101 protein-coding genes, 1 tRNA gene, 1 other RNA gene, 2 pseudogenes and 1 riboswitch (2 of these 106 running past the window's edge) are annotated in these 114,744 nt (G+C 61.1%); of the genes and pseudogenes, 46 read left to right on the top strand and 59 right to left on the bottom strand.

The annotated features are described in order from the left end of the window. The 7 genes from J2J98_RS17780 to tkt all read right to left on the bottom strand — a co-directional run. Window positions 1-519, bottom strand: the 5' portion of a protein-coding gene (locus J2J98_RS17780) for a class I fructose-bisphosphate aldolase (RefSeq protein ID WP_138394844.1). It extends 507 nt beyond the left edge of the window; 519 of the gene's 1,026 nt are visible here — the first part of the coding sequence; its start codon is at window positions 517-519; its stop codon lies off the left edge, out of view. 221 nt (window positions 520-740) lie between these two features. Further along, window positions 741-1,943, bottom strand: coding sequence for a phosphoglycerate kinase (locus J2J98_RS17775; protein WP_171049238.1), 1,203 nt, complete (start codon window positions 1,941-1,943; stop codon window positions 741-743). 70 nt (window positions 1,944-2,013) lie between these two features. Further along, window positions 2,014-3,888: a potassium/proton antiporter gene (locus J2J98_RS17770; protein WP_064708898.1), complete on the bottom strand. Its 1,875-nt coding sequence runs from the start codon at window positions 3,886-3,888 to the stop codon at window positions 2,014-2,016. A 450-nt stretch (window positions 3,889-4,338) separates the two neighbouring features. After that, complete coding sequence (locus tag J2J98_RS17765; RefSeq protein ID WP_064708789.1) at window positions 4,339-4,518, bottom strand: hypothetical protein; 180 nt, start codon at window positions 4,516-4,518, stop codon at window positions 4,339-4,341. A 166-nt stretch (window positions 4,519-4,684) separates the two neighbouring features. Then, window positions 4,685-4,999: a hypothetical protein gene (locus tag J2J98_RS17760; RefSeq protein ID WP_064712150.1), complete on the bottom strand. Its 315-nt coding sequence runs from the start codon at window positions 4,997-4,999 to the stop codon at window positions 4,685-4,687. 130 nt (window positions 5,000-5,129) lie between these two features. Beyond that, entirely contained in the window at window positions 5,130-6,140 is a 1,011-nt protein-coding gene (gene gap, locus J2J98_RS17755) for a type I glyceraldehyde-3-phosphate dehydrogenase (RefSeq protein ID WP_064708899.1), read from the bottom strand. Window positions 6,141-6,221: 81 nt separating this feature from the next. After that, window positions 6,222-8,195, bottom strand: coding sequence for a transketolase (gene tkt / locus J2J98_RS17750; RefSeq protein WP_207601727.1), 1,974 nt, complete (start codon window positions 8,193-8,195; stop codon window positions 6,222-6,224). Between the two features lie 333 nt (window positions 8,196-8,528). Between tkt and J2J98_RS17745 the strand changes: the two genes are divergently transcribed. The 3 genes from J2J98_RS17745 (at window position 8,529) to ssrS (ending at window position 9,426) form a co-directional block, all read left to right on the top strand. Beyond that, on the top strand, window positions 8,529-8,804 hold the full coding sequence (locus tag J2J98_RS17745; protein WP_004673381.1) for a DUF4164 domain-containing protein: 276 nt from the start codon (window positions 8,529-8,531) through the stop codon (window positions 8,802-8,804). A 16-nt stretch (window positions 8,805-8,820) separates the two neighbouring features. Then, entirely contained in the window at window positions 8,821-9,198 is a 378-nt protein-coding gene (locus J2J98_RS17740) for a cell division protein ZapA (RefSeq protein ID WP_064708792.1), read from the top strand. A gap of 69 nt (window positions 9,199-9,267) precedes the next feature. Then, window positions 9,268-9,426, top strand: a non-coding RNA gene (gene ssrS / locus J2J98_RS17735) — 6S RNA. 79 nt (window positions 9,427-9,505) lie between these two features. On the opposite strand, the gene J2J98_RS17730 is transcribed toward ssrS, so the two are convergent. The 3 genes from J2J98_RS17730 to J2J98_RS17720 form a co-directional block, all read right to left on the bottom strand. Then, the gene (locus J2J98_RS17730; protein ID WP_207603162.1) at window positions 9,506-10,489 is read right to left on the bottom strand and encodes an NAD-dependent epimerase/dehydratase family protein; all 984 of its coding nucleotides are present in this window, start codon (window positions 10,487-10,489) and stop codon (window positions 9,506-9,508) included. 68 nt (window positions 10,490-10,557) lie between these two features. Beyond that, window positions 10,558-11,124 carry a helix-turn-helix transcriptional regulator gene (locus J2J98_RS17725; protein ID WP_064712147.1) on the bottom strand — a complete coding sequence of 189 codons (567 nt, stop codon included), beginning with the start codon at window positions 11,122-11,124 and terminating at the stop codon, window positions 10,558-10,560. Window positions 11,125-11,188: 64 nt separating this feature from the next. Further along, the gene (locus J2J98_RS17720; RefSeq protein ID WP_064708795.1) at window positions 11,189-11,521 is read right to left on the bottom strand and encodes an ArsR/SmtB family transcription factor; all 333 of its coding nucleotides are present in this window, start codon (window positions 11,519-11,521) and stop codon (window positions 11,189-11,191) included. 57 nt (window positions 11,522-11,578) lie between these two features. On the opposite strand from J2J98_RS17720, the gene J2J98_RS17715 reads away from it, so the two are divergent. The 4 genes from J2J98_RS17715 to J2J98_RS17700 all read left to right on the top strand — a co-directional run bounded on the left by J2J98_RS17715 (window position 11,579) and on the right by J2J98_RS17700 (window position 16,020). Continuing rightward, a complete protein-coding gene (locus tag J2J98_RS17715) occupies window positions 11,579-12,061 on the top strand; it encodes an SRPBCC domain-containing protein (RefSeq protein WP_064708796.1) in 483 nt (160 codons plus the stop codon). A 10-nt stretch (window positions 12,062-12,071) separates the two neighbouring features. Continuing rightward, complete coding sequence (locus tag J2J98_RS17710) at window positions 12,072-12,428, top strand: VOC family protein (RefSeq protein ID WP_138394840.1); 357 nt, start codon at window positions 12,072-12,074, stop codon at window positions 12,426-12,428. Between the two features lie 246 nt (window positions 12,429-12,674). Further along, window positions 12,675-13,706, top strand: a complete 1,032-nt coding sequence (gene gnd / locus J2J98_RS17705; RefSeq protein WP_207601726.1) for a phosphogluconate dehydrogenase (NAD(+)-dependent, decarboxylating) — start codon at window positions 12,675-12,677, stop codon at window positions 13,704-13,706. A gap of 202 nt (window positions 13,707-13,908) precedes the next feature. Continuing rightward, window positions 13,909-16,020 (top strand): mechanosensitive ion channel family protein, encoded by a 2,112-nt coding sequence (locus J2J98_RS17700; protein ID WP_207601725.1) that lies wholly within the window; start codon window positions 13,909-13,911, stop codon window positions 16,018-16,020. A 6-nt stretch (window positions 16,021-16,026) separates the two neighbouring features. On the opposite strand, the gene J2J98_RS17695 is transcribed toward J2J98_RS17700, so the two are convergent. After that, the gene (locus tag J2J98_RS17695) at window positions 16,027-16,404 is read right to left on the bottom strand and encodes a DoxX family protein (RefSeq protein WP_064708800.1); all 378 of its coding nucleotides are present in this window, start codon (window positions 16,402-16,404) and stop codon (window positions 16,027-16,029) included. Between the two features lie 237 nt (window positions 16,405-16,641). Between J2J98_RS17695 and mprF the strand changes: the two genes are divergently transcribed. Together mprF and J2J98_RS17685 are read left to right on the top strand one after the other, a co-directional pair. After that, window positions 16,642-19,245: a bifunctional lysylphosphatidylglycerol flippase/synthetase MprF gene (mprF, locus tag J2J98_RS17690; protein WP_207601724.1), complete on the top strand. Its 2,604-nt coding sequence runs from the start codon at window positions 16,642-16,644 to the stop codon at window positions 19,243-19,245. Further along, complete coding sequence (locus J2J98_RS17685) at window positions 19,242-20,624, top strand: virulence factor family protein (protein ID WP_207601723.1); 1,383 nt, start codon at window positions 19,242-19,244, stop codon at window positions 20,622-20,624. The genes mprF and J2J98_RS17685 overlap by 4 nt, the downstream gene beginning before the upstream one ends. On the opposite strand, the gene J2J98_RS17680 is transcribed toward J2J98_RS17685, so the two are convergent. From J2J98_RS17680 to ruvC, 8 genes and pseudogenes are all read right to left on the bottom strand, one after another. Next, a complete protein-coding gene (locus tag J2J98_RS17680) occupies window positions 20,621-21,184 on the bottom strand; it encodes a DinB family protein (protein ID WP_207601722.1) in 564 nt (187 codons plus the stop codon). The two genes, J2J98_RS17685 and J2J98_RS17680, sit on opposite strands and share 4 nt — an antisense overlap. A 31-nt stretch (window positions 21,185-21,215) precedes the next feature. Further along, window positions 21,216-21,657 (bottom strand): annotated as a pseudogene (locus J2J98_RS17675) (NUDIX hydrolase). A gap of 6 nt (window positions 21,658-21,663) precedes the next feature. Beyond that, window positions 21,664-22,566, bottom strand: coding sequence for a metallophosphoesterase (locus J2J98_RS17670; protein ID WP_207601721.1), 903 nt, complete (start codon window positions 22,564-22,566; stop codon window positions 21,664-21,666). Beyond that, entirely contained in the window at window positions 22,567-23,607 is a 1,041-nt protein-coding gene (ruvB, locus tag J2J98_RS17665) for a Holliday junction branch migration DNA helicase RuvB (protein ID WP_064708805.1), read from the bottom strand. A gap of 82 nt (window positions 23,608-23,689) precedes the next feature. Next, window positions 23,690-24,304, bottom strand: coding sequence for a Holliday junction branch migration protein RuvA (gene ruvA / locus J2J98_RS17660; RefSeq protein ID WP_207603161.1), 615 nt, complete (start codon window positions 24,302-24,304; stop codon window positions 23,690-23,692). Between the two features lie 12 nt (window positions 24,305-24,316). Further along, complete coding sequence (locus J2J98_RS17655) at window positions 24,317-24,733, bottom strand: type II toxin-antitoxin system VapC family toxin (RefSeq protein ID WP_207601720.1); 417 nt, start codon at window positions 24,731-24,733, stop codon at window positions 24,317-24,319. Next, the gene (locus tag J2J98_RS17650; protein ID WP_207601719.1) at window positions 24,714-24,977 is read right to left on the bottom strand and encodes an AbrB/MazE/SpoVT family DNA-binding domain-containing protein; all 264 of its coding nucleotides are present in this window, start codon (window positions 24,975-24,977) and stop codon (window positions 24,714-24,716) included. The genes J2J98_RS17655 and J2J98_RS17650 overlap by 20 nt, the downstream gene beginning before the upstream one ends. Before the next feature lie 54 nt (window positions 24,978-25,031). Continuing rightward, a complete protein-coding gene (gene ruvC, locus J2J98_RS17645) occupies window positions 25,032-25,541 on the bottom strand; it encodes a crossover junction endodeoxyribonuclease RuvC (RefSeq protein WP_064708809.1) in 510 nt (169 codons plus the stop codon). A gap of 243 nt (window positions 25,542-25,784) precedes the next feature. Between ruvC and J2J98_RS17640 the strand changes: the two genes are divergently transcribed. Together J2J98_RS17640 and J2J98_RS17635 are read left to right on the top strand one after the other, a co-directional pair. Then, window positions 25,785-28,100 (top strand): methyl-accepting chemotaxis protein, encoded by a 2,316-nt coding sequence (locus J2J98_RS17640; RefSeq protein WP_207601718.1) that lies wholly within the window; start codon window positions 25,785-25,787, stop codon window positions 28,098-28,100. Between the two features lie 123 nt (window positions 28,101-28,223). Next, window positions 28,224-29,225: an LLM class flavin-dependent oxidoreductase gene (locus J2J98_RS17635; RefSeq protein ID WP_207601717.1), complete on the top strand. Its 1,002-nt coding sequence runs from the start codon at window positions 28,224-28,226 to the stop codon at window positions 29,223-29,225. Window positions 29,226-29,289: 64 nt separating this feature from the next. Here J2J98_RS17635 and J2J98_RS17630 read toward each other — a convergent pair whose 3' ends face one another. Continuing rightward, window positions 29,290-30,036: a YebC/PmpR family DNA-binding transcriptional regulator gene (locus J2J98_RS17630; protein ID WP_064708812.1), complete on the bottom strand. Its 747-nt coding sequence runs from the start codon at window positions 30,034-30,036 to the stop codon at window positions 29,290-29,292. Between the two features lie 141 nt (window positions 30,037-30,177). On the opposite strand from J2J98_RS17630, the gene J2J98_RS17625 reads away from it, so the two are divergent. Continuing rightward, a complete protein-coding gene (locus J2J98_RS17625; RefSeq protein WP_064708900.1) occupies window positions 30,178-30,681 on the top strand; it encodes a pyridoxamine 5'-phosphate oxidase family protein in 504 nt (167 codons plus the stop codon). Window positions 30,682-30,714: 33 nt separating this feature from the next. On the opposite strand, the gene J2J98_RS17620 is transcribed toward J2J98_RS17625, so the two are convergent. The 7 genes from J2J98_RS17620 to J2J98_RS17590 form a co-directional block, all read right to left on the bottom strand. Further along, window positions 30,715-31,560 carry an MBL fold metallo-hydrolase gene (locus J2J98_RS17620; RefSeq protein WP_138394831.1) on the bottom strand — a complete coding sequence of 282 codons (846 nt, stop codon included), beginning with the start codon at window positions 31,558-31,560 and terminating at the stop codon, window positions 30,715-30,717. A 162-nt stretch (window positions 31,561-31,722) separates the two neighbouring features. Then, the gene (locus J2J98_RS17615) at window positions 31,723-32,547 is read right to left on the bottom strand and encodes a TIGR00282 family metallophosphoesterase (RefSeq protein WP_138394830.1); all 825 of its coding nucleotides are present in this window, start codon (window positions 32,545-32,547) and stop codon (window positions 31,723-31,725) included. 3 nt (window positions 32,548-32,550) lie between these two features. After that, on the bottom strand, window positions 32,551-33,138 hold the full coding sequence (locus J2J98_RS17610; protein WP_064708815.1) for a 5-formyltetrahydrofolate cyclo-ligase: 588 nt from the start codon (window positions 33,136-33,138) through the stop codon (window positions 32,551-32,553). 100 nt (window positions 33,139-33,238) lie between these two features. Then, window positions 33,239-33,928 (bottom strand): guided entry of tail-anchored proteins factor 1, encoded by a 690-nt coding sequence (locus tag J2J98_RS17605; protein WP_138394828.1) that lies wholly within the window; start codon window positions 33,926-33,928, stop codon window positions 33,239-33,241. 57 nt (window positions 33,929-33,985) lie between these two features. Next, on the bottom strand, window positions 33,986-34,903 hold the full coding sequence (locus tag J2J98_RS17600) for an NAD-dependent epimerase/dehydratase family protein (protein WP_207601716.1): 918 nt from the start codon (window positions 34,901-34,903) through the stop codon (window positions 33,986-33,988). Next, window positions 34,900-35,724 carry a glycosyltransferase gene (locus J2J98_RS17595; protein WP_207601715.1) on the bottom strand — a complete coding sequence of 275 codons (825 nt, stop codon included), beginning with the start codon at window positions 35,722-35,724 and terminating at the stop codon, window positions 34,900-34,902. The genes J2J98_RS17600 and J2J98_RS17595 overlap by 4 nt, the downstream gene beginning before the upstream one ends. 100 nt (window positions 35,725-35,824) lie before the next feature. Then, a complete protein-coding gene (locus J2J98_RS17590; protein ID WP_064712135.1) occupies window positions 35,825-37,045 on the bottom strand; it encodes an NAD-dependent epimerase/dehydratase family protein in 1,221 nt (406 codons plus the stop codon). 142 nt (window positions 37,046-37,187) lie between these two features. On the opposite strand from J2J98_RS17590, the gene ybgC reads away from it, so the two are divergent. From ybgC to glmM, 11 genes are all read left to right on the top strand, one after another. Beyond that, complete coding sequence (gene ybgC, locus J2J98_RS17585) at window positions 37,188-37,643, top strand: tol-pal system-associated acyl-CoA thioesterase (RefSeq protein ID WP_064708820.1); 456 nt, start codon at window positions 37,188-37,190, stop codon at window positions 37,641-37,643. A gap of 382 nt (window positions 37,644-38,025) precedes the next feature. Beyond that, window positions 38,026-38,745: a protein TolQ gene (gene tolQ / locus J2J98_RS17580; RefSeq protein WP_064708821.1), complete on the top strand. Its 720-nt coding sequence runs from the start codon at window positions 38,026-38,028 to the stop codon at window positions 38,743-38,745. Between the two features lie 18 nt (window positions 38,746-38,763). Beyond that, window positions 38,764-39,219, top strand: coding sequence for a protein TolR (tolR, locus tag J2J98_RS17575; RefSeq protein WP_003566333.1), 456 nt, complete (start codon window positions 38,764-38,766; stop codon window positions 39,217-39,219). An 8-nt stretch (window positions 39,220-39,227) separates the two neighbouring features. After that, on the top strand, window positions 39,228-40,373 hold the full coding sequence (locus tag J2J98_RS17570; RefSeq protein ID WP_207601714.1) for a hypothetical protein: 1,146 nt from the start codon (window positions 39,228-39,230) through the stop codon (window positions 40,371-40,373). Further along, window positions 40,374-40,775: a hypothetical protein gene (locus J2J98_RS17565; protein WP_207601713.1), complete on the top strand. Its 402-nt coding sequence runs from the start codon at window positions 40,374-40,376 to the stop codon at window positions 40,773-40,775. Window positions 40,776-40,797: 22 nt separating this feature from the next. Next, the gene (tolB, locus tag J2J98_RS17560; protein ID WP_207601712.1) at window positions 40,798-42,105 is read left to right on the top strand and encodes a Tol-Pal system beta propeller repeat protein TolB; all 1,308 of its coding nucleotides are present in this window, start codon (window positions 40,798-40,800) and stop codon (window positions 42,103-42,105) included. Window positions 42,106-42,253: 148 nt separating this feature from the next. After that, complete coding sequence (gene pal / locus J2J98_RS17555) at window positions 42,254-42,787, top strand: peptidoglycan-associated lipoprotein Pal (protein ID WP_064708823.1); 534 nt, start codon at window positions 42,254-42,256, stop codon at window positions 42,785-42,787. Window positions 42,788-42,954: 167 nt separating this feature from the next. Continuing rightward, on the top strand, window positions 42,955-43,944 hold the full coding sequence (gene ybgF / locus J2J98_RS17550) for a tol-pal system protein YbgF (protein ID WP_207601711.1): 990 nt from the start codon (window positions 42,955-42,957) through the stop codon (window positions 43,942-43,944). 11 nt (window positions 43,945-43,955) lie between these two features. After that, window positions 43,956-45,326: a tRNA lysidine(34) synthetase TilS gene (gene tilS, locus J2J98_RS17545; protein ID WP_207601710.1), complete on the top strand. Its 1,371-nt coding sequence runs from the start codon at window positions 43,956-43,958 to the stop codon at window positions 45,324-45,326. Window positions 45,327-45,423: 97 nt separating this feature from the next. After that, the gene (ftsH, locus tag J2J98_RS17540; RefSeq protein WP_064708826.1) at window positions 45,424-47,355 is read left to right on the top strand and encodes an ATP-dependent zinc metalloprotease FtsH; all 1,932 of its coding nucleotides are present in this window, start codon (window positions 45,424-45,426) and stop codon (window positions 47,353-47,355) included. A gap of 240 nt (window positions 47,356-47,595) precedes the next feature. Continuing rightward, window positions 47,596-48,948, top strand: coding sequence for a phosphoglucosamine mutase (gene glmM, locus J2J98_RS17535; RefSeq protein WP_064694430.1), 1,353 nt, complete (start codon window positions 47,596-47,598; stop codon window positions 48,946-48,948). A 240-nt stretch (window positions 48,949-49,188) separates the two neighbouring features. Here the strand turns inward: glmM and J2J98_RS17530 are convergent, their stop codons facing one another. Further along, the gene (locus J2J98_RS17530; protein ID WP_207601709.1) at window positions 49,189-49,401 is read right to left on the bottom strand and encodes a class I SAM-dependent methyltransferase; all 213 of its coding nucleotides are present in this window, start codon (window positions 49,399-49,401) and stop codon (window positions 49,189-49,191) included. A 204-nt stretch (window positions 49,402-49,605) separates the two neighbouring features. Here J2J98_RS17530 and J2J98_RS17525 point away from each other — a divergent pair, with 204 nt between their 5' ends. From J2J98_RS17525 to serA, 3 genes are all read left to right on the top strand, one after another. After that, window positions 49,606-50,442 (top strand): outer membrane protein, encoded by an 837-nt coding sequence (locus tag J2J98_RS17525; protein ID WP_207601708.1) that lies wholly within the window; start codon window positions 49,606-49,608, stop codon window positions 50,440-50,442. Window positions 50,443-50,631: 189 nt separating this feature from the next. Beyond that, complete coding sequence (locus J2J98_RS17520; RefSeq protein WP_064708830.1) at window positions 50,632-51,810, top strand: phosphoserine transaminase; 1,179 nt, start codon at window positions 50,632-50,634, stop codon at window positions 51,808-51,810. 146 nt (window positions 51,811-51,956) lie between these two features. Next, complete coding sequence (serA, locus tag J2J98_RS17515) at window positions 51,957-53,552, top strand: phosphoglycerate dehydrogenase (protein WP_064708831.1); 1,596 nt, start codon at window positions 51,957-51,959, stop codon at window positions 53,550-53,552. Window positions 53,553-53,630: 78 nt separating this feature from the next. Here serA and J2J98_RS17510 read toward each other — a convergent pair whose 3' ends face one another. After that, window positions 53,631-53,894, bottom strand: a complete 264-nt coding sequence (locus tag J2J98_RS17510; protein ID WP_207601707.1) for a hypothetical protein — start codon at window positions 53,892-53,894, stop codon at window positions 53,631-53,633. A gap of 173 nt (window positions 53,895-54,067) precedes the next feature. Between J2J98_RS17510 and J2J98_RS17505 the strand changes: the two genes are divergently transcribed. Further along, complete coding sequence (locus J2J98_RS17505; RefSeq protein ID WP_138394815.1) at window positions 54,068-55,168, top strand: mechanosensitive ion channel family protein; 1,101 nt, start codon at window positions 54,068-54,070, stop codon at window positions 55,166-55,168. Between the two features lie 2 nt (window positions 55,169-55,170). Here the strand turns inward: J2J98_RS17505 and J2J98_RS17500 are convergent, their stop codons facing one another. After that, complete coding sequence (locus tag J2J98_RS17500; protein WP_207601706.1) at window positions 55,171-56,127, bottom strand: DMT family transporter; 957 nt, start codon at window positions 56,125-56,127, stop codon at window positions 55,171-55,173. A 263-nt stretch (window positions 56,128-56,390) separates the two neighbouring features. Here J2J98_RS17500 and mnmA point away from each other — a divergent pair, with 263 nt between their 5' ends. Together mnmA and J2J98_RS17490 are read left to right on the top strand one after the other, a co-directional pair. Continuing rightward, window positions 56,391-57,590, top strand: a complete 1,200-nt coding sequence (mnmA, locus tag J2J98_RS17495; RefSeq protein WP_207601705.1) for a tRNA 2-thiouridine(34) synthase MnmA — start codon at window positions 56,391-56,393, stop codon at window positions 57,588-57,590. Window positions 57,591-57,725: 135 nt separating this feature from the next. Continuing rightward, a tRNA-Met gene (locus J2J98_RS17490) sits at window positions 57,726-57,802 on the top strand. Between the two features lie 568 nt (window positions 57,803-58,370). On the opposite strand, the gene J2J98_RS17485 is transcribed toward J2J98_RS17490, so the two are convergent. The 7 genes from J2J98_RS17485 to pobA form a co-directional block, all read right to left on the bottom strand. Then, complete coding sequence (locus J2J98_RS17485) at window positions 58,371-59,198, bottom strand: VCBS domain-containing protein (RefSeq protein WP_207601704.1); 828 nt, start codon at window positions 59,196-59,198, stop codon at window positions 58,371-58,373. Between the two features lie 304 nt (window positions 59,199-59,502). Continuing rightward, the gene (locus tag J2J98_RS17480; RefSeq protein ID WP_138394811.1) at window positions 59,503-60,219 is read right to left on the bottom strand and encodes an ABC transporter ATP-binding protein; all 717 of its coding nucleotides are present in this window, start codon (window positions 60,217-60,219) and stop codon (window positions 59,503-59,505) included. Next, entirely contained in the window at window positions 60,200-60,964 is a 765-nt protein-coding gene (locus J2J98_RS17475) for an ABC transporter ATP-binding protein (RefSeq protein ID WP_064712082.1), read from the bottom strand. The genes J2J98_RS17480 and J2J98_RS17475 overlap by 20 nt, the downstream gene beginning before the upstream one ends. After that, window positions 60,961-61,962, bottom strand: a complete 1,002-nt coding sequence (locus tag J2J98_RS17470; protein WP_138394809.1) for a branched-chain amino acid ABC transporter permease — start codon at window positions 61,960-61,962, stop codon at window positions 60,961-60,963. Before J2J98_RS17470 ends, J2J98_RS17475 begins: the two co-directional genes overlap by 4 nt. Window position 61,963: 1 nt before the next feature. Further along, entirely contained in the window at window positions 61,964-62,827 is an 864-nt protein-coding gene (locus J2J98_RS17465; protein WP_064708840.1) for a branched-chain amino acid ABC transporter permease, read from the bottom strand. Window positions 62,828-62,893: 66 nt separating this feature from the next. Further along, the gene (locus J2J98_RS17460) at window positions 62,894-64,066 is read right to left on the bottom strand and encodes an ABC transporter substrate-binding protein (RefSeq protein ID WP_207601703.1); all 1,173 of its coding nucleotides are present in this window, start codon (window positions 64,064-64,066) and stop codon (window positions 62,894-62,896) included. A gap of 179 nt (window positions 64,067-64,245) precedes the next feature. Continuing rightward, window positions 64,246-65,418, bottom strand: a complete 1,173-nt coding sequence (pobA, locus tag J2J98_RS17455; protein WP_138394806.1) for a 4-hydroxybenzoate 3-monooxygenase — start codon at window positions 65,416-65,418, stop codon at window positions 64,246-64,248. 118 nt (window positions 65,419-65,536) lie between these two features. Between pobA and J2J98_RS17450 the strand changes: the two genes are divergently transcribed. After that, window positions 65,537-66,427, top strand: a complete 891-nt coding sequence (locus J2J98_RS17450; protein ID WP_138394805.1) for a helix-turn-helix domain-containing protein — start codon at window positions 65,537-65,539, stop codon at window positions 66,425-66,427. A 47-nt stretch (window positions 66,428-66,474) separates the two neighbouring features. On the opposite strand, the gene J2J98_RS17445 is transcribed toward J2J98_RS17450, so the two are convergent. The 4 genes from J2J98_RS17445 to J2J98_RS17430 all read right to left on the bottom strand — a co-directional run bounded on the left by J2J98_RS17445 (window position 66,475) and on the right by J2J98_RS17430 (window position 72,963). Further along, on the bottom strand, window positions 66,475-68,859 hold the full coding sequence (locus J2J98_RS17445; protein ID WP_207601702.1) for a phosphoketolase family protein: 2,385 nt from the start codon (window positions 68,857-68,859) through the stop codon (window positions 66,475-66,477). Window positions 68,860-68,930: 71 nt separating this feature from the next. Further along, window positions 68,931-70,109, bottom strand: a complete 1,179-nt coding sequence (locus J2J98_RS17440) for an acetate/propionate family kinase (RefSeq protein ID WP_207601701.1) — start codon at window positions 70,107-70,109, stop codon at window positions 68,931-68,933. 260 nt (window positions 70,110-70,369) lie between these two features. Continuing rightward, window positions 70,370-71,938, bottom strand: a complete 1,569-nt coding sequence (locus J2J98_RS17435; RefSeq protein WP_207601700.1) for a putative bifunctional diguanylate cyclase/phosphodiesterase — start codon at window positions 71,936-71,938, stop codon at window positions 70,370-70,372. A gap of 470 nt (window positions 71,939-72,408) precedes the next feature. Then, window positions 72,409-72,963: a histidine phosphatase family protein gene (locus J2J98_RS17430; protein ID WP_064708847.1), complete on the bottom strand. Its 555-nt coding sequence runs from the start codon at window positions 72,961-72,963 to the stop codon at window positions 72,409-72,411. 76 nt (window positions 72,964-73,039) lie between these two features. Continuing rightward, window positions 73,040-73,196, top strand: a riboswitch (adenosylcobalamin (AdoCbl) riboswitch). On the opposite strand from J2J98_RS17430, the gene J2J98_RS17425 reads away from it, so the two are divergent. From J2J98_RS17425 to J2J98_RS17415, 3 genes are all read left to right on the top strand, one after another. Next, window positions 73,195-73,404 carry a CbtB domain-containing protein gene (locus J2J98_RS17425; RefSeq protein ID WP_138394801.1) on the top strand — a complete coding sequence of 70 codons (210 nt, stop codon included), beginning with the start codon at window positions 73,195-73,197 and terminating at the stop codon, window positions 73,402-73,404. Its footprint overlaps the riboswitch before it by 2 nt. A gap of 12 nt (window positions 73,405-73,416) precedes the next feature. Continuing rightward, entirely contained in the window at window positions 73,417-74,151 is a 735-nt protein-coding gene (locus J2J98_RS17420) for a CbtA family protein (RefSeq protein ID WP_138394800.1), read from the top strand. A 53-nt stretch (window positions 74,152-74,204) separates the two neighbouring features. Then, a complete protein-coding gene (locus J2J98_RS17415; protein WP_246569382.1) occupies window positions 74,205-74,774 on the top strand; it encodes a hypothetical protein in 570 nt (189 codons plus the stop codon). Here the strand turns inward: J2J98_RS17415 and J2J98_RS17410 are convergent. Continuing rightward, window positions 74,759-75,421 carry a sulfite oxidase-like oxidoreductase gene (locus J2J98_RS17410; protein ID WP_064708851.1) on the bottom strand — a complete coding sequence of 221 codons (663 nt, stop codon included), beginning with the start codon at window positions 75,419-75,421 and terminating at the stop codon, window positions 74,759-74,761. The genes J2J98_RS17415 and J2J98_RS17410 overlap by 16 nt on opposite strands. Window positions 75,422-75,530: 109 nt before the next feature. Here J2J98_RS17410 and J2J98_RS17405 point away from each other — a divergent pair. The 6 genes and pseudogenes from J2J98_RS17405 (at window position 75,531) to J2J98_RS17380 (ending at window position 83,323) form a co-directional block, all read left to right on the top strand. Then, window positions 75,531-77,403, top strand: a pseudogene (locus J2J98_RS17405) (sensor histidine kinase). After that, window positions 77,400-78,734, top strand: a complete 1,335-nt coding sequence (locus J2J98_RS17400; protein WP_207601698.1) for a sigma-54-dependent transcriptional regulator — start codon at window positions 77,400-77,402, stop codon at window positions 78,732-78,734. Before J2J98_RS17405 ends, J2J98_RS17400 begins: the two are co-directional and overlap by 4 nt. A 229-nt stretch (window positions 78,735-78,963) precedes the next feature. Further along, window positions 78,964-79,947: a tripartite tricarboxylate transporter substrate binding protein BugD gene (locus tag J2J98_RS17395; protein ID WP_207601697.1), complete on the top strand. Its 984-nt coding sequence runs from the start codon at window positions 78,964-78,966 to the stop codon at window positions 79,945-79,947. 115 nt (window positions 79,948-80,062) lie between these two features. Then, the gene (locus tag J2J98_RS17390) at window positions 80,063-80,524 is read left to right on the top strand and encodes a tripartite tricarboxylate transporter TctB family protein (RefSeq protein ID WP_138394796.1); all 462 of its coding nucleotides are present in this window, start codon (window positions 80,063-80,065) and stop codon (window positions 80,522-80,524) included. Window positions 80,525-80,533: 9 nt separating this feature from the next. Next, on the top strand, window positions 80,534-82,039 hold the full coding sequence (locus J2J98_RS17385) for a tripartite tricarboxylate transporter permease (RefSeq protein ID WP_064708856.1): 1,506 nt from the start codon (window positions 80,534-80,536) through the stop codon (window positions 82,037-82,039). 93 nt (window positions 82,040-82,132) lie between these two features. Next, window positions 82,133-83,323, top strand: coding sequence for a M20 aminoacylase family protein (locus J2J98_RS17380; RefSeq protein ID WP_207601696.1), 1,191 nt, complete (start codon window positions 82,133-82,135; stop codon window positions 83,321-83,323). Window positions 83,324-83,468: 145 nt separating this feature from the next. On the opposite strand, the gene J2J98_RS17375 is transcribed toward J2J98_RS17380, so the two are convergent. Further along, window positions 83,469-85,241 carry an SLC13 family permease gene (locus tag J2J98_RS17375; RefSeq protein ID WP_207601695.1) on the bottom strand — a complete coding sequence of 591 codons (1,773 nt, stop codon included), beginning with the start codon at window positions 85,239-85,241 and terminating at the stop codon, window positions 83,469-83,471. On the opposite strand from J2J98_RS17375, the gene J2J98_RS17370 reads away from it, so the two are divergent. The 7 genes from J2J98_RS17370 (at window position 85,198) to J2J98_RS17340 (ending at window position 94,340) form a co-directional block, all read left to right on the top strand. Next, window positions 85,198-86,427 carry an NAD(P)/FAD-dependent oxidoreductase gene (locus tag J2J98_RS17370; protein WP_246569381.1) on the top strand — a complete coding sequence of 410 codons (1,230 nt, stop codon included), beginning with the start codon at window positions 85,198-85,200 and terminating at the stop codon, window positions 86,425-86,427. The genes J2J98_RS17375 and J2J98_RS17370 overlap by 44 nt on opposite strands. Window positions 86,428-87,067: 640 nt before the next feature. Then, window positions 87,068-88,609 (top strand): UbiA family prenyltransferase, encoded by a 1,542-nt coding sequence (locus tag J2J98_RS17365; RefSeq protein ID WP_207603160.1) that lies wholly within the window; start codon window positions 87,068-87,070, stop codon window positions 88,607-88,609. Window positions 88,610-88,618: 9 nt separating this feature from the next. Continuing rightward, entirely contained in the window at window positions 88,619-89,050 is a 432-nt protein-coding gene (locus J2J98_RS17360; RefSeq protein WP_064708861.1) for a GtrA family protein, read from the top strand. Between the two features lie 7 nt (window positions 89,051-89,057). Next, entirely contained in the window at window positions 89,058-90,380 is a 1,323-nt protein-coding gene (locus J2J98_RS17355) for an FAD-binding oxidoreductase (protein WP_138394789.1), read from the top strand. Further along, window positions 90,377-91,126 carry an SDR family oxidoreductase gene (locus J2J98_RS17350; RefSeq protein WP_138394788.1) on the top strand — a complete coding sequence of 250 codons (750 nt, stop codon included), beginning with the start codon at window positions 90,377-90,379 and terminating at the stop codon, window positions 91,124-91,126. Before J2J98_RS17355 ends, J2J98_RS17350 begins: the two co-directional genes overlap by 4 nt. Further along, entirely contained in the window at window positions 91,123-92,760 is a 1,638-nt protein-coding gene (locus J2J98_RS17345) for a hypothetical protein (RefSeq protein WP_138394787.1), read from the top strand. The genes J2J98_RS17350 and J2J98_RS17345 overlap by 4 nt, the downstream gene beginning before the upstream one ends. Window positions 92,761-92,807: 47 nt before the next feature. Then, window positions 92,808-94,340, top strand: coding sequence for a hypothetical protein (locus tag J2J98_RS17340; protein ID WP_246569429.1), 1,533 nt, complete (start codon window positions 92,808-92,810; stop codon window positions 94,338-94,340). On the opposite strand, the gene J2J98_RS17335 is transcribed toward J2J98_RS17340, so the two are convergent. From J2J98_RS17335 to J2J98_RS17260, 16 genes are all read right to left on the bottom strand, one after another. After that, window positions 94,319-95,488, bottom strand: coding sequence for a glycosyltransferase family 87 protein (locus tag J2J98_RS17335; protein ID WP_138394785.1), 1,170 nt, complete (start codon window positions 95,486-95,488; stop codon window positions 94,319-94,321). The two genes, J2J98_RS17340 and J2J98_RS17335, sit on opposite strands and share 22 nt — an antisense overlap. Window positions 95,489-96,008: 520 nt before the next feature. Beyond that, the gene (locus J2J98_RS17330) at window positions 96,009-97,796 is read right to left on the bottom strand and encodes an adenine deaminase (RefSeq protein WP_138394784.1); all 1,788 of its coding nucleotides are present in this window, start codon (window positions 97,794-97,796) and stop codon (window positions 96,009-96,011) included. After that, window positions 97,793-98,713, bottom strand: a complete 921-nt coding sequence (locus tag J2J98_RS17325) for a nucleoside hydrolase (protein WP_138394783.1) — start codon at window positions 98,711-98,713, stop codon at window positions 97,793-97,795. The genes J2J98_RS17330 and J2J98_RS17325 overlap by 4 nt, the downstream gene beginning before the upstream one ends. 4 nt (window positions 98,714-98,717) lie before the next feature. Beyond that, complete coding sequence (locus tag J2J98_RS17320) at window positions 98,718-99,743, bottom strand: ABC transporter ATP-binding protein (RefSeq protein WP_207601693.1); 1,026 nt, start codon at window positions 99,741-99,743, stop codon at window positions 98,718-98,720. Then, window positions 99,736-100,515 carry an ABC transporter permease gene (locus tag J2J98_RS17315; RefSeq protein ID WP_207601692.1) on the bottom strand — a complete coding sequence of 260 codons (780 nt, stop codon included), beginning with the start codon at window positions 100,513-100,515 and terminating at the stop codon, window positions 99,736-99,738. Before J2J98_RS17315 ends, J2J98_RS17320 begins: the two co-directional genes overlap by 8 nt. Continuing rightward, entirely contained in the window at window positions 100,512-101,339 is an 828-nt protein-coding gene (locus J2J98_RS17310) for an ABC transporter permease (protein WP_207601691.1), read from the bottom strand. Before J2J98_RS17310 ends, J2J98_RS17315 begins: the two co-directional genes overlap by 4 nt. Before the next feature lie 61 nt (window positions 101,340-101,400). Then, window positions 101,401-102,423: an ABC transporter substrate-binding protein gene (locus tag J2J98_RS17305; RefSeq protein WP_207601690.1), complete on the bottom strand. Its 1,023-nt coding sequence runs from the start codon at window positions 102,421-102,423 to the stop codon at window positions 101,401-101,403. Between the two features lies 1 nt (window position 102,424). Continuing rightward, a complete protein-coding gene (locus J2J98_RS17300; protein ID WP_207601689.1) occupies window positions 102,425-103,468 on the bottom strand; it encodes a LacI family DNA-binding transcriptional regulator in 1,044 nt (347 codons plus the stop codon). Between the two features lie 169 nt (window positions 103,469-103,637). Then, window positions 103,638-105,074 (bottom strand): efflux transporter outer membrane subunit, encoded by a 1,437-nt coding sequence (locus J2J98_RS17295; RefSeq protein ID WP_064708874.1) that lies wholly within the window; start codon window positions 105,072-105,074, stop codon window positions 103,638-103,640. 150 nt (window positions 105,075-105,224) lie between these two features. Further along, complete coding sequence (locus J2J98_RS17290) at window positions 105,225-108,335, bottom strand: efflux RND transporter permease subunit (protein WP_207601688.1); 3,111 nt, start codon at window positions 108,333-108,335, stop codon at window positions 105,225-105,227. Between the two features lie 47 nt (window positions 108,336-108,382). Further along, on the bottom strand, window positions 108,383-109,594 hold the full coding sequence (locus J2J98_RS17285; protein WP_064712058.1) for an efflux RND transporter periplasmic adaptor subunit: 1,212 nt from the start codon (window positions 109,592-109,594) through the stop codon (window positions 108,383-108,385). 157 nt (window positions 109,595-109,751) lie between these two features. Further along, window positions 109,752-110,354, bottom strand: coding sequence for a TetR family transcriptional regulator (locus tag J2J98_RS17280; protein ID WP_064712057.1), 603 nt, complete (start codon window positions 110,352-110,354; stop codon window positions 109,752-109,754). 106 nt (window positions 110,355-110,460) lie between these two features. Then, on the bottom strand, window positions 110,461-111,405 hold the full coding sequence (locus J2J98_RS17275) for a phosphoribosylaminoimidazolesuccinocarboxamide synthase (protein ID WP_207601687.1): 945 nt from the start codon (window positions 111,403-111,405) through the stop codon (window positions 110,461-110,463). 85 nt (window positions 111,406-111,490) lie between these two features. Beyond that, window positions 111,491-113,233 carry an SLC13 family permease gene (locus J2J98_RS17270; RefSeq protein ID WP_138394774.1) on the bottom strand — a complete coding sequence of 581 codons (1,743 nt, stop codon included), beginning with the start codon at window positions 113,231-113,233 and terminating at the stop codon, window positions 111,491-111,493. Between the two features lie 142 nt (window positions 113,234-113,375). Then, a complete protein-coding gene (locus J2J98_RS17265) occupies window positions 113,376-114,089 on the bottom strand; it encodes a phosphoribosyltransferase (RefSeq protein WP_207601686.1) in 714 nt (237 codons plus the stop codon). Further along, window positions 114,086-114,744, bottom strand: the 3' portion of a protein-coding gene (locus J2J98_RS17260) for a pseudouridine synthase (protein WP_207601685.1). 145 nt of this gene lie beyond the right edge of the window; the window shows 659 of its 804 coding nt (coding positions 146-804); its start codon lies off the right edge, out of view — the gene reads right to left on this strand; the stop codon is at window positions 114,086-114,088. The genes J2J98_RS17265 and J2J98_RS17260 overlap by 4 nt, the downstream gene beginning before the upstream one ends.

Here is a 114,744-nt window from a genome sequence, read left to right as displayed (position 1 = left end):
AACGATCTTGGCTTCCTGGCAAAGAGCGGCGTAGCGAGCAAGCGCCTGAGCATTGGCGCGGACCGAGCCGCGGGTCGGCAGCGTCGAGGAGATGGCGATGACGCCGCGCCACTTGGCGAAACGGGCGCCGGCCTCGTAATATCGAGCAAGGCGCTCGCCGAGGCCATCGAGGCCCTCGGTGATGGTCTCGCCCGGAAATTTGGCCATCGGCTTGGCGCCGGTATCAACCTTGATGCCGGGAATGGAACCAGCGGCGCGGATAATATCGACGAAAGGCGTGCCGTTTGCGGCGTTCTGGAAGAGCGTCTCTTCGAACAGGATGACGCCGGAAATATATTTCTTCATCGCCTCGTCGGAGCGGAAGAGCATCTCGCGGTAATCGCGACGGCTCGTTTCGGTTGATTCGAGATTGATCGTGTCGAAACGCTTCTTGATGGTGGAGGTCGATTCATCAGCGGCTAGCAGTCCCCGGCCACCAGCAACCATCTGCACTGCAATGTCTTCCAGTCGTTCGCTCATTCGTTCTCTCCACAGCATGAAACATCGGCGGTTTAAGAATATAGGACGGCGATAACAGAAGTTTATAGAGAGGAAAATGGAGGGCTAAGTCATTGAAACGATTGAAATGAATTCAATCGTTTGAAAGATTGGGATTTTTTACCGCGCCTGAGCAAAAGACCGCGGAGGCTCCTCGCCGCCGCGGTCTATCCACATGTAAAACCTGCCAAATTGCTTGATGCTTATCTCCCGGCGCCGAGGACGGCGACGCCGGGAAGTTCCTTGCCTTCCATCCACTCGAGGAAAGCGCCGCCAGCGGTGGAGACATAGGTGAAATCGTCGGCAACGCCGGCATGGTTCAGCGCTGAGACGGTGTCGCCGCCGCCGGCAACGGAGGTCAGCTTGCCGGCCGCTGTGCGCTCTGCGGCGTATTTTGCCGCAGCGACCGTTGCGGCATCGAAGGGCTCGATCTCGAAGGCGCCGAGCGGGCCGTTCCAGACAAGGGTCGAGGCGCGCTCAATCCAGGCATTGATGGCATGGACGGATTTCGGGCCGACGTCGAGCATCATGGCATCGGCGGGAATGGCGTTGATATCGACCGTTTCATTGGCGGCACCCGCCTTGAACTCGCGGGCGACGACGCCGTCCTCCGGCAGGATGATGGCGCAACCGGCGGTCGCTGCCTCGATCATGATCTGCTTGGCGGTTTCGGCGAGATCATGCTCGCAAAGCGACTTGCCGACATTGGTGCCGCGGGCGGCGATGAAGGTGTTGGCCATGCCGCCGCCGATGACGAGCGCGTCGACCTTCTTCACGAGGTTCATCAAAAGATCGATCTTGGTTGAGACCTTGGCGCCCCCGACGATGGCGACGACGGGGCGGGCGGGATTGCCGAGACCCTTTTCCAGCGCTTCCAGCTCGGCCTGCATGGTGCGGCCGGCATAGGCCGGCAGGAGATGGGCAAGGCCCTCGGTGGAAGCATGGGCGCGGTGGGCGGCGGAGAAGGCGTCATTGACATAGATGTCGCCGTTGGCGGCGAGCGCCTTGGTGAAATCGGGATCGTTCTTCTCCTCGCCCTTGTGAAAGCGAGTGTTTTCCAGGAGCAGGATATCGCCGTCCTTCATCGCGCCGACGGCGGAGGCAGCCGCATCGCCGATGCAGTCGGAGGCCGTCAGCACGGTATGGCCGAGCACTTCCTCGACGGAAGGGGCGATCAGCGACAGCGACAGATCCGGCGAAGGGCCGTCCTTAGGCCGGCCGAAATGAGCTAGCAGGATCACCTTGGCGCCCTTGCCCGACAATTCGAGGATCGTCGGCGCCACGCGCTCGATGCGCGTCGTATCGGTAACCTTGCCGTCCTTGACCGGGACGTTGAGGTCAACCCGGATGAGCACACGCTCGCCGCTGATGTCGGAGAGATCGTCGAGGGTCTTGAAAGAAGGCATGGGGGAAATCCAGTCTTGGTTGGCGGAAGTCGCGCCGACCATAGCAAGGATCATTCGAGACGCAAGGCGTTCAACGGCCGTTTTCGCGTCTGGCTTTGTCGCCTCCGGCCGATGCTTTCGGCATGGTTTCGGAGGCCGCGGCTTCGCGGCTGCGGCGTCCGTCCAACCGCTCGCGGATGCGCTGGATGATGTCCTTGAGATTGATGAAAATCGGTAGGGTGGTGGCAGGTTCGACCGCTTCGAGCGACATGCCGACGGAGGTGATGTGGTCGTGCTCGTCGAGATCGCGGACGATGAGGATGATCGAGCCGAGGCGGACGCGATCGGCATAATCGGCCTTGCCGCCGAGGCGCTGCCGCATCAGTTCCGCGATCGTCAGGCCTTTTTCAGATTCGTGGAGCAGGCCGGGCCCGTAGGCGGCATCGAGATCGGCCGCGGGGCGGGCAGGGGAGAGCGCGAAGGCGCCGAAGAATTCGGCATCGTCCTCATCCACGGGCGCGCGGCTGGCAAAGAGGCGGTCGAGCAGGCGGGAATAACTCGGCACGATGAAGAGATAGACGAGATCGTTCTCGCGCAGCCGCCCGGCATACTGATAACGCATTGACTTGCCGTCGCGGATGACAAGCGAAGGAGTGGCCCAGCGCGGAATGCGCTCGCCGCGCAGTACGGGACTATCCTTGATCACACGATAGGAGAGAAGTTCGTGGTTGGCAGCGCCTGGAAGGTCGACCTCGACCTTGTCGACGGCGCCAATGCGCGGCGGAATGATCAGGCCGAGCTTCTTGGCGATCGGCTTGATCGTCCAGCCTTGGATGAGCAGGGAGACCAACACGATGATGAAGGCGGTGTTGAAGAAGAGCTGGCCGTTTTCCAGCCCGCCGAGGATGGGCATGATAGCAAGCAGAATGGAGACGGCGCCACGCAGGCCGACCCAGGCGACGAAACCGATCTCCTGTTGTGTATAATCGAATGGAAGCAGCGACAGCCAGATTGCCAGCGGCCGGGCAATGAAGATCAGGAAGAGGGCAAGCAGGATGGCCGGCACGACGATGGCGGGAAATTGTGAGGGCGTGGCGAGCAGGCCCAGCACCAGGAACATGATGATCTGCGCCAGCCAAGTCATGCCGTCCTGGAAGCGTTTGATCGTGCCGAGCGCCTGCATTCTCCGGTTTCCGGCATAGATGCCGGCGACATAGACGGCTAGGAAGCCGCTGCCGCCGACCGCACCGGCAAAGGAGAAAACGAGAAGGGCGAGCGCCAGCACGAAGATCGGCGTCAGGCCCCGATCCGTATCAAGCTTGCTGACGATCAGCACGATCATCATGCCGCCGAGCAGGCCGAGAATGACACCGAGCCCCATCTGCTGGATGAACATGGCGAGCATGCCGATGTTGATGCCAGCGTAACGCTCGCCGCTCGCCAGGACCTCGACAAGGGCGATAGTGAGGAAGATCGCCATCGGATCGTTGGTGCCGGATTCGACTTCCAGCGTCGAGCGCACCTTATCGCGGATATTGATGCCGCCGATGCGCAACAGGAAGAAGACGGCGGCGGCATCCGTCGATGCGACGATCGAGCCGAGCAACAGGCCTTCGAGCCAGGTGAAGTTCAAAAGCCACATGGCCGCGACGGCAAACAGCGATGCGGTAATCAGAACGCCGACCGAGGCGAGCGTCAAAGAAGGCACGGCCGCGAGCCGAAAGGCCTGCATCGGCGTGCCGAAGCCGGAATCAAACAGAATGACGGCGAGCGCAATAGAGCCGAGAATATAGGCGAGATAGTTGTTGCTGAATTCGATGCCGAGGCCGTCGACGCCGGCGGCAAGGCCGATCATCAGGAAGAGAAGAAGCAGCGGGGCGCCGAAGCGGAAGGCGAGCAGGCTCGAAAAAGCGGCCAGAAGCACGAGCGCCGTCGCGACCAGTACCACAATATAGAACGCTTCCATGCCCACCCCTTCCATCGACTGCTTGGCGAACGCGGCCTCCGGCGCTCCGCCCTGCTTCATTCCCCCGCCACGCCTGGCGATCCGCCAGTAAAGGGCAAAATCCCAGAGAAGGGTAGGCCTTGCGGCTTAACCTCGACTCGATGCCACATCATGCTGCTGAGCGGCTCGCCGGACGGCGACCGACACGGAATGCTACGGGAGAAGTTCTCTATAAAGAATGTATAGGAAAATCAGGCGAGAGCAGGGCAAAAAACACGGGTACGGATTTTTCCTGCCGGCATCTGCGAACGGTAGCGGAATAAGATCGCTCCTCCGTCCAGGCGGCCGCCTTCGCTTTGCCGATGGGGGTAGAATGAATTACAGGCGCCCGGATGCGGAGAGCGGGAAAATGAACGCCGAGGGTAGCGGATAGGATGCCGGGCTGGCCGGAAGCGGCCGCGGGCTGGTCGGCTATCCCAACACTGCCTGAAGTGTGACGATGGCGAGAAACGCAAGACCGATGAACGCGGCGATCCGGACGACCAGGCGATTAGCCTTTGCCAGCACGGCAGGTCTGACGTCCCGCTTGGGGTGAAAACGCTGCCGCCGCTTGAGGGTGGTGTGGGACAAGCGTTTTTGCGCCTCTGCCATTTATCGCCTCCACTTGGATCATTTCAGCCATTGTGCAGCGTTATGCATTTCCTCAGTCTATCACGCATGGCCAGCGCATTGCCAACTCTCATTCCGTCCTCCGGCCGCAGCGAACCGGTCGTTTCGAGAAGGCTTCAAAAACCGGAAGACCAATACAGATCGACTGTCAGTCTTCGGTGTCCTCGCCCTCGTCGGTCAGATCTTCGACCGGTACCAGGAAAACCACGAACTCGTCGTCGATAGTCCTTTCCGGATCGTCGTCGAATTCATAGGCGTGCTCGACTTCGCTGGCTTCCTCAGCGGTCGCCTTGCGCAGGCTGAGCGTCGCCTTGCGGTCCCACAGGGGCTTGCCTTCGGACTCAAGGATAGTCAGATCGTCGCGAAAGTCTTCCGCTTCAAAGAAATGCGTTGCTTCTTCATGGTTTTTCGAACGGAAGCTGGCGACGGCGCGGCCGGCGATTTCAACGGTAAAGTAGTCCATCCATTCCCCTTTATCTCCCCGGGTGCGACGGCGGCTCCGGGGCTGTCAATAATGCCACGACCGGCTTCAGACGCCTATGACAAAACGGCCCGGTTTCCCGGGCCGCCTGCGATATTCACTGGTCGAGCTCTCAGATGAGCTTGGCGAAGGCCACGGCTGTGTCGGACATGCGGCTGGAGAAGCCCCACTCGTTGTCGTACCAGGACAGGACGCGCACGAAATTGCCTTCCATGACCTTCGTCTGATCGGTTGCGAAGATCGACGAATGGCTGTCGTGGTTGAAGTCGCGGGAGACGAGCGGCTCGTCGGTGTAGCCGAGGATGCCCTTCAGCTTGCCATTGGAGGCAGCCTTGATCGCTTCGTTGATTTCGCCGACCGTGGTGGACTTCTTGGAGACGAACTTGAAGTCGACGACCGAGACGTTGGGGGTGGGAACGCGGATCGAGGTGCCGTCGAGCTTGCCCTTGAGGTGCGGCAGCACGAGGCCGACGGCCTTGGCGGCGCCCGTCGAGGTCGGGATCATGGAGAGGGCGGCAGCGCGGGCGCGATACAGGTCCTTGTGCATCGTGTCGAGCGTCGGCTGGTCGCCAGTGTAGGAGTGGATCGTCGTCATGAAGCCGTGGTCGATGCCGACGGCGTCGTCGAGAACCTTCACGACCGGCACCAGGCAGTTGGTGGTGCAGGAGGCGTTGGAGATGACCATGTGCTCCTTGGTGAGCTGGTCATGGTTGACACCGAAAACGACCGTCAGGTCGGCGCCGTCGGCGGGAGCCGAGACGATGACGCGCTTGGCGCCGGCCGTCAGGTGGGCGGCGGCCTTGTCGCGGGCGGTGAAGATGCCCGTGCATTCCATGGCGATGTCGACGCCGAGCTCGCGGTGCGGCAGCGTTGCCGGGTCCTTGATCGCGGTGACCTTGATCGGCTTGCCGCCGCCGACGATGATCGTGTCGCCTTCGACCTTCACCTCGGCCGGGAACTTGCCGTGAATCGAGTCGTAACGCAGCAGATGGGCGTTGGTCTCGACCGGACCGAGGTCGTTGATGGCGACGACTTCGATGTCGGTCCGGCCGGATTCGACGATAGCGCGGAGGACGTTACGACCGATGCGGCCGAAACCGTTGATGGCAACCTTGACTGTCATGTTCATTCACTCCCGATAGAATAGGGCCCGAAAGGCCGGGCCTGGAATTGAGGAGATGGAGAGCGCCTCAAGGCGCTCTCATTAAAGCTTTGCTTCCGCAGCCGCAACGACGGCGTCGGCGGTTATGCCGAAATGCTTGTAAACGTCCTTGACCGGACCGGAAGCGCCGAAGCCCTTCATGCCGATGAAAGTGCCTTCCGGCCCAATGAAGGCATCCCAGCCTTCGCGGACGGCGGCTTCGACGGCAATCTTGACCGGCGAGTTGCCGAGCACCTGCTTGCGATAGGCTTCCGGTTGTTCGAAGAACAGCTCCGTGCAGGGAACCGATACGACGCGCACCGCCACACCCTTGGCTTCGAGGGCTGCGCGAGCCGCGACGGCGATCTCCACCTCGGAGCCGGAGGCGAAGATCGTCACCTTGGCATCGGCATTGCCGGCGAGCGTGTAAGCGCCCTGCTCGCAAAGGTTCATTTCGCTGTATTCGGTGCGGACCGCCGTTAGGTTCTGGCGCGTCAGGGCAAGACCAGAAGGACGGTTGTGCGTCTTGATGGCGATCTGCCAGCATTCCGCTGTTTCCGTGGCATCTGCCGGACGGAAGACCAGCAGGTTGGGGATGGCGCGCAGGCCGGCGAGCTGCTCGACGGGCTGATGCGTCGGGCCGTCTTCGCCGACGCCGATCGAGTCATGCGTCAGAACATGGATGACGCGAATTCCCATCAGCGCAGCAAGGCGGATCGGCGGACGGCAATAATCCGAGAAGATCAGGAACCCGCCGCTATAGGGGATAAGGCCGCCATGCAGCGCGATGCCGTTCATGGCCGAAGCCATGCCGTGCTCGCGGATACCCCAATGCATGTAACGGCCGGCGAAATCCGTCGGCGTGATCGAGTGCATCTGGCTGGTCTTGGTGTTGTTCGACGGCGTCAGGTCGGCGGAGCCGCCGAGGGTTTCCGGTACAAAACCGTTGATAATCTCGAGCGCATCCTCGGATGCCTTGCGGGTTGCGACCGTCGGCTTGGTCTCGGCGAGCTTCTTCTTATATGCGCCGATCGCGGCGTCGAAGCCTTCCGGCAGTTCGCCTGCCATGCGGCGGGAGAACTCCGCCTTGATAGGCGACTTGGCAAGGGTTTCTTCCCATGCGTTGACGATATTGTCGGAGCGGGTGCCGGCTAGGCGCCATGCATCGAGAACGTCGGAAGGAATGACGAATGGCTCGTAATCCCAGTTCAGCGCCTTGCGGGTCGCGGCGATTTCATCGGCGCCGAGCGGGCTGCCGTGAACCTTGTGGCTGCCGGCCTTGTTTGGGGCGCCGAAGCCGATGACGGTCTTGCAGGCGATGAAGGTCGGGCGATCGGACTTGTGGGCGGCTTCGATCGCATCGGCGATGGCGACCTGATCGTGGCCATCGATCTCGATCGTGTTCCAGCGAACGGCCTTGAAGCGGGCAATCTGATCGGTCGAATCCGACAGCGAGACGGCGCCGTCGATGGTGATCGAGTTGTTATCCCAGAAGAGGATGAGCTTGTTCAGCTTCAGGTGGCCGGCAAGCGCGATCGCCTCATGGCTAATGCCTTCCATCAGGCAGCCGTCGCCATTGATGACGTAGGTATAGTGGTCCTGGAGGTCTGCCCCGAATTCCTCGCGCAGCTTGCGCTCGGCGATCGCCATGCCGACGGCGTTGGCGATGCCCTGGCCGAGCGGGCCGGTAGTGGTCTCGATGCCGGTCGCATGCCCGTATTCCGGGTGGCCAGCGGTCTTGGATCCGATCTGGCGGAACTGCTTCAGGTCCTCGACTGTCATGTCGGGGTAGCCGGTCAAATAGAGGAGTGAATAAAGCAGCATCGAGCCGTGGCCGGCAGAGAGCACGAACCGATCACGGTTCGGCCAATGCGGCTTCTTCGGATCGAACTTCAGATATTTGGTGAACAGGACCGTAGCCACGTCAGCCATGCCCATCGGCATGCCCGGGTGGCCGGAATTCGCCTTTTCAACGGCATCCATGGCGAGAAAACGGATCGCGTTCGCCATCCGGTCGTGTTGTTCGGGAGAGGTCATGGCTTTTCCGCAAGCTCCGGGTGTCGGGGGATGGCCTCGAGCCTCCAAGACCATCGAGTGAAAGCGGCTGAGACATACCAGTTAAGACGGGCAAGTCAATAAATGGCAGGCCGAATCCGGGTGCGCTGCGGCATTTTTTGACATTTGATCGCACGATTGTACAAATGACAAATCTGGGCGCGGCAGACATCGGTAAAGCGCTCATCCACAGGATAGGCCGGCGGACAGGTGGCAGCATTTATTGACGGGCCGTTGGCGAGCTGCATATCCTCTTGAAATCAAAGGATCGGCGCTGAGTGTCGATTCGCGGGTCCTGCAGGGGAAGCGGAAGGCATGACGCCCACAGGCAAAACCATGGAAGCAGCGCTCAATGAGCTGAGACAGGCGATCTCGAGCCTCGAGAACGCAGTCGATATGCGCATCGAGCGGCAGCGTGAGCAGGGAGAGATTGAGGGCGAGGTGCGGCGCGTGCATGCCGATCGCTCCAGGCTGGCACAGGAGCTCGACCAGGCCGAATTCCGGGCCAACCGACTGGAAGAGGTCAATCGCGAGGTATCGCGGCGGCTGGTGACGGCCATGGAGACGATCCGCGCGGTTCTGGACCGTTGATGAGAGAGAATTTGAGATGGCGCAGGTGACGGTAACGATCGACGGCAAGGCTTACCGGATGGCCTGCGAGGAAGGGCAGGAGGATCATCTGACCGATCTCGCCACCCGTTTCGACCGCTATGTCGGCCATCTCAAGGGCCAGTTCGGCGAGATCGGCGATCTCAGGATCACTGTCATGGCGGGCATCATGATCATGGACGAGATTTCCGAGCTGACGCGCCGCATAGCGGGGCTGGAAGCCGAGCTCGAGTCGCTGCGCGGCAACCGCGACACCGTGCTTGCCGCGACCGCCCGCACCGAGGAAACTCTGGCGGCGGCGCTCGGCGAGGTTTCGAGCCGGATCCGCGGCATCACCGACAAACTGAATGGCCGTTCCGCTCCCGAGCTGAATTGATCTCAATTAAATACGGACTGCCTGCTGCCGCCACTGGCGCGTCGGCGCAAACGACCTTATATATCGCGATGCGGTCTGCGCCTCTCGACAGGAACCACAATCCCTGGGGCCATACTCGATCCAAAGGGAGCTGTCCCTGGCCAGGCCCGTGGGCCTGGACACACGGTGCCCACCTACGTTTGTAGGCGCCCAGGATCGTAAACATCCATCGGTTGTCGTGGATCGCACTTTCCCTTTCATGTTGGCGAAAGACGCGACGACCCGCTTCGGCCGGATCGTGATGATGCGCAGAGGCCGCAACTCAATCCTAGTTCACCGGGTAGGGCCCTTCGGCGAAGACCTCGTCGTGGTAACCTTTGGAGCCGACATCGCGCGCCAGAAGGCTGCGCCATTCCCTGCCGTCGCGCAGGCACTCGAGCAGGAAGGGGAAGTTGTATTGCGGCTGCCAGCCGAGTTCGCGCCTTGCCCGTTCGTTGACATAGACGCGGTCGAGTGCCGGGAACATTTTCCAGCCGCGTCGGGCATAAAGGGCACCCGCACCGGGAAAGAGCCGTTCGACCACGGTAGGCGCGTCTTCCCTGAGTTCGGCGAGATCGCCACAGGAAAAGGGCGTCGTGGCGGAGATAATGTAGCGGCCGAAGCCGATCGCAGGCGCCTTTTCTAGCGCCAGCAGATGGGCGCCAACCACGTCGCTGATGTCGACGCGGCGATGAAGCAGCTCGTTGGCCTGAGCATTTTCCGCCGAATATCGATTGCGGATTTCGGGATCGTCGTCGCTTTCGGGAAAGAAACGCGATGTCCTCAGGATCACAACCGGCAGGCGGGATTTGCGGGCGAAGAGTTCCGAGACGTCTTCGGCGGCGAGCTTCGTCACGCCATATATATTTCTTGCAACGGGAAGCACATCCTCGGTGACCCAGGCCGCGGGCTCGCCGGCTGCCGGCGTCAATGCGGCGCCAAAGGCGCTGGTGGTGCTGGTGAAGACGAAGCTGGCAATGCCGGCGGCAGTCGCCTCTTCGAGCAGGTTCAGCGTGCCGGAGACATTGGTGTCGAGGAAGTCGCGGTTGGCGTGGGTTGCCACATGCGGCTTGTGTAAGGTCGCGGCGTGGATGACGTGGCTGACGCCTGACATGGCCTGCCTGACGAAGTCGCGGTCGACGATCGAGCCGACCATATCGGTGAAAGCCGAGGGCTTGATGTCGATGCCGCGCGCCCATCGGCTTTCCGCCCTCAGGGTCCGCATCAGCGCCTCTCCCAGATGGCCGGCACTTCCCGTCACCAATATCGTCATCACGTCGCCTCCTGACCCATTTCGCGGCGGAGGCTACAAAAGACCTGCCTTCGCGGACAACGCATAAATTATGCATCGGGGTGCAGGAAAGCTGCAGGCTCCGTCATGGTCGTGACGAGGCGGCCGGCACTGCCGTCGGCGAGCATGATCCGGTCCCAGGTGACGCGGCCGGCGGCAATCGGCAGGCGTGCATTGCCGTTGGCGCCGGTATCGAAAGTCAACGACAGCAGCCTGCCTTCGTGCCAGCCGCACTCCTCCAGAGATTGTTCGGCGGCGGCGATCTCGGCGGAGGCGTAGGAGAAAAGAGAGCGGCCGAGAAAAGCGCCGAGCGGTGCGCGCCATTCCGCCTGCCGCGGGCGAGAGGCGGACAGCAGCCGATGGGTGCTATCGCAGATCAGATGCACAGGCCGGACGGAGTCCTCGACCAGCCGCTTCAAAGCCGCATCGGCCGCAGCATATTGCGGGGAGGCGAAAATTCGCTCCAGCTTAGCAGCCAGATGGGGCGAGGGGGTAAGCTGGCCGCGCTCCAGACGCGAAACGGTCGCCTGGTCGACGCCGAGGAGTTCCGCGAGGTGCTGCTGCTTCATGCTGCGCAGCAGCCGCATGCGGCGTATGCCGGCTCCCGATATCGTCATGCGTCCTACGTCTCATATTTTCTGCCAGCATAGGTTTCGGTCGGCCGGGAGACAAGCGGGTCTGTTATTCCGGCTGGCCTTCGAGGTCGTTCTTCAGCCGGTCAAGGATGGATAGGGCATGGCCTGCATAGGCACTGATCCAGCGGTCGTGGATATGTTTAATGGGTAGGCTATTCAGATGATTCCAGCGCTCCCGGCCTTCCTTCCTGGCAATGACCAGATCCGCGTCTTCAAGCACCTTCAGATGCTGCATCACGGTGCAGCGATCCATCTCCGGGAACGCCTCGCAGAGCGCACCTGTCGTGTGGGGTTCTTTCTTCAGCAGGTCGAGGATTTCGCGGCGGCGGCGATGCGCCAAGGCTTTGAATATGAGGTCGTCGTTTGATTCGCTTGACATGTTATATTTTTATAACATAATTGTCCCGGATACAACGAAGAAGAGGAGGAAGGTCTCATGTCCCTTAATATTCGCGTCTCGGGTCGCATCGGCCGCCCAGTGGCTGACGTCTTCGACGCGGTCGTCAATCCAACGAAGCTGTCGAGCTATTTCACCACCGTCGGCGGAGCGAGCGCGCCCCTTGCGCAGGGAGTGACAGTAACGTGGTGGAAGGATGTGCCCGTCGAAGTGATCGAGCTGGTGCCCGAGAGCAAGATCGTCCTGCGCTGGGATGGCGCGACGGACGAAGACAAGAAGCCCTACAAGACGCTTGTGGAAATGAATTTCAAGCCGCTGGATGATGGCGGCACCATGGTGACCATTGCCGAAGACGGATGGCGGGACGATGAGCCCGGGCGCCGCGGAACATACCTGAACATGGAAGGATGGACGCAAATGTTCTGCTGCATGAAAGCCTTTGTCGAATATGGCATCAACCTGCGTGACGGCATGTTCCTCAGCGAGATGCGCGGCGAGCAGGCCAAAGCGCAGGAAGGTTGAGGGGAGCGTCATGAGCGATTTGATCTGGGGCGGCGTCGACGTCGCCATGAAGGTTCCGCCGCATCAGTATGACGCGACGGTTTCCTTTTACCGAGATGTGGTGAAGCTGAAGGAAATCGAAGGAAACGATATTTCCTTCGAACTCGGACCGATCCGGCTCTGGATCGACCGCGTTCCGACGATGAGCCAGGCTGAGCTTTGGCTGGAATTCCTGACGCCGGATTTCGATCGTGCTGCGGAGCATTTGGAGAAGGCCGATGTTCCGCGCTGCGATCTGATCGAGACGCTGCCGCCCGACCTCCGCGGCGGCTGGATCCTCAATCCGGCGGGTATCGTGCACCTGGTGCGGGAGACCGGCCGCGATTAACCGCCACCCGACGATCCGCGCGCCACGGATGTCCCCACACATCGGATATAAGCCGCCCGAAAGGGCGGTTATATTCTTAGAGAAGGGTGGAATTACGCTCCCAAGACGCCAGATTACCAACAGCGGGCGTCCAGCCGCGCCAAGGGTGTAATCATCGCATCTCCTTTGCGTCTGAGACTTCGCTTGCCTGTCACAACGCCGGTGTTAGTTTCCGGAATCATATTGATAAATCCCAGGAGATTTCAGATGCAGCTTGGTATGGTCGGTTTGGGCCGCATGGGCAATTACATGGTCCAGCGCCTGATGCGGGGCGGTCACGAATGCGTCGTCTACGACGCCAGGCCCGAAAGCGTTGCCGAGCTCGCAGGCCTTGGCGCGACCGGCAGCGCTTCGCTTGAGGAATTCGTCTCGAAGCTCAGCCATCCGCGTGCGATCTGGCTGATGCTGCCAGCGGCGATTGTCGACAAGGTGCTGGCGAGTCTGGTGCCGCTGCTGCAGAACGGAGATATTGTCATCGACGGCGGCAACTCCTACTATCATGACGACATCCGCCGCGGCGCAGAGCTCATCACCAAAGGCATCCATTATGTCGATGTCGGCACCAGCGGCGGCGTCTTCGGCCTGGAGCGCGGCTATTGTCTGATGATCGGCGGCGAGAAAGGCATCGTCCAGCATCTTTCGCCGATCTTCGCGACACTGGCGCCGGGGGCCGGTACGACGGAAGCCTCCCCCAACCGCAGCGCCGAGGCGGCTGCGGCCAGCACCGCTGAGCAGGGCTACCTGCATTGCGGCCCGCATGGCGCCGGTCACTTCGTCAAGATGGTGCATAACGGCATCGAATACGGCCTGATGGCTGCCTATGCCGAAGGACTTAACATCTTGAAGCGCGCTAATATTGGCGCTGCCTCGCATGAGGCCGATGCGGAAACCGCGCCGCTCGCCCACCCGGAACATTTTCAATACGACTTCAACTTGCAGGAAGTTGCCGAAGTCTGGCGCCGCGGCAGCGTCATCACCTCCTGGCTGCTCGACCTCACCGCCGATGCGCTGCATGCCGATCCGGCACTGTCGGAATATGCCGGCCGTGTTTCGGACAGCGGCGAGGGCCGCTGGACGATCATGGCGGCAATCGACGAAAGCGTGCCGACGCCGGTGCTGAGTGCGGCGCTCTACGGCCGCTTCTCGTCGCGCGACAATGACGAGTTCGCCAACAAGGTGCTGTCGGCAATGCGCGCGGGGTTCGGCGGCCACGTGGAAAAGCCGGCTCCGAAGTCGTGAAGCTCAAGGCTTCCTGCACCGATCAGACATGATCATTGAACAGAGGGCGCACTCTCGTCGTGAGGGGCGCGTCTGTCATTCCTAACCGTAGGTATGGTGTCTGTACGGCTTGCTGGCGGCAAGGGTCGCGAGTATGCATTGCCCAAGAGAAATCTTGAAGCCGCCTTCGTTCCGGCGGCCGATTACTCCATTGGAGGCGGGCATGGAGCGTAGCGTGGCGCAGGGCTTGAAGGCCGTCATATTTTGCATACTGGCATTGATGACGTTCTTGGCGATTGTTTCGCAGGCCTTCGCCCAGACGCCGGAGCAAGCGCCGGTCGCGGCCGTTCCGCCAGCGCAGGTGCGTGAGATGATGCAGCTCATGCAGGCCCCCGAGGTGAAGCAGTGGATGTCGACGCAGATGGCGGAGGCCCCTGCTGGCGACGCGGCTGCCGAAAACCCGATGTCGGTCCTATCAGGTTTGCTGCAGCATTCTCGGCGGCATGTCTCAATGGTTTCCGATGCCGCCATGACGCTGCCCTCGCAGATCGGCAATGCATCCTCGCTGCTTCTCGGTGAAATCGCTGCGACCGGCCGGGTTCGCATGATCGCTCGATTCATTGCGATCTTTCTGCTCGGTGCAATCGTCGAAAGCATCGCGCGCTATGCCTTCCGCCGCCGCCGTCGCCGTTTGGCTGCGATGGCAGGCATGCATCTGGCGCCGCGCGTCATCCCGGCGTTGATCTTTGCTGCGGCGACGGTGCTCACGCTTCTCAGCCTCGATTGGCCGCCACTCAGCCAGAGTATCGCGATCGTCTGTGTCGTTGCGCTGATCGTCCAGCGTTTTACGATCTGCCTCGGCGGTGTGCTGGTCGATCTCATTGGACTCGCGCGGGCCGAGGAGGAGCGGCAGGGTGTCACTGCTCCAATCATGCCGGGACGTTCCGTCACGCTCTTCTGGTATCGCCGTTGCGCGACCTTCGTCATCTATTTCGCTTTCGGCTGGGCGGTGATCCAGTCGATGGCGCCGCTCGGCTATACACCGAGCGCTCGGCTTCTCGTCGGTTACATCCTCGGCAACGGCCTGCTGCTGATCGCGATCGAGGGGGTCTGGTCGCGGCCGCATAAGGACGAGAAGCGCGGTTATGGAATCTCCTGGGCGCTTACCATTTATTTCATGTTGCTTTGGGGACTGTGGGTCGTGGGCTTCAACGGGCTGCTCTGGCTCGGCATCTATGTGCTGTTGCTGCCGCGCGTGCTTGCGGTCTCGACGCTTGCGGTGAAATCGCTGCAACAGACCGAAGCGAGCTTCCTCGCCACACGCCGCATCGCCGCCGTACTGCTCGACCGAGGCGTGCGGGCGCTGATTATCGCCTTTGCCGCCATCTGGCTCGGGCGGATGCTCGGCGTCGGCGCCGATACCATGGCTGCCGGCGATCGGATGGCCGACAAGATCGCGCGCGGCGTCATCGGCGGGATTGTCATCCTGCTCGCTGCTGATTTGCTCTGGCACGTCGTTAAAGCTTTTATCGACGGCAAGCTGCTCGATTCACCCTTGGACGGCACCGCGACGGACGAGGAGAAGGCCAAACATGCGCGGATTCAGACGCTGCTGCCGATCTTCCGCAACATTCTCGCCGTCGTGATCGCAGTCATCGCCGTGCTGATGGTGCTGTCGGGTCTCGGCATCGAGATCGGGCCGCTCATCGCCGGCGCAGGTGTCGTCGGCGTTGCGGTAGGCTTCGGCGCCCAGACAATCGTCAAGGACGTCATCAGCGGCATGTTCTATCTCTGGGACGATGCTTTCCGCGTCGGCGAATATATCGAAAGCGGCAGCCACAAGGGCGTCGTCGAAGCGTTCAGCCTGCGCTCGGTGAAGCTTAGGCATCACCGCGGACCGCTGACGACCGTGCCGTTTGGCGAGCTCGGCGCCGTGAAGAACTTGAATCGCGACTGGACGATCGACAAGATCAGCCTCAACGTCAAATACGATACCGATCTCGTCAAGGCGAAGAAGGTGATCAAGCAGATCGGCCAGACGCTGCTCGAGAATCCGGAATTCGGCCCGCACATCATCGAGACGCTGAAGATGAAGGGCGTCGAGCAGTTCGGTGAATTCGCGATCGAGATCCGGCTGTCGATGATGACGAAGCCCGGCGAGCAATTCGTCATCCGCCGCAATGCGCTGGCGATGATCCGCAATGCCTTCAGGGAAAACGGCATCGAATTTGCCGTCCCGACGGTGCAGGTGGCGGGCGACCGGGATGCGGAGGTGGATGCCGCCGTGGCGCGCTATGCTGTGCAGGCGCGCGCCGCGGGCGAGCCGGCGGCATGAACTCCCTCACATTGCGCCGGCCGCTGCTATCAGCAGGCCGCCGATAATGGCCATGTTGCTTTTCCAGGTGTTGATGGCGCTGTCACGGGCAGTTTCTTGCATGTCCCAGAAATTCAACAGCAGCACCGAGGCGGCAAGCGTAAAGATAATGAGGCCGAAGGCCGCCGCGGCAACGAAGAGGCCCAGCATCAAGAGGAAACCGGCGGCAATCTGAAAGACGCTGCCGGACAGCAACACCCATTTCGCAAGAGGCACGCCGCGGGCTTCGATAGCGTCGGTCAGTGGCACAGTGACGAAAAAATGATGAACGCCGCCAGCGACGAAGAGACCGCCGAGCAGCAGCCTGCCAATGACGAGCATCATGAAGGCTAGGCCATCTTGCATGTTCGGATCCCTTTCTCGCCTCTCAAACCTGCGTCATCGTCACAAAGCTCCTCGTAAGCTTACGAAAATGCAATGTGCTGCCTGGGCTCGCCTGCGCAAATTCGCCCCAATTGGGGATAATGGAGGCGCAGGCGGCGAGGCTTGGCGGCAGCGGCATTTGCTTCATTCAGCTTATATGCCTCTCATGTATGTCTTCGAAAATGATTCCCGCACAGCTAGAAATTGCGCAGGTACGAGATGTCTGGTCACGGCAATTTGGAAGAGATGCAAGAGACGGAGGGGTTCTCCTTCAGCGAGCTTTTCAGACGTTACAGGACGCCGCTGACGGCAGCCGCGACACTTCTCGTCTTCTGTCTCGTCGGTTACGCGATCATGCAGCTTACCAACGAGGTGCGTTATGACGATGTCGTCGGTGCGCTGGCGGCGACGAGGCCGAGCGCCATCCTGCTCGCGCTGTTCTTTACTGCGCTGAGTTTCCTTTCGCTGGTCTTCTACGATCTCAATGCGATCGAATATATCGGCAAGAAGCTTCCGTTTCCACATGTGGCGCTGACGGCGTTCAGCGCCTATGCGGTCGGCAACACCGCCGGCTTTGGTGCGCTCTCGGGCGGCGCAATCCGCTACCGCGCTTATTCACGTCTGGGGCTCTCGCCGGAGGATATCGGCCGCATCATCGCCTTCGTCACGCTCTCCTTCGGCCTCGGGCTCGCGGCTGTCGCGTCGATCGCGCTCATCATCATCGCCAGCGAGATCGGACCGCTGATCGGCGTCAGCGCCTTTCTCCTCCGGCTGATCGCCGGCTCGATCATCGCCATTATCGCGGCTGTGCTGATCATTGGCCGCGGAGGCCGCGTGCTCGATCTCGGCGCCGTAGCAATCCGCCTGCCGGATTCACGCACCTGGTCGCGCCAATTCCTCGTCACCGCCTTCGATATCGCCGCCTCGGCGTCGGTGCTCTACGTGCTCTTGCCGCAGACGGCCATCGGCTGGCCGGTCTTCCTCGCCGTCTATGCAATCGCCGTGGGTCTCGGCGTGCTCAGCCACGTTCCGGCCGGACTCGGCGTGTTCGAGACCGTGATCATCGCTTCGCTCGGCAGTGCGGTGAATATCGACGCGGTTCTGGGATCGCTGGTGCTCTACCGGCTGATCTACCATGTATTGCCGCTGCTCATCGCCGTTCTCGCGGTCTCGGCGGCGGAACTGCGCCGTTTTGTCGACCACCCGGCCGCCTCCAGCGTCCGCCGTATCGGCGGACGGCTGATGCCGCAGCTGCTGTCGACCTTGGCGCTGCTCCTCGGCGTGATGCTGGTGTTTTCGAGCGTCACGCCGACGCCGGACCAGGACCTGGAATTTCTCTCCAACTATCTGCCGCTGCCGATGGTCGAAGGGGCGCACTTCCTCTCCAGCCTGCTCGGGCTTGCTTTGGTGGTCGCCGCGCGCGGCCTCGGTCAGAGGCTCGACGGTGCGTGGTGGGTCGCGGTGTTCTCGGCCGTTGCCGCGTTGACCTTGTCGCTTCTGAAGGCGATCGCGCTCGTCGAAGCCGCGTTTCTCGCCTTTTTCATCTTCGGGCTTTTCGTCAGCCGACGGCTCTTCACCCGGCATGCGTCGCTGCTCAACCAGGCGATGACGGCATCCTGGCTGATGGCGATCGCCGTCATTGTCGTTGGCGCCGTCATCATCCTGCTCTTCGTCTATCGCGATGTCGAATACAGCAACCAACTCTGGTGGCAGTTCGAGTTCACCGCCGAGGCGCCGCGGGGCCTGCGCGCCTTGCTCGGTATCACCATCATCTCCTCGGCAATCGCCGTCTTCAGCCTGCTCCGGCCGGCGACCTTCCGGCCCGAGCCGGCGACGGAGGAGGCGCTGGCGCTCGCCGTCGACATCTTAAGGAAGCAAGGGAATGCCGATGCCAATCTTGTGCGCATGGGCGACAAGAGCATCATGTTTTCGGAAAAGGGCGACGCCTTCATCATGTACGGCCGGCAGGGACGCTCATGGATTGCGCTGTTCGACCCGGTTGGCGATCATCGTGCCGTGCAGGAACTCGTCTGGCGCTTCGTCGAAGCGGCGCGCGCCGCCGGCTGCCGTGCCGTCTTCTACCAGATCTCGCCGGCGCTGCTCTCCCATTGCGCCGATGCCGGCCTTCGCGCCTTCAAGCTTGGCGAACTGGCGGTGGCAGATCTCCGAACCTTCGAAATGAAGGGCGGCAAATGGGCAAACCTTCGTCAGACGGCGAGCCGCGCTCAGCGCGACGGGCTGGAGTTCGCCGTCGTCGAACCCGAAAACGTGTCCGGCATCATCGATGATCTCGCCGCCGTTTCGACGGCCTGGCTCGAACATCACAATGCCAAGGAAAAAGGCTTCTCGCTCGGTTCCTTCGATCCCGACTACGTCTGCTCGCAGCCGGTCGGCATCCTGAAGAAGGACGGCAAGGTCGTCGCCTTCGCCAATATCCTCATCACCGAATTGAGGGAGGAGGCGACGATCGATCTCATGCGCTTCTCGCCGGACGCGCCGAAGGGGTCGATGGACTTTCTCTTCGTGCAGATCATGGAATATTTGCGCAGCCTGGGTTTTACTCATTTCAATCTCGGCATGGCGCCCCTCTCCGGCATGTCGAAACGCGAAGCCGCGCCGGTCTGGGACCGTATCGGCAGCACCGTCTTCGAACACGGCGAGCGCTTCTATAACTTCAAAGGCCTTCGGGCATTCAAATCCAAGTTTCATCCGCACTGGCAACCGCGCTATCTTGCGGTTTCCGGAGGAGGCAATCCGATGATCGCGTTGATGGACGCGACATTTCTGATCGGGGGCGGATTGAAAGGGGTAGTGAGAAAATGATCAGGACAATCCTTCTAGCCACGGCATGCGCCTGCATGCTCGCGGCCGCACCGGCTGATGCCGCCGAAGAGACCAAGCAGAGCTTCGAAACCGGGCTCATTCCGTCGCCGCACATTTTCCTGCCGGAAGGGGAGGTGAAGGGCACGGTAATGCTGATCTCAGATGCCGCAGGCTGGGGCGATTTTGAGAAGGCCGAGGCCGACAGGCTCGTCTCCGAGGGGGCTGTCGTCATCGGCGTCGACTTTCCCTCCTACGCGGGGGCACTTAACCGCTATGACGTCAGCCTCAACGACGGCTGTGTCTATATGGTCTCGGACATCGAGTCGCTAAGCCAGCAGGTCCAGCGTGCGACCGGCAACAATGCCTATCACCTGCCGATCGTTGCAGGCATTGGCGAGGGCGGGGCCCTGGCGTTGGCGATCGCTGCGCAGACGCCGGATGCGACGATCGGCCAGACGCTTGCGATCGATCCTAAAGCAGGCATTTCGCTCGCCAAGGAGCTTTGTACGCCCGCTTCCAAACAGGTGGTCGGGGGACGCACGGTCTATGGTCTCAACGATGGAGCGTTGCCGGATCCAGTTATCACGGTCTTCACGCCCAACGCGGACAAAGACGGCAGGGCGCATGCCGAGGCGCTGAAGAAGGCCCATCCCGAAATCGAGATCCGCGATTCCACCGACGATGCGCAGACGGTATTTGGCGATACTCTCGATGATCTCGTCACCGCCTCCGGCGCCTTCGGCAATCCGCTCGGCCTGCCGCTGGCGGTGCTCGAGGCGACGCCTGCCTTCGATACGATGGCGGTGATCTATTCCGGCGACGGCGGCTGGCGCGACATCGACAAGGAAGTCGGCGGCACGCTGCAGAAGGAAGGCATTCCCGTGGTCGGCGTCGATTCGCTTCATTATTTCTGGTCGGAGCGCAAGCCGGAGGAGACAGCAAGCGATCTCTCGAAGATTATCGACTTCTACCGCAAGCAGTGGAAGGTGAAGCATGTGCTGCTCGTCGGCTATTCTTTCGGCGCCGACGTCGTGCCCGCGACCTATCAGCTTCTCAAGCCAGCCGAGAAGTCCTCGGTGGTGCAGTTGTCGCTGCTGTCGCTCTCGCACGAAGTCGATTACGTCATCTCCGTTCTTGGTTGGCTTGGCCAGAAAACGGAAGGGGCGGCAGGCGATCCGGTCGCCGACCTGAAAAACGTCGATCCGAAGCTCGTGCAGTGCATCTATGGCAAGGATGATGATGACGATGTCGCCTGTCCGGCGGTGAGGGATAGCGGGGCCGAGGTCATCGAGTTGCCTGGCGACCATCACTTCGATGAGAATTACGACCTCCTGACCAAGACGATCATCGACGGGCTGAAAAAGCGGCTACAACATTAACGCATCAGCGTTTCTTCGTTCCAACCGAATTCGGCGAGTTCCTTGCCGCGATATCTCGCGTCGTCGGCTACGATGAATTCGTCGAGCTGCGGCGGGGCGACGCTGGTTCCGGCGAGCATCGCATGCACCTGGCCGCGATGATGGGTCTGGTGCTGGAAAAGGTGGGCGAGCACGTCTTCCAGCCGCTCCTTCTGGATGCGGTCACCACGATCGAGACTGACGGTGGAGACCAGCTTCTCTGGAGTCAGCGCCTGGCAAAGTGCCGTCAGGCGATGGTCGATCCTTGCCTGCGCTTCAGCCAGCGATCCAACGTCATCGAAAGGTTCGTCGACCTCGAAGGCCTTGAGCCCGAGAGTGCCGCCTTCCATCGCGTCGACATAGAACCAGTCGACCGTGATGATGTGGTTCAAAGTTGCCTTAATTGACGGGAAGAAGCTCGTGCGCGGGGCTTCGAACTCGCCGGGCTTCAATGCAGCGCAGGCCTGAAGCAGGCGGCGGTTGGCAAGGGCATTATTATAAGCGAGTTTGCGAAATGACCTGACGGGATCGAAGGTCGGCATTGGCGCATCTCCTCTTCAGGCGCTACTTGCGTCAGTTCCGGTCGTCGAGATTGCCATCGCGCCAGACGAGGTGGAGTGGCGCGGCAGGCAGCGTCTCGATTACATCGGCGATGAAATAGGGCGGGATGTCGAGGTCGATCAGAGCCTTTCGCGTTGCGGGCACCAATTTGAATTCGAGATGGTTGTCGCCATCCTCGACGCGATGGATGATTTCGTGCGGCCGGAGGGGAATTGCGGCGGGATTTCGATGAGATAATAAAAACTGAGTTCGTGCCAGTCGCGTTGCTCGAAGTGGAAAAAATTCTCGACTATCCAGAGCACGTTCCGCCGATTTCGGCCGTGCCGCCAGGAAAAGTCCGGAAAGGCTCCTGCTCGGCGCGATGAACAAGCACATTGCGATCGCGAAGGGCGAGGCCGGCGATGCGATGGTTGAAACGTCCGACGCCCGCAGTCAGGCGAATGCGCTTGCTCATGCCGTTCTATCCGAGATCGATCACGACGATTTCCGGCGGCACGCCAAAGCGGACCGGCGCAATGGAGCAGCCGAGGCCGCCGGAGACGATGATGTTACGCCCTTGTTCGACGATATGGCCATAGGCGTAGCGATTGCCGTAACGCGAGGGGACGACCGGCGAACGACCGAGGAAGCGGATCTGTCCGCCATGCGTGTGGCCCGACAGCGTCAGCGAGACGCGCTCGGGCACGCGCGGAAAGATATCGGGCTCATGAGCGAGCAGGATGACGGGTGCGTTGTCAGTGACCTGAGCCATGGTTCCATCGAGATCGTCAAGGCCGAGCATGCGCTTGCGACCCCATTTCCTGCCGGGCAGCAGCGCCAACTGATCTTCTAGCCCCGCTAGCCAGAAGCCATGTCCGTCCTTTTCGAGCCGCACGGCGCGATTGGCGTATACCGAAACCCCCACATTGGCGAGCGCCCGGTGTCCGAAGGTGTCCATCCCGCCGTTCTTCTGGGCGGTTCTATCCTCCCACCAATCGTGATTGCCCATGATCGCATGCACCCCGAGCGGGGCCTGCAGGGTGGCGAGCGCCTTGGACCATTGGCTCGAATGCACGTACTGCGTCACCATGTTCATGCCCGAGGCATAATCGCCGAGAAGAACGGTCACGTCGCCTTCGAGTTCGTTCGCCTTGCGGCAGATCGCGGCAATGCGGTTGACCGACATCCAGGGTTCACAGGCATGGAGATCGGCGAGGGCGACGATGCGGAGCTTGAGGCCGGGTGTCCATCCCGGTGGTGTCAGCCTGTATCGGGTGATGCTGAGCCGGGCGAGAGGTTCATAGGCGAGGGCGTAACCACCGAGCGACATGAGGCCTGCGACGCTGCCGCCGACAAGCTTGAAAAATCTGCGGCGGGTGATCACTCAGTCGTCCTCCTGGAACAGCCGGAACTGCGCAGCCTCCATGTCCTTTGGCGGCTGCATTCCCAGATGCTTCCACGCGATTGCGGTCAGAACACGGCCGCGTGGCGTGCGCTGAATGAAACCCTGCTGGATCATATAGGGCTCGATGATATCCTCGATCGCGTCGCGCGGCTCGGAAAGGCCGGCGGCGATGGTTTCGATACCGACCGGGCCGCCGCCGAAGTTGACGGCGATCATGTTGAGGTAGCGCTTGTCGAGCTGATCGAGGCCGACATTATCGACCAGCAGGCGGGTCAGCGCCTCATCGGCGATCTCGCGGGTGACGGCCTCGGCCCTTGCCACTTCGGCGAAATCGCGCACGCGCCGCAGCAGCCGGCCGGCGATACGCGGCGTGCCGCGGGCGCGCCTGGCGATCTCGCGTGCGCCCTCATCGGTCATCGGCAGGTTCATCAGCCGCGCGCCGCGGCGCACGATCAGTTCCAGCTCTTCGACAGTATAGAAGCTGAGCCGCACCGGGATGCCGAAACGATCGCGCAACGGTGTCGTCAACAGGCCGAGGCGGGTGGTGGCGGCGACGAGTGTGAATTTCGACAGATCGATCTTCACCGAGCGGGCGGCAGGGCCTTCGCCGATGATGAGGTCGAGCTGGAAATCCTCCATAGCAGGATAGAGGATTTCCTCGACGGCGGGATTGAGGCGGTGAATTTCATCGATGAAGAGCACGTCACGCTCTTCGAGATTGGTGAGCAGGGCGGCGAGGTCGCCGGCCTTGGCGATCACCGGGCCTGAGGTCGATCGGAAGTTGACGCCGAGCTCCTTGGCCATGATCTGCGCCAGCGTCGTTTTGCCGAGTCCGGGCGGTCCGACGAAGAGTACATGGTCGAGCGCCTCGCCGCGGTTTTTGGCCGCCTCGATGAAGATCTTGAGATTGGCGCGCGCCTCGGCCTGGCCGGTAAACTCGTCCAGCGATTGCGGGCGCAACGTCACATCAAGGTCTTCGCCCCGCTTTTCCGGCGATATCAGGCGGGCGGGTTCACTCATGCTCTCATTCCGTTTCGAAAACTCTCACACCAATACACGAAAAAACGGCTGCCTCGATATCCAACCGTTGATTTTCCGCCCTTCACCGCGCCAATTCCTTCAAACCCAGCCTGATCAGCTTGGCGCTATCGGCGCCTTCGCCGGCCGCTTTCATCGCCGCGGCAACGGCATTTGCCGCCTGGTCTCTGCTGTAGCCGAGATTGGTCAATGCAGAAACCGCATCGGCAACCGGTGCGGCAGCGACGCCTTCGCCGAGTTCCTGCTTGAGGGCGATATTGATCGCTTCGCCGGCATAGGCCGGCGCCCGGTTCTTGAGCTCGGTGACGAGCCGCATCGCCACTTTCGGGCCGACGCCCGGTGCGCGCGAGACGGCGGCGCGGTCCTGGAGGGCGATCGCATTGGCAAGTTCGCCCGGCGTCAGCGTCGAGAGCACGGCGAGCGCCACCTTGGCGCCGACGCCCTGGACGCTCTGCAGCAGGTTGAACCATTCCCTTTCCAGCGCCGTTATGAAGCCGAAGAGCCTCAACTGATCCTCGCGCACATAAGTTTCGATGAAAAGCACACAGGCTTCGCCCGCCGATCCGAGCTTGGACAGGGTTCGCGCCGAGCAATAGGCGACGTAGCAGACACCGTGCACATCAACGAGCACATAGTCTTCGCCGATCTCGTCTATGGTGCCTTTCAGCTTGCCGATCATGGTCACGGTCTTTCAAGGGTGCGTTTCGGGGGAAATGATTTCGAGCTCCGGGAAATAGGAGCTGTAGCGCGCGCCATCACGCGTCAAAAGGCGATGCGATCGAACGAGGGCATGTGCACCGATGAAGAACTCCGGCAGAGTGCGCTCGCGCAAGCCGCCGCCTCTTCGATACTGTGCGTGCGCCATGCCTGCGCGATAAGCGGCAGAAAACGGCAAAGCCTCACGGATCAGGTTTAACCGTGACAGGAGAAATGCAAGAGTTTCCTCACGTGGGGTCATGCTTGCCAGCTCCGCCCAGACGACCGGCGTCATGATGAATTGTGAATCCGGCCGCAATGCGCTCAAGGCGCGCGCGGACCATTCCCTGAAGGGGTTGTCAGGGCCGAAGATGTCGATGAAGATGTTCGTATCAATAAGAACCGAGGTCATCGCGCGGTCCCCTCAGCCATTCCATGAATTTCTCTGTCGTCATGCCGCCGGTGTCGAGGGTACCGCTCATGCTGTCGAGCCAGGACTCAAAATCGTCCTGCGACGCTTCCGGGCGGCTGGAAAGAACGACGAGCCGGGCACCCTTTTCATCGGCGATGAAATCCACCTCGGATCCCGGGCCAATCTTCAAACGGTCCCTGATGTCCTTAGGAATGGTCACCTGACCCTTTTCCGTCACGCGCATGGTAATACCTCTGAGGTATTACTTACCAGCGAATGAGAACAAGTCAAGAACGAATTATCCGACCAATGCCTGACGCATCCGGCTGCCGCCGCGATTGTGAGCATGGCAAATGGCGATCGCCAAGGCGTCGGCGGCGTCATCGCCCTTGAATGCAACCTTCGGCATCAGGATCTTCAACATCATGTGAATCTGTTGCTTTTCGCCGTGACCGACGCCGATGACCGCCTTCTTCACGGCGTTCGGTGCGTATTCCGAGACCGGCAGTCCGGCGCGTGCCGGCACCAGCATGGCGATGCCGCGGGCCTGGCCGAGCTTCAGGGTCGCCACGGCATCCTTGTTGACGAAGGTCTGTTCGACGGCGGCTTCATCCGGCTTGTGAGCGTGGACGATATCGGCGAGGCCGTCATGCAACTGGCAGAGGCGGGAGGCGAGGTCCATCTCGCTATCGGATGTCACGGTTCCCGACGCCACGAACCTCAGGGAATTGCCCAATGTCTCGATAATTCCCCAGCCAGTGCGGCGAAGACCAGGATCAATGCCAATGATGCGAATCGTATTTTGCATGGTTCAACCTATAGCGACTGCGAAATAAGTGCCATCGATATGTGAACAAAACAAAAACACCGTCGGTTTTAGGGCGGGTCATTTACCGCGAATTAAAAGAGATGCCTGAATTCTAGTTCATCGAATGTGAGAGGAGCTCGTTCACGAAGAATTGGGCTCCCGATGTTCTGTTGACAGGTCGGCCGGTTGGGGATGCACTGTGTGCCCCGGCCGGCAGGCGCCGTTCGGAAGGGTTCGTTGTATATGGCTCAGAGATTTCAATCCCTGTCCTTCAAGGTTATTGGCACATTCATCCTGATGACCGTGGTGTCGATCGCGGTCATCGACGTGCTTGCCTATTTCGCCAGCAGCCGCATTTCGGACGAGCAGGCGCTGAAGGCCAAGGAAAGCGTGCTGATCTTCCGTGGCGACATGTTGCAGGACCAACTGGCGCAGCTCGAGAACCAGGCCAATTCCATTGCGCGCATCGAGGCGCTGCAGATGTCGATCACCAGCTTGAAGAGCGGCTGGAAGACAATCCAGAAGACTTCGGGCGATGCCCGCGCCGAGCTGAAGAAGGTTTTTATCGAGGGCAATCCCAACCCGGCCGATCAGCGCGAGAAGCTGATGAAACCGGAGGGACCGAGCGGTTTCTATTATTCGAACCATGAACAGACGCAGGGCGAAGTCGCCCGCGACCTCGAAGGTACTGCCTTCAGCGATTTGCTGATCGCCGATCTCGATGGTACCGTCCTTTATTCCTATAAGAAGGAGAACGACTTCGCCGAGAACCTGAAGTCGGACGCCTGGAAGACAACCGGCGCCGGCGAAGCCTTCGCCAAGGCGATCGAGAATACCGCCAAGGCGAGCGATGACGCCGCGCCGACAGGTTTTTCCGGCCTGCGCGTCGATGCCGCCAGCGGTAAACCGGCGATCTTCTATGCCGTGCCGATCGTCAAGCTCGGAGCGGCCAAGGGCATCTTCCTCTTCAAGGTGCGCGAGGACATCGTCACCAGCATTCTTGGCAAGGGCATCATCCAGGGGAGCACGGCGAGGACGGCAATCGTCTCCGGCGATGGTTCCGCGGTCGGTCTCGACGCGAACGGCAGGCTTGCGCAACTGGATGCGACGCCTTTCACCTTTATCAAGGACGCGCTCGCCAGCTCCGCGATGACCGTGGCCGATTTTGACAGGGCGGATGGTGCGGCCCGCGCCTATGTCCGTGGCATCGACTATCGCGGCGGCCGCTTTCTCGTGGTCGAGAGCGTGCTGCTCAGCGAGCTCAATGCCGGCTCTATCGAAATCGCCACTTTGCTCACGATGATTGGCTTGGGTGTGCTCGTCGTCATGGCGATCGCAACCGGACTCGTCACCAATTTCCTTTTTTCGCCGCTGGCGCGGCTTGCCGGCGTCACCCGCGATGTCGCCGATGGTAAGCTCGACAGCGAGATCGGCAGCCTGAACCGCAAGGACGAGATCGGCACGATGGCGAAAGCGCTTGCCCGCTTCCGGCAGTCGCTTATCGAAGGCCGCGAACTCGAAGCGGCAAGCGAAGTGACACGCCTGCAGGCCGAGCAGGAGCGCCAGCGGAATCTCGCCGAGCGGGAGGCCGAGGCGAAGTCGCTGCAGCAGGTGGTGGAAGCGCTCGACGAGGGCCTGCATCATCTGGCAGGCGGCGATCTCGCCTACCAGATCGACAACCGCTTCCCGAACGAGCTCGAAAGCCTGCGCGTCAATTTCAACGAGGCGCTCGCAACACTCAGCGAAACCATGACGGCGATCGGCGGCAACTCGATGGCGGTGCGCGCCGGCTCCGAGGAGATGCGCACGGGCGCCGACGAGCTTGCCGGGCGCACGGAACGGCAGGCCGGCTCGATCACCGAGACGGCGAACGCGATCAGCGCCATCACTCAGTCCGTCCGCCGCCAGATCGAGCGGGCCGAACAGGCCGAGCGCATCGCCCGCGACGCGAAGAAGGAGACGACCGGCTCCAGCCAGATCATGCGGGAGACGATTGCGGCGATGGAGGCGATCCAGGCCTCCTCGCGCCAGATCAACACGATCATATCGGTCATCGACGACATCGCCTTCCAGACCAACCTCCTGGCGCTCAATGCCGGCGTCGAAGCGGCGCGCGCGGGAGAATCGGGCAAAGGCTTTGCCGTCGTCGCTATGGAAGTCCGGGAACTCGCCCAACGCTCATCGAGCGCGGCAAAGGAAATCTCCAGCCTGCTGCAGAAGTCGACGCATGAGGTCGAAAGCGGCGTTGCCTTGGTCGAAAAGGCCGGCGTTGCCCTGACCGGCATCGGCGCCCATGTCGAGGCGATCAACGGGCAGATCAACGAGATCATGGAATCGACCCGCGAGGAGGCCAATACCTTGCGCGAGATCAACAACGCCGTGGCCGAACTCGATGCGATGACGCAGCAGAACGCCTCAATGGTCGAGGAGACGACGGCGGCAATCCACCGGCTGGCGACGGAAGCTGTGGAAATGGACCGCCAGCTCGGCAATTTCACGCTGCCGCAGGGGCATTACAGGCCGAGCGCAGAGGTTCATGTGCTGCGTCGTCACCGGTGAGGCGCCGCTTGCGATCTTCGACAAGGGCCGCCTCGCGCGGCCCTTTTGTTTGCATGGATTGTTTGGAATGGGGCGGGCGCCAACCTACATAGACGGCATCCTTCAACTGCCCCGCAGGTTCCCATGGTTCCCTTCTCCATACTTGACCTTTCTCCCGTTGCCGAAGGCAGCACCGTGCGCCAGTCGCTCGAAAGCTCGGCGCGCATGGCTCAGAAGGCTGAAGAATTCGGTTACAAGCGCTTCTGGCTCGCCGAGCATCACGGCATGCCGGGAATCGCCAGCGCGGCGACCGCCGTCGTCATCGGCCATGTCGGCGCCGCCACCAAGCGCATTCGCATCGGCTCCGGCGGCGTCATGCTGCCCAATCATTCGCCCCTCGTGATTGCCGAACAGTTCGGCACGCTGGAGGCGCTCTTTCCCGGCCGCATCGATCTCGGCCTCGGGCGAGCGCCGGGAACGGACATGCGCACGGCACAGGCGCTGCGGCGCAATCTCGAGGCGGGCGCGAATAGCTTTCCGAATGACGTCGTGGAATTGCAGCAGCTTCTCGGCACGCCGGTCGAGAACCAAGCAATCCTAGCGGTCCCGGGCAGTGGTTCGCATATTCCGATCTGGCTGCTCGGCTCCAGCCTCTACAGCGCCCAGCTCGCCGCGATGCTTGGGCTTCCCTATGCCTTCGCCTCGCATTTCGCACCCGACATGCTGCTCGATGCGATCGCGATCTACCGCGACCGCTTCCAGCCCTCGACGACGCTCGACAAGCCCCATGTAATGGTCGGCGTCATGGGCGCGGTGGCGGCGACGGACGAGGAAGCACGCTACCATTTCACGTCGGCCCAGCAGCAATTCGTCAACCTGCGCCGCAATGTCCGTGGTCCCTTCCCACGCCCGGTGGCCGATATGGAAGGCTTCTGGTCGCCGATGGAGAAGATGAACGTCGAACACACGCTGCGTTACGCCGTGGTCGGCTCGCCGGAGACGGCGGAGGCGAAACTGTCGGAATTTCTCAAAGAGACGCAGGCCGACGAGGTGATCATCTCGATGCCGATTCATGATATCGAGGCGCGGCTGAAGTCGGTGGAACTGTTCGCAGGTCTTGGAAATTTCATGCGGGTCGCTGCGTAGGAAAGTAGGCGGCATCCCGAGAGACGGAAAACCCGGCGTCACGGCCGGGTTTCATTGGAAAAGTTCAGGCCGAAAGCTTCGCCAGGACCTCTTCCGAGACCTCGAAGTTTGAATAGACGTTCTGCACGTCATCGTCGTCTTCGAGCGAGTCGATCAGCTTCATCAGCGACTGCGCCTTTTCCTCGTCCACCGGCACGTTGTTCTGGGCGCGCCAGACGGCCTTGACGGTTTCTGCTTCGCCGAGGCTTGCCTCCAGCGCTTTCGACACTTCACCGAGGGCTTCAAAGGCGCAGGTGATGTAGTGGCCCTCCTCGTCTGTCTCGACGTCGTCGGCCCCGGCCTCGATCGCGGCTTCCATCACCATGTCGGCGTCGCCAACGGAAAGTTTGTAGGTAATTTCGCCGACATGATCGAAGGAGAAGGAAACGGAACCGGTTTCCCCAAGAGCGCCGCCGGCCTTGGTGAAGATCGAGCGGACGTTGGAAGCGGTGCGGTTGCGATTGTCGGTCAGGGCCTCGACGATGATCGCCGTGCCGCCCGGGCCATAACCCTCGTAGCGGACTTCATCATAGTTCTCGCCTTCGGCGCCGGCGGCCTTCTTGATGGCGCGGTCGATATTGTCCTTCGGCATGGACTGGGCCTTGGCGTTCTGGATTGCCAGGCGAAGACGGGCGTTCATCGACGGGTCGGGCAGGCCGGCCTTGGCCGCAACGGTGATTTCGCGCGCAAGCTTGGAGAACATTTTCGAACGCACGGCATCCTGACGGCCTTTGCGGTGCATAATGTTTTTAAACTGTGAATGGCCAGCCATGGCACCCCTGTTCACGTCTCATTGTTCGGAATGGGCCGCCTTATAAGAGCGAAACGGCAGCCGTTCAAGGGAAAAGCAGTTCGGAACAAAGGCGAAAGGATGACGTTTCAACCGAACTCCATCCAACCGAAAGGAACGGTCATGGCAAGTCTCAGCGAGGCGCGGGAGCAACCAGCACGTCAGCTTTGGGATCAGGTCAACGGTGTTCATGCCGGCATGCTTGGAATTTCCGGACTGGACATGCACATGCAGCCGATGGCGCCGCATGCCGATCCCACCACCAACACGATCTGGTTCTACACCAAGACCGACGCCGATATCGTGCGCGCCATCAAACCTGGTAGCCGCGCGCATTTCTGCCTCATCGGCAAGGATCACGACTATCACGCCTGCCTTTCCGGCGTGATCGAAGTACGCCCCGACCCATCGAAGATCGAGGAATATTGGAGTTCAATCGTGGCGGCCTGGTATGACGGCGGCAAGAAAGACCCGAAACTCACCATGCTCTCCCTGCATGTCGACGATGCCGACATCTGGGTTTCCACGGGCAGCACGCTAAAATTCGGCTGGGAGATTGCCAAGGCCAATCTCGACGATGACAAAATGCCTGACGTCGGCGTCAAACGTCACCTGCAATTCGCCTGATCAATAAGGTAGGAGAGGCCTGCCGGCACTTTTTTACTGCACGCCTTTCATCACGTAGATCAGCGGCTTTTTTGGAAGCGTGCGCATGGAGACAGTGATACTGTCATCAGGCGCATAGGTGATATCGAAGTCCTTTCCGAACATGGAGACGAAGGCATTCACCGGCGGGCCGCGGCGGTGCATCGGCAGGATCACCGATGAGCGCAGCCGCTTGATGACGCGGCTCATGCTGTCGGCGCCCATTGTCAGGCCGCCGTCGACCGGCACCATGACGACGTCGAGGCGGCCGATCTCGGTATAATGGACATCAGTCAACTCGTAATGGAGATGGCCGAGGTGACCGATGCAGAGGCCGGCTATTTCGAAGATGAAAATCGAGTTTCCATCCTCCTGCGAGCCGCCAAGGCCGTAACTGAAGCGGATATCCGTGGTAACGTTGCGGATATAGGCATCACCGACCACGAGATTGATTTTCGCCGTCTCGCCTGGCACGTCGCTCCAGCCGTGGAGCACATGCTTGATGTCAGGCTCCGGCGTCAGGGTGAAGTGTGTCGTGTGAGCCTTGTTCATCGTGACGACATCGGGGGTCGTCGCCGGCCTGTACCAGCCATTATAATCCGTCGCGATGACGATGCCGCCGGGTGTCTCGATTTCGAAGGTGGAATGGCCGAGATAGGTGAGTTTGACGTCCTCGCCCTCGGATACGGCAGGCATCAGCGTCGGCTCGCCGGAAAAACTGGCGAAAGTCGCTTTGGGAATATTCTCGGCGATTGCCTGGCATTGGCTGACGGGCGGGCGCTGCTCCTGGGCCCCGGAAGGACCAGGTGCGGCGAAGGCCGCAAGGCATGCAATAGCGAGGATAAGATATTGCGGCTTCATGCCACCCCCTCCGGCGCTTTGACGAGGAGAGCCGCGCGTCCGAAGGGCGCTAAAGACGCTCGCTCACTTTGCATTGGCGGCGCGAGGATGCGGCATGAGGTCGCGGCGGTCTAGATGGAGGACGCTCACGATTGCGTGTTGGATGGATGTCTGGGTGGGGAATTACCGCCAGAATTCCGGCACCGTTTCGGCCAGCCGCGGCCCGAGCCGAAGCGGCGCGATCTTCTCGGCCAGTCCCGTCGCATCGGAAATCTCCACGCCGACGCCGCAGATTGTCGACGGGCCGCTCGCCGCTTCCATGCGGCCTTTCGGCATCTTGGAGATGAAGCGGTTGAGCGGCTCCTCCTTGTCCATGCCGAGGGAGGAGTCGTAATCGCCGCACATGCCGGCATCCGACATGTAGGCGGTGCCGCCGTTCAGGATCTGGGCGTCGGCAGTCGGCACATGCGTATGGGTGCCAACGACAAAGCTGGCGCGGCCGTCGACGAAATGGCCGAAGCATTGCTTCTCGCTGGTCGCTTCAGCGTGGAAATCGAAGATAATCGCATCGGCCTGCTCCTTCAGCGGGCATGCATCGAGGATCGCTTCGGCCGATTTGAAGGGATCGTCGAGTTCCGGATGCATAAAGACGCGACCCATGACGTTGGCAACGAGCACACGCGCGCCGTTCCTGGCGTAGAAAAGCCCGGAGCCGCGGCCTGGTGTGCCTTGGGGATAATTGGCCGGCCGCAGAAATTGGTCGTGCCGTCCGGCAAAGGCGACGGCTTCCTTTTGGTCCCAGACGTGATTGCCTGTGGTCACCACATCGGCGCCGGCATTGATCGTTTCCAGAAAGATGTCCTCGGTGATGCCGAAGCCGCCGGCAGCATTCTCGCCGTTGACGATGACGAAATCGAGCTTGAGGTCGGAGATTAGGCCGGGCAGGCGGTCCCATACCGCGGTGCGCCCCGTCTTCCCGACCATGTCACCCAGAAAAAGCAGCCGCATTCCCTATCCAATCCAAGAGGCAAAAAAGCGAAGGCCGCTTTCTGTCAGGATAGCATCCAGGCTTACGTCATGCGGCTCGTCGGGCACATGTGCCACTTCCTGGCAGTCGAATGCAATGCCGATCAGCTTCGGATGCAGCCCTTTCTCTTTGAGCCGGCTGATGGCGCGATCGTAATGACCGGCGCCGTAGCCGATGCGATGACCTCTGACATCGAAGGCCGAAAGCGGCACCAGCATGATCTCGGGGTCGAGGACGGCGGCGTGCTCGGTGGGGCCGACCGTGCCGAAACCGGTAGCCACAAGCGGTGTGTCTTCCGCCATCTCGCGAAAGACGATGGTCTGCTTGTCGAGGATCGCCGGCACGCAGAGCCGGGCGCCGCGTGCTGCAAAGCGCGCCATCAGCGGCCTGAGATCGGCCTCCGATCGGATCGGCAGGAAGCCGGAGATGATGGTGCCTGGCTCGAAGGCGACCGCCTCGCCGGCGTGATCGGCCATTGCGAGGCTTTTGGAGATGCGCTCTTCAGGAGCGATGGCATCGCGGGCGGCCAGGCGGTCGTTGCGCAACTGCGCTTTCAATTCTCTTGTGGTCATTCGATCTGCCGGATTAGTGGTTCGGCCGAGCATAGCCAGCTGGAGATCCGATGCAAATGCCGGCTGCGACTAGGCTGCGCCCGCTTTCACCGCCAAGGTGTCAGATGACGATGCTTGTCGGCATCACCACGACGTGGCTTGAGAGGCTTACCATATCAGGAGCGGCATAGGCGCGTGGCTGCTCGTCTTGCTGACGAAGCTCACGCATCGCCCTTTCGAGGAGCTGCTTGAGTTCGCGCACGAGCTGCTTGAACTCTTCCATCACCTCGCGATCCTCGGCTGAGATGCCCGAAGACTCAGTGCTATCCTCAACCGTATCCCCGTAGGCTTTGCGAGCTTGAGCAGCGTCGATAGGTTCCGGCGCGTCGGTTTCGGCCGAGGTGTTAGCCAACATAGCGTCGGCGTCGGTCAATGCCGCTCCAGCAGAATTCGTAGTTGCATCCGCCGGAACAGCCGTTGTCGGGCTGCCGGTCGCGACCGCCGACGCGAATTCAGAGGCGGCGCTGCCGACCTTGCGCGCCAGCTCGGCGGCGAGACGTGCGACCACCTCAGGAGGCATGTTGGAGCTCTTCAGCATCTCCAGCTCCTGTTTCGCCTGTTCGAGCTTACGTTGGGCCTTCGCCTTGGCTTCGTCCACTGAACTCGCCAGGGTCTGCCGCATCTGCTGCAGTGCCTGTGTGGCGCGCTGTAGCTTCAGCACTCCCAGATTGGCTTCGTCGTCAGTTGCGGATGTTCCAGCCGAGGACGTGCTGAGCGAGATGAGGGAAGCTGGTGTGGTTGCGACTTGCATAACAATCCCCGAATGGCAGTTCGGGTCCCAATGACGATTTGGGCTTATTCTGCAATGTCAGACTTGTGTGGACCTGTGTCCTCGGGATTGCGACAAGCCGGCGGCGAGCCGGTGCATCGTCTCTTCGAAAAGAGCGGTTCCGCCAGGCGTCCAGCCGAGCGCACGGATTTTCGCCGTGCTCATTGGGTTTAGCACCGCTTTATCGGCAGCAGCCGGCAGAGCGTGCCGACAGCCCATCTCGCGACGGATGGGTGAGAGGATATCGTTGGTGTCTACTGATATATCCGAGATGTTGAATATCTCGCCCGAGATTCGGGTGCTTTCCGTCTCCAGCATCAGTCGCACCGCCCGCGCGAGGTCGCGGCCGTGTAACTCCGTTCCCACGCGAGCAGCGACCGGCCGGCCGGCGAGATAATCGGCGATGAGGCCATCCCATTTGTTGGGAAAAAGATCGCCATAGACGCCGGTCGCCCTCAGACTCACGCCTGCAAACCCGGGGGACTTAAGTTCGGCTAATGCTCGTTCGGTATCGAGTTTGATCTGACCGTAAAGCGTCTCGGGCTTAGCCAGCATCGTCTCGGTAAGCTCGACTCCCGGAGGATGGTCGCCATAGGCGGCGCGGCTGGACAGGAAGACACAACGGCGCGTGCCGGCACGTTTGGCCGCTTCGAAAAGCCGGACGCTGCCGTTGAGATTCAATTTTTGAAAGGTTTTAGGATCGTCGCCCTCACCGCCGCGATATTTTCCAGGGAGATGGCTGAAGGCGGCGTGGACGAAGAAATAGGCATCGTCGAAAACATCGATCTGGTCTTTGTCCGGATCGAGGGAGAGCGCCGCAAATTCGACCGGGCGGGAGAAGAAGCGGGGCAGCGGCGCCCGGCGTGCGCCGACGATCACCTGATAGCCGGCGGCCAGCAGTTCCTCGACGACGTAACGGCCGACGAGACCCGTTCCCCCGGATACCAGAACTTTCATGCTGTCCCTTCCGGATTCTTGAGCGCCGTGATCTCGGGCAGATCGCCGCCCTCGTGTATACGATTCCATAGATCGATCAAAGGTTGTAGCTGTTTTGCCTTGGGATGATCCTTTTCCCACGGTTTTTCATACTGGTAGTGCACGATCGAAATGCTCTTCCAGTCCCAAAGCTCAGGCATGGTGAACCATACATATTGCAGCATGTTGAAATAGACCGGCAGGCCGTGCCATTCCGAGAAGAACGTCTCCAGAAACGTCTGATCGGTGCGTCGCCAGAAGATCTCCGGCCTGTCAAGGTATTCGAGCATGTGCCGGAATGTGTCATGCGACGGCGTGGCGACGAAGACGCCGGAATTCATGCGGCGAAAATCCGCGAGGCTCTCATAGACATTGGGAGCGGCGGAAAATTCCGGATAGAGAAAGAGCCTGTCGACGTTCTTCAGCACCAGTGCATCGGCGTCAATGAACACACAGCGCTCGTATTCGACGAGCTGCCAAAGCCTGAGCTTGCAGAAATTGTCGAGCGGCGAATGAAAGGCCGGCTTGCGGCCTTTGGTGAAAGGGGCAGCTGAGTGGAGATGGCCGCGGGCGTGGCGTTCGTTGAAGGCATCGGAAAGCGGCAGGTGCTCGACTGGGATCAGGCGGCAGTCAAGGCTCTTGAGCGGGGCGAGAGCGGCTCCGTCAACGCCGCCGCTGTGGAGGACGACGATGTCGGCGCTGGTGCCGGTGCGGCGCAAGGAGCGGGCGAGGGCGGTGGCGCCCATGGCATAGTCGGCATTGGTGACGAGGGTGACGTAGGCGAATACAGACGAAGCGTTCATCGTGTTCGACTGCCTCGATGTGCTCCCTCATTCCTGTGACAAGCACAGAAATGAGGGAGTTTCTGGTTGCTCCACTTCCCAATGCAAGTGCTTTTCGTGCTCACGAGACGGACTTCAACCGCTTACCTTCCGGATCGTGGTCGATCGTCGCGGCGATATCCCTGGTCCAGGCGGAGACAGCAGGCACCCGTGCGCGGTCGACGCGATAGGCGAATTTCTTCGCCACGTCGACGATCTCTCCGAGCAGGCCGGTTTCCAGGGTGATCGGCTCAAGACCGAGGTCGAGGAACTTCTCATTCCTGACGATCAACTCGTTCTCGGCGGCTTCCTTGCGCGGGTTGGGCAGCCAGGCGATCTTGGCGCCGCTCATCCTGGCGATCATCTCGGCGAGGTCGCGTACCCGGTGGGTTTCCGTCATCTGATTGAAGATCTCGACGCGGGCGCCGCGGACAGGCGGGTTCTTGAGCGCCAGCTCGATGCAACGCACCGAATCCTGGATGTGGATGAAGGCGCGGGTCTGGCCGCCGGTGCCATGCACCGTCAGCGGATAACCGATTGCTGCCTGAATGAGGAAGCGGTTCAGCACCGTGCCGTAATCGCCATCGTAATCGAAACGGTTGATAAGCTGCGCGTGGCGGCGCGTCTGCTCGGTATGCGTACCCCAGACGATGCCCTGGTGGAGGTCGGTGATCCGCAAGCCGTCATTCTTGGCGTAGAACTGGAAGAGAAGCTGATCCAGGCACTTGGTCATGTGATAGATTGAGCCGGGATTGGCGGGATAGAGGATTTCCTGGCTGACCGTCTCGCCGCTTGCAGTCTCGATCCCAACCGGCAGGTAACCTTCCGGGATCGCGGCGCCGACAGTCGAATAGCCATAAACACCCATGGTGCCGAGATGGACGAGGTGGGCATCGAGATTGAGCTCGGTCAAGGCGTTCAAGAGGTTATGCGTGGCGCTGACATTGTTGTTGACCGTGTAGTTCTTGTGGCGGTCGCTCTTCATCGAATAGGGCGCCGCGCGCTGCTCTGCAAAATGGACAATGGCATCCGGCCGGTGCTCGGCAAGCCAGTTCTTCAGCAGCTCGTAATCCCTGGCGAGGTCAATCAGGTTGAAATGGATGCGGCGTCCTGTCTCGGCATGCCAGATGCGGGTGCGCTCCTGGATCGAATCCATCGGCGTCAGCGACTGGACGCCGAGCTCGGTGTCGATCCAGCGGCGCGAGAGGTTGTCGAGGATATGGACGTCGTGACCGGCATCGGAGAGATGCAGCGATGTTGGCCACCCAATGAAACCATCTCCGCCCATAACCGCAATCTTCATCGTATCGTCTCCTGATTGGTCGCCCGTTACCGGGAATAATTAGAAATTATGACAATCATTCAATGCCTGCCGGCCGCGGCATTCAATGCTTGCCTGTCGGGAAGCATTGCGCCAAAGAGGGCACCTCAGTTTGGAGAAAATTATGACGGAACGCCCTTTTTCCATTTCGGGAGAGCTGACGGAGGCAGGACATCGCCTTGTTCAGCGGGTCTATTATGAAGATACGGATTTCTCGGGCCTCGTCTATCACGCCCGCTATCTGCATTTCCTCGAGCGTGGCCGCACCGATTACCTGCGCTGCCTCGGAGTCGAGCAGCGCGAGCTCGTCAGCGCCGATGAGGAGGGGCTCGTCTTCGTCGTCCACCGCATGGAGATCGACTTCAAGAGCCCGGCGCGCATGGATGATGTGCTGACGATCCTGACGCACACGGAAAAAGCCGGCGGCGCCAAAATGGTGCTCAATCAGCAGATTCGTTGCGGCGAGACGCTGTTGATTGCCGCCAAGGTGATCATTGCCGTCATCAATGCGAAGGGCCGGCCGAGGCGGCTGCCGGAAACGCTGGCAATGAAATTCCTGGAAGGCAGCAAGCCGCTATAGAGCGAACCGCCTGCCAGCGGCAATTATGCGCTTGTCAAAACTTGATCTTTATGTGAAGGAATTCGCGCGCCGCAGGACGAGCGCCTTTTCGGCAACCGGACCTTGCTCCGGTCAAGTAATCCATGGAACAAAACCTTCCGAACACAGGCTTACTGTCACACTCCAGAACTAACGATCTATTAACCATAATAGTGTCTTACTGGGAAAGTCGGAGTTTGTGCGGTGCACGCCTTCCTTTGACCAAATTTGACGGCAAGAAGGCGGAAGATGAGCTTGGAAGCTTGACCAGGGCTTTGGGCGGCGGCCGCCGGACACTTCTTGCGAGATCACTTTGTGCCGCCCGGTCCAGCGCCGGGCGTTTGGATTCGGGGATTTTGAATCAATGGAACAAGTAGGATTGGCAGCAGCAACGACGGACGTCAGCCTCTGGTCGCTTTTCATGCAGGCCGGCCTCGTCGTCAAGCTCGTCATGCTCGGGCTCATCGCGGCCTCGGTGTGGACCTGGGCGATCGTCATCGACAAGTATCTGGCCTATGGCCGCGCACGGCGGCAGTTCGACAAGTTCGAGCAGGTTTTCTGGTCGGGCCAGTCGCTGGAAGAACTCTACCGCTCGCTGTCGGAACGCAACAATACGGGTCTGGCGGCAATCTTCGTCGCGGCCATGCGCGAGTGGAAGAAATCCTTTGAACGCGGCGCCCGCTCGCCGATCGGCCTGCAGATGCGTATCGACCGCGCCATGGACGTAACGCTCGCCCGTGAAACCGAATATCTCGGCGCCCGTTTGGGATCCCTTGCGACCATCGGTTCGGCGGGGCCGTTCATCGGTCTCTTCGGCACGGTCGTCGGTATCATGACCTCGTTCCAGGCGATCGCCGGTTCGAAGTCGACCAATCTCGCGGTTGTTGCGCCCGGTATCGCCGAAGCGCTGCTTGCCACCGCGATCGGCCTCGTCGCCGCTATCCCGGCGGTTATCGCCTACAACAAGTTCTCCGCTGACGCCGGCAAGCTTTCGGCCCGCATGGAAGGCTTCGCAGACGAATTCTCCGCCATACTTTCGCGCCAGATCGACGAGAAGCTGCAGCCGCGCGCTGCCGCTCAGTAACCAACGGAGTAATCTGACATGGGTATGGCTGTTGGAGGCAATGGCGGCGGGGGCGGCGGACGCCGCCGTCGCGGCGGTCGGAACAAGGCCGTCATTTCTGAAATCAACGTGACGCCGCTCGTCGACGTCATGCTCGTGCTTTTGATCATCTTCATGGTGGCAGCACCGATGATGACGGTCGGCGTGCCGATCGACCTGCCGGAAACGCAGGCCAAGGCGCTGAATTCCGAGACGCAGCCGATCACGATTTCGGTCAAGAACGACGGCGAGGTGTTCCTGCAGGAAACGCCGATCCCGGCGGCCGAGATCGCCGCCAAGCTCGAGGCGATCGCGACCACCGGCTATAACGAACGCATCTTCGTGCGCGGCGACGCGACGGCACCCTACGGCGTCATCGCCGACGTCATGGCTCGCATCCAGGGGGCCGGCTTTAAGAATATCGGCCTCGTGACGCAGCAGAAGAAGGACCAATAGCGCTCAACATGAAGGCCAGCGTCGTCACATCTGCTGTTCTGCATGGCCTGGTGCTCACCTGGGCCATGGTGTCGCTCGGCGCGCCGGAGTCCTTTAAGGTCGAGGATTTCGAGGCGATGCCGGTCGATCTCGTGCCGGTGGAATCCATCACCCAGATGCAGCAGGGCGAAAAGACGGCTCCGAAGAAGGAAACGTCCGCGCCCGTGCCGACGACTCGGCCGCCGATCACGCAGCCTGCGGAGAATGCCGGCGACAACAATATCGACCTGAAGACGCCGCCGGTGCCGAACGCCAAACCGAGCAACAGCGAAGCCGCCGCGGCAAATTCGAGCGAGAAGCCGCAGCCTCAAGTCGATCCCAAGCCGAACGACGTCAAGGAAATCAACAAGGAAGAGACGGAGGTCGAGCAGCCGAAGGAGGTCGCCTCCATTCCCCCGCCGAAGCCGGTCGAGGTAACGCCGCCGAAACCGGAAGAGAAGCCGCCGGAAGAACAGGCCAAGCCTGAAGAGCCGCCGAAGCCGGAGGCCGAAGCCTTACCGGACAAGGTGCCGACGCCGGTCGTCAAGCCGCAAGTCAAGCCGCCGGAACCAAAGAAGTCTGCTGAAAAGCCGCCGGAAAAAACGCCGGACGAGCCGAAGGCTGCAGAAAGACCGACAGACAAGAAGAAGGCCGACAAGAAACAGGAAGTGGCGAAATCGGCTTCTTCAATGAAGAGCGACTTCAACGCGGACGAGATTTCGGCCTTGCTGAACAAGACGGATCCCTCCGCCGGCGGCGCCAACCGCTCGACGCAGGAGGCGTCGCTGGGGGCGAAGAAGAGCAATGGCGGCTCCAAGCTCAGCCAAAGCGAACAAGATGCGCTACAGGGGTTGATCCAGGGTAACTGGCTTATTACTCCGGGAATGGAAGGCCTTTCCGGCATGGTCATCACGGTGCGTTTCAAGCTCGATAAAGATGGAAACATCATCGGCCAGCCTGAAATCGAGTCTTCCGGTGGAAGCAGCACCGATTCAACGCGTCGTGCGCTGGAAAGTGGCGCTTACCGTGCCGTGATGAAATCTGCTCCCTCGTTCCGCACGACGCTTCCGATGGACAAGTATGACGTGTGGAACGAGGTTGTCCTTAACTTTCATCCCAGCGATATGGGGATTTGAATGCTGATGGACCTGTCCCATGGCAACAAGTCTATTGCAGCCGCCATCATGCTCGGAACGATTCTGGCTTGTGCGCCTGAAGTGTTGGCACAGCCGGTCGACGCGGCGATCTCTGATAAGTCGGCCGTGGATTTGCAGCGCGCAATCGCTTCCTCCTTCAATGTTCCTCCCGTGCGGGCGAGCGACGGCGGAGTCGTGATCACTATCCACCTGTGGCTCGATAAGACTGGCGCGATCGTTGGTTCACCTAAGGTAACAGCTTCGGGCGGCACCGAAGCCGCTCGGAAAAGTATGTCGGCTGCGGCCCGGCGTTCCGCGCCATTCACCATGCTCCCGAAAGAAAAATACGATGTCTGGAAGGAAGTCGTTTTGAACTTCGACACCAGCGGCTTTGCCCAATAAGATGCTGAAAGGCTTGTTTGATATGGTCAAGTGTTCCCTCATCCGCGCTCTGATGGTCATTGCAGGCCTGATTGGGGTCGCAGCCTTTACGACGCCGGCGAACGCGTTGGTCACCCTCGACCTTCGAAAAGGCAATGTCCAGCCGATGCCGATTGCGGTGACGGATTTCCAGGGCGACATGGGCGCGCAGGTCTCGCAAGTCATCACCGCCGACTTGCAGCGATCTGGTCTCTTCGCACCGATCAACAAAACCGCCTTTATCGAAAAGATCTCCAATCCGGATGCAGCACCACGTTTCGAGGACTGGAAAGTCATCAATGCACAGGCGCTGGTCACCGGCCGGGTTACCAAGGAAGCGGATGGCCGCCTTCGCGCCGAATTCCGACTGTGGGACCCGTTCGCCGGCCAGCAGATGACCGGCCAGCAGTTCTTTACCCAGCCAGAGAACTGGCGGCGTGTCGCGCACATCATCGCCGACGCGATCTATAAGCAGATCACCGGCGAGGAAGGCTATTTCGACACCCGCGTCGTCTTCGTCTCTGAATCCGGCACCAAGCAGCAGCGCAAGCGGCAGCTGGCGATCATGGACCAGGACGGCTTCAACGTGCGGATGCTGACCGATGGCAGCGACCTCGTGCTGACGCCGCGCTTCTCGCCGAGCCGGCAGGAGGTCACCTACATGTCCTTCGCCAACCAGCAGCCGCGGGTCTATCTGCTGCAGCTCGAAACCGGGCAGCGCGAGGTTGTCGGCAACTTCCCCGGCATGACTTTCTCGCCCCGCTTTTCGCCGGATGGCCAGAAGGTGATCATGAGCCTGCAGCAGGAAGGCAATTCCAATATTTATACGATGGACCTGCGCTCGCGCACGACGACACGACTGACCTCGACGGCGGCGATCGACACCTCCCCGTCCTATTCGCCTGATGGCTCGCGCGTCAGCTTCGAAAGCGACCGCGGTGGTAAACCGCAGATCTACGTGATGAATGCCGATGGTTCCGGCCAGACCCGTATTTCCTTCGGCGACGGCTCCTATTCGACGCCGGTCTGGTCGCCGCGCGGCGATCTCATTGCCTTCACCAAGCAGGCGGGCGGCAAGTTCTCGATCGGCGTGATGAAGCCGGATGGTTCGGGCGAACGCATCCTGACGACCGGCTTCCACAATGAAGGCCCGACCTGGGCGCCGAACGGTCGCGTCCTGATGTTCTTCCGTCAGGCGGCAGGTTCAGGCGGCCCGCAGCTCTACTCAATTGACCTGACCGGCTACAACGAACAGCTGGTCAAGACGCCGAGCTATGCTTCCGACCCGGCCTGGTCACCACTTCTGGAGTAGCGAGTGCACAATGCCCTCATGTCGCCTCAAAGTCGTGGAACCGGCGACTACGAGACAAATCAGTAAATTGTTAACCATAATCTTTGAGGGGCGGTTAACCGAGTGCGGTTACTGTCCGGAAACCCTGAAATCGCAAGGAGACCCGGCCATGAGCCGAATTCACACCCCGGCAGTGAGCCGCATGCAGAATTTCGCCCGTAACCCCGTCATGATCGCGCTCGTCGCTGGTCTCGCTCTCGCGGGTTGCGCCAATAAGAAGAACGGCGTACCGAACAGCGCCGGTGAACTCGGCCTCGGTGCCGGTGCTGCAACGCCAGGCTCCGCGCAGGACTTCACGGTCAATGTCGGCGACCGCATCTTCTTCGACACTGATTCCTCGTCGATCCGTGCCGATGCCGCGCAGACGCTCGACCGTCAGGCGCAGTGGCTTGGCCGCTACCCCAACTACCAGATCACCGTCGAAGGCCATGCCGACGAACGCGGCACGCGCGAATATAACCTGGCGCTCGGCGCCCGTCGTGCGGCTGCCACCAAGGATTACCTCGCTTCGCGCGGCGTTCCGTCACAGCGCATGAAGACGATCTCCTACGGCAAGGAACGCCCGGTCGCCGTCTGCGACGATATTTCCTGCTGGTCGCAGAATCGCCGTGCCGTCACCGTGCTCGGCGGCGCCGGCATGTAAGCCTGATGTAATTTGTCGATCTGCGCAGTTCGGAAGGCGGTCCCATCGGGGCCGCCTTTTCTTTTTGACCACACTTTGGCCAGACTCCGTTGCTTTTTGACAGCAATTGGAAAAATCTCCTGTTCGTGCCTCAAGGCGCGAAGAATCACTGGGACAGGACGATACATATGAAAAAACTTGTCGTGGCAGGCATGCTGTGCCTGGCGGCTGTGACCGGGAGCGAACGAGCGGCCTATTCGGCGTCGTTCTTCGGGCTGCATCTAGGCGGCCGATCCGCGGACAGCCAGTCGGCGCCGCCTGTTGTCAAGGTGCAGAGCGGCGATGCCGAGGTTCGCGTGCAGCAGCTCGAAGAGCAGATGCGGCAATTGAACGGCCGGATCGAAGAGATGAGCTTTCAGCTCCTGCAGATGCAGGAGACGATCCGCAAACAGCAGGAAGACAATGAATTCCGCTTCCAGCAGCTCGAAAAAACCGGGTCCGGCAGCGGTGGCGCCAAGGCTCCCGTCAAGAAGAGCGAGACCGATGCCGCTCCGGCAGCGTCCGGGAGCGATGACGTCGCCAGATTGATTCAAGCACCGCAGGGGGCCGAAACGGCTCCCTCCACCGATGTGCCTGATAATACCGGCCTAGGCCAGCCGCCGAAACAGCTTGGCTCGATCGAGTTCGACCAGAACGGCAATCCGATCGGCGGAACCGTCGATGAAAACGCTACCATCGGGTCCGGCCCGACTCTCAAGGCCAACAGCGGCGCGCCGCAGCAGACGGCCTCGCTCGGCAGCGAGGCTGATCAGTACAAGGCAGCCTACGGCCACGTATTGTCGGGCGATTACGGCACGGCCGAGGAGGAGTTCAACCAGTACATTGCCCGTTACCCGACCAGCGCCCGGGCAGCGGACGCCAATTTCTGGCTCGGCGAAGCGCTCTATTCGCAGGGTAAATACAACGAAGCCGCCAAGACTTTCCTCAACGCGCATCAAAAATACGGCAGCTCGGAAAAAGCGCCGGAAATGCTGCTGAAGCTCGGCATGTCGCTTGCTGCCCTCGACAATAAGGAGACGGCCTGCGCGACGCTGCGCGAAGTCTCGAAGCGCTATCCGAAGGCGTCACGCGCCGTCATAAGCAAGGTTGCGAGCGAACAGAAACGCCTCGCCTGCTGAGGTCTTCCGGAATGTCTCCGGAAGCCGTCTCGCCTCGACAGGCGATCCGCCAGTTTCTCGCATCGCTTCGAAATCCTGCGCGCATTCTCGTCGCGATCTCGGGCGGCAGCGATTCCACCGGCCTGCTTCTCCTCCTCGATGAAGCCGTGAAGGCCGCCCCCCATCTTGAAATTTCCCTTTGTGCCGCAACCATCGACCACGCGTTGCGCGCCGGCTCCGCAGACGAGGCGCGAGAGGTTGAAACCCTCTGTGCATCCCACGGCATTCCCCATATTGTTTCGACGTGGCAGGGCGAAAAGCCTAAAACCGGTATCATGGCTGCTGCCCGCGAGGTCCGTTACAGCCTTCTGGCTGAGGCAGCGGAAGCGCTCAACGCCGATCTCATCGTAACCGGCCATACGCTGGACGACCAGCGCGAAACGCTGCGGATGCGCGAGATGCGAACTGAGCAGCTTTCGAGCGGCATCGCCGACGCCGTGCTCTTCGATCGGCGCTTCTGGATTTTGCGGCCGCTTCTTTTTTCCACGCGGGCCGATATCCGCACTTTCCTGCGGGAGCGGGGCGTGCGGTGGATCGATGATCCTAGCAATGAGGACGTGAGGTACGAGCGGGTGCGGATGCGCCGGCAGATATCTGCCGAGCCGGCGACAGAGATGGATATTCGCGCCGCGTGGGAAGAGCGGCTGGCTCTGTCGTCCCGAGCCGCCGAATGGCTGAATTGTCACTTCAGGCTTCATGGCTGCCTGCTGGGGCAGGTCACTGCTGATGGTTTGCGGCAGGATCGCGCAGTTCTGGACTATTCGCTCGGCCGCCTGACGGCCGTCTTCGGCGGTCAGCAATTCGTGCCGGGCGGGGCGCAGTTGGAGCGCCTTCTGTCATTTGCCGCGGGCGGCAGGCTGGGGCGCATGACCCTTGGCAGAGTAGTTTTCGATCTCAGGCGTGACGGGCTTTATCTGTCGCGCGAGAGCCGGGGGATTGTGCCGCTGGTATTGCAGCCGGGTGAGACGGGGGTGTGGGATGGGAGATTCCAGGCGCGCAATGGGTCGACGGCCCCGGTTGCAATCGAAGCCGCCGCCACACACTCCGCCTCATTAAAATCCCTCGGGTCGAGCCCGAGGACAGGAACGGGGGAGCATCATTTTGGGCACCTGCCCAAGGCGGCATGGAAACGCGCCATCGCCTCGGCGCCGGTTTTATCGGTAGCGGGAGCTCCCTTATTTCAGGAATTGGCCAGTGGGATCGATCTGACGCCCTATTTCGCGCCCTTCGACCGCTTTTTGACACGATTTGATTTCATCTTTGCTGATAGGCTTTCGGCGGTTTTCGCGATGGCGCCCTATGCGGGGCTGCCTTTAAGAAGTATTGACGGAAAAACCATCTGACTTGGGGGATTGCCTTGGCAACAGCTCGGCGCAACCCTATGTTAGAACCTAATAAGACGGTCGCCATGAGGCGGCTGTTGCAGTGCTGGGGAGTTCAATGAACCCTAACTTACGTAATTTCGCCTTGTGGGCGATCATCGCGCTTCTGCTGATCGCCCTTTTCAGCATGTTTCAGACGGCGCCGGCGCAGACGGGCTCCCGCGATATCCCTTATTCGCAGTTTCTGCGTGAGGTTGATGCGGGCCGTGTGAAGGAAGTCGTGGTCACGGGCAACCGTGTCTCCGGAAGCTATGTTGAAAATGGCACCACCTTCCAGACCTATTCGCCTGTCATCGACGACAGTCTGCTCGATCGCCTGCAGCAGAAGAATGTGCTGGTTTCCGCCCGTCCAGAAACGGATGGTTCTTCGGGTTTTTTGAGCTATCTCGGCACCTTGCTGCCGATGCTTCTCATTCTCGGCGTCTGGTTGTTTTTCATGCGGCAGATGCAGGGCGGCTCACGCGGCGCGATGGGTTTCGGCAAGTCCAAGGCCAAGCTTCTGACGGAAGCGCATGGCCGCGTGACCTTTGAAGATGTCGCCGGCGTCGACGAGGCCAAGCAGGATCTCGAGGAAATCGTCGAATTCCTGCGAGATCCGCAGAAGTTCCAGCGTCTCGGCGGTAAAATTCCGCGCGGCGTGCTGTTGGTCGGCCCACCGGGCACCGGTAAGACGCTGCTCGCCCGCTCGGTCGCAGGCGAGGCCAACGTGCCCTTCTTCACTATTTCCGGTTCCGACTTCGTCGAAATGTTCGTCGGCGTCGGTGCAAGCCGTGTGCGCGACATGTTCGAGCAGGCGAAGAAGAACGCGCCCTGCATCATCTTCATCGACGAAATCGATGCCGTCGGCCGCCATCGCGGCGCCGGTCTCGGCGGCGGCAATGATGAACGCGAACAGACGCTGAACCAGCTGCTGGTCGAAATGGACGGCTTCGAGGCGAATGAAGGCGTGATCCTGATCGCCGCCACCAACCGCCCTGACGTTCTCGATCCGGCGCTGCTGCGTCCCGGCCGTTTCGACCGGCAGGTCGTGGTGCCGAACCCTGATATCGTCGGCCGCGAGCGCATCCTCAAGGTGCATGCCCGCAACGTTCCGCTGGCGCCGAATGTCGATCTCAAGGTTCTCGCCCGCGGCACGCCCGGTTTCTCCGGCGCCGATCTGATGAACCTCGTCAACGAAGCCGCCCTAATGGCCGCCCGCCGCAACAAGCGCGTCGTCACCATGCAGGAGTTCGAAGACGCCAAGGACAAGATCATGATGGGCGCCGAGCGCCGTTCTTCGGCAATGACCGAAGCGGAGAAGAAGCTCACCGCGTATCACGAAGCCGGCCACGCCATCACCGCGCTGAACGTCGCCGTCGCCGATCCGCTGCACAAGGCGACGATCATTCCGCGGGGCCGTGCGCTCGGCATGGTCATGCAGCTTCCCGAGGGCGATCGCTACTCGATGAGCTACAAATGGATGGTCTCGCGCCTCTGCATCATGATGGGCGGCCGCGTTGCCGAGGAGCTCACCTTCGGCAAGGAGAACATCACATCAGGCGCCTCTTCCGACATCGAGCAGGCGACCAAACTTGCCCGCGCCATGGTCACGCAGTGGGGCTTCTCCGACCAGCTTGGTCAGGTCGCCTACGGCGAAAACCAACAGGAAGTCTTCCTCGGCCACTCGGTTTCGCAGTCGAAGAATGTCTCGGAAGCGACCGCGCAGAAGATCGACAATGAAGTGCGTCGCCTGATCGACGAAGCCTATACTCAGGCCCGCACGATCCTGACGGAAAAGCACGACGACTTCGTCGCCCTTGCCGAAGGCCTGCTCGAATACGAAACGTTGACCGGTGAGGAGATCAAGGCTCTGATCCGCGGCGAGAAGCCCTCCCGCGATCTCGGCGACGATTCGCCGCCGAGCCGGGGGTCGGCCGTTCCGAAGGCTGGCGTGCGGCCCGCCACCAAGGGCGATGAGCCTGAAGGCGGCCTCGAACCGCAGCCGCATTGAGCTGCGACGCGATCTCAAAAGGGGCCGGATTTCCGACATAGGAGATCCGGCCTTTTTCATTGGTAACGGGATATAATCATTTTTCTCGCTAATTTACGTGCCGATTGCCGCAATTTGTGGCATTCCGCTGAAGAGACGCAAGCATGAATCACGCTCCTGGACTGACGACAATCCACTGAGGCCGGATTTGCTTGGAACGATGCGCAGCCTTAAGTGGCGCGCCAAAGCGCAGGAGTGCAGATGAAAAGACGCTATTTCGGTACCGACGGTATTCGCGGCCAATCCAATGTCTTCCCGATGACGCCCGATCTCGCCATGCGCGTCGGCATCGCCGCCGGCACGATCTTCCGACGGGGCAATCACCGCCATCGCGTCGTGATCGGCAAGGATACGCGTCTTTCCGGTTATATGCTTGAGAATGCGATGGTGGCAGGCTTCACGGCTGCGGGCCTCGACGCCTTCATTCTCGGCCCGATCCCGACGCCTGCCGTCGCTATGCTGACGCGTTCGCTGCGCTGCGATATCGGTGTGATGATCTCCGCTTCGCACAATCCGTACGAAGATAACGGCATCAAGCTTTTCGGTCCTGACGGCTATAAGCTTTCGGACGATATCGAAGCCGAGATCGAGGATCTGCTTGAAAAGGATCTCAACGCGCAGCTTGCCAAATCCGACGACATCGGCCGGGCCAAGCGCGTCGACGGCGTGCATGACCGCTATATTGAACATGCCAAGCGCACGCTGCCGCGCGACGTGACGCTGCAGGGACTGAGGGTCGCGATCGATTGTGCCAATGGCGCTGCGTACAAGGTGGCCCCTGCGGTGCTCTGGGAGCTCGGCGCTGACGTCGTTACCATCGGCAACGAACCGAACGGCACCAACATCAATCTAAATTGCGGCTCCACCAGCCCCGTGGCATTGCAGAAGAAAGTCGACGAAGTGCGCGCCGATATCGGCATCGCGCTCGACGGCGACGCTGATCGGGTTATCATCGTCGATGAGAACGGCTCGATCGTCGACGGCGACCAACTCATGGCCGTCATTGCCGAGAGCTGGGCGGAGAGCCAGCAGCTGCGTGGCAACGGCATCGTTGCTACGGTGATGTCCAATCTCGGCCTTGAGCGCTTCCTCGATGGGCGCGGCATGGCGCTTGCGCGCACGAAGGTCGGCGACCGTTATGTCGTCGAGCATATGCGTCAGCACAATTACAATGTCGGCGGCGAGCAATCGGGCCACATCGTGCTTTCGGACTACGGCACAACAGGCGACGGTCTCGTCGCAGCGCTGCAGATTCTTGCCGCGGTCAAGCGCACCGGCCGCACCGTCAGCGAGGTCTGCCGCCGTTTCGAGCCGGTCCCGCAACTCCTCCGCAACGTCCGCATCAGCGGCGGCAAGCCGCTGGAGGATATTCAGGTGCAGAAGGCAATTGCCGACGCCGAAGCCGAACTCTCCAAGAATGGCCGCCTTGTCATCCGCCCCTCAGGCACAGAACCATTGATCCGCGTCATGGCCGAGGGCGACGACCGCGCTCAGATCGAGCGCATCGTCAATGAGTTGATCGGCACGATCTCGAATGTCCGGACCGCTGCCTGATCGCCCGGAAGGATAATCGAAAGCCAGCCGGTGCGCGAGCGCCGGCTTTTTCATTCAACCTGTTGCGCCAGCCAGATCGTGTGGCCGCCGCAGGTCGGATCTTCGACGACATGGGCAATGACGGTAAGCCCTTCTCGCCGAGCAGCCGGCGATAATAGCCGGGGTCGAGACTGGCGTGACAGAGGGGCTCCTCGCCGAAGGTGCCGATTGTTTCGCCATATGAAGGGCGACTGGGGAACATCAGGCCGCATCGGGTTGGGCGTGGCTGCGGAAAACCTCCAACCTCGAGCGTTGATCGTCGGTTGTCAGGTGGAAAAAGCTGTCCCAGGCGATGAGACCATGAAATCTCCGGTCGAGTGCCAGATTGCGCATGTCGGCCACCAGCCATTCATGACGGGGAAATCGATCGCGGCACATCGCTGTCAGCGACGATGAGGAATCGATGTCCGGCAAGGAATGGCCGCCCTCGCTCAAATGCTGTGCGATGGTCGGACGGGTTTTGATCGTCTCCTATGCCTTCCTCCAGAAGAATGCGACGCATACGGTAAATAAGCGTGGTTAAGCAGCTTTTAACGTTTCCAATTCATTATCCATGCAAAGCGTATCAGATTGGCAGCGACTTGAGCCTGCCGACCCAACGGGATTTGGAGCGGATCCATGAAAAGAAGTTTGTCCGGCATGCTTGCCGCATTGTTGATCGCCACAAACGCCTATTCCGCGGATTTCGCCCCGGCCGAGCCTATCCCGGAACAGCCTCCCGAGGTGACGGTTAGCGAAGCGACCGGCTGGTATCTGCGCGGCGATGTCGGTTATGCCTTCACCGATCTGCGTGGCGCGCGCTATTTCCAGGGCAGCAACGCCACGGAGGTCGATTTCGACGACACCGATCTCGACGACGCATGGACGATCGGCGGCGGCGTCGGTTATCAGATCAACAGCTATCTCCGCACCGATCTGACCTTCGACTATCTCACTCAGGCCGATTTCCGCGGTTCTACGGTCGGGCAATGCGGCTTCCCGCTGGTGGATTGCACCTCGCGCGACCGCTCTTCGGTTCGTGCCTATACGCTGCTGGCCAACGCCTATGTCGATCTCGGCACCTACGGCTATGTGACGCCCTATGTCGGCGCCGGTATCGGCGGCTCCTATGTAAAGTGGAAAAACCTGCGCAACATTTCCTGCGCCGATGACGGCAGCTTCTGCGACGACGAGGTCACTCATGGCGGCAAGGGCAACTGGCGTTTCACCTACGCCCTCATGGCTGGCGCTTCGATCGACGTGACCTGCAATATCAAGGCCGATGTCGGCTACCGTTACCTGCATATCGACGGCGGCAACATGTTCGGCTATGCCGACAACGGCGGGCCTGGCCGCGACAAGGGTCTCAGCGCCCACGAAGCCCGCGTCGGCGCCCGTTACCTCTTTGGCGGATGCGCCCAGGCAAGCTACGAGCCGCCGCCGGAAATCCCGCTGCAGCAGCCAGTCTACAAGTAAGCCGGTCTAAACCATCGCATCAGAAAGCCGCCCTCGCTCCGGGCGGCTTTTTCATTTCGCCGCCTCGCCTGCGTCAAAATATCTTCAGATCGCGACACTTCGATCTTGACTATGATGCCTTCGATCCATACACACGGCGGCGGGACACCCTTCCCCAACGAAGGGCTTTCTATCTGAGAGGATAGCATCATGGCGAAGACCGCAAAGCCGGACATCCGTCCGCATAATACCCATTTCTCTTCTGGCCCCTGCTCGAAGCGTCCCGGTTGGTCGCTCGAAGCCCTTTCCGACGCGGCGCTTGGCCGTTCGCACCGCGCGAAGGTCGGCAAGGCCAAGCTCAAGCAGGCCATCGACCTTACCCGCGAAATTCTCGAAGTGCCGGCGGATTACCGCATCGGCATCGTGCCGGCTTCCGACACCGGCGCCGTCGAAATGGCGCTCTGGTCGCTGCTCGGCGAACGCGGTGTCGACATGCTCGCCTGGGAAAGCTTCGGCGCCGGCTGGGTCACCGATGTCGTCAAGCAGCTGAAGCTCAAGGATGTGCGCAAGCTCGAAGCCGGTTATGGCGAGCTTCCCGATCTCTCCGCCGTCGATTTCGACCGCGACGTTGTCTTTACATGGAATGGCACCACTTCAGGCGTGCGCGTGCCGAACGGCGATTTCATCCCTGCCGACCGCAAGGGCCTGACGATCTGCGACGCCACCTCGGCCGCTTTCGCGCAGGAGCTCGATTTCGCCAAACTCGATGTCGTCACCTTCTCCTGGCAGAAGGTTCTCGGCGGCGAGGGCGCGCATGGCGTCATCATTCTCTCGCCGCGCGCCGTCGAGCGTCTCACCACCTATACCCCGGCCTGGCCGTTGCCGAAGATCTTCCGCCTGACCTCGGGCGGCAAGCTGACCGAAGGCATCTTCCAGGGCGAGACGATCAACACGCCGTCTATGCTGTGCGTCGAAGACTATATCGATGCGCTGCTCTGGGCCAAAGATGTCGGCGGTCTCAAGGCGCTGATCGCGCGCGCCGATGCCAATGCCAAGGTCATTCACGATTTTGTCGCGGCAAACGACTGGATCGCCAATCTCGCCGTGAAGGTGGAAACGGCCTCCAACACCTCTGTCTGCCTGAAAATCGTCGACAAGGACATCGCGGCTCTCGACGCTGATGGCCAGGCGAATTTCGCCAAGGGCTTGGTCGGCCTCCTGGAAAAGGAAGGCGTCGCCTATGATATCGGCCATTACCGCGACGCGCCGTCTGGCCTGCGCATCTGGGCCGGCGCCACGATCGAGGCGTCCGACATGCAAAAGCTGATGCCTTGGCTTTCCTGGGCCTTCGAAACGCAGAAGGCGCAGCTCGCTCAGGCCGCCGCCTGACGTGATCGCATCCGGCTCCGTCATAGGGCGGAGTTGGATCAAAGAATAAGAGCATGATGTCGTCCGAAAACCGCATACACTTTTCGGCATCATGCTCTGGCATTCCTGATTTCATTCATCGCTGAACACTTTTGAAGGAGGCCCTCATGGCACCTCGCGTTCTCGTATCCGACGAATTGTCGGAAACCGCCGTCCAGATCTTCCGCGACCGCGGCGTCGAAGTCGATTTCGAACCGCAGCTCGGCAAAGACAAGGACCGTCTGCTCGAAGTCATCGGCAAGTATGATGGTCTGGCCATCCGCTCGGCCACCAAGGTGACGGAAAAGATCATCGGAGCGGCGACGAACCTGAAGGTCGTTGGCCGCGCCGGCATCGGCGTCGACAATGTCGATATTCCGGCCGCTTCGCGCCGCGGCATCATCGTCATGAACACGCCCTTCGGCAATTCGATCACGACGGCCGAACATGCGATCGCGCTGATGTTCGCCGTCGCCCGCCAGCTTCCGGCAGCCGATACCTCGACACAGGCCGGCAAATGGGAAAAGTCTAAATTCATGGGCGTCGAGATCACCGGCAAGACGCTCGGCGTTATCGGCGCTGGCAATATCGGCTCGATCGTCTGCTCCCGCGCCATCGGCCTGAAGATGCATGTCGTTGCCTACGACCCGTTCCTTTCGAAGGAGCGCGCCGAGGAGATGGGCGTCACCAAGGTCGAGCTGGACGAACTTTTCGCTCGCGCCGATTTCATTACGCTGCATGTGCCGATGACCGACAAGACACGCGGCATCCTCAACAAGGAAGCCTTGGCAAAGACGAAGCCCGGCGTGCGCATCATCAACTGCGCCCGCGGCGGCCTGGTCGATGAGGCAGCCCTTGCCGAAGCCATCAAGTCCGGCCATGTTGCCGGTGCCGCCTTCGACGTCTTCGAAGTCGAGCCTGCCAAGGAAAGCCCGCTCTTCGGCCTGCCGAACGTCGTCTGCACGCCGCATCTCGGCGCTTCGACGACAGAGGCGCAGGAAAACGTCGCTCTGCAGGTGGCCGAACAAATGTCGGACTACCTCGTCAAGGGCGCGGTCTCAAACGCCATCAACATGCCATCGATTACCGCGGAAGAGGCGCCGATCCTGAAGCCGTTCATTCGTCTTGCCGATGTTCTCGGCGCCTTTGTGGGCCAGGTCACCGAAGAGCCGATCAAGCAGATCGAAATCCTCTACGACGGTGTGACCGCCAACATGAACACGCGGGCGCTGACAAGCGCGGTTCTCGCCGGCCTGATCCGCCCGCAGGTCGCCGACGTCAATATGGTTTCCGCGCCGATCATGATCAAGGAAAAGGGCATTGTGCTTTCCGAGGTCAAGCGCGACAAAACGGGCGTCTTTGACGGCTATATCAAGCTGACGGTCACGACCGAAAGCATGACGCGCTCCGTTGCCGGCACGGTGTTCTCGGATGGCAAGCCGCGCTTCATCCAGATCAAGGGCATCAATCTCGATGCCGATGTCGGTTCGCACATGATCTACATCACCAATACTGACGTCCCTGGCATGATCGGCTTCATCGGCACGACGCTCGGTACTGCCGGCGTCAACATCGCCAACTTCCAGCTCGGCCGCGACAAGCAGGGTGGCGACGCCATTGCGCTGCTCTATGTCGACGGCGAAGTGGATGATGGCGTGCTCACGGAGTTGACGGCGCACCAAGCGATCCGCCAGGCCAAGCTCCTGACCTTCAACATCGACTAAATTTCCTCCTCCCAAGGAAGTATGGAAACCCGGCGCGGGAAACCGCGCCGGGTTTTCTGCTTGAGGAATGGATGATTTTCAGTGAGGCAAGCGTTTCCGACGGATGATCTTGCCGAATCGGGCCTTGTCATCCTCAGCCCTGGTGCGGTGGAGGAAGGCGAGCCTGCTGCCGTCGAGGCCCTGGAAGAATTCGTCCCAGGAAATCTCTTCCTCTGTTTCGGTAGAAAAATCGACGCGGACGGTTTCGCTGTCGCTCGCGTTCTTGATGCGCGCGGGATGGCCGCCGCGCTCCTCGATCCAGTGTCTGATCCTGCTGTACTCCGTCGTGCCGAACTTGCCCATGAAACCCTCCTCAGCAATTCGATTGCGACATCGCTGCCCCTGCAACGCACGATCGTGTAAATTGTTCCACGCTGCTAAGTTATTTAATAGGATCGGATTAATCCGAGTCCGGAACCGGCGCTTTTTTCTGCCCGCCCCTTTTCCATGCTGCATTGCACCCTAACTGCGCGTTCATGACGGATTTTCTCAATGACATCCGTGCTGAGGGCATCTGGCTGCCGGATTGGCTTGCAAGCGCCGTCATCTTTGCGGTCGTTATCTCAGTAACGCTTTTTGCGCATCGCATTCTATTCCGCCTGCTGGCGAGGCTCGTCGAAAGCAAGGATCTTTTTTGGCGCTCACTCGTCTCCCGCCTGCAGCGGGTGGTAAGGCTTGCAATGCTTGTGGCGGCCCTTTCCCTCGGTGCCACGGCCGCGCCACTGACGGATTACCAGGCGGCAACCGTCCGCCACGTTCTCCTGATCTTCTTCATCATCCTTATCGCCCGCATGGCAAAGACCGCCAAGCACATCTGGATGACGATCTATCTGCGCCGGTTCAGACTGGATGCCGAGGACAATCTCCTGGCGCGCAAGCATGTCACGCAGACCCGCATCATGGAACGTGTCATCGACCTGCTGATCGTCGTCGTCGCGGTTTCAGCCTGTTTGATGACCTTCGATGCCGTCCGGCAATATGGGGTCAGCCTGCTGGCATCCGCAGGTGTCGCCGGTATCGTCGTCGGCCTTGCGCTTCAGCCGGTGCTGAAGAACCTGTTTGCTGGCATCCAGCTTGCCATCACTCAGCCGATCCGGATCGATGATGCACTGCTGGTGGAAGGGGAGTGGGGCCGGGTGGAGGAGATCACCTCGACTTATGTCGTCCTGCAATTGTGGGATTGGCGGCGCCTTGTCCTGCCGCTGAGCTACTTCATCGAAAAACCGTTTCAGAACTGGACGCGAGAAAGTTCCGCGCTGATCGGCACCGTGATGATCTATCTGGACTACAGCGTACCGGTCGAGGCCATACGTGCAAGGGTCGAGCAGATCGCGAAGGCTTCCACCTTGTGGGACGGCCGCGTCGTCAATGTCGCCGTCACCGACTTTCGTGAAACGGTCATGGAAATCCGCATCCTCGTATCGGCGTCGAATTCCGGCCGCACCTTCGACCTTCGCTGCGAGGTGCGTGAGAAACTGATCGATTTCATCCGCCGTGAATATCCCGCTGCTCTTCCGCGCATGCGGGCCGTGATGAACGAACAGCCGGCGCAGGATCGGCGTCAGGCGGCAGAATAAGCCTAACGTGCTGGTGTTTGGGCATCGCCTTCGGCCGGCGTCGTGGCAAGCGGCGATTGCGCGTCGCCGGACGCGACGGCTGCGGGCAGGGGCACGTGGCGCTTGCGCTCGCGGATCAGCGTCAGCAGCCCGGAGCAGATGATGAGCACGATGCCGAGCGCCATCGGCAGGTCGACGTGGTCGTTGAAGAAGAGGTAGCCGAAGCCGATGGCCCAGATCATCTGACTATATTGCGGTGTCGCCACGAGCGTCGCCGGGGCGAGCCGCGCTGCGGTCATCAGCATCACGTTTCCGGCGGCGCCGAGCAATCCGTAGCCTGCAAGAAAGACCCATTGCTGCGGACTCGGCACGACGATTTCGGAGAGCATGAGGACTCCGCTCACGATTAGCGTGCCGAGCAAGGATGCTCCATAGAGCGACAGGCGCTTCTCCGCCGGACCGAGTGCACGCAGAATGACGATAGCCACGCCGGCGGAGACGGCGCCGATGGTTGCAGCCAGATGGCCAATGGACAGTTCGCGGAAGCCCGGCCGGAGAACGACCAGCACACCGACGAAGCCGACGATGACGGCAGCCCAGCGTTGCCAGCGCACATCCTCCTTCAGGAAGATCACCGAAAGGATGGTGACGACCGACGGCAGCAGGAACAGCAGACAGAAGGCCTCGGCCATCGGCAGCTTGGTGAAGGCTATGATGGAGGCGATCGAGCCGGTCGCGCCGGCGGCAAACCGCACCATCCAGAGCGGCCGGTTCGTCGTTGCGAATATGTCGAGCCATGAATCGCCCGGTCCCTTGATGAAGGGAAGGGCCGACAGGCTGAGCACAGCGCCAGTGAAGGCGATCTGGAACGAAGGGATGGTGCCGTGCAAGGCTTTGATGGATGCATCGCTGAAGGCAAAGACGGCATAGCCGACGAATGCGACAAGGACGCCACGAAGGGTGGTTGAAGCCGCTGTCATTTGTCCGAATCTTCTAAAGGTGGGTTATTTCCTCTACGCTACGAAACAGGGCTAGCAAAGGCCGATTGTAGATAGCTGCAATGGATGAGCGGCGGATGACGCCGGTACGTTGGGCTGAAACGCCGGCACTTGCGCACGGGCGCAATAATTTCTATATCCGTCGCCCATGAAAGCTGGCGGCCGATCCCGCCGGATATGCAGGAAATCCGCCACATTTCGAAGTCAGACCGGCGGATCGAAACAGCGCAGAATTGGCACTATCGTTGAACACACTGGATTTTGACAAGAAGCCGGAAGAGACCCGTATCGTCGTCGCCATGTCGGGCGGCGTCGATTCATCCGTTGTGGCCGGCCTTCTCAAACAGCAGGGTTACGATGTGCTCGGCATCACGCTGCAGCTTTATGACCATGGAGCAGCCGTTCACCGCGCCGGCTCCTGCTGCGCCGGCCAGGATATCGACGACGCCCGCCGCGTCTGCGAAACGCTCGGCATTCCGCATTATGTGCTCGATTACGAAAAGCGCTTCCGCGAAACGGTGATTAATCCTTTTGCCGAAAGCTATGTGGCGGGCGAAACGCCGATCCCCTGCGTTTCTTGCAACCAGACCGTCAAGTTCGCCGATCTTCTGGCCACCGCCAAGGAACTCGGCGCCGATGCGCTGGCGACCGGTCACTATATCCGTTCGCGGCCGAACCCTTCGCCTGATCATCCCGGCCGCCGCGCGCTTTTCCGTCCGGCCGACGCCGACCGCGACCAGAGCTATTTCCTCTTCGCCACCACGCAGGAACAGATCGACTATCTTCGCTTTCCCCTAGGCGGCCTGCCGAAGGCCGAGACCCGCAGGCTTGCCGAAGAGATGGGCCTCGTCGTCGCCAAGAAGGCCGATAGCCAGGATATTTGCTTCGTGCCCCAGGGCAAATATTCCGACATCATCACCAAGCTGAAGCCGAATGCGGCGCTCGCCGGCGAGATCGTCCATCTCGATGGCCGAGTGCTCGGCACTCATGAAGGGATCCTGCACTTCACCATCGGCCAGCGCCGCGGCATCGGCATCGCGACCGGCGAGCCGCTCTACGTCGTCTACCTCGACGCCCGCTCACGCCGTGTCATCGTCGGACCGAAGGAGGCGCTGGAAACGCACCGCGTCTATTTGCGCGACGTTAATTGGCTGGGCGACATCCCGCTCTCGGAGGCCGCTTCCGGCAGCGGTTTTGCCTGCTACGCCAAAGTCCGTTCGACGCGGGCACCGGCGCCCGCCGTGCTGCATACCGACGCGACAGGCACCTATGTCGATCTGACGGTTGGCGAGGCGGGCATTGCGCCCGGCCAAGCCTGCGCGCTTTATTCCGCGCCCGGCGACGACGCCCGCGTCTTCGGCGGCGGCTTCATCGAGCGCTCCGAGCGCGAACCCTCGGCTGAAGCCTCGCTCAAGGCCCTGCTGGCCGGCCCCGTCGCCGCTTGAAGCCATCGGAAACGACGGCCGGCGAAGCGTAGGGTTTTTCTCCATCATGTGCTTGACACAAAGCCGAAGCGCACCTTATAAGCCGCTCATCCCACGAGCCCGCAGCGCTTCGCGAGCAGGTATCGTTTGACCAGTGGCGGAGTAGCTCAGTAGGTCAGAGCAGAGGAATCATAATCCTTGTGTCGGGGGTTCAAATCCCTCCTCCGCTACCATCTCCTTCAATGTCCATACCGGAGACATAGGTAACAGATTGTACCTAAGACATGGGTGACAACCTCGTGCCGAACGGGTTGTCGATGGTTTGCAATGTCCTCTGTTCCAGATCGATATCCGACATGTCTCCGGTGCAGAACGTCACCTATCTCTCAAGCCGCGCACACATTGAAGAATTTGCGACTGTGGCGGCGGTGTTGAGCCTGTTCCGGCCGGCGCGGTAGCATGTCCCAGCACCAAACATAGCGGCGAGAGGACAAAACAGTTCAGCCTCAAGATTTCCGCTACGCCGACAACAGCTATCTGTAGAGCGCCAAATGCAATATCGGCATCCTCATCGCCCAAAGATGGGATGCGGCAGCGATAATAATCGCCCATGCGGCCAGCGAGAACATGACCGCCGCTAACCTGATCCCGATTGTCTGCATCATTTCCTCCACCCCAGCAAAATCGTCCCTCCTCGGACGATCTGATGCTAACAGGGCCCAGGTCGATCAGCTATCGCAAGAAATCGCTATTGGACAGCCGCTGCGGTACGCGCTCGGAAAGATGCTCTTTCTCCATCGCTCAAACGACAAAGTAAAAATTGTCGTATTGCGCGCCGAAATAATCGGGGCCGCTGTTCTCTGTGACGATCGGTTCACTGTCGAGCAGGAGATAATCAATGTTGCCGTAGGCACTGAGATCAATCAGCTGGGGATCGTCGATGCTGTCGGCGGTTATGGTCATGGTGGTGGAGAAGACGATGGTGTCGTTCAGCCGGCCTTCGATCGTCAGGACGTTGTCATAGTCGGAAGTTCCGTTCGCGACTTCGAACTGCTTGATCTGGAAGGGGCCGCCATCGGCCGAGTAGATCGGCGTCCAGAAGACGCCGCCCGACAGGTAGTGATTGCCGTCGGTCTCCTCGCGCACGGTCGCGTCGTCGCCGTCACGCCAGGCGCCCCAGTCGAAGCCCTTGTAGCCTGTCGGGAAGTCGTGATTGCCGACGTCCTCGAAACTGACGAAGACATCGCCGCGTTCCGGCAGATCGACCGCGATGTTGAGCAGCCCGAAGTCGGTTGCGCCCTTGCCGTCGGAAATCTTGAAGTTGAACTGATCGACGAGTTGATCTCCAGGCCCGAGCGCCGCCACCTCCGGCTTTGAATAGTCGAGCGCATAGGTGTAGCTACCGTCGGAGCTGATGGTGAGCGTGCCGTATTTGCCTTCGATGATCGTCGTCGTAGCGGGATCGTCCGCATCCGCCGGCTGCTTGATCCGCTGTCCGTTGACGAAATTCAGGCGCAGCTGATCTCCGTCGGTATCGTAGGAATTCTCAAGAATGTCGCCGCTGATTGGATCGTTGATATCGAAAACAGGCAAGTATACGTCGCCTGCGAACGGCTTGTGATTTGCCATCTCTCCCTCCCGTCTAATGTGTTGTCGGACTATGCAACTCTATCGAGTGTCTGGCAACGAAAAATGACCGGTCCGGCGATCAACTCTACAGGTCAGATCGCGTGGATCCAGATATCTGCAGCTCACTAGTCAAACACAGAGATCGCTGCCGATTATTTCGCAAGGATAAATCGACGGCGGGATAATAATGCCGCGTAACCGATGACGTCATCATGACGATATATTGTATCTGTTGTTCTGCGCTCCTCGCAGACTGAAGCTGAACTTGATTTGATCGGCAGCGCCGATCGTTCTTCAGCGCATGTCAATGAAGGCCGCCGACGCCGAGCAGGCGCTCAAGGGCCTGCTGATCTCTGGCCAGAGTTTCCGGCGTTCCCGTCCAGGCCAGCCGCCCTCGTTCGAGGATGATGACTTGATCGGCAAAATCGAGCGCGCTCTGAATGCGCTGCTCGACAAGAAGGATGGTCATATCGCCTTTTTTGGCAAGATCGGCGAAGGCGGCCATCAGTTCCTCGCAAATGACAGGCGCAAGGCCCTCGAGCGGCTCGTCGAGCAGCAGAACGGAAGGCAGGCCGAGAATGGTGCGGGCCGTTGAAAGCATCTGCTGCTCGCCGCCGGAGAGCTGGTTGCCGAGGTTGCGGCGGCGCTCCTTCAGTCGCGGGAACAGGGTATAGGCTTCCTCCAGCGCCGTCTTCGGCCGCCCCTTCAGGCCGACGAAAAGGTTCTCTTCGACCGTCAGCGTCGGAAAGACGCAGCGTGTCTGAGGCACATAACCGAGACCCTTACGGGCGCGCGTTGCGCTCGGTGCTGCGGAGACATCCGAGCCGCCGAGGCGGATCTGGCCTTCATATCTCCTGGTCTGGCCGGCAAGGGTTGCCAGGAGCGTGGTCTTGCCCATGCCGTTGCGGCCGAGCACGGCAAGGCGGGCGCCTGCCGAGACGGAGAGGGAGATACCTTCGAGCACCCGCGTCGGCCCGTATCCGGCCGAGAGATTGTCGACCTCAAGCGACAGGGCTGGCATTGGCATAACTCCCGAGATAGGCCTCGCGCACGCGCGCATCCTTGGTGACGTCGGCTGGCAGGCCATCGAAGATGATTGCGCCCGCCGCAAGTACGATGACGCGTTTGGCGAAGCGGAAGACGAGATCCATGTCGTGTTCGATCATCAGCACGGCGAGATCGCCGGGAAGGTCGGCAAGCGCCTGCTCGATACGGCCGGTATCACTCTGCGGCACGCCGGCAGCCGGCTCGTCCAGCAGCAGCACCTTCGGCTTCAGCGCCAGCGCCACCGCGATTTCGAGCAGCCGTTGCTGGCCATAGGCTATCTCGCTCACCCTGCGATGCATCAGCGACGCCAGCCCGAGTTTTCCCAAGAGTTCGTCGACCTCTGCCATCACCTCAGACATCGCGAGGAAATTTCCGAACATCCGCTTAGTCTTTCCGTCGCGTTGAAGGACCGCAAGTCCCACATGTTCTGCGGGTGTCATGTCCTGGAAAAGCCGCGTCACCTGAAAGGACCGCACGAGGCCGCGCTTGACCCTCCCGATCGCATCGATCCTCGTCACCGCCTCGCCGCCGAGGCGAACCTCGCCGGAGTCCGGAGAAAGATTGCCGGTGACGAGGTTGACGAAGGTGGTCTTGCCGGCGCCGTTCGGACCGATCAGCGCGATGCGATCGCCCGGCGCCATCGCCAGCGAGACATCGTTGGTGACGGCCAGGCCGCCGAAGGCTTTCCTGAGGTTGGAGACTTCGAAGACCGGGCTCATGCGCGCGCTTCCTTCCGGCGGCTGACGAAGGCGGCAGTCGTGCCGAACAGGCCTTTCGGCGCAAACAGCACGACGGCGATCAGCAGCGCCCCGACCATGGTCAGCCAGTGGAAGGGATTGGCGGCGGAGACGTAATCCTCGAAGAGTATGAAGATGACGGTGCCGGAGAGTGCGCCGAAGAGGGAGCCGGTGCCGCCGAGCACGAGCATGACCAGCGCCTCCGCCGATTGGGTGAAGGACAGGCTGTCGAGGCCAACGACCTGGGTCGAGATTGCATTCAGAGCGCCGCCGACACCGGCAACGGCGCCGGAGATGACGTACATCCTGATGAAGGCCGCCTTCGGCGAGCCACCCATGGCGCGGATGCGCAGCGGATCTTGCCGGATGCCGCGGCAGAGCATGCCGAAGGGCGAGCGAACCAGCCATCGCAGCAGCACGAAGACGATCAACAGCAGTGCCATTCCGAAGAAGAAGGCGGTTTGACTGTAGAGGTCGAATTCGAAAAGCCCGAAGATCGGGTCCGGCGCGATGCCGGAAAGCCCATCACTGCCTCCCGTCCAGGACGAGGCCTTGTTGGCGAATTCATGGAAGAGGTGGATGAGGGCGATCGATAGTACGAGCTGCGGCAATCCATGTGCGCGCAGGATGATTGCGCCCGACAGCAGTCCGCCAATCGCACCGGCAGCAACGCCGGCAAGCATCATCAGCAGCGGGTCGTTAATGCCGTAATGCGCCGATAAGATCCCGGCGGCATAGGCGCCGGAGCCGAAGAGCGCGGCATGGCCGAGCGTGGCGACGCCGCAATAACCGGTAACAAGGTCGAGCGACAGGACGAGCAGGGCGATCGTGATCATCCGCGTCAAGAGCGCGAGATTGTCGGGTAACGCGAAGTAGCCGATCGCGCCGATGGCCATGATGGCTGTTATTCCGACGAGATCGCCGCTGAAGCTGCGCTGATGCTGGACACGTTCGTTTTCGCTGTTCATGACAAGCGCCATCTCATTTCATCCTTCCGGCAAGGCCGCGCGGGAAGACGCAGATGATGGCAATCACGGCGAGGTAGAAGAAGAATTCACCGAATTCCGGCATCAGATATCGTCCCGTCGTGTCAATTGCTCCGAGCAACAGGCAGGCGATCAGCGCTCCCGGAATGGAACCAGCGCCGCCGACCGAAACCACGACCAGGAAGGTGACCATGTATCGCAGCGCGTAATAGGGTTCGACCGGCAGGAGTTCGGCCCCGACCACGCCGCCGAAAGCGGCAAGCCCGACTGCGACGGCAAAGCTCACCGCATAGATGATTTCGGTACGCACGCCGAGTGCCGCAGCCATCGCCGCATCATCCACGGAGGCACGCAGTTTGACGCCGAAGCTGGTTCTCTCGATTGCGAACCAGAGCGCGAGTGCAACGGCGAGCCCGCAAAGGATCGCGAAAAGCCGGTGAATGGGAATAGTGCGAAAGCCGAGATCGGCAGAGCCCTGCAGGGCACCGGGAAGCGGTATGGTTTTCAGCGTCGGTCCCATTGCGTAGTTTGCAATGCCAATGATGCAGAAGGTGATTCCGATGGTCATCAGCACCTGGGTCAATTCAGGGGCGCCATAGATGCGGCGGTATAGAAAACGCTCGAGCGGGATCGCGATGATGATGGTGGCGACGACGGCGGCGACGACCGCGACCGCATAACCAAGGCCGAGGTCGCGTGCGGCATAGGAGGCTATATAGCCTCCGATCATGGCGAAGGCGCCGTGCGCCAGGTTGACGACACGCATCAGCCCCATGGTGACGGATAGTCCGATCGATATCACGAAGAGCACCATGCCATAGGCAAGCGCGTCGACGGCTATGCTGAAGACTGTCTGCATGGAAATACCCACTTCAATGCAACGGGCCTCTGATGTCCAAGCCCGCCGCAGGTTCTGAGGCTCGATTTATTTGGCCGCCGCAAGGCCCGGATCGCCCTGCTTCTCGAACGTCTGGATTTCCTTGTTGATGTAGGTTCCGTCATCGGCCTTGGTGACTTCGCGCAGATAGATGTTCTGCGTGATATGGCGGCTTTCCGGATCGATCGACACCGGACCGCGCGGGCTTACCCAGGCAAGACCCTTCACCGCATCGACGGCCTTCTCAGCATCCTGTTTGCCGCCGGTCGCCTCGATCATCTTGTAGATGACATACATGCCGTCATAGGCGCTGACCGCGGGGAAGGAGAGTTCGGCCTTGTTGCCGATCGCCTTGGCGGCAGCATCGACGAAGGCCTTGTTCTCCGGCGAGTCGTGCGAAACGGCATAGTGGAACGTCGTCTGGATGCCGAGTGCGGCATCGCCGAGGGCCGGCAGATCGGATTCCTGCGTCAGGTCACCAGGCGCGAAGAACTTGATGCCGGCGGCCTTTAAGCCGTTCTCGTTATAAGCCTTGACGAAGCCAAGCGTCGTCGGGCCCGATGGCAGGAAGGCGAAGACGCCCTCGGCGCCGGAATCCTTGATGCGCTGCATGATCGGGCTGAAGTCGTTGGTCGCGAGCGGCATGCGGATCGCCTCGACCACCTCACCGCCGGTCTTCTCGAAACCGGCCTTGAACGCATTCTCGGCGTCGATACCCGGCCCGTAATCGCTGACGACCGAAATCACCTTCTTGACGCCGGCGTCGAAGGCAACCTTGGCGATCGGCGTCGAGGTCTGCCATGTTGTAAACGAGGTGCGTACGACGAGCGGGCTCTTGGTGACGATCGCCGAGGTGGCGGCGTTCATGATGACCATCGGCACGTTGCCCTGCTTCAGGATCGGCGTCACCGCCATGGCGTCGGGGGTGAAATAGAAGCCGGCGAGATACTGGACCTTTTCCTTGACGATCAGTTCCTGCGCGAGTGCCTTCGATTGGGCTGGATCGGCCTGCGGCACGTCGCGATAGACGATCTCGACCGTGTCGCTGCCGACCTTGTTGCCGTTGACAGCCATATACGCGTCGATGCCGGCCTTGAAGTTCTTGCCCTGCAGCGCGAACGGGCCAGAGAACGGCCCGATGACGCCGACCTTGATGGTGTCGGCATAGGCGCTAGCGCCCATGGCGATAGCCGCGGCGGCGGCCAGAAACAGCTTCCTCATTCTTCTCTCTCCCTTTTCGGCGTACTCCAGCGCCGTATTGAATTTCAGGTTAGCTTGTCATGCGAAATGGTGATGTAAAATGAAATAAATCCCCAAACACATGATTTGCCGGTTATGGTTCTGTGTCGTCCTGACTGTCGCTGTTCACCGGCGTATCGCAGCTTTCTTCCCCCTTCGTCTCAGAACGGCAATCCCACGTAGTTTTCCGCGAGCACCGTGGAGGCTGCACGAGAATGCGTGAGATAGTCGAGTTCGGCTTCCTGAATCTTCTGATCGAAATCGCCTGTATCGGGGAACCGGTGCATCATCGTCGTCATCCACCAGGAAAACCGCACGGCTTTCCATACGCGGGCGAGCGCCGTCTGCGAATATGCGTCGATGCCGCTGTCGGAGCCTTCGCGGTAATGTTCGAGGAGCCCGCGGAAGAGGTAATGGACATCGCTTGCTGCAAGGTTCAGCCCCTTGGCGCCGGTCGGCGGCACGATATGGGCGGCGTCGCCGACGAGGAAAAGCCGGCCGAAACGCATGGGCTCGGTGACGAAGGAGCGCAACGGCGCGATCGATTTTTCGAAGGATGGGGCGGTCCTCAATGCCTCGGCGTGATGAGCCGGTAGGCGCCGTCTCAACTCGTCCCAGAAGCGCTCGTCGCTCCAGTCTTCGATCTTCGCGTCGAGCGGGCACTGGATATAGTAACGGCTGCGCCTGGCCGAGCGCATCGAACAGAGCGCGAAGCCCCTCGGGTGGTTGGCGTAGATCAGTTCATGGCTTACGGGCGCCACCTCGGCGAGCAGCCCCAGCCAGCCGAAGGGATAGACCTTCTCGAAACTTCGGATCGCCTGTTCGGGAACGGCTCTGCGGCTTATTCCATGAAAGCCGTCGCAGCCGGCGATGAAATCGCAATCGATGCGGTGGCTGATGCCATCCTTCAGGTAGGTGACGAAGGGCGAGCCACCGTCGATAGCATGCGGAGCCACATCGGCGGCGTCATAGATTGAAACGGCGCCACAAGCTTCCCGCCGCTCCATGAGATCGCGCGTCACCTCGGTCTGTCCATAGACGGTCACGCGCTTGCCGCCGGTGAGTTCGTGAAGATCGATGCGATGGTCGCGCCCGTCGAAGGCCAGTGAGAAGCCGTCATGCGGCAAGCCTTCGGCATGCAATCTTGCTCCAGCTTTGGCCTCGTCCAACAGCCCGACAGTGCCTTCCTCCAGCACGCCGGCGCGGACGCGGCCGAGGATATAGTCCTTGCTCACGCGGTCGAGGGTGACGTTGTCAATTCCAGCTTCGGTCAAAAGCTGACCGAGCAGCAGGCCGGATGGCCCCGAACCGATAATGGCGACTTTAGTTCGCAAATGCTTCCTCCCTCGCATTTTTGCGTTTTGTTAGATTCTGCCCCGCCGCCATTGCCGCAACAATGGACATTCCGGCCGAAAAATTGCAATTATCGAACATTGGCGGGGGAGGGAGCCGATGAGCAGGCATATACCGACGTACGAGCTCTATGGCGAAAATACCGGGAGATCACCCGATTTTTGGTTGCATTGCGAAACAATCCGCTCCCGCAGCAGCCTGCATCAATGGGAGATTCGGCTTCATCGCCACGAGAGCTTCTTTCAGATATTGTACATCGAAGCCGGTTCGGGCGATGCGATTTTCGGCAAGAACAGCCATGCCATTCGTCCGCCCGCAGTCATCACGATTCCCCCTGGGCTCAACCATGGTTTTCGCTTCTCACGCGATATCGACGGCCTCGTGATCACCATCTTGAGATCCCATCTCAGCCATCCCCCGGGCGAGCGAAGCAGTCTCGGCGAGTGGCTGGCGATGCCGCATCTGACGCCGCTCGACCCGGATAATGCGGAGGCTGCCTACGTCATGCAGACGCTGAGGAGGCTGGGTGACGAATTCGAAAACCGCCGCGGTGGCCGCAACGAAGTATTGGGCGCCTATGTGGGGCTGGCGTTGCGACTGACGGCGCGGATTTCCCATGAGGGGGATACACATGAGCTTATGTCAAACGAGAACGAACGGCGGATGGACATGCTGAACGAACTCATTCAGCAGCATTTTCGATCGCACAAGCCCGCTTCCTTTTACGCCAAGGAACTTGGAGTTTCACCGACGCACCTCACCCGTATCGTCCGGTCGATGACAGGAAAAACCCCGCATGAGCTGATCGCCGGCAAACTGATCGAAGAGGCGAAGCGCCAGCTCGTCTTTGCGATCGGCAGCGTGCAGGAGATCGGATTTCGCCTCGGCTTTGCCGATCCCGCCTATTTCTCGCGCTTCTTTCTAAAATACACCGGCGCAACGCCACGGGTTTGGCGGACGAACGAAAAAGCTCGGCTTGAACGGGCATAGCATTCCGGCATTCGGCTATGCCGCGTCGCGCGTCACTCGCAGATGTCTCACGCCGTCGGCCACGTCCAGTCCCGCACCTCCGGCATGTCCTCTCCGTACTCTCTGACGTAGTCGTAATGCTCCGCAAGCTTGCCGCGGAAGGCGGCGAGCGCGTCTTTCGCCTTCTCCTTCAGGCCCGGCACCCGCTCGATGGCTTCGATGGCGAGATGAAAGCGGTCAAGTTCGTTGAGGACAGTCATGTCGAAAGGCGTTGTCGTCGTTCCCTCCTCGACGAAGCCGCGGACGTGGATGTTCTCGTGGTTGGTGCGCTTGTAGGTCAGGCGGTGAATGAGATAGGGATAGCCGTGATAGGCGAAAATAACCGGCTTATCTGTGGTGAAGATCGCGTCGAAGGCCTCCTCGGAAAGGCCATGCGGATGCTGGTCCCTGGATTGCAGTGCTAATAGGTCGACGACGTTTACGGTCCGGATCTTTAGCTCGGGAATGGCCTTGCGCAGAAGATCGACGGCGGCGAGCGTTTCCATCGTCGGGACATCGCCGGCGCAGGCCATGACGAGATCAGGAGAGATCGTGTCGTCCTCGTTGCTTGCCCAGTGCCAAATCCCGATACCGGCTTCGCAATGTTTTACCGCTTCGTCCATCGACAGCCATTGCGGCTCCGGCTGCTTGCCGGCGACGATGACATTGATGCGGTCATAGGTGCGCAAGCAATGATCGCCGACCCAGAGCAGGGTGTTGGCATCCGGCGGCAGGTAGATGCGGACGATGTCGGCTTTCTTGTTGGCGACGAGGTCGACGAAGCCAGGGTCCTGGTGGCTGAAGCCGTTATGGTCCTGGCGCCAGACATGCGAGGTCAGCAAGTAGTTCAGCGATGAGATCGGCTTCCGCCATTCGAGTTCGCGCGTCACCTTCAGCCATTTGGCGTGCTGGTTGAACATGGAATCGATGATGTGGATGAAGGCCTCATAGCAGGAAAAGAGGCCGTGCCGGCCGGTCAAGAGGTAGCCCTCGAGCCATCCCTGGCAGAGATGTTCCGAAAGTACTTCCATGACGCGTCCATCGCGAGAGAGATGGACATCAAATGGTTCGATATCCTCCATCCACACACGGTTCGTGACCTCGAAGACGCTGCCGAGGCGGTTCGACTCCGTCTCGTCGGGGCCGAAGACGCGGAAGTTTGCCGCCTCTGCGTTGAGTTTCATCGTGTCGCGCAGGTAATGGCCGAGGATCTCCGTCGACTGGGCCACGACGCTGCCGCGCTTGACCACGTCAACCGCATATTCGCCTATATCGGGAACATTGAGTTCCCGGCGCAGCAAACCGCCATTGGCATGCGGATTGGCGCCCATGCGGCGGTTGCCGACGGGCGCCAGTGCCCGCAGATCGGTTTTCAGCCGGCCATCGGCATCGAACAGGTCTTCGGGATCGTAGCTCCGCATCCAGTCTTCGAGAATCTTGCGATGACTTTCGTTCTCGCGGCAATTGGAGACCGGCACCTGGTGGGCTCGCCAGAAGCCTTCCACCTTCTTGCCGTCGACTTCCTTCGGCCCGGTCCAGCCCTTGGGGCTGCGCAGCACGATCATCGGCCAACGCGGGCAGCCCTTCGCAGCGCCGCTGCGGGCTTGCACCTGGATATCGCGGATGCGGTCGAAGATCTGGTCGAAGGTCGAGGCCATCTGCTGATGCATGTCGCTTGGCTCGTGGCCGTCGACGAAAAACGGCTCGTAGCCGTAGCCTTCGAAGAGACGTCGCAGGTCGTCGTCACCGGCCCGGCCGAGAATGGTCGGATTGGCGATCTTGTAGCCGTTCAGATGCAGGATCGGCAGAACGGCGCCGTCGCGGGCGGGATTCAGGAACTTGTTGGAATGCCAGCTGGCGGCCAATGGCCCGGTCTCTGCCTCTCCGTCTCCGACGACGCAGGCGACGATCAGGTCGGGGTTGTCGAAGGCAGCGCCAAAGGCGTGGACGAGGGCGTAGCCGAGTTCGCCGCCTTCATGGATCGATCCCGGCGTTTCCGGCGCCGCATGGCTCGGGATGCCGCCGGGAAACGAGAATTGTCGGAAGAGCCTGCGCATCCCTTCAGTGTCTTCGGAAATATCGGGATAGATTTCGCTGTAGGTACCTTCGAGATAGGTGTTGGCGACCATGCCAGGCCCGCCGTGACCGGGGCCGCACATGTAGATGATATTGAGATCGTGGGCGCGGATGAGGCGGTTCAGATGCGCATAAATGAAGTTGAGGCCTGGTGTCGTGCCCCAGTGACCGAGCAGGCGGGGCTTGATGTGCTCGGGTTTCAGCGGCTCGCGCAGCAGCGGATTGGCGAGCAGGTAGATCTGGCCGACCGAGAGGTAGTTGGCCGCCCGCCAATAGCGGTCGATCAGGGTGAGTTCAGCATCGGTCAGGGCGGCGGCGGTCGAGACATGCTTTTCCATGGGCTTCTCCCGTTCGAAAATGCTTTCAACGTCAATTCTAGCCGCCGGCGCCGGCGCGCCATTGATTTGGATCAGCGGGCGCGAAGAACGGACAGCGCCTCATCGGCGATCACCTGTTCTTCGTCCGTGGCAATGACATGGGCGGCCATGGGGCTTTCCCTGGTGCTGATCATGAAACCATTGGCGGCATTGGCTTTCTCGTCGATCGAAAGGCCGAGCCAGGACAGCCGTTCCGCCACGCCGGCGCGGACATCCGGCTGATGCTCGCCTATGCCGGCGGTGAAGACGACGGCATCGAGGCCGCCGAGCGTTACCGCCATGCGGCCGATCTCGCCGGCAATTCGCAGCGTGAAGAGGTCGATCGCCTGGCGCGCTTCCGGCCGGCCGTCCTTCAACAGATAGCGCGTGTCGGCGCTGATGCCGGAAACGCCGAGCAGGCCTGAGCGGTGATAGAGCAAATCCTCGATCTCTCGCAGGGATCGCTTTCTCTCTCCTGCCAGATGCAGGATGACGCCGGGATCGAGCCAGCCCGGGCGAGTCGCCATCGGGATGCCGTCGAGGGTCGAAAAGCCCATGCTGCAGTCGCGGCTGATGCCGTTTTCCAGCGCACAGAGGCTGGCGCCGCTGCCGAGATGGGCGACCACGGCCTTTGCCGCATGCGGTGCCCTGCGCGCAAGTTCGCCAGCGATGAACTTATAGGAAAGCCCGTGGAAGCCGTAACGCTTGATCCCCTCGTCATGCAAGGACCGCGGTATCGCGAGGCGGCGAACCAGATCGTCCTGCGTGGAATGGAAGGCGGTATCGAAGGAGGCCATCTGCAAAAGATGCGGCTTCAGATGGCGGAGCGCGTGGATGAAGCGTAGCGCTTGCGGCTGGTGCAGGGGGGCGAGCGGTATCAGGGCTTCGATCCCCTCGATAGCGTCGTCATCTAGCGCGACGGCGCTCGTGAAGCGCTCACCGCCATGAACGACGCGGTGGCCGGCAGCGGCAGCGGCAGTCATATCGAAATGATCGGCGAGAAGCGTGAAGGTCTCGTCGATGACCCCGTGCAGATCGTCCGTCAGCTTCGCTTTGAGCGGCATGTCAACTCTCTGCGACCCCTTGGTCAGGCCGAGGGAGAGCGGTTCGGCGCGGAGATCGATGACACCCTTGCCGAGGTGCCGTGCCTCGGCGCCCTCGATTGAAAAGATGCCGATCTTCACCGTCGATGAGCCGGCATTGAAGGTCAGGAGGAGGTCGGTGGATGACATGTCTTCAGAGACTCCGCGCCGTCGTCACGATGGCCGAACTTAGCGCCAAAACTCGCGCTGGAAAGGCATCCTTCGGCGGTCGCCGTCACTTCGGCCGATCGCCACGCCTGCCGGCCTCGACCCCCGACCGTGCTGTCATCGGATCTCACGGCACAATGAGGGCAAGAACTCCGGCCTGCAATGGCCGGCCGGCGCGAGTTATGCTGACGATGCGTAGGGGGCGACCCGAAGCTTGGGCAGTCTGCTGAATTGCGCGGGGGTCAGGCCCTCGATGCCAGATTGGCATTACGATTGCGGATGAAGATGCTGGCCTCGTCGGCGGGCATCGCCTTGCCGAAAAGATAGCCCTGGCCGACGTCGCAGCCGAGCTGCAGCAGGAAGGCAAGCTGGCCGTGTTCCTCGACGCCTTCCGCGGTCGTCTTGATGTTGAGGCTTCTGCCGAGGCCAAGCATGGCGCGGACGATCTTTTCCTGGCGTTCGTCGTCGCGATAAGTGGCGATGAAGCTTTTGTCGATCTTGATCTTGTCGAAGCGGTAGCGGGCGAGCTGGGCGAGGCTCGAATAGCCAGTGCCGAAATCGTCGAGGGCGATCTGGATGCCGGCGGCATGCAGCTCTTCGAGAATAACGGCGGCGACAGCGGGATCCTGTATCAGCGCGTTTTCGGTAATCTCAATTTCAAGGCGCTGTGGCGGCAGCCGGCTTGCGGAAAGGACCTTAAGGATGCGGGACGTCAACAGCCGGTCTTCCATCTGCACCGCGGAGACGTTGAATGACAGCATGACATGCGCCGGCCAGGTGAGCGCATCGCTGCAGGCCTGAGCAAGGAGATCCTCGAACAAGGCGGTGATCATCCCGGTTTCTTCGGCGATGTCGATGAAAACAGGCGGCGGAATGTTGACACCATCCTCGTCTATCCAGCGTGCGAGGGCTTCGAAACCGCAAAGCTGGCCAGTCTTCAGGTCGATCAGCGGTTGATAGAACGGCTTGATAGCTTTGGTGGCGATTGCGGCGCGCAGTCTGGCCTCCAGGGAAGCGCGCTCCGTTACTTTGTCCTGCATCGAAGTTTCGAAGACGAGATAATGGTTGGGGCCGCGTGATTTGGCCTCATACATGGCGAGGTCAGCACGATGGGCGGCGTCTCCCAGCGGTTCGCTGCCCTCGACCCATCGATCGTAACCGACGCTGGCGCCAACTTCTACGGCAAATCCGTCGATATGAATCGGTCGGGTGACGGCCTGGATCAACAGCTTGGCGAAACGTTCCTCGCGCTCCGCCGTCAGAGCGAAGGCAACGATGATGAATTCATCACCGCCGAACCGGTAGACGCAATCGGCATTGCCGAGCGCGCAGATGCGTCTAGCCACTTCGATCAACAATACGTCGCCGCCCTTGTGGCCGACAAGATCGTTGACTTTCTTGAAGCCGTCGAGGTCTACGGAGAAGATGGTGACGCTGTTGTCCCATTCCTGGATTTCGTCGTCGTTCCTGACCGGCCGTGAGAGAATTTTGCGCTCGAAGGCGTAGCGGTTCGGCAGCTTAGTCAGGTGGTCGTGAGTTGCCGTCCAGTCGGCCTTCGCCTGGGCGGCGACCCGCAGTTCCATTTCCTTGCGCAGATCGGCAATACGCAGGACCGAATAGATGAAGCTCATGGCGCCGGCGATGCCGAGCCCCAGAACGAGCTTGTCGGCGCCGTAGTTGCCGAATGCGGTCATGAAGGAAACCAGGCTGTCGTCGAACTGCAGCAAGGCAGCGAGGAGCCAGAGGGTTATCCCCAAACCGACGATCGACATGCATTGCCTTCCGGCCCTGCTCTGGAAAAACACCGGCATTATGCCTTCTCCATCTCCACCCGCGCCGGGATATCACAAAAATCTGAAATGTTCGTTGAAACTAGAAGGCGAATTATCAGAGGGGGCAGTTTGAGGTTGGCCGTCGGCAGCGTTGCAATGCAGCCAGGATCGGCACCGACGCTGTTTCGCCGGTCCCGTTCAGGAGAAAAATCTTGCTGCAGGTTCAGGCCGAAAAGATGCCCCAGAAGAACGAAGGCGAGCGTGCTGACGCATCGCTCGCCTTTTCTCGTGCTTCAGGCGGTGACGATCAACAGCGGAACGCTGAGGATGAGACCGGCCAGAAGCGTGAACGTGGCGACGCGCATCAACCGCAGGCGCCGCGTACGCTCTCCACTCCAATCATATGCCATTCTTCCATCTCCTTGGGACAAGGAAGTAGTCCCCGCAAAACCGGGTTCAACAGGGATGACGCGATTTGCTTGTGCAAGGCTGGAGAAAATAAGGAATCTCTAATGCTGGAAGCGCAAACACCAGCGGCTTCCATTGCTTGTCATGCGAAGGATGGCGAGTGGTTCGACGTCGGTCAGCCAGAAGGAGGAGGGCGGCGCCTGAAGCACATGCGCGACGGCCGCCCGGATGACGGCCGCATGGCTGACAGCGATGACGTGACCGCCCTGCTCGGACTGCGCCTCCATCCAGCCAGCGACGCGCTTCCGCAGGTCAAGAAGGCTCTCGCCGCCATGAGGGGCCGCCTCCGGCTCGGTCATCCAGGCCATGAGGTTTTCCGGCTCTTCCGACTCGATCGCCTGGATCGACCTGCCAGCCCAACGACCGTGATCGCAGTCGCGGAGCGATGGGTCTATCCGCCCTTCGAGAAGGAGCGCGTCGGCCGTCTGGCGGGCGCGCAAGGCGGGGCTGGTGACAATACGATCCGCGTGAGGGAGCGCAGCGACCCTGGCTGCTTCTTCCACTGCCTTTTCTTCCAACGGTTCGTCGAGCGGAAACCGGGCCTTGCGGTTCGCCGCCGTCGCGCCGTGGCAGATCCAGGTGAGGCGCGTATTCACGGTTGTTCTGATCTCCGAGGATGGAATGGGGACGGCCTTTGCCGCTTCGTGAAGTTACGTTGACAGTTTCTTCGGCGTGCAGATATAAACGTGCTGTTGCGGGTTTGGAAGCCGGTGGAAATCCGGCGCGGTCGCGCCACTGTGACCAGCGTGTCGAAAGCTCATCGCGCTGGAAGTCAGACCCTGCCGCACAACACTCTTTCGACTGAACGCGTCATTCCGGAGGAATACATGTCTGACACCACTTTCGCGCCCGTCGCTGCGCCGACTCCGATCCCCGCCGGCGATATCCTTCCCTGGGGGATTTTCGGCGGTCTGCTGATGCTGATCGTTCTTTATTTCGTCGGCACCGAGGAAGGCGCGATGGCGCTGTTCAACGGCATGTATGTGCACGAATTCGTGCATGATGCCCGCCATCTCCTCGGCTTTCCCTGCCACTAAGGGAATACTGACATGGTTGGAAACCTTCTGCTTCGCGGCATGCTCGCGGGCCTGATTGCTGGTATCCTCGTTTTTGTCTTCGCCCATACCGTCGGCGAGCCGCTGGTCGATGCGGCGATCGCCTTCGAGGAGGCTAACGCTCAGGCGGCGGGCGAAGCTGCCGAGCCTGAAATCGTCAGCCGTGCCACGCAGGCCGGTCTCGGCCTTTTCACAGGCGTCATGGCCTACTGCATCGCCGTCGGCGGGCTTTTCTCGCTCACCTTCGCTTTCGTGCACGGCCGCTTCGGCAGGCTTTCGCCCCGCGGCACCTCGGCCGTCATCGCCCTTGCCGCCTTCGTGGCGGTCGTTCTGGTTCCCGGCATCAAGTATCCGGCCAACCCGCCGGCGGTCGGCAGTTCCGATACGATCGGTGTCAGGACCGAACTGTTCTTCCTGATGATCGTCGTTTCGCTCGCCTCGCTGATTGCGGCGATCGCGCTGTCGCGACGCCTTGGCGAGCGCTTCGGTCTCTGGAACGGCGCGATCATCGCCGGCATCGCCTATCTCGTCTTCATCGGCGCGGTTCTCTATCTGCTGCCGCCGATCAACGAGGTGCCGGAGAATTTCTCGGCCACGGTGCTCTGGCGGTTCCGCGCGACCACGCTTGGCATGCACGCGATCCTTTGGGCAGCGCTCGGCCTTGTTTTCGGAGTGCTGGCAGAACGGCATCTTGTCGCCAAGAGCGGACTGCGGCCGGCGCTCCGGTGATGCGGCGTATCGGCAGGTTTGCTTTTCTCAGTCTCATCGCAAGCCTGTTGCCAATGTTTATCGGAAGTGCTCTTGCCCATGGGGGCAGCTCTGGCGGCACCCATGCCGGCCTCGAGATTCCGGCAATTTCCCACGGCGAAATGGCGGTCATTTCGGATTATCGCAGCAAGATCAGCATGCTGGCATCACGGGCGGCCGATACGAACGAACCGTTCCGGCGTGTCCTGAACTACGCGGAAATTCAGTATTCCTACTGCCTCTGGGGACAGATGCCGGGGAGCGTGACGGACGAGCAAAGCCCGTTCAACGAATGCGCCCACGCCTATCTCGCGGCGACGAAAGCCGTGCTGATGGCGATGCGTGAGATGCCGCGCGAGGCGGCCGCGGCGGGCGAAATCATCTCGGCCATCGACGCCGAGATGGCGGGCCGCGGGCTTGCCTTCATCACCTGCCAGTTCAGCGGCGAGGCCTTTAACACCGCCAATATCGTCAAGCCGAATTGGAGCAGGGTGCCGCTTCATCCTGCCAGCATGGCGTCACTGACGGGGCTGGCCGCTCTGTTCGGTCTCGCGGTGCTTGCGCTTCGCCACGTCCTGCGGCCGAAGGCTCAGTCGTCGGAATAGCGCTGCTCGCGCCACGGATCACCATACATGTGGTAGCCGTTCTTTTCCCAGAAACCGGCTTCGTCAGCGGCTAGCAGTTCGATGCGGCGCAGCCACTTGGCGCTCTTCCAGAAATAAAGATGCGGCACGACGAGGCGCATCGGCCCACCGTGCTCCGGTGTCAGCGGTAGGCCTTCCCAGGAGGTCGCCAGGATCGCGTCCTCGGCAGCGAAATCGGCAAGCGGCAGATTGGTGGTATAGCCGTCGTAACTTGTCAGCATGACGAAGGCTGCTTCCGGATTCGGCATGGCGCGGTCGAGCAGATCACGCGTCGAAACGCCGTTCCATTTGTTATCGTAGCGCGACCAAGTAGTGACGCAGTGGATGTCGCTGACCCTGGTGCTCTGCTCGATGGCCTGAAAATCGGCCCAGGCAAGGGTGAGCGTCGTTTCGACCAGGCCGCGCACTTCAAGCCGCCAGCTCTCGGTGGAAATGACCGGCTGCTGCCCGAGATCGAGCACCGGCCAGTTCTTGACGAGGTGCTGGCCGGGCGGCAGGCGTTCCGTGTCCGGCCTGCTGATGCGGCCGGTCAGGAACTTGCCCTCGGACGCCCAGCGGCGCTTGGAGTTGGTGAGCTTGCTGTCGGCGGGCGTCTGGTCGTCGCTCATGAGCGGGTCTCCTTGCGGTGCAGCAATAGGACATCCGTCCCTGCCGAGTGTCAAGTTTCGGCGAGCCCTTGGAAATCCTCGCTTGCCTCATTAAACTGAGGCGTCGGGCATGCCTTGCTGGGGAGTGAAGGCAGAAGGGAGGAGCGGATCTGTCTTCGAGATATCGTGCCATCGCGGCGCTCATGTTGGTGCCGCTCGCCATTTTCGCCTTCTTCACCTATGGAAGCGCGATTGCGACGCGCGCCTATATGCAGGAGGCTTCCGCCCAGGCGGGAACCGCGCTGCGCCTTGCCGTCTCGGCACTCAGTGGCCACCTCAACCGCTACGAGGCGCTGCCGGCACTGATCGCCGATCACGACGATATCAAGGAACTGGTCAGCGCGCCCGACGATACGGCGTTGCGTGATGCGGCCAATCTCTATCTCAAGGAGATCAACGGGCTTCTGAAATCCTCCGACATCTATGTGGTGAAGCCGGACGGGGAGACCATCGCGGCGAGCAATTATGATGGACCGGGAAGCTTCGTCGGCCAGAATTTCAACTACCGGCCCTATTTCCAGGAAGCAATCGAAGGGAGGCAAGCGCGGTTTTACGCCCTCGGCACCACGTCGCTGAAGCGCGGCTACTATTTTTCGGCGCCGATCAGGGTCGGCGCGGATATTCGCGGCGTCATCGTCTTCAAAGTCGATATCGACATGATCGAATCCTCCTGGAGCGGCGGCGAATACAAGATCTTCGTCTCCGATCCCGAGGGTATCATTTTCATGTCCGGCAGTCCGGAGTGGCTCTATGGCGCGATCCTGCCGCTAACGGCCGATCGTATCGCCCGCACCGAGACGTCGCGGCGCTATGCCAATGCGATGCTGACGGCGCTGCCGGTGACGCGTCATCGCTTCGAGACGCATGATCTGATGACGCTTGCGAGCGACCGGGGCGCAAGCGAATATCTGATGCTGTCGCATTACATGCCTGCGGAGGACTGGACGGTGAATGTGCTGATGGAGACGAGCTCGATCCGCACCCAGGCGCGCACCGCGCTTGTCGCCGTCTTTCTCATCCTTTGCATCGCCGGGCTTGCTGTGGCGGTCATTCGCCAGCGGCGGGCGCGGCTGGCCGAGCGCATGCAGATGCAGGCCGAAGCGCGCAACGAACTCGAGCGGCGGGTGGAGGAGCGCACGGCCGATCTTGCTCGGGTCAACAGCCGCATCGAGGAGGAAATCGCCGAGCGGCGGCTGACCGAGCAGCAGCTTCGCCAGACACAGGCCGATCTCATCCAGGCAGGCAAACTCGCCGGGCTCGGGCAGATGTCAGCCGCGCTGTCGCATGAATTCAACCAACCGCTTGCCGCCGCCAAGACCTATACGGACAGTGCTTCGGTGCTGATCGACCGCGGCCGGATGGATGAGGCGCAAGACAACATAAGGCGGATCAGCGGGCTGATCGACCGCATGGCCTCGATCAGCCGGCACCTGCGCAACTTTGCCCGCAAGCCGAACGAGAAGCTTGGGCCGGTTTCACTCGACGAGGCGATGCGCGACACGCTGGAGATCATCGCCTGGCGGCTGAAGGCGGCGGACGCCGAGCTCCGGCTCGATCTCGGAACGCCGCCGCCGGTCGTGCGCGCCGGTTCGGTGCGGCTGCAGCAGGTGCTGGTGAATGTGATCTCCAATGCCGCCGATGCGGTAGAAGGCCTGGATGACAGACGCATCGAGGTTTCCGCCTTCGAGGAGGCCGGCAAGGTGGTGCTGACGGTGCGCGACCACGGACCGGGCGTGCCAGCGGCAATCGCCGAGCGCATCTTCGACCCCTTCTTCACGACCAAGGGCGTGGGCAAGGGGCTCGGCCTCGGGCTTTCGATCTCCTATAACATCGTCAAGGATTTCGGCGGCAGCCTGACTACCGCCAATCATCCTCAAGGAGGCGCGGTGTTCCGCATCGAGCTGCAATCGTCGGCTGGGCTGATGCCGGAGGCGGCGGAATGAACGAGGCCAAGATCCTGCTGGTTGACGACGAGGAGGAACTGCGCCGCTCGACGGCGCAGGCGCTGGAGCTCTCCGGCTTCAGCGTCGAGACCTTTTCGAGCGGCGATCATGTGCTGGAGCTGATCGGCTACAGCTTTCCCGGCGTCGTCGTCAGCGATATCCGTATGCCCGGCATGGACGGCATGACTTTGATGCAGAAAATCCGCGAGATCGATCAGGAGGTGCCTGTCATTCTCGTCACCGGCCACGGCGACGTACAGCTTGCGGTCAAGGCGATGCGCGAAGGTGCCTATGATTTCATCGAGAAGCCGTTCACACCTGAGATGCTCGCCGGCGTCATCCGCCGGGCGATGGAGCGGCGTGGCTTGGTGCTCGAAAACCGGCTGCTGAAGGCGGTCGCCGGCAAACGCGATGACATCGAGGCGCGGCTGCCGGGGCGCACTCAGGTTATGGTGGATCTGCGCTATCGCATCCGCGCGATCGGCGCCAGCGATGCCGATACGCTCATCGTGGGAGATACCGGGGCGGGCAAGGAAGTGGTCGCTCGCGCGCTTCACGATATCAGCGCCCGCGCGAGCCGGCCATTTATTGCGATCAATTGCGCCGCGCTGCCAGCGAACCTCATCGAGAGCGAGCTCTTCGGCCATGAGCCCGGCGCTTTTCCTGGCGCTGTCAGGCCCCGCTACGGAAAGTTCGAGCATGGGCGCGGCGGCACGATCCTGCTCGACGAGATCGGCTCCATGCCTTTCGATCTGCAGGCGAAGTTCCTGCGGGTGCTGCAGGAGCGGGTGATCTCCAGGCTCGGATCGAACGAGGTCGTGCCTCTCGACGTGCGCTTCATCGCGACGAGCAAGGTGGATCTGGAAGCGGAGGTAGCCGCCGGCCGCTTCCGCGCCGATCTTTTCTACCGGCTGAACGTCGCGACGCTGCACGTGCCATCGCTCTCGCAGCGGCGGGCGGACGTTCCACTGCTTTTCCTGCAGTTGGTGCGGGAGGCCGCCGCCCGCTATGGCCGCGACGAAGTGGCGGTGCCGCCGGAGGTGATCTCCGACATTGGCCAGCGCGACTGGCCCGGCAATGTACGCGAACTCAGGAACGCCGCCGATCGTCTGGTGCTCGGCCTCGATAATGGGGGACGGCAGGCTGAGGAAGCGACGGGGCTTGCGGACCGGGTCGCCGAATTCGAGCGAGGGGTCATTGCCAGCGCGCTGGTGGCGCACGGCGGCAGCCTCAGGCCGGTCTATGAGTCGCTCGGCATTTCCCGCAAGACTCTTTACGAAAAGATGCAGAAATACGGCCTCGACAAGCGGATGATGATCACTGAAAGCTAGCCCTGCCTTGCTTGATGGGCACCTTCTCAGAATGCGATGGGTGGATTTCCACCCATCGCATCGGCCATATGTTTCCAAATCGACCCATGCTGCATTGCACCGTCACAGAATTGTCTTGCGAAAGCAGCGGTGATGATTGCGGCTCGCTTGTTCCCGGCGGCAAATAGGAAATCCGAACCGGCGCGGAGGATGTGTCGGCGGGCCCGCTTATTTCATCAGGGAGGAAAAGATGAAAATCCTGAAGGCCATGCTCGGCCTGACCGCGGCTGCCGCGGTCTCTCTTCTCGCCGCCGTCGCTTCGGCGCAGACCTATCCCGAACGCACCATCACCATGGTCGTGCCCTTTGCAGCCGGCGGTCCAACGGACACGGTTGCACGCCTCGTCGCCGAATCCATGTCGAAGGATCTCGGCCAGCAAATCGTCGTTGAAAATGTCGGCGGCGCAGGCGGCACGCTCGGCGCCGGCCGCGTGGCGAATGCCGACCCCGACGGCTACACCATCCTGCTGCACCATATCGGCATGGCGACCAGCGCCACGCTCTATCGCAAGCTCGCCTATGACACGCTCGGCGCCTTCGAATATGTCGGTCTCGTCACCGATGTGCCGATGACGATCGTTGCGCGAAAGGACTTCGAGCCGGCCGACCTCAAGGGCCTGATCGACTATGTCAAGGCCAACAATGATAAGGTGACCGTTGCCAATGCCGGCATCGGTGCGGCCTCGCATCTCTGCGGCATGATGTTCATGAGCGCCATCCAGACCCCGCTCACGACCGTTCCCTACAAGGGCACGGGCCCTGCCATGACCGATCTGCTCGGAGGTCAGGTCGATATCATGTGCGACCAGACCACCAACACGACGAAGCAGATCACGGGCGGTACGATCAAGGCCTATGCGGTGACCTCGCCGAAGCGTCTTGACGTGCTGAAGGACGTTCCGACGGCTGTTGAAGCTGGTTTGCCGGACTTTGAAGTCGGCATCTGGCACGGCATCTACACGCCGAAAGGCACACCGGCCGAGATCAACGAGCGCCTGTCGAAGTCGCTGCAGGTGGCACTGAAGGATCCCAATGTCGGCGCCCGTTTCGCCGAGCTCGGCACGGTGCCGTCTTCCGACGCGGATGCGACGCCTGCTGCTTTGAAAGCCAAGCTCGAAAGCGAGATTGCACGTTGGAAGCCGGTGATCGAAGCGGCCGGCGAATACGCCGACTGAATACTCCTTCAATCCCCTTCTTCCCGCGTGCGGGGAGAAGGGGACAGCAGGAGGATGAAGGGCAACCGCTGCAGTAACGGCGTCACGTGAACCATCTCCAACTCCAGGAGACACCATGAAATCCATCAGTTTCGATACCACCAATGCGATCTGCGGCGCGCTTTTCATCGCGACCGGCGCCTTCTTTGCCCTCCAGTCGCTGGGGCTCGATCTCGGCACTGCGTTGCGCATGGGTCCCGGCTATTTCCCGTTCATCCTTGCCTGCGCGCTGATACTTCTCGGCGCAATCATCTTCATTCAGGCGCTGCGGGTAGAGGGGGAGCCTGTCGATCCCTTCGCCTGGCGCGGCATGCTCTTCATCCTGCCGGCTCCCGTCTTCTTCGGACTGACGGTGCGAGGGCTTGGATTTGCGCCGGCGTTGTTCTTCACCGCCTTCATTGCCTGCTTCGCGTCGCGCAGGATGAACGTGGTGTATGCGGTCATCCTGTCGCTGCTGCTGACGATCTTTTCGGTCGCTGTTTTCAGCTATGGGCTCGGGCTGCCGTTCGAGCGTTTCGGCCCCTGGGTCCGGTTCTAGGAGGCGATGGTGGATCTCTTCAGCAATCTCGCGCTCGGTTTTGCCACGGCGGCGACACTCGACAATCTTCTCTTCTGCCTGATCGGTGTCCTGCTCGGCACACTGATCGGAGTCCTGCCCGGCATCGGCGCCACGGCGACGATCGCCATGCTTCTGCCGATCACCTTCCAGCTTGAGCCGGTCTCCTCGCTGATCATGCTCGCCGGCATCTATTACGGCGCCCAGTATGGCGGCTCGACGACGGCTATCCTTATCAACATGCCGGGCGAATCCTCTTCCGCCGTCACCGCGATCGACGGCTATCAGATGGCGCGCAGAGGCAGGGCGGGGGCAGCACTCGCCATCGCGGCCCTCGGCTCGTTCTTTGCCGGTACGGTCTCGACCTTCCTCGTGGCGATCTTCGCACCGCCGCTTACTGATATTGCGCTGCAATTCGGCGCGGCCGAGTATTTCTCGCTGATGATCGTCGGTCTCGTCTCCTCGATCGCGCTGGCGCATGGCTCGGTCGTCAAGGCGCTGGCGATGGTGGCGCTCGGGCTGCTGCTCGGCCTCGTCGGCACCGATATCTATACCGGTACGCCGCGTTTCACGCTCGGCATTCGTGAATATGCGGACGGGCTGAATTTCGTGGCGCTCGCCGTCGGCGTCTTCGGGGTGGCGGAAATCCTGCGAAATCTCGAGGGGGAATCGACACGCACTGTGCTGATGGCCAAGGTGTCCGGCCTGTTGCCATCGCGTCAGGAATTCAAGGCAATGATCGCTCCGGTCATTCGCGGCACGGCGATCGGTTCGGCGCTCGGTATTCTGCCGGGTGGCGGCGCAATTCTTGCAGCCTTCGCCTCCTATACGGTGGAAAAGCGCATGTCGAAGACGCCGGAGGAATTCGGCCAGGGTGCGGTCGCCGGCGTCGCGGGACCGGAATCGGCCAACAATGCCGGTGCGCAGACTTCGTTCATCCCGCTTCTGACGCTCGGCATTCCCGCCAATCCGGTCATGGCGCTGATGATCGGCGCGATGATCATCCAGGGCATCGTGCCGGGACCGAACGTCGCTACCGAGCAGCCGGCGCTGTTCTGGGGCATCATCGCCTCTATGTGGATCGGCAATCTGATGCTTGTCATCCTCAACCTGCCGCTGATCGGGCTCTGGGTGAAGCTGTTGACCGTGCCTTACTACGTGCTCTTCCCCATCATCATGGCCTTCTGCTCGATCGGGGTCTACAGCGTCAATTCGAACGTCTACGACCTCTATGCCGTCGCCTTCTTCGGCCTGATCGGCTACGTCCTGGCAAAACTGCGCTGCGAGCCGGCACCGCTGCTGCTCGGCTTCGTGCTCGGGCCGTTGCTGGAGGAGAACCTCAGACGCGCCATGATACTGTCGCGTGGCGATCCCAGTACCTTCATCACGCGGCCGATCAGCGCCACGCTTCTGGCAATCGCGGTCGCTGTGCTGATCGTCGTCTTCCTGCCCAGCGTCAGGAAGAAGCGCGAGGAGGTGTTCGTCGAAGAGGCTTAAGGGTTGAACTCGCGGGCTGTTTGATGAACAAGGAAATGATCTGGCACGGGCGCCGTTCGGGCGCCCGTTTCGCATGAAGGGATATCCAGACCCATGAGCATCCCCGTCGGGATCAAGGACGATCTGCCGTTCCTCACCGCCTTGCGCCGCGATCTGCACGCCCATCCCGAACTTGGCTTCGAGGAGCAACGCACCGCCGGGATCGTCGCCAAAATTCTCGAGGAGGCCGGCATCACCGTGCATTGCGGGCTGGCCGGCACCGGCGTCGTCGGAACGCTGCAAGTCGGCAATGGCACGCGCAGGATCGGGCTGAGGGCCGACATGGATGCCCTCGCCATGCCGGAAATGGCGGAGCGGCCCCATAAATCGAAATCTCCGGGAAAGATGCATGCCTGCGGCCATGACGGCCATACGGCAATGTTGATCGGCGCCGCGCGGTATCTGGCGGCGACGCAGGTTTTTTCCGGCACGGTGCATTTCATCTTTCAGCCGGCAGAAGAAGGCCGCGGCGGTGCAAAACGCATGGTGGAAGAGGGGCTTTTCCGGCTTTTCCCCTGCGATGCCGTTTATGGCCTGCACAATATGCCGGGGCTGTCGATTGACGAGATCGCCATCGTCGAGGGGCCGCAGCTAGCTTCCTCCGACAGCTGGCACGTCACATTTCGTGGGGTCGGCACGCATGGCGCCAAGCCGCATCTCGGTCGCGATCCGATCACGGCAGCCGGTACCTTCCTGTCATCGCTGCAAACGATCGCCGGACGGGTGGTCGATCCGCTGCAACCGGCCGTCGTCAGCGCCTGTTTCCTGCAGGCGGGTGACTGCAAGGCACTGAACGTCATTCCTGATATCGTCGAGATCGGGGGGACGGCGCGCGCCTATACGCCCGAGGTGCGTGATCAGCTGGAAACTGAGATCGGCCGATTGGCGAGCGGAACGGCTGCCATGTACGGCATATCAGCCGATTTTCGTTTCGAGCGGCGCATTCCCCCTGTCGTCAATGATGCGGATGCAACCGCCCGGGCACTTGCCGCCGCCGGCTCGACATTTGGCGAGAAGGTGCGGACAATCTTTCCACCCTCGACTGCCGGGGACGACTTCGCCTTCTTCGCGGAGAATGTGCCTGGTTGTTATGCCTGGTTGGGGAACGGGCCGGCGGTGGATGGAGCGCTGCATCACAACACGGCTTATGATTTCAACGACGGGGCGCTTGGATATGGGGCAGCTTACTGGGCGGCGCTGGTGGAGCGGGAGTTGAAGCTTGAACCGGCATTCAATGCCGCGTAATCGCTGATTTGCGGCTGTGGCAATCACGTTCGATTGGCACGACTTATCGGAAGTGAGACGTCGTTCGCATGCTCGTCCCGATTGGCGGAAGCTCGTGGCTTTTCGCTTCAGCAGAGAAGTGGGATGCAGGGTGAATCAACTGCCGCTAGTTGACCGGCCATACAAACAGCAGCGCCGGCACGCTAACGAGAATGATCAACGCCGACAGCGGCAGGCCGAGACGCGGATAGTCGGAAAACTTGTAACCGCCAGGACCGAAGACGAGCGTGTTGCATTGATGGCCGACAGGCGTGAGGAAGTCGCAACCCGCGCCAACCGCTACCGCCATCAGGAAGGCTTCCGGTCTGAAGCCTAGATTCGTTGCAAAGCTGGCGGCGATCGGCGCCATCACGAGAACCGTGGCGGCGTTGTTGAGGAAGGGTGTGACGGCCATGGCCGTTAGCAAAATCAGGCCAAGCGCACCCCATGCCGGCAGATTCATTGCCACCTCACCCAACCAGCCGGCGATCAAATCGCTGCCGCCGGAGGTGCGCAACGAATCCGAGACAGGAATGAGGGCTGCGAGCATCATCAGGATCGGGCCATCTACCGATTTATAGATATCGGCGAGTGGGATAGCCCGGAAAACAACCATGCCGAGGGCGGCTGTGAAGAAAGCCACCGGAACCGGCGCGAGGCCGACGGCAGTTGCCGCCATGGCGAGCGCCAGGATGAGAAGCGGAACGAAGGCGCGGCGGCGGGTGCCGAGCAGCACTTCTCGCTGGGCGAGTGGCAGAAGGCCGAAATCCTGCAGAAGAGCAGTCAGGCTTGCCCGGCTGCCTTGCAAGAGGAGCACATCGCCCGTGCTCAGGGTCAAGCTTCCCAGCCGTTCCTTGAGGCGTTCACCGCGCCGGCTGATCGCCAGAAGGTTGACCCCGCGCGTATAGGAAAGCGCCAGTTCTTTTGCCGAAAGGCCAGCGAGTGACGATTCCTGACTGACGATTGCCTCGAGCGAAATGATGTCCGCTTCCCGCTGGCCATCTTGCGGAAGAGGCTTGCCGGAGAGCTTCAGTTTCCCTTGGGAGACGATGCGGTCTATCGCTGCCGAGGGACCTTCCAGCATGACGATATCGTCATTTCGGAGTGTGAGATCGGGGAATGCAGCCATCCGGGTGCCGCCGCGCAGCACGGCCGTGGCTATGACCTCACCATCGCCGAGCTTCAGGAGGTCACTCAGTGCCTGCTCTAGCAGCGTCGACTGGTGCGTGATTGCGACTTCGCTCGTGTAGTTCTTGATCTCTATTGCATCTTCGATCGAGCTGTTCTGCTTGGTGCGGCTTGGCACCAACCAATGGAAAAACAAGAGAAAGGCGATGCCGACAACCGTTAGAATACCGCCTACAGGTGTGAAGTCGAACATGGTGAAGGAGGCTCCCGTCATCTCCTCCCGCAGCCGCGACACGACGATATTGGGCGACGTGCCGATCTGCGTCATAAGTCCGCCAAGCAAAGCAGCAAACGACATCGGCATCAGGTATTTCGATGGAGAGGCACCGGATTTTTTTGCGAACTGAAAGGCGACAGGCATCATGATCGCGAGCGCGCCGATATTTTTGATGAAAGCAGAAAGGATCGCCACTGCTATCATCAAGAGCGCGAGCTGCGCGTAAAGCGTGTTCAGGTTCGGGAAGAATCTCTTGATGGCCGAATCGACTATGCCCGACCGAGCCACGCCCGCGCTGACGATCAGCGCGCTGCCAACGATGACGACAATGTCGTCCGAAAATCCGGAAAACGCTTTTTCCGGTGGCACGATGCCAGTCGCGACCGCCAACACCAGCGCGCAACACGCGACAACATCATAGCGGAAGCGATCCCATATAAAGACCGCCATCATGAGCGCGATGACCGAAAATGCGATTATCTGCTGTGTCGTCATGCGGACCTGGGAAAGAGGCTGGGATGTCGCCGACAACCAAGCGGAGGAAGATGTTCAAAAACGCCGTAACGTAGCGCAAGTTCCTTGGCAGCACAGAACAGGCGCACCTCGAGATGCAGCGCCGACAGAAAAGCCGCATGAAACCCGACCATCACCACCTCTTGAGGTCTCGCGAGAAAGCTTCTGGAACTGTGGAGCCATGTTGTGGTTGGGGTGCCGAGCTTTGGAGGATGCCGAATCAATGAGAAGCGGATTCGTAGAGTTGGATGCCCTCGTTATAGGCGCCGGGCCGGGTGGGATGACGGCCGCTCTGTATCTGAAAAGGCTTAATCGGCGGGTTGTCGTCTTAGACTCGGGTTGCAGTCGCGCACTGCTTATTCCGCTCTCTCGCAATCATCCAGCCTTTCCCGAAGGGATCGCAGGAGCCGAGCTATTCAGGCGCATGAGAAAGCAACTGCGGAACCTCGATATCGAGATCGTGGCCGAGGCGGTATCGCAGGTGCGGCGGAGCGCCAATTCAGGCTTCATCGTCGAATTCGCCGGCCGCTCGATGATGGCTGAAAATGTCGTCCTTGCGACCGGCGTTGAGGACACGCTGCCGCCCATCGACCAAGCTAACGATCTTACCCGATCGGGACATCTTCGCTTCTGCCCGATTTGCGATGGTTACGAAATCGCTGGTCGACCGGTGGTGATCATTGGTGCGACGGAGCACGCGGCCTCCGAGGCGCGTTTCCTGGGGTCGTTCACGAACAAGATCACCATTGCGACCCTGGGCGAAAGGATGAACGTTACAGAAGCAACCATGGCCCGGCTGGTTGATGTTGGAGTCGCCATACGCTGCGAGAAGTTGATACACTGCTCGCGTCGCGAAAATGGTGCCGTTGACCTTGTCATGGAGGCCTCAGCAACCTTGGAAGGGGTGGTCCTCTATTCGGCATTGGGAATTCGCCCGCGCTCACAGCTGGCGGAGCAGCTGGGCGCTGATCTCGAGGACGAGATGCGGATAAGGGTTGATGCACATCAGGCCACGCGGGTCCCGGGACTATATGCGGTCGGGGACGTTGTCACCGGTCTCAACCAGCTCGGCGTGTCAATGGCCCATGGCGAAATAGCGGCCATTGCAATTCATAATCGTCTTCGGCGAATGGAAGAAAGCCGTCATTCGGCTCCCGGCCGGCGGTGAATCTTGGTTGTCATAACCACTCGGCGCGTTGCGCCGCAGTCATCGAAAACAAGGCGTTTGCCGGGTGACAGGCGATCTTGCTGATGTCGTTGTGGCGGTATGCGCCTTCCCTGAGCAGTTCGGAGGTCATTCAGCATATCGATCATGCGGCGATCACGATCGCCATCATCGCGACCGCACATGCCATACCCAAGAGGTTAAAACCCAGCGATATGACTCCGCGCATCTGTTGCCGGTGATGACGAGAGTGCTCGGCCGTGCCCAGCACTGCAACAGCTCCTCCCAGCATCCAACATGTCAATGTCAACGCACCGAAAAGCAGAGCAAGATTCATCATAACACTCGATCACAGCAATCTATACTGTCCTCGAACCGGCGCATCTCCGGTTTGTTCCCGCCTTCGATGCGTCATCCGATTTTGCGCAAAGCTCGAAAACTTGTCGGACGCGAACACGACAGGCTATGCCCTACTTGGCTGAGGATGCAATTATTCCGGGAGCGTCTTGCATCGAGGGCGAAAAAATCAACCAATGATAAGCCTCTCCCAGGCGCCAGCAACTCACCCATTTTGATGATGGAACCAAACCGCTTAGCCGTGGTTCGGCGGGCTCTCACGGTTTCAAAGCATAAGGGAGATCCTTTGAACGAGCTGCATCATGAATTCCAGCTACGAAGAGATTTTCTGCCGAGAGCCGAGGAGGACGAGTGGCCTCAACCTGAGCCCGCGGCATTGCCGGTGGATAGTCCACCGGACCTGCAAAAACCGCTGTCGCCCCGCCCGTTAGTAGTTGATCTCGACGGCACCCTGGTGCGATCGGACCTCCTGATCGAGACGGCCTTCTCGGAGCTCAGCCGTCGGCCTCATTCGATCGTCGATTTCATCAGGTCGCTGTCCGTTGGAAAGGCGTGTCTGAAGCACCGCCTTTCGCAACCAGCGGATTTCGATCCGGCTATCCTTCCTTATGACGCGGAAGTGCTGAAGGTCATCAAGGGCGCACGGGAGGAGGGGCGTTCAGTTTATCTCGCTTCTGCAACCCACGAGCGGCTGGTTTGCGCGGTTGCCAACCACCTCGGCCTCTTCACCGGCTGGTTTGCAACGAACGAAACGATGAACTGTGTCGCCGAGGCGAAGGCGGCCAAGCTCGTCGCCGCCTTCGGGGAGGGTGGCTTCGACTATATCGGAAATGATCCGGCCGACTTGTCAGTCTGGCGCCATGCCGCAAAGGCTTATGCCATAAGGACATCGGCGGCGGTTGCGCGAGAGCTTTCGCGCCAGTGCGACAACGTCGAGCATCTTAGCCACGACAAACCGACATGGCGGATTTGGGCGCGTTCGTTGCGGGTGCATCAATACGTCAAGAACGGGTTGGTCTTTATCCCGCTACTGACAAATCAGCTCCTTACGCTACATAGCCTTGCGAATGCAGCCCTGGCTTTCGTGGCTTTTTCGCTTTGTGCCTCGGGCGTTTATCTCCTGAACGACCTGGTCGACCTGCAGGACGACCGGCGTCATAAAACCAAATGCCGCCGACCCCTTGCCTGTGGCGAGATCCCGCTGTCGCACGCCCTTTTGGCAATCCCGATCCTGCTTTTGCTGTCGCTTACGATCGCGGCCATGGTGTCACCAGTCTTCGTGCTCGTACTCGCGGGATATTTCGCCTTGACCACCGCCTACTCTTTCTTCCTCAAGCGGAAGATGATCCTGGACGTGGTGGCTCTCGCCTCTCTTTACACCACGCGGGTGGTTGGCGGCGCTGCCGCCGTCTCGGTGTGGCCATCTCCCTGGCTGCTTGCCTTCATGATGAGCTGGTTCCTCTCGCTCGCTTTGGTGAAGCGATACACCGAGCTCATCTCGCGCCGCGCCGCGCACCTGCCGGACTCCAAGAGCCGCGACTATAGGAAGGCGGATATCGGTATGGTGGGTGCCCTGGCAGCTGGAGCGGGAATGAACGCGCTCACGTTATTTGCCCTCTATGCTGCAAGCGACAGCGCCCAAGACATCTACGCCCGGCCAGCAATGTTATGGCTGGCAGGACCGATCCTTGCCTGCTGGATCGCCCGCATCCTCATGCTCGCCCACCGGGGTCAGATGCATGACGATCCAGTAGTCTTCGCGATCCGGGACAAGGTCAGCCTCGCCACGCTCGGCGCCGCCGGCGTACTTGTCGTTGCCGCGATGTGAGGTGGCCGAATGGCTCGTCAGTCTTCAGAGCGAAGCACTTCTGCGGGCCTAGCAGCCCGCTACTTCGCCTTCGCCATGCTCTCCACCGCCGCCAACTTTGCGGTCCAGGCTGCTGTCATGGAGCTGGCGCCGTCGCCGAGCCTCATGCCATCGATCCTCGCAGGTACCGCCGCCGGCTTCGGCTTGAAATACCTCCTCGACAAACGGTGGATCTTCTTCGACGGCTACACGTCGTACGGCGACGAGATGCTGAAGGTGGTGCTTTACGGCGTGTTCAGTGTCCTGACGACGCTCATATTCTGGGGCTTTGAAATTGCTTTTTGGACGATCTGGAAGACGGAGCTTGCAAAATACACCGGCGGAGCGCTCGGTTTGGCGATCGGCTATATCTCAAAATACACACTGGACCGGAAATTCGTCTTCAAACCAGAGGAGGCGTAACAAGCGCATGGAGGGCTGGGGACGTTATCCACGCCATGAGAGCCAGGCGATCGACTGTTGGCTGCCGGCAGCGCTCGCAGGTACCGTGGCCTCCCGGACGGGATTGATCGGGCGCGGAAATGGGCGCTCATACGGTGACGCGGCGATCGGCGAACACTCCACCTTGATGTGCCGTGGGCTGAGCCGGATGCGGAGGTTCGATCCCGCCAATGCGACGCTGACCGTGGAAGCGGGCGTCATGCTCTCGGATATTCTGCGCTCGTTTGTCCCGAGAGGCTACTTTCCGCCTGTGGTACCGGGCACGAAATTTGTCACCGTCGGCGGAATGATCGCCTCTGATGTTCACGGCAAGAACCATCATCGCGACGGCGGGTTCGGTGACCATGTCATCGAGTTCAAGCTGGTGGGCGCCGGCGGAGAGGTCCTCACCTGTAGCCGCACGCATAACCCCGAGCTTTTTTTCGCGACCGTCGGTGGTATGGGCATGACCGGGATCGTCGAGGAAGCGACGTTCCGCTTGAGGCCGATCGAATCCGGCTGGATCGCGCAAGAGACGATCGTGGCCGAAAACCTTGGCGAGGCGTTAAAGGCGTTGCAGCAGACCGAGGATGCCACTTATTCGGTCGCCTGGATCGATACCCTTTCCCAAGGCGCTTCCCTTGGACGCTCGCTGATCTTTGCCGGTGAGCACGCGACGCTGGACCAGCTCGCCGGCATGCCCGGCGCCGATCGCTTTGCAGCGAAAAACGCGGGGAGGTTTTCACTGCCGTTCGATCTGCCACAATGGCTGCTCAACAAAACTAGCGTAGCAGCCTTCAACGAGCTCTATTTCAGGGCGGGAGCGCGAAAGGCGGCCAAGTCGTCGCTGGTCCACTGGGATAGATACTTCTTTCCACTCGACGGCATCCTTGAATGGAACCGGCTTTACGGGAGGCGGGGCTTTCTGCAGCATCAGTGCGTGGTCCCTGCCGAGGACGCTCTGCCGGTCCTGAGCGGCATTCTCGACCGCTTCGCGCGTTCGGGAAAAGGCTCCTTTCTTGCTGTGCTGAAGAAGCTGGGGGGCGGGAACGGGCTGCTGTCCTTTCCTTCGCCGGGCTACACGCTCGCACTCGACCTTCCCGTCACGCAGGAGGTGTTCCGGCTGCTCGACGAAATCGACGAGCTGGTTGTCAAAGCAGGAGGGCGGCTCTATCTCGCCAAGGATGCACGACAGTCGCGACAAACATTCGAGGCCGGTTACTCTCGGTTGGCCGCGTTCAAAGAGCTGCGAAAAGTAACGGGCGCCGATCGGCACTTTAATTCCCGCTTGGCAAAGAGGCTCGGCATATGAAGGGGATCGGCAAGACACTGCTCCTGATAGGCGCGACGTCGGATATTGGCCGTGCGACGGCGCTGATCTATGCCGAAGCGGGATGGGACGTGCTTCTCGCCGGACGAAATCGCTCCGCCGTGCAACGCGAAGCCGACGACATCAGCGCGCGGACTGGCGCTAACGTCCTGGTTCACGAACTCGATATCCTCACTACAAGCCGCTTCGAAGATTTCGTGGGCGTCGTTTCGCCTCTGCCCGACACAGCGGTCTGCGTCGTTGGCGAATTGGGCGAGCAGTCTCGCGCCGAACGGGAACTCGAGCACGCCGCCATGATCATGCGGACGAACTTCGAAGGACCGGCGTTGCTTCTTGGTCTTCTGGCGGAAAGTTTCGCGGCGAGAGGATCAGGTACCATTGTCGGCATAAGCTCCGTCGCCGGCGATCGCGGGCGCGCGTCCAACTATGTCTATGGCGCCGCCAAAGCCGGGTTGACCGCCTTCTTGTCCGGGCTGAGGAACAGGCTGTCCGGCTCCGGGGTGCGCGTGCTGACCGTGAAGCCGGGTTTCGTTCGGACACGCATGACGAACGCGATGAAGCTACCGCCGCTTCTCACAGCCGAACCTCGGGAGGTCGCGCAAAGGATATTTGCTGTCGCCGAGGGCGGCAGGGGCGGCGACGTCGTCTACGTCAGACCGATATGGCGACCGCTCATGACGGTGATCCGGTCAATCCCCGAGCCAATCTTCAAGAGGTTGCGGCTGTGACGGAACCAGGCAACCACGCCGCTTTCGCGGCCATCGTAAAGGGAGCAGGCGCCAGCAAGAGGCCGGCGGCAACGATAAGGCGGGTGCTGTCGTCAGAAGGCGCGATCATCTTCTCAGCATTGGCCTGCGCCGTCATGCTTGCCCTACCCGGCAGGACCATCAACGCCGCCTTTATCAATGACGTGCTGATCTTTATCGACGGCGCGCACCGCATCACGTTCGGTCAGGTGCCGAACCGCGATTTTCACACGGCGCTCGGGCCGCTCGTCTTTTATCTTCCGGCTGCGGGATACCTGCTGTCGGGGAATTTCGGCGCTGCCATACCGCTTGGAATGGCTATCGTTGTCGTCGCCTTCATCCCGGCGATGATCCGGATCCTCGTGTCGCGTCTCAGTCCGTCATTGGCGGCCGCGCTCGGCATATTCCTCATTCTCATCCTCGCGGCGCCGATCAATCTCGGCAGTTCCATCTGGTATCCTTCCTTCGCGATGTTCTATAACCGCATCGGCTGGGTCGCGCTCGGCCTGCTGCTGGTGATGTATCTGACGCCGCAGCTCCAGCGCGGGCGAAACGATGCAGCCGATGCTCTTGCCGCCGTCTTTCTTCTGCTCGTCTCATTCTACACCAAGGCGACCTACGGGCTTGCCGGAACCGCCTTTCTCCTCGTCGTCATCCTCTTGGACCGGCAGCAGCGCCGCTGGACCGTGACTGCCCTGCTGCTGACGGGACTGGCCATGATTGCCATCGAGTTCGTCTGGCGCGGAACCGCTCAGCATATAGAGGATCTGCGGGCGGCGGCGCGTGTCAGCGGCGGCCACGATGTCGGCAGCATCCTGAAGAACCTGCGTGAGAACCTCTCCGACCTCGTCGTATTCGCCGCCTTCGTTTTGGTCGTCATCTGGCAAACCCGCAGCTCCCGAGATCTTCTCTTCTCTGGGTTCTGCATAGGCAGCGGCCTGGCGATCATAAATCAGAACGCCCACAGTTGGGGCATCATCACGCTCTACTGCGGCGCGGTCGTTCTGGCGCAGAGAGCCGCCTGGCGTCAGCAAGGCGATGAAGGGAGAAGGGCAGGGGGTTTAGCTCTTCCTGCCGGCGCTCTTTCGGTGCTCGCGGCCTTATTCCTGTCACCGCCGATCGTACATCACGCCGCGGCCCTCATTCTGCATACATCGCTTGCGGCGGACAAAGCTGGGCAATCTCTCGGGCTGCCGCATTTCGACGATGTTCGTGAGATCGATCCGCCTGGCGGCGAGCCTGACTTCATAAGGCGCTATCTCGACGACATCGTAACCGGGGGAGCGCTGCTGCAGGCATTGCCGGTACCGCCGGAGCGCGTTTTCGTGCTCGATTTCGTCAACCCTTTTTCAGCGGGGCTCGGCATTCGCCCGCCTGCCGGCGACACCGCCTGGTTTCACTGGAACCGCAATATCAACGAGAAAGCCTATATCCCACCGGAAGTGCTCTTTGCAGATGTAAAGATCGTCATGGTGCCTAAAACAGGAATCAACAGCCTGCCGCTGCAGGAGCTGTACGGCCCGTTTCTTTCGGCACGGTTCGAGGTCGTTCAGAAGACATCGGAGTGGACGGTCTACCAGTGGCGGCAGGTAAAGGCGCAAAGCGAGGTGCAGTGATTGAGACGGAAAGGTCGGTGGTGGTGGGAGACGGCGCGTCGCCCACGATGTCACGGTTGAGTTGGTCGCGGGCCGTCATCATTGGCGCGGGCGTCATTCTCGCCGGCCTTCTCGCTCTGCCCGGCCGAACGGTCACGACCAAGTACGTCAACGATCTCTTCGTTTTCCTGGATGGTGCTCATCGCATCGTGCTTGGCCAGGTGCCGAATGTGGATTTCCATTCGTCGCTCGGGCCGTTGACATTCTATATCCCCGCTGCCGGCTATGGCTTGTCGGGCAGTATGGGCGGCGCGATGCCGGCTGGAATGGCGATAGTGGTCTTCCTGCTTGCAGCTATTGCCGCGGAAATCGTGGGCAGCCGGATGCATAAGGTCTTCGGGCTGCCGCTTGCGATCTTCCTGCTCCTGATAGTTGCGGCTCCCGCAAATCCAGGCGAGCGGATAGGAGAGCTGACATTTGCCATGTTCTATAACCGGATTGGCTGGGCGTCGCTCGGCTTTCTGCTGGTGATGTATCTGCCCCGGTTGCCGGCAGCCGGCAATAGCAGGGCCGTCGATGCCGCATGCGCCAGTTTCCTTGTGTTGCTGATGCTCTACACCAAGATCACCTATGGCGTCGTGGGGCTTGCCTTTCTGTTGTTCATGCTTTTCGATCGTCGCCAGATCGGTTGGGTGAGTTTGGCGCTCGGGATGATCGCCGTCAGTAGTATCGCCATTGAAATCATCTGGCGCGGCGGGTTCAACTATCTTGCCGACCTGGGCCTTTCGGCCAAAAACAGCGGTGGCCTGCTGGCGTTGACCGCGCTCGGTCATTTGCTACGGAACAATCTCGCCGACCTTCTTGTCTATCTTGCGGTCGCGCTCATCGTTCTCAGCCTGTCGCCAGGTTACCGACATCTGCTCTTCGTTGCCTTCTGCGGCACGACCGGAATTCTCTTGATCGGGCAGAATTTCCAGGCCGTTGGTATACTGACACTTGGCGCAGGCGCAGTCATCATCACGGAAAGCCACTTTCGCGCCAAGCTGCTCTCCCGATACGGGACGGCGCGGTTCGCTCTGCCGCTACTCCTGGCGTTCCTGTTATTGCCCGCCGCCCTCGGCAACGCTGCATCGCTGGCAATTCATGCCTACTACACTGCCGGCGGCCGAGGCAAACCGATCCCGCTGCCGGCGTTTTCCGAGATCAGGCTCGTTGAGATTTGGAGCGCCGGCCAATACGAATATTTCGAGGGATACAACAGGACATTGGCTGACGCTTCGGCCGCCCTGTCGCAGCTGATGTCCGCTGGCGAGCGCGTCGCGGTACTCGATTTCGTCAATCCCTTCTCTGCCGGCCTGGGGCTGACGCCGCCCGTGGGCGACAGCGTCTGGTATCATTGGGGGCGAACTCTTGGACCGGATGATCATCCGCCCGCGGAAGAGATGTTCGCCGACGTTGACCTTATTCTCGATCCGAAATGGCCGATCGAGATCTGGACGGGCAACGGGCTGCGCGACCTTTATGCCCACTATATCGCCCGCCACTATGCGCTGGTGCGGCAAACGGCCGATTGGCGCATTTATCGCAGAAAGGCTTCCTGAGTCGGCGCAGCCTGTTGTTTCAGCTCCGCGGTGATAAGGCCGATCAGCATCAGCACCAGCGCCCAGGCGTAAATGGAACCTGCCGTGAGCTGATTCAAACGGGGAGCTCCGAAGTAACCGAGTATGACAGGGACCGGGATCACTAGGGCTGCTGCTGCCAGCCATGCCCACGGACGCTGCCAATGGTGCAACAGCACGGGTAGCAGGAAGAGCGTGTAGTGGATCCATCCGAGAGGCGAAGCCAGCAGGGACGCCAGCAGCGCGAAACCACTCACTACGATGACCGGCGGATGACGAAAGAAGGCCCAACCTGCTAGTCCAAGCAACAATAGTGCGGCAATGACCGTGCCTGCGGCCGGAACACCGGCGCGGGCCGCAAGGCCTGCAAACGACGCGTTGGTTAGAAAAACAGCCCGTTCGCCGTCTGTTGCGACGAGGCGCAGCCAATCGACGTAGATCTGCGGGCCGAAGACGACCAGCGGGATCGTGGCTATAACCGCCGCGGTAGCCACCGACACCAGACCCGGAAGGCGGTGGCCGGCAAGAAAGAGCAGCACCGGCCACACTGCAAAATTGGGCTTCATCGAGATCAGCAAACCGATCATGATGCCGGCGACGATGCCATCACCCTTTTCCAATCGAAGCCAGCCGGCTACCGCGAGTAGCACAAACGGCATATAGATTTGGCCAAGATAGAGCGTGTCCCAAAAGCCAGCCAGTGCAAACGCCCAGATCGCCAGCAGCGGGAGCTCCAAGCCGCCGCTATAGCGTCGCAGCAGCAAGACAACCGCAGCGACGTAGCTGGCGATAGAAATCATCCACCAGATGCGAAGTGATTGCACCGGCTCGAATATATCTAAGGTCTGGAACAGGAGTGCCGAAATCGGGGGATTGAGGTTTGGATTCCAGGATTCGAATCCAGGAAAGACGACATGCGGCGTGAGCGGCGGGTAGATGCCATAGGGATCCAGTCCTGCAGCGGCTGCGCGTCCCGACGCGACGAAGGCGCCGAAATCCCACAGGCCATGATCTGAAACGACACGCGGAATTTCTCCCTTGATGATCCGCAAGGACATGAGGGCAAGTGCTGCGGTCGCGGCCAGCTTGAGCAGCCTCCATCGCGGCCCAATGGTGGCATCATTGTCCATTTTGACGCCCTCTCAATGTCCCCGGAGCCTCATGAGCGGTGGCGGCATATGCTCTGGCTCTGCGTAATCGCTGCGGTCTCGTCACTCACTATCGATTTGTCGTTCACGTCGGGGAGTGGTCCGTAATGTTCAGTCTGTCTCCGACGCTTGCTAACTCCCTCTTAATGCGGATGTTCCCGGCTGGTCTGCAGCAGCTCGGCAGATCGTGGATAGCACGCGACTAGCATCTACCGCGGGAATCTTGCGCCGCCGCCGTACTGACTTTTGATAGCGACGAGGAGGGCTGGACGAAGCCGCTGAGCATCTTGCTGAAAGCTGACAACTAGAGCGGCTTAAGTCGGAACGGCAGTGCTGCACGAGAGATGATCGTACGACACTCACCGACCGGCGATGGTTAGGCCTCGTGAGGAGGCGACGGGCCGGTTGGCGCGTCGGCGCGGCGTTCTGCACGGCGGCGCACGCCCCCAGGGGATGAGGGGGTGCACGGCACCCCCCTCGCTTCTGGTGTGTGCGTCCCAGCTTACAAAATCGCCAGCACCGGGCTGTCCAGTACCTTCCCTGTCGCCACGTCGGCGATCCCTCGGTCCGTCTGGTGCGGACCGGCATTGCAGGCGAGTGTTGCCCCGAAGCAGGCTTTGAAGACGCGGTAGGGCGGTTTCCAGTCAACGATCTTGTCCATGGCCTTGCGGATATCGGAGAAGGCGAGGGCTGTGTCCCTTAGGGGCGCGTCGGTTACCAAGCCGGAAAGCGGCAGCGGCAGGATCGCTTCGATTGCGCCGTCCTTGGCGACCGCCATACCGCCGCCGGCTGCTATGACGGCGCTGGCGGCGAGCGCCATGTCGCGCACATTGCCGCCGAAGACGGTGAGGTTGTGGCTGTCATGCGAGACGGTGGTGCAGAAGGCGCCTCGCCACTCGCCCCAGCCGGTGAGGAAGCCGATCCGCGGGGCGCTGTCGGTCTTGCCGTGGCGATGGGTGACCGCGATCATCGCACTGCCGACCGGCGGTACGACGAAGCCGTCTCGGATTTCGGTTTCGGCTTCGCCCCATTGAGTGAAGCGTGGTCGGTCGATGGTAGCGACGCGGACGCGCGCGCCCTTGGCCGGGATGCGGAAATCATTCTCCGTCAGCGGCGGCAGCTTGACGGAATTGACGAGCGGCGCCGTATCGAGCGGCTGGATGGCCGCCTCCATGCAGCCATTGCGGGCGACGAGGCGGCCGCCCGATATGACCAGCCGCGCACGGAATTCCGTAAGGTTTTCGAAGAGAACGAGATCGGCCCGGCGACCGGCGGCGACAAGGCCGAGATCGGAGCGTTTCAGCCGCTGCGCGGCGTTGAAGGTCGCGGCACGCAGCGCCCATTCCGGTTTCATGCCGTAGCGCACGAGCCGGCGGATGACGTCGTCGAGGCCGCCGCCTTCATAGAGTTCATCGGGAAAGACGTCGTCGGTGCAGAGCGTGACGGTCGGGGGCAGGTGGCCGAGACCGTTCAGGACCTCGACGAATTCCTGCAAGAGATGGTCGTGAGAGCCGCGCAGCTCGATCGTCAGGCCGGCAGAAAGCTTGGCGGCGAGATCGGCGCCGGAGGTGAGTTCGTGGTCGGAGGTGACGCCGGCTGCCATGAAGGCGTTGAGGTCGGCGCCTGCGAGGCCGCGGGCATGGCCGCAGACGAGCTTGCCGGAGACAAGGCCGGCATTGACGATGGCACTCATGCGCGGGTCGCCGTCGATGACGCCGCGCATGTTCATGACTTCGGCAACGCCGCCCACCGCAGGCGAACGCAGCATTTCGGCGATGATGGTGGCATCGAAATCGGCGCCGGCAAGTTCCAGGCCCGGTGCCGACGGCACGCAGGAGGGGGCGAGCAGGATCATGCGCAGCGGCAGGGCGTGCGCCGCTTCGATCGCCCAGCGCACGCCGTCGAGGCCGTGAACGTTGCCGAATTCGTGCGGATCCCAGACGACCGTCGTGACACCGCGGGGCAGCACGGCGCTTGCATATTCGCCGGGCGTCACCATCGAGCTTTCGACATGCATGTGCGTATCGATCAGTCCCGGTGTCAGGATGCCGCCAGTCGCATCGACGATTTCGACGGCATCCGCTCGGCTTGCCGGGGCATGAACGCTTGCGATCAGTGCGCCGACGAGACCGATATCGGCCTCGCGGATCAGGCCGGTCACCGCATCGAGCAGCCGACCGCCAGTGATGACCAGGTCGAAGGGAGCATCGCCGCGCGCGGCAGCAACGGCGCGGGCACGCAAGCCGGGATCGTTGAGGTCGAAGGGTTCCTGACGAGGGATGGTGTTCATTTTCGGGCCTCGTTGATCAGGGCGCCGAGAATGATGGCGCGCGCCTCGTCCGAATCGATGTCGGCGGCGAATTGCGCGTTGAAGGTCGCATGCGTGGCGCGGGTTTCGACGACTGTGCGGCCACGGGTGAAGGCGCCCTGCAGTTCGACGTCGACGCGCGCGGATCGGAAAATTACGACATCAGGGGCGACGAAGGCGACGGCGGCGGAGGGATCATAGATCGCCATGCCGGGACGGCCGCGGCTGGTGCCGATATTTATGTAACCGGCGAACAGGTCGGCGATCAGCTCGGCATTGGCGCCGCCGGCATTGCGCACCGACTCGGTATCCTCAGGTCGCGCCAGCACCCGGCGGCAGAGGTCGAGATCCACCATCCGCAGCGGCAGGCCATGGGCGATGACGATCGCGAGCGCCTCGGGATCGGCAAGCGCGTTGAATTCGGCGGAGGCGGTATGATTGCCTGACGTGATGCCGCCGCCCATCCAGACGAGGTCGGTGATGCGGGCGGCAAGATCGGGGCGCGCAAGGGCCAAGGCGGCGATATTGGTGAGGGGTCCGAGCGCCAGGATGCGGTGTGGCCCGCTGCCTTCGAGCCAGCGGCAGAGCGCGGTGAAGGCATCGCTGTCGGCAAGGGCAGGGGCATCCGGCAGGCTCTTGCCTGCTGTCGGGATGCCGGTTTCGCCGAGGATCGCCTGGGCGGTTTCGAGCTTGCCGAGAACGGGCGCAGCACGGCCGGTGTGGATGGGAAACGTCCAGCCGAAGGCGCTAGCGGCGCCGGCGGCATTCATCCTCACTTGCGGCAGCGGCGTGTTGCCGAAGACCAGTGAGATGCCGTCGATCTCATATTCCGACTGCACCACCACTAGAATGGCGGCGATGTCATCGAAGCCCAAGTCGGTATCGATCCACACGCCCATAATGTCACCCGAAGCGTTTAAGGTTGGCCGCGCCGGCAACCGGCAGATCGAAGGCGAGCGCACTGCCGATCCCGTGTACCGGCAGGCTTGCGTCGATCTCGGCCTTGATCGGCCCAAGCGTTGTATCAAGCAGATATTCGCGGCTGTTGCCGGCGAATGACGTGCCGCGAACCGTGCCGTGGAACGGACCAGCGCCAAGGATCACCGAGCGCGGACGCCAGGCGAGGCCCGCCGAGGCTTGTGGCGGGGGACCGGAAAGCGCTATCGGGCCATTCGGCGTCACCATCTTTCCCTCCTTCAGCGCAAAGACATTCTCGAAGCCGACGAAGTCGGCGACGAAGGCGGAGACCGGGCTGTTATAGATCTCTTCCGGCGTACCGATCTGCTCGATCCCGCCGTTCAGCATCACGACGATGCGGTCGGCGAGCGCCAAGGCCTCCACCTGATCATGAGTGACGAAGATCATGGTAACGCCGCTCTCCTTCTGCACGCGCTGCAATTCCGCACGCATTTCCAGGCGAAGGCGGGCATCGAGATTGGAAAGCGGCTCGTCGAGCAGCAGCACCTTCGGCTGCATTACCATCGAACGGGCGAGCGCCACGCGCTGCTGTTGACCGCCGGAGAGCTCGGCGGGTCTGCGGCCGGCGAAAGTGGTAAGGCCGACGGATTTCAGGCCGGCACCGACGCGGGCATCGAGATCCGTCCCCGAGATGCCCTTGAGGCGGAGGCCGAAGGCGACATTCTCGTAGACCGTCAGATGCGGGAAGAGGGCATAGGACTGGAAGACGAGGCCAACGGCGCGCTTGTTGGCGGAGACGCGGGTGATATCGGCGCCGTCGAGACCGATGCGTCCGGAAGCCGGCGTCAGCAGACCGGCAATGGCGCGCATCGTCGTGGTCTTGCCGCAGCCGGAGGGGCCGAGGAGCGCGATGAGTTCGCCCTTGCCGATTGAGAGGTCGAGATCCCTCACCGCGACTGTATCGCCATAGCTGAGCGTCAGCTTGTCGAGTTGAAGATAGGCATCAGACATAACGCGAAAATCCCAGGAAGCGTTCGGCGAGGAAGACGATGCCGATCGAGAGGAAGGCGAGAAGGGCGGAGAGAGCCGCGATGGACGGGTCGTAGGTGGTTTCCATGTAACCCAGCATGTCGATCGGCAGTGTTCGTACACCCGGACCGGAGAGGAAGAGCGAGACCGGCACCTGATTGAAGCTGGTGACGAAGCCGAGAATGAAGGCGGCCAGGATGCCGCCGCGGATATTCGGCATGACCACGCGGAAGAAGGCGCCGGGCCTGGAGGATCCGAGCAGCACCGCGGCCTCTTCAATGTCCGAACGCAGATTGTCGAGGCTGGCCGAGACGACGCGCACGGCATAGGGCAGTACGAGGGCCGCATGGGCGAAGAAGAGGGCGAGCGTGATGTTGAAACCGAAGGGCACGACGAGATAGCGCAGCAATGCCAGGCCGACGATGATTCCGGGAACGATGATCGGCAGCGAGACGATGGTGCGGACGGTTTCGGCCGCGGGCAGCCGGTAGCGCGACAGGGCATAGGCGGCCGGGATGCCGAGGACGAGCGCAGCAAGCGTTCCGAAGACGGCGAGGAACATCGATATGGCGAAACTGTCGCGGAAGCTCTCGATGGTGAAGACCTTCATCACCCAGCGCAGCGACAGGCCTTGTGGCGGGAAGGCCAGCGTATCGCCTGCCGAGAGCGATGCGACGATGATGATGAGGAACGGGCCGATCAGGAAGACGAGGAGCAGGAAGAGAACGACGGGCGAAAAGAGGCGGATGCTCATCTGCGGCTCCTCGCCGTCGCAAGGCGTTTCAGCAGGATGTTGGCGGCAAAGCTCATGACGATCAGGATGAAGGCGATGACGCTTGCCGATACGAAATCATTGGCTACAGACACCTGCTGATACATGAGCGTTTCAAGCATCAGCACCTTGGAGCCGCCGAGAATGGCGGGGGTGATATAGGCGGTGAGCGAGCCGGTAAAGACAAGCGTGCCGCCGATGACTAGGCCCTCGCGCGTGAGCGGCAGGACGACCTTCCAGAAAACCTGGAACCAGTTGGCGCCAAGCACGCGGGCAGCCGGGATCGCATCCCTCGGCATGTTTTCGAGCGCACTGATCAGCGACAGAATCATCAGCGGCAGGAAGAGCTGCAGGAGGCCGATGAAGACGGCGGTTTCGGTAAAGAGCAGCCGCAGCGGCTCGGGACTAAAGCCAAGGCCCGTTATCACCTCATTGACGATGCCGGTGCGGCCGAGAATGACAATCCAGGCATAGGTGCGCGCCACCGGCGAGATCATCAGGGGCAGGGTGACGAGGCCGATCATGCGGCCCTTGCCCTTGGGTGGCAAGTTGACAATGGCAAAGGCTGCCGCATAGCCGATGACCGCTGAGACAGCGGTGACTTCGAGGCCGAGCCGAAAAGAGCGGAGGAAAACCGTGCGGTTCAGCGTCTCGGAAAAGAAACCGGTATAGGCCGAGAGTGTCCACCCGCCACCTGTCCGAAAGCCTTCCGACAGCAGGATCGCGACGGGTAACAGGAAGACCAGCGTCGCAAATACGGCTGCCGGCATGGCGAGCGCCAGGGCCTCTGCGCGGTTCTGGAACATGAGATGCTTTCCGAGAGAGGAGGGCGGTCCCGCAGGCACGGGGACCGGTTTTACAGGCAGCCTATTGGCCGACCTTGTCGTTCCACGTCTTCAGCCAGCCGGCGCGATTATCGAGGGCAATGGCTGACGGGATGAGCTTGAGGCTCTTGGCTGTTTCCTCGCCATAGGTGAGGTTGTTGGCGGCCGCTTCAGAAAGCTTGACCTCGCTATTGGCGGGGCTGTCGATCAGCTTCTCGGCGAGCTTGGTCTGAGTGTCGGTCGAGAGCCAGAAATCCATGAACTGCAAGGCGAGATCTTGATTCTTGGAACCCTTGGTCAGTACCAGCACGTTCATGCCGCCGGTCTGGCCTTCCCGGGGCGTCGCCCATGCGACCGGGACGTCGAGTTTGGTGAAGCCAGCCCAGGAAAAACGGCCGATCGGTGCTGCCCAGATCTCCTCCTGCTGCATCAGCTGAACGAGCTGCGAGGATTTTTCGTAGAAGGTGACGATGTCGTCCTTTTTCTCGCCGAGCGCCTCGATCGGTCCCTTCAGGTCGGGAGTATCCTTGCCGAGCGCCAGGCCAAGCATGTGGAGCGCCGGCGGGCCCTGGTTGGTCGTGACATTCGGGAAGGCGACATGGCTCACATATTCCGGCTTCAGGAGATCGGCCCAGGATTCGATCTTCATCTTGTCGGAGCGATAGGCGATCGAGGTGGCGTAGAAGGTATAGCCGACGCTCATGCCGTCGCCGTTCGGATCCTTGGCGACGTCGTAAAGCTTGGAGAAATTGGTAAGCTTCGCGGTATCGATCTTGTCGATCAGGCCCGCGCGCGATGCGGCGAGCGCATCCGCCATCGAAACGGCGGCGAGATCGACGACGGGATTGGCCTTGTTGGCCTCCATTTTGGCCAGGCGCTCTACGCTGTTGCCAGTCTCGACAACCAGCTTGCAGCCGCATTGGGCTTCGAAGGGGTCGTAGACCAATGCCTTGAAATCGTCCTGCGCGAAGGCATAGACGGAGATGGTCAGCGTTCGTTCCGCGGCAGCTGCGCCAAGAGGTGATAGGGCGGTCAGCGCCGCCGCGGCCATGAGAGCTCTTTTCATCCTACGTGTTCTCCATCTCTGAGGTTTTTGATGCCGGGTTCGCAGGCCCGGATGATTGGCGGACAACCAGTTGCATGGCGACGCGGTCGGTCTCCGCGGTAACGAGCATGCCCTCCCGCAGGCTGCTCGTTCTTATGCTATTCACGAGGGCCAACACGGCGATGCCGGCGATCCTGTCCACGTCCATGCGGACCGTCGTCAATGACGGCGTGACGACCGGTGACCAGACGAGGTCGTCGAAACCGGTTACGCTCACATCGGCGGGAATGTTGATGCCCGCCTGCTGCAATTCCGTCAGCGCACGCAACGCCTGCAGGTCGGAGAGCGCTGCGAAGGCGGTGAAACCCTGTCTGGCTTTTTCCGCCAGGCCGAGGGTACAGCCATTGCCGCCATCCCGCTCCAGCCTGTCGATCCAAAGCGTCTCGGCATGCATTCCCGCCCGCAGGGCGGATCGGATACCGCCGGCGCGATCGTTTTGAACATTGGATTCATGGTTGTTGCCGACGATGAGAATGCGCTGGTGGCCGAGATCGGCGAGATGACCGGCAATTTCGCGACCGCCCTGCCAATGATCGGCGGCAACGGTATTGCCGGGCGTCGAGGCAGTGTCGATGACCGCGACGGGACAGGCGGCGGCGGAGATGCGGGTGGCGCGGCGGGGAATGATGATCATGCCTTCGACGCCGCGCTCGACGAGCCGATTGATCGCCTCGGTCTGCGCGGCGACATCGCCGCGGGAATCGGCAATCAATACGCCGTACCCTGCGGCGGAGGCAGCGAATTCGATCGCCTGCGCAATCTTCGGGAAGAGCGGATTGGCAATATCGGGCAACACCAGACCAAGAACGCCACTGCGGCCGGTCCGCAAAGCCCGGCCTGCCTGGCTCGGGACATAACCGAGTTCGGCCGCATGCTCGCGGATTTTTTCGATCAGTTGGCCGGAGACCCTGCCTTTCCCGGAAAGGGCATTCGAAACGGTTGCGACGGAAACGCCGAGTGAGCTCGCGATCCTGCTGAGGTTTGGTCCCGGGCGCGGTGAAGCCATAATCGATGACGCTTGATTAATCGTTTAACCAGGCATATCTCAGCTCGTTTCGCTTGTCCAATCGAAATTCAACTTCGAGGCTATTATTGTGGGCGAATTTGTTGCGCATAAAAAAACCCCGCGAGACGAACGCGGGGTTCAGCATTTTTCCAGAAAGGCGGCCGGCCGATCAGCTCTTGGCCTTTACCGCCACGGTCTTCACCGGCGCAGTGACCTTGCCGCCGGGCGCGTAGCCGCCGCCGACCGCGATGTTCAGCGACACATAGTCCTTTGCCATCTGCTGGACGGCCTGGGCAAGGCTTGCCTGAGCAAGTGAAACCTGGCGCTGCGCGTCGAGAACGTCGAGCAGCGAAGAGGCACCGTCCTTATAGGATGCTGTCGACAGTTCGAGCGTTTCCTGCGTGGTCTTCACTTGGGCCTGAAGGGCTGCGACCGTGCGGGCGTCACGCCGGACAGCGGCGAGTGCGTTCTCGACCTGCTCGACGGCGGTCAGCACCGTTGATTTCCAGTTGAGATAGGCGGTGGCAGCATTGGACTCCGCCGACTTGACATTGGCGCGCAGACGGCCACCGTCCAAGATCGGCAGGTTGAGAGACGGACCGAAGGACCAGCCGGTCAAGCCGCCATGGATGCCGCGCTGGTTGATGTAGGACGGCGAGATCGAGCCACTGAGCGAGATGCTCGGATAAAGCTGCGCTTCGGCAACACCGATATTGGCCGTTGCGGCGGCGAGATCACGCTCCGCTACGCGAATGTCGGGACGGTTGCGGATCAGATCTGCCGGAATGCCGGAGTTGATGCCGCCGCGAAATACCGGCTGACCACGGCCCTTCAGCAATTCATCGACGAGAGCCGAGGCCGGCAGGCCGAGCAGAGTGGCGATGTGATGTGCTGATATGCGGATATTGGTTTCGAGGCCGGGAATTTCGGCGAGCGTCGACTGAACGAGACCTTCGGCCTGGACGACGTCAAGACGTGAGGCGGCGCCGGCTTCAAGCTGGAACTTGGTCAGCTCGTAGGTTTCCTGACGAGATTTCAGGTTGGCCCTCGAAAGCGCCAGGCGCTGCTGATAATAGCGAACGTCAATATAGCTCGAGACGAGATCCTGCACGAGGGTCAGCTTGGCGACATCGGCGGATGCGTATGCGGAATCGAGCGAAGCGAGCGCGCTTTCGGTGCTGCGCTTGTAAAGGCCGAAGAGATCGAGCAGCCAGCTCAGCTGGACGTCGCCGGCACTGGTGTTGCGCGTGTCGAACTGCGTGCGCAGCTCGCCCGTCTGGCCGCTGATCGTGTGCGACGCGCCAACGTTGAGGTTCGGCAGGCCGCCCGCGCCGGCGACGGTGACGTTTGCGGAAGCCGCATTGATGCGTTCGATCGCCTGCTGGACAGTCAGGTTCTGGTCGAGGCCGGCCTGGACATAACCATTCAGTTTGGGGTCGTTGAAGGCGGTCCACCAGGCTGCGGTAGCAACGTCACCAACACTCTTGGTTCCGCCTTCTCCGAATTTGGCGGGCAGCGGCATTTCAGGAGGAGCATGATCCGGGCCCACAACGCAGCCCGACAATAATAAAAATAATGCCGGTGTGGCAAAACGAAGAGATACCATTCATTTCTTCCTGTACTCGAGCAAGTCAATTCTTGTCCGAAGCTTCATGCTTCACTATCGCCGCCGCGCCTCGTCCTACCACAAACACACACACCGAAGCAGTCGGGCGCAATGTAGCAATCGGAACAGCATTATCACAGTGCATTTATATCACACCGATGCCGCATTTTTGCCGCGTGTGGCAAAGATGCGTCGTATGACCACGAAAAAGGACGGCACGAAGAAAATTCCAAGCAACGTCGCCGCCAGCATACCGCCGAGAACGCCGATGCCGATGGCGTTCTGCGCCGCCGAGCCCGCGCCCGCCGCGACCGCCAGCGGCACCACGCCGAGAATGAAGGCGAGCGAAGTCATGATGATTGGCCGCAGGCGTAGCCGTGCCGCTTCCAACGTCGCTTCGAAAAGCCCCCTGCCGCTTTCCATGCGATCCTTGGCGAATTCGACGATCAGGATCGCGTTCTTAGCCGCCAAGCCGATCGTGGTGAGCAAGCCGACCTTGAAATATACATCGTTCGCCTGGCCGAAGAGCGTTGCCGCGGCCAGAGCACCGAGAACGCCGACAGGCACCGCCATGATCACCGAGAAGGGAATAGACCAGCTTTCGTAGAGCGCTGCCAGGCAGAGGAAGACAACGAGAACCGAGATCGCGTAGAGCATCGGCGCCTGCGAGCCGGAAAGGCGCTCCTGATAAGAAATGCCCTGCCAGGCGACCGTGTAACCGCCGCCGAGTTGCTCGGTCAGCGCTTCCATTTCGTTCATGGCGTCGCCGGAGGACACGCCGGGCGCAGCGGCACCATCGAGCGGAATGGCGCTGACGGCGTTGAATCGGGCAAGCGAAGGCGCGCCCTTTACCCACTCAGTGCGGGTAAAGGCGGAGAAGGGGACCATTTCCCCGTCATTGTTGCGGGCATACCAGTGATCCAGATCGTCCGGCTGCATGCGGAAGGGCGCGTCGCCCTGCACATAAACCGGTTTGATCTCGCCGTTCAGCGTGAAGTCGTTGACGTCGCGGCCGGTGAAGATGATCGATAACATCGAATTGACCGAGGAGATGTCGACGCCCATGGCGCCGATCTTTTCCTGATCGAGCACGATGCGCATCTGCGGCTCGACTTCCTTGTTGCTGCTGCGCAGGGCAACGACTTTACCCGAGCTGTTGCCCATCTGGATCAGCCGCTTGGAAGCGGCCGTGAGAGCATCGTTGCCATGGGCACCCGTATCGACGAGATACATGGAAAACCCGCTCGACACGCCAAGGCCCTGAATCGCCGGCGGCAGGAGCGCGAATACCTGTGCCTCGCGCATTGCAAAGAAGCTGCGAAGCGCCCGGTTGACCACCGACTGGGCGCTCAGATTTGGATCGGTGCGCAGCGAGAAATCCTTGAGCTTGGTGAAAACGATGGCGCTGTTCTGGCCGGAACCGCTGAAGCCGAAGCCGAGTGCGCCGAAGACGGATTCGACGGCATCCTTCTCATTCTGGCGATAGTAGTTTTCCACCTTCTCTACGACCGCCTGGGTCTGCTGGGTCGTCGAGCCTGGCGGCGTGGTGACGATGGTCAGCAGCACGCCCTGGTCTTCCTGCGGCAGGAAGGAGCTCGGCAATCGGGTGAAAAGATAGGCGCAGCCGACGCCGATGAGAAGGAAGACCAGCATGACGCGGATCGGCCGCTTCAGGAGATAGCCGATGGTCCTGACATAGCCGTTGGTCGAGCGCGTGAAGTTGCGGTTGAACCAGTCGCCGACGCGGTGTTTTCTGTGTTCGCTGACCGGCTTCAGCATCGTGGCGCAGAGCGCCGGCGTCAGCACGATGGCGACGAGCGCTGATAGCAGCATGGCCGAGACGATGGTGATCGAGAACTGGCGATAGATGATGCCGGTCGAACCGCCGAAGAAGGCCATGGGAATGAAGACGGCGGTCAGCACGAGCGCAATGCCGACGATGGCGCCGGTGATTTCGCCCATCGACTTTTCCGTCGCTTCGAGCGGCGAAAGCTTCTCTTCGGACATGATGCGCTCGACGTTTTCGACGACGACGATCGCGTCATCGACGAGAAGGCCGATCGCAAGCACCATGGCGAACATCGTCAACGTGTTGATTGAATAGCCGGTGGCCGCCAGCACTCCGAAAGTGCCAAGCAGCACCACGGGAACGGCAATGGTCGGAATGAGCGTTGCGCGCAGATTCTGCAGAAAGACGAGCAGCACCACGAAGACGAGCACGATCGCCTCGATCAGCGTATGCACGACCTTCTCGATCGACAGTTCCACGAAGGGTGTCGTGTCGTAGGGATAAGTGATCTTGACGCCATCCGGCAGAGTGCGGCCGATGACGTCGAGTGCGGATCGCACGCGGGCGGCAGTATCGATGGCGTTGGCGCCGATGGCGAGGTTGACGGCAAAGCCACTCGAGGGCAGGCCGTTGTAGCGGGAACTGCCGCCGTAGCTTTCCTGGCCGATCTCGATGCGCGCGACGTCGCTCAGGCGCACGGTCGCCCCGTCTTTTTCGACCTTCAGGATGATGTGCTCGAAATCAGCGACGGTGGTCAGCTGGCTCTGCGCGGTGATGGTGACGTTGAGCTGCTGACCGGGAATCGTCGGCTGGGCGCCGAGCGAGCCGACGGAGACCTGGGTGTTCTGCGCCTGGATCGCTGCCGTGACGTCGCTCGGCGTCAGCTGGTATTTCAAGAGTTTGAAGGGATCGAGCCAGATGCGCATGGCGTATCCCGAACCGAAAACGTTGATGCTGCCGACGCCTTCCAGGCGCTGGATCTGATCCTCGATCGAGGTCGACATAATGTTGCCGAGATCGACCGAACTGCGCTTGCCGTCGGTCGAAACGAGCGATCCGACGAGAAGGATGCTCGAGGTCGAGCGCGTCACGCTGATGCCGGCATCGATGACGTCGCCCGGAAGCTGCGACTGAACCAGCTGCAGCTTGTTCTGCACCTGCACCTGGGCGATGTCGGGATCGATGCTGGTTCCGAAGGTGAGCTGGATGCTGGCCGAACCGGTCGACGAGGTCGAGGTCATATAGGTGAGGTCGTCGAGTCCGGTCATGCCGTCTTCGATGATCGTCGTCACTGATTTTTCGACGGTCTCGGCGCTGGCGCCGCGATAGGTAGCGTTGATGCGCACCGTCGTCGGTGCGATGTCGGGATATTGCGAGATCGACAGGATGAAGATCGCCAGCAGGCCGGCGAGCATGATGGTGATCGCAATGACCCAGGCGAAAATCGGACGTCGGATGAAAAACTTGGCCATCAGTTGTTCCTGTGCGGCTGAGACGGTGACTTGCAGGCTCGCAGCGATTACTTCGCTGCGGGCTTCTCAGCGTCACCGGCCGCGGTCTGCTCGGCCGGCACGACCACGCCGTTGTCGTTGATCTTCATCGGGACCGGCGTCACCGGCATGCCCGCCGTGACCGACTGCAGGCCGGTGACGATCAGCTGATCGCCGTCCTTGATGCCTTCGGTGACCAGCCAGGAATTGTTGGAGGGCGAACTGTTTTCGAAGGCGCGGGTTTCGACCTTGCCATCGGCGGAAACGAATTGCGCAGTCAGCCGGCCGTTGGCGTCACGGCTCGTCGCCAGTTGTGGCAGCGCGTAACCGGTCTCGGCGCCGAGCTCGACCGTTGCGCGGACATACATGCCAGGCAGGACGATACGATCGGGATTGGGAAAGAGCACACGGATGATGAAGGTGCCTGTGGTCTCGCTGACCACTTGCTTCGACATGTCGAGCTTGCCCTGTTGATTATATTCCTTGCCGTCTTCGAGGATCAGGTGGAAGGCGACGTTCTCTGCGCCCTTGATATCGCCGGCGGCCATCGCATCGCGCAGCCTGAGCAGGTTGGTGCTCGATTCCGTCAGGGAGATATAGATGGGATCGAGCTGGCGGATCGTCGTCAGCGCCGTCGTCTGGTTGGCCGAAACGACATTGCCGACATTGTAGGTGGTCTGGTCGATGATGCCGTCGAAAGGCGCGACGATCTTCGTATGGTCGAGATCGATCTGTGCGGCGGAAAGGGCCGCTTTTGCCGACTCGACTTCGGCCTTGGCCTGGAGAAGCGTCGTCCTAGCCGTCTCGTATTCGATCTGCGTGGCGCCGCTGCCGACGAGCCGCTGGTAGCGCTCGAGATTGCTTTCGGCGCTCGGCACACTCGCCTCGGCCTTGGAAATGGCTGCCTTGGCCTGCTCGACTGCGGCGGCGTATGGCGCATCCTCGATCTGATAGAGAAGGTCGCCCTTCTTGATTTCGCCGCCTTCCCTGAAAGCTATCTCGCGGATGATGCCGCTCACCTGCGGCCGGATATCGGCCGTCTGGAAGGCTTCGGCGCGACCGGGAAGAATCGTCGTGATCGGGAAACTCGCCTTCGTCAGCGCGATCACGCCTACGGGGGTCGCCTGCTGCGCGGCTCCTGCGCCGGCATTTCCCGCGGGCTTGCTGGCGTTGTCACTGCAGGCGCCAAGCAAAGCGCCGGCCATCAGGGCCGAGGAGATGAGGAGGACACGACGTATCATTCTGATTTCCCTCATGCGGTGGCAATCGCCGCTCGATCCACGGGCTCGGATGAACCGAGCACAGGCTTATAAAAGCGTCTGGATTGAGGTGGCTTCAAATACCATCATCCGAGTCTAAGAAAAGCTTTACGAAGTGACGTATGTTACCAATCGTCACTTAGCAAGCGCTTTTTTGCAGTGCGGCATCGACGAAGCAGACGATATCTTCGGCGCGGTGCACCAGCGTTTCCTTATCCTCGCGTGCAATCAGGATCGGGTGCAGTACGCAGGCCAAAACGTCTGCGACGGTGCGTGCCGCACTTTCGGGATTGCGACAATGATAACGCCCGTCCGCCACGCCCTCGCGGATAATCTCGCCAAGTTTCTCCTCGATCCGCGCGCGATAGCGCTTGCCGGCCTCGAGTTTGGCCTCGATCGTCGAAAGCACCATTTCGAAAATGTAAGGGTTTTTCTGGATGTCCTGCAGGTGGCTTTCCAGCAGGCGCAGGACGAAGCGGAGCAACTGCTCCTTTGGGGGCAGCTTCTGGTCGAAGGCGGCGAAGCGATCGGTGGCATTATCGAGATGTCGTCCGGCGATTGCATCGACCAGCGCCACCTTGGAACGGAAATGCTTGAAGACGTTGGCGGGAGACATATTGAGCGCGCCGGCGATGTCGGCGATCGACACCGCGACGAAGCCGCGCTGGCGAAACAGTATCTCCGCCATCGAGAGAATATCCTCCCGCGTTTCCTCGGCCTTGCGCCTCGGCCTTCTTGCCATCCGTCCCCCGCCGGGCCGAACCCGGTACCTTTTTTCCCATGCTAGCGCGATTGAGCGAGGGCTGCCAAGCCGATGCTTATCCTGGCAGCACTCGTGTATTGGCTTATCAGGTGAAATAGGGGGCGAGGTTCTCGCGAACACGAGCAAGCGGCGTCTTGCCGCTGTCGTCCGGAACGAAGAGCTCGCCGGTAATCGCCTCATAGGCCCTGATGTAAACGGCCGAGGTCTGCTCGATCAGTTCAGTGGGAATCTTCGGGATCTCGTCCTTGTAGGGATCGCAGCGCTCCGCCACCCAGGCGCGGACGAAATCCTTGTCGAAGCTTTCAGGGCGTTTCCCGGCAGCGAAACTTGCCGGATAGCTTTCGGCCAGCCAATAGCGGCTGCTGTCGGGCGTGTGGATCTCGTCGGCGAGAATGATGTCGCCGTCATTGTCGGTGCCGAATTCATATTTGGTATCGACGAGGATCAGGCCACGTTTGGCCGCCATCTCCTGCCCGCGAGCAAAGAGGGCGAGCGCGTATGCCGACAGGATTTCCCACTGTCGACTTGTCAGAAGGCCGCGCGTGATTATTTCGGAAGGGGTCAGCGGTTCGTCGTGGCCGCCGTCGAACTCCTTGCTGGTCGGAGTGATGACCGGTTCGGGCAGGACTTGATTGTCGCGCATGCCGTCGGGCAAGCGTATGCCGTACATCTCGCGCTCACCTTTTTTGTAGAGCGTCAGGATCGACGTGCCGGTGGTGCCAGCGAGATAGCCGCGCACCACGATTTCGACGGGCAGGATATCGAGCCTCCTGCCGATGACGACATTCGGATCGGGATAGTCGAGAACGTGGTTCGGGCAGATATCTTTCGTCGCCTCGAACCAGTAGCGCGCCGTTTGCGTCAGCACCTGGCCTTTGTAGGGAATGCAGGTCAGAATGCGGTCGAAGGCGCTCAGCCGGTCGGTGCTGATAATGATGCGGCGTCCGTCCGGAAGGTCGTAATTCTCGCGCACTTTGCCGCGATAGTAGTTCGGCAATTCCGGGAAATGGGCTTCGGAGAGGATTCGCACGGCGCTCGACTGTCCTTGTATTTAGCTGAAGGCTACCTGCTCTAATTTCATTACCGGCGAAGTTCAAGCCAGCCGAAGTATCGCATCACAGCCAGAACAGAGCCAGGAGAAACAGAGCGAGGCCATAACCTCCGAGGGCAAGGGGCCAGCCGGCGCGCAGGAAGTCGCTGAAGCGGTAGCCGCCGATGCCCATTGCCAGCGTATTGTTGTGATGACCGAAGGGCGTCAGAAAATCGAGGGAGGCGCCGACGGCTACTGCAATCAGATAGGCGTCCGGCGCATGTCGCCCGAGCCTCGCAAATTCGAGTGCGATCGGAGCCAGCACGATTGCGACTGTCGCATTGTTGACGAAGGGCGTCAGCACCATCGCGAGGAACAGGATGAGGGCGATGCCGGAAAGCGGATGGTTAACCGGCAGGATGAGGCTCAGCCAACCGGCAATCGCTTCGGCCGCCCCGGTGCTTGCCACTGCCTGCCCGATCGGAATCATCGCTGCGAGCATGATGATGATCGGCCAGTTGAGGTCGGCCATGGCCTGGCGGATGTTGAGATGATTAAGCAGGGTGAGGGCGAGCACGACGCAGGCAAAGGCGATGTCGGGACGGAGGCCCACCGCCGAGGCAGCGACGCCGCAGGCAAACAGCGCGAAGGGCCGCCAGGAGAGGGCGGCCGGTTCGGCTGGAACTGTCGGAGCAAGCGGCAGGCACTCGCTTTCCTCTAGCGCTTCGGCAATCGCCTGATGTGGCCCCTCCAGCGTCAATATATCGCCGATCGACAGCTGCAGATCGAGGAAACGGCCTTCGATGCGCGAGCTACGCATGGAAAGAGCAGTGACTGCGATTCCGCGATGGTGGAAGACTTCGAGCGAACGGACGCGCGAACCCACCAGCGTGCTTTCGGGCATGACGACGGTTTCGACTCGGGTAAAGTCGGGCGGCAAGCCGTCCGGATGAGCATCGGTCACCAGGGCCTGTGTGGCGGCAAGGCCGGCAAAGACGCTGTCGGCGCCCTCGGCAAGCAGCACGTCGCCAGCGTTGATTACCGACTGGTCGAGCGGGCCAAATACGAAATTGTCGCCACGGATCAGCGCGTGCGGTTTGATGCCGAAGCGGGTCGGACATTCGGAAAGCCGTACGCCGATCAGAGGCGAGGCATCCGGGACGCGACGTTCGACGACGATGCGACGCGTGCCCTGGACGAGCGTTGCCGGTACTGGGTCAGGTTCTGGAAATAGCTGTCGGACCCGAATGGCGAAGAGCAGGATGCCCGCAATTGCGACCGGCAGCCCGACATAGCTGAAATCGAAGAAACGAAAACCCGCACCGGACGCCTTGGCAAGCGCATCGCTGACGAGCAGGTTGGCCGGCGTGCCGATCAGCGACACGAGGCCGCCGAGCAAGGCGGCAAATGAGATGGGCATGACGAGCTGACGGCGGGGGATTGAGAGCGCCACGCCGAGCCGCAGCGCCACCGGCAGCGTAATCGCAAAGGCGCCGATATTGTTCATAAAGATGGAAAGAATGCCAGCAAGCGAGGAAGCACCTGATATGACTTTGAAATTCGACGGTCTTGCGCTCGCGATCCGCGCGGCAAGGTTGTCGAAGAGTTTGGCGCGCGCCAGCACCTGGACGATCAATAAAATTTCGATGACGGTGATAACGACGGGGCTGGCGAAGCCCGCAAAGATTTGGTCGGCCGGATAAAGTCCGAGCGCATAGCCTGCGAGCAGGCCGGCAATCGCAATTACTTCGATGCGTATGCGCTCGAGCGAGAAGAGAACGAGCATCGCCAGCAGAAGGATCAGCAGGGATGCTTGCTCGAATGACATGGGCGGATCCAGTGCTTCATCGATGGAGGCATGTCGCCGTGCCGGAACCGCTGCATGTTTCCGGGGGGACAGGCCATGGGCGGACTGTAGTCGTTCCTCATCTGCTGTACAGAGGCGCGAGCCGGCAAAGGTCGAACAATCCTCATGTCTTCGGTCGAGCGGAAACCTGCCACCGGCCCGCGGCATTTCGCTCTAGCATGGGCGTTGCGAAGACACCGAAGACGCGCGCTGCCCATTGCTGCCCGGCGGCTGCGAGGCTGTCGCGCCAGCGCTCCGATTGCAGCATGGCCGCGCCGAGGACGACGGGTTCGATGCCGCAGGCCGTCAGCAGACTAAGGCCCGACACGATCGATGCGCCGCTGGAAATGACGTCATCAATCAGGGCGACGCGCCGTCCGGTCAGCAGCGGCAACATGCGCGGGTCGACATAGAGGCGCTTGTCTTGTGTCGGCGTAGTGATCGAAGACAGCGGAACGGAGAGTTCTTCGCGGTACCAGAACTTGCGCGAGGTGCCGAGCGGGATGTAGCGGCGGTGACCGAGCTTCTGCGCAACGGCGGCTGCAAGCGTCAGGCCGAGTGTCGGCAGGCCGGCGATGACGTCGATGCGCATAGGCCTGATCTTTTCGGCGAGACTTTCAGCCAATGAGTCTAGCACGGCGAAGCTCGCCTGGTTGACAATCAGTGACGCGAGAGCGCGATCACCATCTGCCAACACCCGTATCGGCAGGCGTAGCTGGCGGCCGTCTTCCAGCGTGGCGACATAGAAGGAGGTGAATTCCCGATCGTCGGGAAAGGTGCCGGGCGGATGGATCTCCTGCCAGAACTCATGCGCCGCGATCTCCGTCACATGGGTCAACGTCTCACCCTTTCCATGCCTGCTCTTCGGCGCAGCGCCTGCAATTCTCCCTCAGTCAGCGCACGTACCGCGCCTTTTGGAAGGTCGCCGAGTTCGAGCCCGCCGATTGCGACCCGCACAAGGCGCAAGCATTCGGCGTCGAGCGCCTCCAGCATGCGACGGATCTGGCGATTGCGGCCTTCATCGAGCTCGACCTCGATCCATGAGTTCCTGTCGCCCTGGCGCAGGCGTCGGGTGGTCGTTGCCGTCAGCAACTCGCCGTCATGACGGATGCCGGATGTCATAGCGGCAATTTCCTCGTCATCCATGAGCCGGTCGATCTGGACATGATAGGTTTTGGTCACATGGGTGAGCGGATCGAGCAGGATCTGGGCGAATTCGGTGTCGTTGGTGAAAAGCAGCAGGCCTTCGCTCGCCTTGTCGAGCCGGCCGACCGGAGAAAGGTGCGGGATGTCGAAATCCTTGAGGCAATCATAGACCGTCGGCCTGCCCTCGGGATCATGGCGGGTCGTGACGAGCCCGCGTGGCTTGTTGAGCATCAGATAGATTTTCGCCTCAGCGGCGACGGCAAGTCCGTCGACGCTGATCCTTGCCGTCGACAGATCGACCCATGCAGAGGCATCGCTGACGATGCGGCCGTCAACGGCGACGCGCC

Origin of the sequence: Rhizobium bangladeshense (assembly GCF_017357245.1) — a bacterium.
In the GTDB taxonomy this organism is placed as follows: domain Bacteria; phylum Pseudomonadota; class Alphaproteobacteria; order Rhizobiales; family Rhizobiaceae; genus Rhizobium; species Rhizobium bangladeshense.
This window is presented reverse-complemented; position numbering and strand designations above follow the sequence as displayed.

Bases quoted from the DNA above. Each gene is read 5' to 3' on its own strand.
- J2J98_RS17775 (WP_171049238.1), bottom strand. From the start codon at position 1,943: ATGCCTTCTTTCAAGACCCTCGACGATCTCTCCGACATCAGCGGCGAG.
- J2J98_RS17770 (WP_064708898.1), bottom strand. From the start codon at position 3,888: ATGGAAGCGTTCTATATTGTGGTACTGGTCGCGACGGCGCTCGTGCTT.
- J2J98_RS17765 (WP_064708789.1), bottom strand. From the start codon at position 4,518: ATGGCAGAGGCGCAAAAACGCTTGTCCCACACCACCCTCAAGCGGCGG.
- J2J98_RS17760 (WP_064712150.1), bottom strand. From the start codon at position 4,999: ATGGACTACTTTACCGTTGAAATCGCCGGCCGCGCCGTCGCCAGCTTC.
- gap (WP_064708899.1), bottom strand. From the start codon at position 6,140: ATGACAGTCAAGGTTGCCATCAACGGTTTCGGCCGCATCGGTCGTAAC.
- tkt (WP_207601727.1), bottom strand. From the start codon at position 8,195: ATGACCTCTCCCGAACAACACGACCGGATGGCGAACGCGATCCGTTTT.
- J2J98_RS17745 (WP_004673381.1), top strand. From the start codon at position 8,529: ATGACGCCCACAGGCAAAACCATGGAAGCAGCGCTCAATGAGCTGAGA.
- J2J98_RS17740 (WP_064708792.1), top strand. From the start codon at position 8,821: ATGGCGCAGGTGACGGTAACGATCGACGGCAAGGCTTACCGGATGGCC.
- J2J98_RS17730 (WP_207603162.1), bottom strand. From the start codon at position 10,489: ATGACGATATTGGTGACGGGAAGTGCCGGCCATCTGGGAGAGGCGCTG.
- J2J98_RS17725 (WP_064712147.1), bottom strand. From the start codon at position 11,124: ATGACGATATCGGGAGCCGGCATACGCCGCATGCGGCTGCTGCGCAGC.
- J2J98_RS17720 (WP_064708795.1), bottom strand. From the start codon at position 11,521: ATGTCAAGCGAATCAAACGACGACCTCATATTCAAAGCCTTGGCGCAT.
- J2J98_RS17715 (WP_064708796.1), top strand. From the start codon at position 11,579: ATGTCCCTTAATATTCGCGTCTCGGGTCGCATCGGCCGCCCAGTGGCT.
- J2J98_RS17710 (WP_138394840.1), top strand. From the start codon at position 12,072: ATGAGCGATTTGATCTGGGGCGGCGTCGACGTCGCCATGAAGGTTCCG.
- gnd (WP_207601726.1), top strand. From the start codon at position 12,675: ATGCAGCTTGGTATGGTCGGTTTGGGCCGCATGGGCAATTACATGGTC.
- J2J98_RS17700 (WP_207601725.1), top strand. From the start codon at position 13,909: ATGGAGCGTAGCGTGGCGCAGGGCTTGAAGGCCGTCATATTTTGCATA.
- J2J98_RS17695 (WP_064708800.1), bottom strand. From the start codon at position 16,404: ATGCAAGATGGCCTAGCCTTCATGATGCTCGTCATTGGCAGGCTGCTG.
- mprF (WP_207601724.1), top strand. From the start codon at position 16,642: ATGTCTGGTCACGGCAATTTGGAAGAGATGCAAGAGACGGAGGGGTTC.
- J2J98_RS17685 (WP_207601723.1), top strand. From the start codon at position 19,242: ATGATCAGGACAATCCTTCTAGCCACGGCATGCGCCTGCATGCTCGCG.
- J2J98_RS17680 (WP_207601722.1), bottom strand. From the start codon at position 21,184: ATGCCGACCTTCGATCCCGTCAGGTCATTTCGCAAACTCGCTTATAAT.
- ruvB (WP_064708805.1), bottom strand. From the start codon at position 23,607: ATGAGTGAACCCGCCCGCCTGATATCGCCGGAAAAGCGGGGCGAAGAC.
- ruvA (WP_207603161.1), bottom strand. From the start codon at position 24,304: ATGATCGGCAAGCTGAAAGGCACCATAGACGAGATCGGCGAAGACTAT.
- J2J98_RS17655 (WP_207601720.1), bottom strand. From the start codon at position 24,733: ATGACCTCGGTTCTTATTGATACGAACATCTTCATCGACATCTTCGGC.
- J2J98_RS17650 (WP_207601719.1), bottom strand. From the start codon at position 24,977: ATGCGCGTGACGGAAAAGGGTCAGGTGACCATTCCTAAGGACATCAGG.
- ruvC (WP_064708809.1), bottom strand. From the start codon at position 25,541: ATGCAAAATACGATTCGCATCATTGGCATTGATCCTGGTCTTCGCCGC.
- J2J98_RS17640 (WP_207601718.1), top strand. From the start codon at position 25,785: ATGGCTCAGAGATTTCAATCCCTGTCCTTCAAGGTTATTGGCACATTC.
- J2J98_RS17635 (WP_207601717.1), top strand. From the start codon at position 28,224: ATGGTTCCCTTCTCCATACTTGACCTTTCTCCCGTTGCCGAAGGCAGC.
- J2J98_RS17630 (WP_064708812.1), bottom strand. From the start codon at position 30,036: ATGGCTGGCCATTCACAGTTTAAAAACATTATGCACCGCAAAGGCCGT.
- J2J98_RS17625 (WP_064708900.1), top strand. From the start codon at position 30,178: ATGGCAAGTCTCAGCGAGGCGCGGGAGCAACCAGCACGTCAGCTTTGG.
- J2J98_RS17620 (WP_138394831.1), bottom strand. From the start codon at position 31,560: ATGAAGCCGCAATATCTTATCCTCGCTATTGCATGCCTTGCGGCCTTC.
- J2J98_RS17615 (WP_138394830.1), bottom strand. From the start codon at position 32,547: ATGCGGCTGCTTTTTCTGGGTGACATGGTCGGGAAGACGGGGCGCACC.
- J2J98_RS17610 (WP_064708815.1), bottom strand. From the start codon at position 33,138: ATGACCACAAGAGAATTGAAAGCGCAGTTGCGCAACGACCGCCTGGCC.
- J2J98_RS17605 (WP_138394828.1), bottom strand. From the start codon at position 33,928: ATGCAAGTCGCAACCACACCAGCTTCCCTCATCTCGCTCAGCACGTCC.
- J2J98_RS17600 (WP_207601716.1), bottom strand. From the start codon at position 34,903: ATGAAAGTTCTGGTATCCGGGGGAACGGGTCTCGTCGGCCGTTACGTC.
- J2J98_RS17595 (WP_207601715.1), bottom strand. From the start codon at position 35,724: ATGAACGCTTCGTCTGTATTCGCCTACGTCACCCTCGTCACCAATGCC.
- J2J98_RS17590 (WP_064712135.1), bottom strand. From the start codon at position 37,045: ATGAAGATTGCGGTTATGGGCGGAGATGGTTTCATTGGGTGGCCAACA.
- ybgC (WP_064708820.1), top strand. From the start codon at position 37,188: ATGACGGAACGCCCTTTTTCCATTTCGGGAGAGCTGACGGAGGCAGGA.
- tolQ (WP_064708821.1), top strand. From the start codon at position 38,026: ATGGAACAAGTAGGATTGGCAGCAGCAACGACGGACGTCAGCCTCTGG.
- tolR (WP_003566333.1), top strand. From the start codon at position 38,764: ATGGGTATGGCTGTTGGAGGCAATGGCGGCGGGGGCGGCGGACGCCGC.
- J2J98_RS17570 (WP_207601714.1), top strand. From the start codon at position 39,228: ATGAAGGCCAGCGTCGTCACATCTGCTGTTCTGCATGGCCTGGTGCTC.
- J2J98_RS17565 (WP_207601713.1), top strand. From the start codon at position 40,374: ATGCTGATGGACCTGTCCCATGGCAACAAGTCTATTGCAGCCGCCATC.
- tolB (WP_207601712.1), top strand. From the start codon at position 40,798: ATGGTCAAGTGTTCCCTCATCCGCGCTCTGATGGTCATTGCAGGCCTG.
- pal (WP_064708823.1), top strand. From the start codon at position 42,254: ATGAGCCGAATTCACACCCCGGCAGTGAGCCGCATGCAGAATTTCGCC.
- ybgF (WP_207601711.1), top strand. From the start codon at position 42,955: ATGAAAAAACTTGTCGTGGCAGGCATGCTGTGCCTGGCGGCTGTGACC.
- tilS (WP_207601710.1), top strand. From the start codon at position 43,956: ATGTCTCCGGAAGCCGTCTCGCCTCGACAGGCGATCCGCCAGTTTCTC.
- ftsH (WP_064708826.1), top strand. From the start codon at position 45,424: ATGAACCCTAACTTACGTAATTTCGCCTTGTGGGCGATCATCGCGCTT.
- glmM (WP_064694430.1), top strand. From the start codon at position 47,596: ATGAAAAGACGCTATTTCGGTACCGACGGTATTCGCGGCCAATCCAAT.
- J2J98_RS17525 (WP_207601708.1), top strand. From the start codon at position 49,606: ATGAAAAGAAGTTTGTCCGGCATGCTTGCCGCATTGTTGATCGCCACA.
- J2J98_RS17520 (WP_064708830.1), top strand. From the start codon at position 50,632: ATGGCGAAGACCGCAAAGCCGGACATCCGTCCGCATAATACCCATTTC.
- serA (WP_064708831.1), top strand. From the start codon at position 51,957: ATGGCACCTCGCGTTCTCGTATCCGACGAATTGTCGGAAACCGCCGTC.
- J2J98_RS17510 (WP_207601707.1), bottom strand. From the start codon at position 53,894: ATGGGCAAGTTCGGCACGACGGAGTACAGCAGGATCAGACACTGGATC.
- J2J98_RS17505 (WP_138394815.1), top strand. From the start codon at position 54,068: ATGACGGATTTTCTCAATGACATCCGTGCTGAGGGCATCTGGCTGCCG.
- J2J98_RS17500 (WP_207601706.1), bottom strand. From the start codon at position 56,127: ATGACAGCGGCTTCAACCACCCTTCGTGGCGTCCTTGTCGCATTCGTC.
- J2J98_RS17485 (WP_207601704.1), bottom strand. From the start codon at position 59,198: ATGGCAAATCACAAGCCGTTCGCAGGCGACGTATACTTGCCTGTTTTC.
- J2J98_RS17480 (WP_138394811.1), bottom strand. From the start codon at position 60,219: ATGCCAGCCCTGTCGCTTGAGGTCGACAATCTCTCGGCCGGATACGGG.
- J2J98_RS17475 (WP_064712082.1), bottom strand. From the start codon at position 60,964: ATGAGCCCGGTCTTCGAAGTCTCCAACCTCAGGAAAGCCTTCGGCGGC.
- J2J98_RS17470 (WP_138394809.1), bottom strand. From the start codon at position 61,962: ATGGCGCTTGTCATGAACAGCGAAAACGAACGTGTCCAGCATCAGCGC.
- J2J98_RS17465 (WP_064708840.1), bottom strand. From the start codon at position 62,827: ATGCAGACAGTCTTCAGCATAGCCGTCGACGCGCTTGCCTATGGCATG.
- J2J98_RS17460 (WP_207601703.1), bottom strand. From the start codon at position 64,066: ATGAGGAAGCTGTTTCTGGCCGCCGCCGCGGCTATCGCCATGGGCGCT.
- J2J98_RS17450 (WP_138394805.1), top strand. From the start codon at position 65,537: ATGAGCAGGCATATACCGACGTACGAGCTCTATGGCGAAAATACCGGG.
- J2J98_RS17445 (WP_207601702.1), bottom strand. From the start codon at position 68,859: ATGGAAAAGCATGTCTCGACCGCCGCCGCCCTGACCGATGCTGAACTC.
- J2J98_RS17440 (WP_207601701.1), bottom strand. From the start codon at position 70,109: ATGTCATCCACCGACCTCCTCCTGACCTTCAATGCCGGCTCATCGACG.
- J2J98_RS17435 (WP_207601700.1), bottom strand. From the start codon at position 71,938: ATGCCGGTGTTTTTCCAGAGCAGGGCCGGAAGGCAATGCATGTCGATC.
- J2J98_RS17425 (WP_138394801.1), top strand. From the start codon at position 73,195: ATGTCTGACACCACTTTCGCGCCCGTCGCTGCGCCGACTCCGATCCCC.
- J2J98_RS17420 (WP_138394800.1), top strand. From the start codon at position 73,417: ATGGTTGGAAACCTTCTGCTTCGCGGCATGCTCGCGGGCCTGATTGCT.
- J2J98_RS17415 (WP_246569382.1), top strand. From the start codon at position 74,205: ATGTTTATCGGAAGTGCTCTTGCCCATGGGGGCAGCTCTGGCGGCACC.
- J2J98_RS17410 (WP_064708851.1), bottom strand. From the start codon at position 75,421: ATGAGCGACGACCAGACGCCCGCCGACAGCAAGCTCACCAACTCCAAG.
- J2J98_RS17400 (WP_207601698.1), top strand. From the start codon at position 77,400: ATGAACGAGGCCAAGATCCTGCTGGTTGACGACGAGGAGGAACTGCGC.
- J2J98_RS17395 (WP_207601697.1), top strand. From the start codon at position 78,964: ATGAAAATCCTGAAGGCCATGCTCGGCCTGACCGCGGCTGCCGCGGTC.
- J2J98_RS17390 (WP_138394796.1), top strand. From the start codon at position 80,063: ATGAAATCCATCAGTTTCGATACCACCAATGCGATCTGCGGCGCGCTT.
- J2J98_RS17380 (WP_207601696.1), top strand. From the start codon at position 82,133: ATGAGCATCCCCGTCGGGATCAAGGACGATCTGCCGTTCCTCACCGCC.
- J2J98_RS17370 (WP_246569381.1), top strand. From the start codon at position 85,198: ATGAGCGCGATGACCGAAAATGCGATTATCTGCTGTGTCGTCATGCGG.
- J2J98_RS17375 (WP_207601695.1), bottom strand. From the start codon at position 85,241: ATGACGACACAGCAGATAATCGCATTTTCGGTCATCGCGCTCATGATG.
- J2J98_RS17360 (WP_064708861.1), top strand. From the start codon at position 88,619: ATGGCTCGTCAGTCTTCAGAGCGAAGCACTTCTGCGGGCCTAGCAGCC.
- J2J98_RS17355 (WP_138394789.1), top strand. From the start codon at position 89,058: ATGGAGGGCTGGGGACGTTATCCACGCCATGAGAGCCAGGCGATCGAC.
- J2J98_RS17350 (WP_138394788.1), top strand. From the start codon at position 90,377: ATGAAGGGGATCGGCAAGACACTGCTCCTGATAGGCGCGACGTCGGAT.
- J2J98_RS17340 (WP_246569429.1), top strand. From the start codon at position 92,808: ATGTCACGGTTGAGTTGGTCGCGGGCCGTCATCATTGGCGCGGGCGTC.
- J2J98_RS17335 (WP_138394785.1), bottom strand. From the start codon at position 95,488: ATGGACAATGATGCCACCATTGGGCCGCGATGGAGGCTGCTCAAGCTG.
- J2J98_RS17330 (WP_138394784.1), bottom strand. From the start codon at position 97,796: ATGAACACCATCCCTCGTCAGGAACCCTTCGACCTCAACGATCCCGGC.
- J2J98_RS17325 (WP_138394783.1), bottom strand. From the start codon at position 98,713: ATGGGCGTGTGGATCGATACCGACTTGGGCTTCGATGACATCGCCGCC.
- J2J98_RS17320 (WP_207601693.1), bottom strand. From the start codon at position 99,743: ATGTCTGATGCCTATCTTCAACTCGACAAGCTGACGCTCAGCTATGGC.
- J2J98_RS17315 (WP_207601692.1), bottom strand. From the start codon at position 100,515: ATGAGCATCCGCCTCTTTTCGCCCGTCGTTCTCTTCCTGCTCCTCGTC.
- J2J98_RS17310 (WP_207601691.1), bottom strand. From the start codon at position 101,339: ATGTTCCAGAACCGCGCAGAGGCCCTGGCGCTCGCCATGCCGGCAGCC.
- J2J98_RS17305 (WP_207601690.1), bottom strand. From the start codon at position 102,423: ATGAAAAGAGCTCTCATGGCCGCGGCGGCGCTGACCGCCCTATCACCT.
- J2J98_RS17300 (WP_207601689.1), bottom strand. From the start codon at position 103,468: ATGGCTTCACCGCGCCCGGGACCAAACCTCAGCAGGATCGCGAGCTCA.
- J2J98_RS17295 (WP_064708874.1), bottom strand. From the start codon at position 105,074: ATGGTATCTCTTCGTTTTGCCACACCGGCATTATTTTTATTATTGTCG.
- J2J98_RS17290 (WP_207601688.1), bottom strand. From the start codon at position 108,335: ATGGCCAAGTTTTTCATCCGACGTCCGATTTTCGCCTGGGTCATTGCG.
- J2J98_RS17285 (WP_064712058.1), bottom strand. From the start codon at position 109,594: ATGATACGTCGTGTCCTCCTCATCTCCTCGGCCCTGATGGCCGGCGCT.
- J2J98_RS17280 (WP_064712057.1), bottom strand. From the start codon at position 110,354: ATGGCAAGAAGGCCGAGGCGCAAGGCCGAGGAAACGCGGGAGGATATT.
- J2J98_RS17270 (WP_138394774.1), bottom strand. From the start codon at position 113,233: ATGTCATTCGAGCAAGCATCCCTGCTGATCCTTCTGCTGGCGATGCTC.